At 67.4% G+C, this 114,648-nt stretch carries 100 protein-coding genes and 1 tRNA gene (2 of these 101 running past the window's edge); 44 read left to right on the plus strand and 57 right to left on the minus strand.

Going from position 1 to position 114,648, the window contains the following annotated elements; all coding sequences use genetic code 11:
* Positions 1-571: the 5' portion of an archaetidylserine decarboxylase gene (asd, locus tag FHS02_RS00890; protein ID WP_137312369.1), read on the minus strand. Its footprint begins 278 nt before the window's first position; only the first 571 of its 849 coding nucleotides appear in the window; it begins with the start codon at positions 569-571; its stop codon lies off the left edge, out of view.
* A gap of 186 nt (positions 572-757) precedes the next feature.
* Between asd and FHS02_RS00895 the strand changes: the two genes are divergently transcribed.
* Positions 758-3,007, plus strand: a complete 2,250-nt coding sequence (locus FHS02_RS00895; RefSeq protein ID WP_229422495.1) for a TonB-dependent receptor plug domain-containing protein — start codon at positions 758-760, stop codon at positions 3,005-3,007.
* Positions 3,008-3,112: 105 nt separating this feature from the next.
* Here the strand turns inward: FHS02_RS00895 and FHS02_RS00900 are convergent, their stop codons facing one another.
* A complete protein-coding gene (locus FHS02_RS00900) occupies positions 3,113-3,760 on the minus strand; it encodes a cupin domain-containing protein (protein WP_307722189.1) in 648 nt (215 codons plus the stop codon).
* Between the two features lie 161 nt (positions 3,761-3,921).
* Here FHS02_RS00900 and FHS02_RS00905 point away from each other — a divergent pair, with 161 nt between their 5' ends.
* Positions 3,922-4,215 (plus strand): H-NS histone family protein, encoded by a 294-nt coding sequence (locus FHS02_RS00905; RefSeq protein ID WP_137312370.1) that lies wholly within the window; start codon positions 3,922-3,924, stop codon positions 4,213-4,215.
* Positions 4,216-4,429: 214 nt separating this feature from the next.
* Here the strand turns inward: FHS02_RS00905 and FHS02_RS00910 are convergent, their stop codons facing one another.
* Positions 4,430-4,816, minus strand: coding sequence for a VOC family protein (locus tag FHS02_RS00910; RefSeq protein WP_137312371.1), 387 nt, complete (start codon positions 4,814-4,816; stop codon positions 4,430-4,432).
* A 152-nt stretch (positions 4,817-4,968) separates the two neighbouring features.
* Between FHS02_RS00910 and FHS02_RS00915 the strand changes: the two genes are divergently transcribed.
* Positions 4,969-5,577 (plus strand): LON peptidase substrate-binding domain-containing protein, encoded by a 609-nt coding sequence (locus FHS02_RS00915; RefSeq protein ID WP_137312372.1) that lies wholly within the window; start codon positions 4,969-4,971, stop codon positions 5,575-5,577.
* Positions 5,578-5,703: 126 nt separating this feature from the next.
* Positions 5,704-6,330, plus strand: a complete 627-nt coding sequence (locus tag FHS02_RS00920) for an FMN-binding negative transcriptional regulator (RefSeq protein WP_137312373.1) — start codon at positions 5,704-5,706, stop codon at positions 6,328-6,330.
* Here FHS02_RS00920 and FHS02_RS00925 read toward each other — a convergent pair.
* The gene (locus tag FHS02_RS00925) at positions 6,317-7,270 is read right to left on the minus strand and encodes a DMT family transporter (protein ID WP_137312374.1); all 954 of its coding nucleotides are present in this window, start codon (positions 7,268-7,270) and stop codon (positions 6,317-6,319) included. The two genes, FHS02_RS00920 and FHS02_RS00925, sit on opposite strands and share 14 nt — an antisense overlap.
* A gap of 83 nt (positions 7,271-7,353) precedes the next feature.
* Between FHS02_RS00925 and FHS02_RS00930 the strand changes: the two genes are divergently transcribed.
* Positions 7,354-8,706: an erythromycin esterase family protein gene (locus FHS02_RS00930; protein ID WP_137312375.1), complete on the plus strand. Its 1,353-nt coding sequence runs from the start codon at positions 7,354-7,356 to the stop codon at positions 8,704-8,706.
* A 71-nt stretch (positions 8,707-8,777) separates the two neighbouring features.
* On the opposite strand, the gene FHS02_RS00935 is transcribed toward FHS02_RS00930, so the two are convergent.
* From FHS02_RS00935 to FHS02_RS00945, 3 genes are all read right to left on the minus strand, one after another.
* Entirely contained in the window at positions 8,778-9,023 is a 246-nt protein-coding gene (locus FHS02_RS00935) for a DUF1294 domain-containing protein (RefSeq protein ID WP_229422496.1), read from the minus strand.
* Positions 9,024-9,072: 49 nt separating this feature from the next.
* Entirely contained in the window at positions 9,073-10,110 is a 1,038-nt protein-coding gene (gene trpS, locus FHS02_RS00940; RefSeq protein WP_137312377.1) for a tryptophan--tRNA ligase, read from the minus strand.
* A 214-nt stretch (positions 10,111-10,324) separates the two neighbouring features.
* Positions 10,325-10,783 (minus strand): YXWGXW repeat-containing protein, encoded by a 459-nt coding sequence (locus FHS02_RS00945; RefSeq protein ID WP_137312378.1) that lies wholly within the window; start codon positions 10,781-10,783, stop codon positions 10,325-10,327.
* A 151-nt stretch (positions 10,784-10,934) separates the two neighbouring features.
* On the opposite strand from FHS02_RS00945, the gene FHS02_RS00950 reads away from it, so the two are divergent.
* A complete protein-coding gene (locus FHS02_RS00950; RefSeq protein WP_137312379.1) occupies positions 10,935-12,923 on the plus strand; it encodes a CocE/NonD family hydrolase in 1,989 nt (662 codons plus the stop codon).
* Positions 12,924-12,962: 39 nt separating this feature from the next.
* On the opposite strand, the gene FHS02_RS00955 is transcribed toward FHS02_RS00950, so the two are convergent.
* Positions 12,963-13,907, minus strand: coding sequence for an AraC family transcriptional regulator (locus FHS02_RS00955; protein WP_137312380.1), 945 nt, complete (start codon positions 13,905-13,907; stop codon positions 12,963-12,965).
* A gap of 207 nt (positions 13,908-14,114) precedes the next feature.
* On the opposite strand from FHS02_RS00955, the gene FHS02_RS00960 reads away from it, so the two are divergent.
* The gene (locus FHS02_RS00960) at positions 14,115-14,738 is read left to right on the plus strand and encodes an SDR family oxidoreductase (RefSeq protein WP_175424690.1); all 624 of its coding nucleotides are present in this window, start codon (positions 14,115-14,117) and stop codon (positions 14,736-14,738) included.
* Between the two features lie 96 nt (positions 14,739-14,834).
* On the opposite strand, the gene FHS02_RS00965 is transcribed toward FHS02_RS00960, so the two are convergent.
* From FHS02_RS00965 to FHS02_RS00975, 3 genes are all read right to left on the minus strand, one after another.
* Positions 14,835-16,097: a TCR/Tet family MFS transporter gene (locus tag FHS02_RS00965; protein ID WP_137312382.1), complete on the minus strand. Its 1,263-nt coding sequence runs from the start codon at positions 16,095-16,097 to the stop codon at positions 14,835-14,837.
* Positions 16,094-17,968, minus strand: coding sequence for a DUF3857 domain-containing transglutaminase family protein (locus tag FHS02_RS00970; RefSeq protein ID WP_175424691.1), 1,875 nt, complete (start codon positions 17,966-17,968; stop codon positions 16,094-16,096). The genes FHS02_RS00965 and FHS02_RS00970 overlap by 4 nt, the downstream gene beginning before the upstream one ends.
* An 88-nt stretch (positions 17,969-18,056) precedes the next feature.
* Positions 18,057-18,716 (minus strand): HD domain-containing protein, encoded by a 660-nt coding sequence (locus FHS02_RS00975; protein ID WP_137312384.1) that lies wholly within the window; start codon positions 18,714-18,716, stop codon positions 18,057-18,059.
* 170 nt (positions 18,717-18,886) lie between these two features.
* Between FHS02_RS00975 and FHS02_RS00980 the strand changes: the two genes are divergently transcribed.
* The gene (locus FHS02_RS00980) at positions 18,887-19,363 is read left to right on the plus strand and encodes a chemotaxis protein CheW (RefSeq protein WP_137312385.1); all 477 of its coding nucleotides are present in this window, start codon (positions 18,887-18,889) and stop codon (positions 19,361-19,363) included.
* Between the two features lie 11 nt (positions 19,364-19,374).
* Positions 19,375-21,066: a methyl-accepting chemotaxis protein gene (locus FHS02_RS00985; RefSeq protein WP_137312386.1), complete on the plus strand. Its 1,692-nt coding sequence runs from the start codon at positions 19,375-19,377 to the stop codon at positions 21,064-21,066.
* Between the two features lie 48 nt (positions 21,067-21,114).
* On the opposite strand, the gene FHS02_RS00990 is transcribed toward FHS02_RS00985, so the two are convergent.
* Together FHS02_RS00990 and FHS02_RS00995 are read right to left on the minus strand one after the other, a co-directional pair.
* Positions 21,115-21,597 (minus strand): ribonuclease HI family protein, encoded by a 483-nt coding sequence (locus FHS02_RS00990; protein WP_137312387.1) that lies wholly within the window; start codon positions 21,595-21,597, stop codon positions 21,115-21,117.
* A 93-nt stretch (positions 21,598-21,690) separates the two neighbouring features.
* A complete protein-coding gene (locus FHS02_RS00995; protein WP_137312388.1) occupies positions 21,691-22,314 on the minus strand; it encodes a YXWGXW repeat-containing protein in 624 nt (207 codons plus the stop codon).
* A 223-nt stretch (positions 22,315-22,537) separates the two neighbouring features.
* On the opposite strand from FHS02_RS00995, the gene FHS02_RS01000 reads away from it, so the two are divergent.
* The 10 genes from FHS02_RS01000 to FHS02_RS01045 all read left to right on the plus strand — a co-directional run bounded on the left by FHS02_RS01000 (position 22,538) and on the right by FHS02_RS01045 (position 36,289).
* A complete protein-coding gene (locus FHS02_RS01000; protein ID WP_137312389.1) occupies positions 22,538-25,654 on the plus strand; it encodes a penicillin-binding transpeptidase domain-containing protein in 3,117 nt (1,038 codons plus the stop codon).
* A 71-nt stretch (positions 25,655-25,725) separates the two neighbouring features.
* Positions 25,726-26,955 (plus strand): hypothetical protein, encoded by a 1,230-nt coding sequence (locus FHS02_RS01005; RefSeq protein WP_137312390.1) that lies wholly within the window; start codon positions 25,726-25,728, stop codon positions 26,953-26,955.
* Complete coding sequence (locus tag FHS02_RS01010; RefSeq protein WP_137312391.1) at positions 26,945-27,481, plus strand: hypothetical protein; 537 nt, start codon at positions 26,945-26,947, stop codon at positions 27,479-27,481. Before FHS02_RS01005 ends, FHS02_RS01010 begins: the two co-directional genes overlap by 11 nt.
* Positions 27,478-28,599, plus strand: a complete 1,122-nt coding sequence (locus FHS02_RS01015; RefSeq protein ID WP_137312392.1) for a hypothetical protein — start codon at positions 27,478-27,480, stop codon at positions 28,597-28,599. The genes FHS02_RS01010 and FHS02_RS01015 overlap by 4 nt, the downstream gene beginning before the upstream one ends.
* On the plus strand, positions 28,589-29,707 hold the full coding sequence (locus FHS02_RS01020) for a hypothetical protein (protein WP_229422497.1): 1,119 nt from the start codon (positions 28,589-28,591) through the stop codon (positions 29,705-29,707). The genes FHS02_RS01015 and FHS02_RS01020 overlap by 11 nt, the downstream gene beginning before the upstream one ends.
* Before the next feature lie 92 nt (positions 29,708-29,799).
* The gene (locus tag FHS02_RS01025; protein WP_137312393.1) at positions 29,800-32,079 is read left to right on the plus strand and encodes an SPFH domain-containing protein; all 2,280 of its coding nucleotides are present in this window, start codon (positions 29,800-29,802) and stop codon (positions 32,077-32,079) included.
* Between the two features lie 18 nt (positions 32,080-32,097).
* A complete protein-coding gene (locus tag FHS02_RS01030; protein ID WP_137312394.1) occupies positions 32,098-34,479 on the plus strand; it encodes an SUMF1/EgtB/PvdO family nonheme iron enzyme in 2,382 nt (793 codons plus the stop codon).
* Positions 34,480-34,622: 143 nt separating this feature from the next.
* Entirely contained in the window at positions 34,623-35,033 is a 411-nt protein-coding gene (locus tag FHS02_RS01035) for an OsmC family protein (RefSeq protein ID WP_137312395.1), read from the plus strand.
* Between the two features lie 4 nt (positions 35,034-35,037).
* Complete coding sequence (locus FHS02_RS01040) at positions 35,038-35,934, plus strand: pirin family protein (protein ID WP_137312396.1); 897 nt, start codon at positions 35,038-35,040, stop codon at positions 35,932-35,934.
* A gap of 37 nt (positions 35,935-35,971) precedes the next feature.
* Positions 35,972-36,289, plus strand: a complete 318-nt coding sequence (locus FHS02_RS01045; RefSeq protein ID WP_137312397.1) for a YdhR family protein — start codon at positions 35,972-35,974, stop codon at positions 36,287-36,289.
* Positions 36,290-36,496: 207 nt separating this feature from the next.
* Here FHS02_RS01045 and FHS02_RS01050 read toward each other — a convergent pair whose 3' ends face one another.
* The 4 genes from FHS02_RS01050 to FHS02_RS01065 all read right to left on the minus strand — a co-directional run bounded on the left by FHS02_RS01050 (position 36,497) and on the right by FHS02_RS01065 (position 37,967).
* Positions 36,497-36,667, minus strand: coding sequence for an isochorismatase family protein (locus FHS02_RS01050; RefSeq protein WP_307722190.1), 171 nt, complete (start codon positions 36,665-36,667; stop codon positions 36,497-36,499).
* Positions 36,668-36,794: 127 nt separating this feature from the next.
* Entirely contained in the window at positions 36,795-37,118 is a 324-nt protein-coding gene (locus FHS02_RS01055) for a hypothetical protein (protein WP_137312399.1), read from the minus strand.
* Between the two features lies 1 nt (position 37,119).
* Positions 37,120-37,284 (minus strand): rubredoxin, encoded by a 165-nt coding sequence (locus FHS02_RS01060; protein WP_137312400.1) that lies wholly within the window; start codon positions 37,282-37,284, stop codon positions 37,120-37,122.
* Entirely contained in the window at positions 37,281-37,967 is a 687-nt protein-coding gene (locus tag FHS02_RS01065; RefSeq protein ID WP_137312401.1) for a M24 family metallopeptidase, read from the minus strand. The genes FHS02_RS01060 and FHS02_RS01065 overlap by 4 nt, the downstream gene beginning before the upstream one ends.
* A 198-nt stretch (positions 37,968-38,165) precedes the next feature.
* On the opposite strand from FHS02_RS01065, the gene FHS02_RS01070 reads away from it, so the two are divergent.
* Positions 38,166-39,149, plus strand: a complete 984-nt coding sequence (locus FHS02_RS01070; RefSeq protein ID WP_137312402.1) for a GlxA family transcriptional regulator — start codon at positions 38,166-38,168, stop codon at positions 39,147-39,149.
* A gap of 30 nt (positions 39,150-39,179) precedes the next feature.
* On the opposite strand, the gene FHS02_RS01075 is transcribed toward FHS02_RS01070, so the two are convergent.
* A complete protein-coding gene (locus FHS02_RS01075; protein WP_137312403.1) occupies positions 39,180-40,649 on the minus strand; it encodes an MFS transporter in 1,470 nt (489 codons plus the stop codon).
* Positions 40,650-40,671: 22 nt separating this feature from the next.
* Positions 40,672-41,418: a glucose 1-dehydrogenase gene (locus tag FHS02_RS01080; protein WP_137312404.1), complete on the minus strand. Its 747-nt coding sequence runs from the start codon at positions 41,416-41,418 to the stop codon at positions 40,672-40,674.
* A 130-nt stretch (positions 41,419-41,548) separates the two neighbouring features.
* Here FHS02_RS01080 and FHS02_RS01085 point away from each other — a divergent pair, with 130 nt between their 5' ends.
* Positions 41,549-42,418, plus strand: a complete 870-nt coding sequence (locus FHS02_RS01085) for a LysR family transcriptional regulator (protein ID WP_137312405.1) — start codon at positions 41,549-41,551, stop codon at positions 42,416-42,418.
* A 58-nt stretch (positions 42,419-42,476) separates the two neighbouring features.
* Here FHS02_RS01085 and FHS02_RS01090 read toward each other — a convergent pair whose 3' ends face one another.
* On the minus strand, positions 42,477-43,109 hold the full coding sequence (locus FHS02_RS01090; protein WP_137312406.1) for a hypothetical protein: 633 nt from the start codon (positions 43,107-43,109) through the stop codon (positions 42,477-42,479).
* Positions 43,110-43,225: 116 nt separating this feature from the next.
* Here FHS02_RS01090 and FHS02_RS01095 point away from each other — a divergent pair, with 116 nt between their 5' ends.
* Positions 43,226-44,314: an ankyrin repeat domain-containing protein gene (locus tag FHS02_RS01095; protein ID WP_137312407.1), complete on the plus strand. Its 1,089-nt coding sequence runs from the start codon at positions 43,226-43,228 to the stop codon at positions 44,312-44,314.
* A gap of 64 nt (positions 44,315-44,378) precedes the next feature.
* Here FHS02_RS01095 and FHS02_RS01100 read toward each other — a convergent pair whose 3' ends face one another.
* Positions 44,379-45,392 carry an MBL fold metallo-hydrolase gene (locus FHS02_RS01100; RefSeq protein ID WP_137312408.1) on the minus strand — a complete coding sequence of 338 codons (1,014 nt, stop codon included), beginning with the start codon at positions 45,390-45,392 and terminating at the stop codon, positions 44,379-44,381.
* Between the two features lie 111 nt (positions 45,393-45,503).
* On the opposite strand from FHS02_RS01100, the gene FHS02_RS01105 reads away from it, so the two are divergent.
* Positions 45,504-46,409 carry a LysR family transcriptional regulator gene (locus FHS02_RS01105; RefSeq protein ID WP_137312409.1) on the plus strand — a complete coding sequence of 302 codons (906 nt, stop codon included), beginning with the start codon at positions 45,504-45,506 and terminating at the stop codon, positions 46,407-46,409.
* 178 nt (positions 46,410-46,587) lie between these two features.
* A complete protein-coding gene (locus FHS02_RS01110; protein WP_137312410.1) occupies positions 46,588-47,346 on the plus strand; it encodes a hypothetical protein in 759 nt (252 codons plus the stop codon).
* Positions 47,347-47,426: 80 nt separating this feature from the next.
* Here the strand turns inward: FHS02_RS01110 and FHS02_RS01115 are convergent, their stop codons facing one another.
* From FHS02_RS01115 to FHS02_RS01140, 6 genes are all read right to left on the minus strand, one after another.
* Positions 47,427-49,028, minus strand: coding sequence for an FHA domain-containing protein (locus FHS02_RS01115; protein WP_137312411.1), 1,602 nt, complete (start codon positions 49,026-49,028; stop codon positions 47,427-47,429).
* Positions 49,029-49,211: 183 nt separating this feature from the next.
* Positions 49,212-49,712, minus strand: coding sequence for an SH3 domain-containing protein (locus tag FHS02_RS01120; protein ID WP_137312412.1), 501 nt, complete (start codon positions 49,710-49,712; stop codon positions 49,212-49,214).
* An 11-nt stretch (positions 49,713-49,723) separates the two neighbouring features.
* Positions 49,724-51,286: a hypothetical protein gene (locus tag FHS02_RS01125; RefSeq protein ID WP_137312413.1), complete on the minus strand. Its 1,563-nt coding sequence runs from the start codon at positions 51,284-51,286 to the stop codon at positions 49,724-49,726.
* A gap of 3 nt (positions 51,287-51,289) precedes the next feature.
* Entirely contained in the window at positions 51,290-53,614 is a 2,325-nt protein-coding gene (locus FHS02_RS01130) for an FtsW/RodA/SpoVE family cell cycle protein (RefSeq protein ID WP_229422498.1), read from the minus strand.
* Between the two features lie 47 nt (positions 53,615-53,661).
* Positions 53,662-54,660: a protein kinase domain-containing protein gene (locus FHS02_RS01135; RefSeq protein WP_137312415.1), complete on the minus strand. Its 999-nt coding sequence runs from the start codon at positions 54,658-54,660 to the stop codon at positions 53,662-53,664.
* A 79-nt stretch (positions 54,661-54,739) separates the two neighbouring features.
* A complete protein-coding gene (locus FHS02_RS01140) occupies positions 54,740-55,060 on the minus strand; it encodes a hypothetical protein (RefSeq protein ID WP_137312416.1) in 321 nt (106 codons plus the stop codon).
* A 228-nt stretch (positions 55,061-55,288) separates the two neighbouring features.
* On the opposite strand from FHS02_RS01140, the gene FHS02_RS01145 reads away from it, so the two are divergent.
* Positions 55,289-55,534, plus strand: a complete 246-nt coding sequence (locus FHS02_RS01145; protein ID WP_137312417.1) for a hypothetical protein — start codon at positions 55,289-55,291, stop codon at positions 55,532-55,534.
* Positions 55,535-55,591: 57 nt separating this feature from the next.
* Here FHS02_RS01145 and FHS02_RS01150 read toward each other — a convergent pair whose 3' ends face one another.
* Positions 55,592-56,338 (minus strand): SDR family oxidoreductase, encoded by a 747-nt coding sequence (locus FHS02_RS01150; RefSeq protein ID WP_137312418.1) that lies wholly within the window; start codon positions 56,336-56,338, stop codon positions 55,592-55,594.
* Between the two features lie 94 nt (positions 56,339-56,432).
* On the opposite strand from FHS02_RS01150, the gene FHS02_RS01155 reads away from it, so the two are divergent.
* A complete protein-coding gene (locus tag FHS02_RS01155) occupies positions 56,433-57,347 on the plus strand; it encodes an AraC family transcriptional regulator (RefSeq protein ID WP_137312419.1) in 915 nt (304 codons plus the stop codon).
* Between the two features lie 231 nt (positions 57,348-57,578).
* Here FHS02_RS01155 and FHS02_RS01160 read toward each other — a convergent pair whose 3' ends face one another.
* Positions 57,579-58,664 (minus strand): chemotaxis protein CheB, encoded by a 1,086-nt coding sequence (locus FHS02_RS01160; RefSeq protein ID WP_229422499.1) that lies wholly within the window; start codon positions 58,662-58,664, stop codon positions 57,579-57,581.
* Between the two features lie 889 nt (positions 58,665-59,553).
* Between FHS02_RS01160 and FHS02_RS01165 the strand changes: the two genes are divergently transcribed.
* Positions 59,554-61,065, plus strand: a complete 1,512-nt coding sequence (locus tag FHS02_RS01165) for a DUF6602 domain-containing protein (protein ID WP_137312420.1) — start codon at positions 59,554-59,556, stop codon at positions 61,063-61,065.
* A 135-nt stretch (positions 61,066-61,200) separates the two neighbouring features.
* Here the strand turns inward: FHS02_RS01165 and FHS02_RS32025 are convergent, their stop codons facing one another.
* The 5 genes from FHS02_RS32025 to FHS02_RS01185 all read right to left on the minus strand — a co-directional run bounded on the left by FHS02_RS32025 (position 61,201) and on the right by FHS02_RS01185 (position 64,426).
* A complete protein-coding gene (locus FHS02_RS32025; RefSeq protein WP_371861448.1) occupies positions 61,201-61,779 on the minus strand; it encodes a DUF6985 domain-containing protein in 579 nt (192 codons plus the stop codon).
* A 210-nt stretch (positions 61,780-61,989) separates the two neighbouring features.
* Positions 61,990-62,388: an NUDIX hydrolase gene (locus FHS02_RS01170; RefSeq protein ID WP_229422500.1), complete on the minus strand. Its 399-nt coding sequence runs from the start codon at positions 62,386-62,388 to the stop codon at positions 61,990-61,992.
* A 174-nt stretch (positions 62,389-62,562) separates the two neighbouring features.
* Positions 62,563-62,970 carry a hypothetical protein gene (locus tag FHS02_RS01175; RefSeq protein ID WP_137312422.1) on the minus strand — a complete coding sequence of 136 codons (408 nt, stop codon included), beginning with the start codon at positions 62,968-62,970 and terminating at the stop codon, positions 62,563-62,565.
* Positions 62,971-63,271: 301 nt separating this feature from the next.
* Positions 63,272-63,682, minus strand: a complete 411-nt coding sequence (locus FHS02_RS01180) for a glycine zipper domain-containing protein (RefSeq protein WP_137312423.1) — start codon at positions 63,680-63,682, stop codon at positions 63,272-63,274.
* 204 nt (positions 63,683-63,886) lie between these two features.
* Positions 63,887-64,426 (minus strand): GNAT family N-acetyltransferase, encoded by a 540-nt coding sequence (locus tag FHS02_RS01185; RefSeq protein WP_137312424.1) that lies wholly within the window; start codon positions 64,424-64,426, stop codon positions 63,887-63,889.
* Positions 64,427-64,568: 142 nt separating this feature from the next.
* Between FHS02_RS01185 and FHS02_RS01190 the strand changes: the two genes are divergently transcribed.
* Both FHS02_RS01190 and trbK read left to right on the plus strand, forming a co-directional pair.
* On the plus strand, positions 64,569-66,029 hold the full coding sequence (locus FHS02_RS01190; RefSeq protein WP_137312425.1) for a M20/M25/M40 family metallo-hydrolase: 1,461 nt from the start codon (positions 64,569-64,571) through the stop codon (positions 66,027-66,029).
* 65 nt (positions 66,030-66,094) lie between these two features.
* Complete coding sequence (gene trbK, locus FHS02_RS01195; protein ID WP_137312426.1) at positions 66,095-66,316, plus strand: entry exclusion lipoprotein TrbK; 222 nt, start codon at positions 66,095-66,097, stop codon at positions 66,314-66,316.
* 22 nt (positions 66,317-66,338) lie between these two features.
* On the opposite strand, the gene FHS02_RS01200 is transcribed toward trbK, so the two are convergent.
* Entirely contained in the window at positions 66,339-67,211 is an 873-nt protein-coding gene (locus FHS02_RS01200; RefSeq protein WP_137312427.1) for an EamA family transporter, read from the minus strand.
* 107 nt (positions 67,212-67,318) lie between these two features.
* Here FHS02_RS01200 and FHS02_RS01205 point away from each other — a divergent pair, with 107 nt between their 5' ends.
* The 4 genes from FHS02_RS01205 to FHS02_RS01220 all read left to right on the plus strand — a co-directional run bounded on the left by FHS02_RS01205 (position 67,319) and on the right by FHS02_RS01220 (position 72,316).
* Positions 67,319-67,777 carry a hypothetical protein gene (locus tag FHS02_RS01205; RefSeq protein ID WP_137312428.1) on the plus strand — a complete coding sequence of 153 codons (459 nt, stop codon included), beginning with the start codon at positions 67,319-67,321 and terminating at the stop codon, positions 67,775-67,777.
* A 66-nt stretch (positions 67,778-67,843) separates the two neighbouring features.
* Positions 67,844-69,340, plus strand: a complete 1,497-nt coding sequence (locus FHS02_RS01210) for a TolC family protein (protein ID WP_137312429.1) — start codon at positions 67,844-67,846, stop codon at positions 69,338-69,340.
* A complete protein-coding gene (locus FHS02_RS01215; RefSeq protein WP_137312430.1) occupies positions 69,337-70,725 on the plus strand; it encodes a multicopper oxidase family protein in 1,389 nt (462 codons plus the stop codon). The genes FHS02_RS01210 and FHS02_RS01215 overlap by 4 nt, the downstream gene beginning before the upstream one ends.
* A 334-nt stretch (positions 70,726-71,059) precedes the next feature.
* Positions 71,060-72,316, plus strand: a complete 1,257-nt coding sequence (locus FHS02_RS01220; RefSeq protein WP_137312431.1) for a voltage-gated chloride channel family protein — start codon at positions 71,060-71,062, stop codon at positions 72,314-72,316.
* Here the strand turns inward: FHS02_RS01220 and FHS02_RS01225 are convergent.
* Both FHS02_RS01225 and FHS02_RS01230 read right to left on the minus strand, forming a co-directional pair.
* A complete protein-coding gene (locus FHS02_RS01225) occupies positions 72,276-73,214 on the minus strand; it encodes a DUF72 domain-containing protein (RefSeq protein ID WP_137312432.1) in 939 nt (312 codons plus the stop codon). The genes FHS02_RS01220 and FHS02_RS01225 overlap by 41 nt on opposite strands.
* Before the next feature lie 43 nt (positions 73,215-73,257).
* The gene (locus FHS02_RS01230; protein WP_137312433.1) at positions 73,258-75,075 is read right to left on the minus strand and encodes a GGDEF domain-containing protein; all 1,818 of its coding nucleotides are present in this window, start codon (positions 75,073-75,075) and stop codon (positions 73,258-73,260) included.
* Between the two features lie 224 nt (positions 75,076-75,299).
* Here FHS02_RS01230 and FHS02_RS01235 point away from each other — a divergent pair, with 224 nt between their 5' ends.
* Positions 75,300-75,878, plus strand: coding sequence for a TMEM175 family protein (locus tag FHS02_RS01235; RefSeq protein WP_137317239.1), 579 nt, complete (start codon positions 75,300-75,302; stop codon positions 75,876-75,878).
* Between the two features lie 58 nt (positions 75,879-75,936).
* Here FHS02_RS01235 and FHS02_RS01240 read toward each other — a convergent pair whose 3' ends face one another.
* Positions 75,937-76,629, minus strand: a complete 693-nt coding sequence (locus FHS02_RS01240) for a YoaK family protein (RefSeq protein WP_137312434.1) — start codon at positions 76,627-76,629, stop codon at positions 75,937-75,939.
* On the minus strand, positions 76,629-77,468 hold the full coding sequence (locus FHS02_RS01245) for an alpha/beta fold hydrolase (RefSeq protein WP_217496888.1): 840 nt from the start codon (positions 77,466-77,468) through the stop codon (positions 76,629-76,631). The genes FHS02_RS01240 and FHS02_RS01245 overlap by 1 nt, the downstream gene beginning before the upstream one ends.
* A 159-nt stretch (positions 77,469-77,627) precedes the next feature.
* Here FHS02_RS01245 and FHS02_RS01250 point away from each other — a divergent pair, with 159 nt between their 5' ends.
* Positions 77,628-78,662, plus strand: coding sequence for an MBL fold metallo-hydrolase (locus FHS02_RS01250; protein WP_137312435.1), 1,035 nt, complete (start codon positions 77,628-77,630; stop codon positions 78,660-78,662).
* A gap of 158 nt (positions 78,663-78,820) precedes the next feature.
* Entirely contained in the window at positions 78,821-79,252 is a 432-nt protein-coding gene (locus FHS02_RS01255) for a hypothetical protein (RefSeq protein ID WP_137312436.1), read from the plus strand.
* Positions 79,253-79,339: 87 nt separating this feature from the next.
* On the opposite strand, the gene FHS02_RS01260 is transcribed toward FHS02_RS01255, so the two are convergent.
* The 8 genes from FHS02_RS01260 to fdnG form a co-directional block, all read right to left on the minus strand.
* A complete protein-coding gene (locus FHS02_RS01260; RefSeq protein WP_229422501.1) occupies positions 79,340-80,788 on the minus strand; it encodes a vWA domain-containing protein in 1,449 nt (482 codons plus the stop codon).
* A 398-nt stretch (positions 80,789-81,186) separates the two neighbouring features.
* A tRNA-Sec gene (locus tag FHS02_RS01265) sits at positions 81,187-81,282 on the minus strand.
* A gap of 31 nt (positions 81,283-81,313) precedes the next feature.
* A complete protein-coding gene (gene selB, locus FHS02_RS01270) occupies positions 81,314-83,203 on the minus strand; it encodes a selenocysteine-specific translation elongation factor (protein WP_137312438.1) in 1,890 nt (629 codons plus the stop codon).
* On the minus strand, positions 83,200-84,756 hold the full coding sequence (gene selA / locus FHS02_RS01275; RefSeq protein WP_137312439.1) for an L-seryl-tRNA(Sec) selenium transferase: 1,557 nt from the start codon (positions 84,754-84,756) through the stop codon (positions 83,200-83,202). Before selA ends, selB begins: the two co-directional genes overlap by 4 nt.
* A complete protein-coding gene (gene fdhE / locus FHS02_RS01280; RefSeq protein ID WP_137312440.1) occupies positions 84,753-85,781 on the minus strand; it encodes a formate dehydrogenase accessory protein FdhE in 1,029 nt (342 codons plus the stop codon). Before fdhE ends, selA begins: the two co-directional genes overlap by 4 nt.
* A gap of 256 nt (positions 85,782-86,037) precedes the next feature.
* Positions 86,038-86,715 carry a formate dehydrogenase subunit gamma gene (locus FHS02_RS01285; RefSeq protein ID WP_175424693.1) on the minus strand — a complete coding sequence of 226 codons (678 nt, stop codon included), beginning with the start codon at positions 86,713-86,715 and terminating at the stop codon, positions 86,038-86,040.
* Positions 86,702-87,625: a formate dehydrogenase subunit beta gene (fdxH, locus tag FHS02_RS01290; protein ID WP_137312441.1), complete on the minus strand. Its 924-nt coding sequence runs from the start codon at positions 87,623-87,625 to the stop codon at positions 86,702-86,704. The genes FHS02_RS01285 and fdxH overlap by 14 nt, the downstream gene beginning before the upstream one ends.
* 19 nt (positions 87,626-87,644) lie before the next feature.
* On the minus strand, positions 87,645-90,716 hold the full coding sequence (gene fdnG / locus FHS02_RS01295; RefSeq protein ID WP_137312442.1) for a formate dehydrogenase-N subunit alpha: 3,072 nt from the start codon (positions 90,714-90,716) through the stop codon (positions 87,645-87,647).
* Here fdnG and FHS02_RS01300 point away from each other — a divergent pair.
* The 4 genes from FHS02_RS01300 (at position 90,619) to FHS02_RS01315 (ending at position 95,034) form a co-directional block, all read left to right on the plus strand.
* Entirely contained in the window at positions 90,619-90,894 is a 276-nt protein-coding gene (locus FHS02_RS01300) for a hypothetical protein (protein WP_175424634.1), read from the plus strand. The two genes, fdnG and FHS02_RS01300, sit on opposite strands and share 98 nt — an antisense overlap.
* Before the next feature lie 219 nt (positions 90,895-91,113).
* Positions 91,114-91,962: a formate dehydrogenase accessory sulfurtransferase FdhD gene (gene fdhD / locus FHS02_RS01305; RefSeq protein WP_137312443.1), complete on the plus strand. Its 849-nt coding sequence runs from the start codon at positions 91,114-91,116 to the stop codon at positions 91,960-91,962.
* A gap of 134 nt (positions 91,963-92,096) precedes the next feature.
* Positions 92,097-92,372: a hypothetical protein gene (locus FHS02_RS01310; RefSeq protein ID WP_137312444.1), complete on the plus strand. Its 276-nt coding sequence runs from the start codon at positions 92,097-92,099 to the stop codon at positions 92,370-92,372.
* Between the two features lie 238 nt (positions 92,373-92,610).
* Positions 92,611-95,034: an ABC transporter permease gene (locus tag FHS02_RS01315; protein ID WP_137312445.1), complete on the plus strand. Its 2,424-nt coding sequence runs from the start codon at positions 92,611-92,613 to the stop codon at positions 95,032-95,034.
* 87 nt (positions 95,035-95,121) lie between these two features.
* Here the strand turns inward: FHS02_RS01315 and FHS02_RS01320 are convergent, their stop codons facing one another.
* The 3 genes from FHS02_RS01320 to FHS02_RS01330 all read right to left on the minus strand — a co-directional run bounded on the left by FHS02_RS01320 (position 95,122) and on the right by FHS02_RS01330 (position 100,129).
* A complete protein-coding gene (locus FHS02_RS01320) occupies positions 95,122-97,077 on the minus strand; it encodes an MHYT domain-containing protein (protein ID WP_137312446.1) in 1,956 nt (651 codons plus the stop codon).
* Positions 97,078-97,190: 113 nt separating this feature from the next.
* The gene (locus tag FHS02_RS01325; protein WP_137312447.1) at positions 97,191-98,858 is read right to left on the minus strand and encodes a glycoside hydrolase family 43 protein; all 1,668 of its coding nucleotides are present in this window, start codon (positions 98,856-98,858) and stop codon (positions 97,191-97,193) included.
* A complete protein-coding gene (locus FHS02_RS01330; RefSeq protein WP_137312448.1) occupies positions 98,855-100,129 on the minus strand; it encodes an MFS transporter in 1,275 nt (424 codons plus the stop codon). The genes FHS02_RS01325 and FHS02_RS01330 overlap by 4 nt, the downstream gene beginning before the upstream one ends.
* A gap of 154 nt (positions 100,130-100,283) precedes the next feature.
* Here FHS02_RS01330 and FHS02_RS01335 point away from each other — a divergent pair, with 154 nt between their 5' ends.
* On the plus strand, positions 100,284-100,967 hold the full coding sequence (locus tag FHS02_RS01335) for an SOS response-associated peptidase (RefSeq protein WP_137312449.1): 684 nt from the start codon (positions 100,284-100,286) through the stop codon (positions 100,965-100,967).
* A gap of 41 nt (positions 100,968-101,008) precedes the next feature.
* Here FHS02_RS01335 and FHS02_RS01340 read toward each other — a convergent pair whose 3' ends face one another.
* From FHS02_RS01340 to FHS02_RS01350, 3 genes are all read right to left on the minus strand, one after another.
* Positions 101,009-101,983, minus strand: coding sequence for an IS1595 family transposase (locus FHS02_RS01340; RefSeq protein WP_137317242.1), 975 nt, complete (start codon positions 101,981-101,983; stop codon positions 101,009-101,011).
* Between the two features lie 513 nt (positions 101,984-102,496).
* Entirely contained in the window at positions 102,497-105,265 is a 2,769-nt protein-coding gene (locus tag FHS02_RS01345) for an EAL domain-containing protein (RefSeq protein WP_137312450.1), read from the minus strand.
* 2 nt (positions 105,266-105,267) lie between these two features.
* Positions 105,268-106,143 (minus strand): phosphate/phosphite/phosphonate ABC transporter substrate-binding protein, encoded by an 876-nt coding sequence (locus FHS02_RS01350; protein ID WP_137312451.1) that lies wholly within the window; start codon positions 106,141-106,143, stop codon positions 105,268-105,270.
* 346 nt (positions 106,144-106,489) lie between these two features.
* Between FHS02_RS01350 and FHS02_RS01355 the strand changes: the two genes are divergently transcribed.
* Complete coding sequence (locus tag FHS02_RS01355) at positions 106,490-106,828, plus strand: hypothetical protein (protein WP_137312452.1); 339 nt, start codon at positions 106,490-106,492, stop codon at positions 106,826-106,828.
* A 99-nt stretch (positions 106,829-106,927) separates the two neighbouring features.
* Positions 106,928-107,866 (plus strand): LysR family transcriptional regulator, encoded by a 939-nt coding sequence (locus FHS02_RS01360; protein ID WP_137312453.1) that lies wholly within the window; start codon positions 106,928-106,930, stop codon positions 107,864-107,866.
* 12 nt (positions 107,867-107,878) lie between these two features.
* Here the strand turns inward: FHS02_RS01360 and FHS02_RS01365 are convergent, their stop codons facing one another.
* The 3 genes from FHS02_RS01365 to FHS02_RS01375 all read right to left on the minus strand — a co-directional run bounded on the left by FHS02_RS01365 (position 107,879) and on the right by FHS02_RS01375 (position 113,706).
* On the minus strand, positions 107,879-109,009 hold the full coding sequence (locus FHS02_RS01365) for a YbfB/YjiJ family MFS transporter (protein ID WP_229422502.1): 1,131 nt from the start codon (positions 109,007-109,009) through the stop codon (positions 107,879-107,881).
* Positions 109,010-109,234: 225 nt separating this feature from the next.
* A complete protein-coding gene (locus FHS02_RS01370; RefSeq protein WP_137312455.1) occupies positions 109,235-112,210 on the minus strand; it encodes a glycoside hydrolase family 2 protein in 2,976 nt (991 codons plus the stop codon).
* Positions 112,207-113,706 carry a sialate O-acetylesterase gene (locus tag FHS02_RS01375; RefSeq protein WP_229422503.1) on the minus strand — a complete coding sequence of 500 codons (1,500 nt, stop codon included), beginning with the start codon at positions 113,704-113,706 and terminating at the stop codon, positions 112,207-112,209. Before FHS02_RS01375 ends, FHS02_RS01370 begins: the two co-directional genes overlap by 4 nt.
* Positions 113,707-113,878: 172 nt before the next feature.
* Here FHS02_RS01375 and FHS02_RS01380 point away from each other — a divergent pair, with 172 nt between their 5' ends.
* Positions 113,879-114,583 carry a GntR family transcriptional regulator gene (locus tag FHS02_RS01380; RefSeq protein WP_137312456.1) on the plus strand — a complete coding sequence of 235 codons (705 nt, stop codon included), beginning with the start codon at positions 113,879-113,881 and terminating at the stop codon, positions 114,581-114,583.
* Positions 114,584-114,586: 3 nt separating this feature from the next.
* Here FHS02_RS01380 and FHS02_RS01385 read toward each other — a convergent pair whose 3' ends face one another.
* On the minus strand, positions 114,587-114,648 hold the 3' portion of the coding sequence (locus FHS02_RS01385) for a CHASE domain-containing protein (protein ID WP_137312457.1). 3,826 nt of this gene lie beyond the right edge of the window; 62 of the gene's 3,888 nt are visible here — the last part of the coding sequence; its start codon lies off the right edge, out of view — the gene reads right to left on this strand; its stop codon occupies positions 114,587-114,589.

Below are 114,648 nucleotides of genomic sequence, written 5' to 3' on the forward strand. Positions count from 1 at the left end.
GTGCCGTGTCGAACACGCACACCACGCGCTCGTTGCGCGCAAACAGGCCGGGAATGCCGCGCGCGGTCGTCGGATTCACGGAAAACAGGCTGCCGGGGATGTAGATCATCCGCGTCAGCTTGCCGTCGCACGGCATGTGGATGCGGTGGTAATCGCGCGGCGACAGGTACAGGTTGGCAAAGCTGCCATGCCGGAACAGGTCGGCCAGCGCGCGGTCGCCTCCCACCAGCGCCGTCGTCGTGAAACTGTGGCCCTTGGCCTGGAAGATCTGGTCGTCCTCGATCGCGCCGAACTGGCTGATGCGACCATCGACGGGGCAGACGAACGGCACGTCGGCAATCGGGCGTACGCCGGGTTTCAGCGCGCGGGTAAAGAACTCATTGAAGCTGTGATAACTGGCGATATCGGAATTTTCCGCTTCCGCCATATTCACATCGTATTTACCGACGAACCAGCGTATCAGCCGCGTCGTCATCGCCCCGCCTTTCGCTCCGGCCACGCGGCCGGCGAAATTGGTCAATGCCCCCTTTGGGAGCAGGTACTGCGGGAGGACGGCGAGACGGTCGGACACGATATGGATTTCCTGGCATGCGCATGGGTTGGATCAGCGCGCATTATAGCCGCGCATGCCAGGCCAATGGCGCGGGAATCATTTGGAAATATTTCTGGCCGGGTAACACACACAAGTGAATTTTAGGCAAAATAGCGCTACCACGCCCATTTTATCTCCCATTCCTTTCTAATAAAACGTTTTCCCATGCGTTCGCCAAAAACCGCTCCTCCATTCAAGCTGGCTGTGCTGGCCGCCGCCGTCTTTGCCGCATTGCCCGCCTTTGCCGATATTGTCCAAACCGTGCCGGAGATCAGCGAACAGCGCACGCAACAGGAGCCGCAGCAACAGGAGCCGCAGCAACAGGAGCCGCGAAAGCCGGCCGAACCGATGCAGACGGTGCAGATCAAGGGCTCCGCCGCAGCCTACGATCCGCGCCGCGACGATACCGCCAGCAAGGTGGTCGTGTCGACAGAAGAAATCCAGCGCTATGGCGATACCGCGATCACCGATGTCTTCAAGCGTATTCCTGGCGTCACCGTCGGCGGTGCGGGCCGGGGCGGCGGCGATGTCCGCATGCGCGGCCTGGGCAATGGCTATACGCAGATCCTGCTGAACGGCGAACGCGCGCCGGCCGGTTTCTCGATCGACACGCTGTCGCCGGACGTCATCGAACGCATCGAGATCGTGCGCGCCGCCAGTGCCGAATTTTCCACCCAGTCGATTGCCGGCACGATCAATATCGTACTGAAGCGGGCCGTCAAGACGGCGCAGCGCGAGATCAAGCTCAGCGCGGCCAAGAGCGCGGACCAGAACAGTCCGAGCGGCAGCCTGCAACTGTCGGACAGGGACGGCGCGCTGTCGTATTCGCTGAGCGGGAATTTCTGGCGCGGCACCTACGATCGCGTGTCGCCGGTGGAGGAGACGCTGGTCGATCCGGCCGGCGAGCTGCGCATGGTGCGCCACACGCGCCAGCAGGACGGCGGCCGCTGGGAAGGCATGAACCTGGCGCCGCGCCTGAACTGGAACCTGGGCGACGGCGACACGCTGACGTCGCAGACCTTCGTCAACTTCAACCGCAACCGCTATCACGGCTACCAGGAGATAGATACCGAACTGGGTACGCCGCCGCGCTTCGACGTGCGCGACATGTACAACAGCAACCGCAGCCTGTTCGCCCGCACCGACCTGAACTGGGTGAAAAGGCTGGGCGAGTCCGGCAAGCTGGACGCCAAGGCGGGCATCAGCGGCATGCGCTCGGACGGCACGTGGCACGAGCTCGACTACCGCGCCGCCGCGCTGGGGCGCGATGCGACGGTGCTCAGCGAAACGACCGAGACGGGCTTCTCGACCCAGGGCAAGTACTCGGCGCCATGGCTGGAAGACCATGCGCTGTCGATGGGCTGGGATGCCGGCATCACGCTGCGCGACGATGCGCGCAAGGAGGACGAGGCCGACCTGCCGGGCTATGTCGCGCTCGATTCCGACGAGGGCTACGAGGCCAAAGTGACACGGGTGGCGCTGTATGCGCAGGATGAATGGAACCTGACGCCGCGCTGGTCGGTCTATGCCGGCCTGCGCTGGGAAGGCATCGAAACCACCAGCGAGGGCGACAGCTTCGCGACGGTGAGCCAGACCAACAGCGTGTGGAGCCCGCTGGCGCAAACGCTGTACAAGCTGCCCGACAGCCGCGACCAGCTGCGCCTGGCGCTGACCCGCACCTACAAGGCGCCCAGTCCGAACAACCTGGTGCCGCGCCGGTTCACGTCCACCAACAACAGCCAGACCGAACCCGACCGCCGCGGCAATCCGGACCTGCAGCCCGAGCTGGCGTCCGGCATCGACGCCTCGTACGAGCATTACTGGGGCGACAACGCATTGCTGTCGGCGGCAGCGTCGATGCGCCGCATCAGCGGCTACACGCGGCAAGGCCTGTTCCTCGAGAATGGCCGCTGGCTGGCCACGCCCGTCAACGACGGCAATGCCGTGACCCGCAGTATCGAACTGGAAGCCAAGTTTCCGCTGGCGGCCGTGCTGGACGACGCGCCCGGTGTGGACCTGCGCGCCAGCGTGGCGCGCAACTGGTCGCGCGTGGACGTGGTGCCGGGGCCGGACAATCGCCTCGACCAGCAGACCCCGCTGTCGGCCACGTTCGGCGCCGATTACCGCTCGCGCGACGGCAAGCTGAGCACTGGCGCCAGCTTCGCCTTCCGCGAGGGAGGACCGGTCCGCATCGACGTCAACCAGACCGCTTACCAGAGCGTGCGGCGCGACCTCGACGTGTACGCGCTGTGGAAGTTCAACCCGCAATACCAGCTGCGTGTCGCGGTTTCCAACCTGCTTGGCCAGGATTCGCTGGGCGATTCGGCTTATCTCGACGTTAATGGCACACTGCGCCGCACCAGCATTTATCCCGGCTATGCGCAGGGCCGCGCAACGCTGGAAATGCGCTTCTGACGCTTGCCGCGGTGCCCTGAGCGGGCGCCGCGGTATTCACGTTCGCCGTATCGGCAATATTGGTTCGGCCAGGATCTGTGCGGAAAAAGCCAATGCGGCGAAAGATCAATACGGCGAACCATCCTTGTGCGTGAACCGCCAGGTGCCTTCATCGAACACGGCAGCCAGGTCGTCGCGCGGATAGATCGCCGTGTCGCCCGCTGAACGGTCGCCGATCTCCAGGAATACCGCTTCGGCCGCCGACCGGTTTTCCAGCCGGTGCGCGCGGCCACCTGCCTTGAAGCCCGCGCACATGCCCGGCGTCAGTATCATTTCCCCTTCGTCGGTAACGAGTACCGCTTCGCCAGCCAGCAGATAAATGAATTCATCCTGCGTGGTATGGCGATGCAGCAATGCGGAGATACTCCCCGGTGCCAGTGTGCAGCGGTTCACGCCGAAATTTTTCAGTTCGAATATATCGCCGAGTGGTTGCTTGACCCGGCCTGCAGTCATTTCCGCGAAGGGGGATGGCAACAGCGATGCCCTGGTGCGCGGTGCCGCGTCCGGTGCATTGATAGCGAGTGGGATGGTATTCATGGCGGTGAGATTAACTGTGGGGTTTTTATTCTCTTGTAAGCTTACACGACATTCATTGCGAATATATGTGGAATGTCGCCGCGGTCTTATGGTAAATTGGCGGGACATTGAAATCTCACAGATTGTCACACATGTTCCAGGCGGAGTCTTCGGGTGGAATTCCACGCGGAATTTCATGCGCAATCTCTGCACGGACTCTCATGCTGGCACTCTGATGCGCACTGTCGGCGCATTCTTTGCGCACTTGTTCGGCATTCGCCGCGTACTCCGCCTACGCACTGCTTGCTGACATTTTCACGCAGTTTTTTACGTACTTTTTCACTTACCAAGGATTTGAGATGACGACTTACCAGGAATACCAGGCCAAGATCGCTGAATTGCAGAAGCAGGCTGAATTGGCCCGTCGGAATGAAATTTCCGAAGCGAAGGAGCGCATCGCAACGATCATGCGTGAACACAACCTGACCCTGGCGGACCTGGGCCCGGCCGTCAAATCGACAAAGCCCGTCAAGCCGCGCGCGCCGGTACCGATGAAATACCGTGACGAAGCCACCGGCCAGACCTGGACTGGCCGTGGCCGCGCGCCGAAATGGCTGGAAGGCCGCGCAAAGGAAGAGTTCCTGATCAAGTAATAATGCCGCGAATGCCATGCCGGTAATGGGCTGGCGGGGCAGCCAGGGAATCGGGCGAGCCCTGCGAAATATCCGTCGCGCCCGGCATGGCATTGCCGTTGAATGTCGCCTGACAGACACAAATCACGGAGCGTTATCGCAGCGCTCGCGGTTTCTGGCTGAGAACGTGTTCCGAACCTGTTCCGAACTTGCTCAGAACTTGCTCCGAACCTGTTCAATTCCCAGCGATGCTCAGAATATTCCCATCCGTGTCTTTGAACCAGGCGACTTTCATCTGTTCGCCGACATGGATGTCGCCTTCCAGCCGGAGCCCCGGCATCTCGTAATGTTCGAAGGCCACGCCTTTCGCTTTCAGCGCGGTGACGATTTCATCGATTTCATCCGCTACTGTCCAGGTCGCTGAAGTCGCCTTATTGGTACCGGCATATTCCGACCGGTACACCATAATCTGCGAGCTCCCGCTCAGATAACACAGTACTTCGCCTTCCGCGTCGCCGCCGACCGGATTTTCCTGCAATCCCAGTACCTCACCGTAAAACGCACGTGCCGCCGCGATATCGCGCACGGCGATGGTCGCCATCACTTCGGTATTGGCAAGCATGATGTCCTCCATTGGTTGGCCAGTGGGGCAGGGTAGCCTGCCTGGGTCCGCAACAGCGCGCCATTGACCGTTGCCCCCGGAGTGGACGTTGCAGTTGTCGGGTGGCTAGCGAGGTGGGCGCCGCACCGGCCCGATGTATGCAAAGATGCCCCATGATTCCTCTCTTTCCGCTCAACACGGTGCTGTTTCCCGACGGCCGGCTTGCATTGCAGGTGTTCGAGGTACGCTATCTGGACATGATCAAGCGGTGTATCGCCGCGTCGGAGGAATTCGGTGTCGTGGCGCTTGCCGAGGGCGACGAGGTACGCAAGCCGGGCCAGCACGAAACCCTTGCGCCGGTCGGCACGCTGGCGCGCATCGTCGACTGGACGGTGCCGCTGCCCGGGCTGATGCACATCACCTGCCTGGGCACGCAGCGCTTCCGGGTGCTGGCGGCCGAGCAGCTGAAGCATGGGCTGTGGATGGCGGATATCGAACGCCTGCCGGACGACATGCCGGTGCCGGTGCCGGCCGAGCAGCAGGACGTGGCCAATGCACTGGGTTCGCTGATCCGTTCGCTGCAGGAGCGCGGCGTGACCACTGCGCAAATGCCGATGGGATCGCCTTACCGGCTCGATGAAAGCGGCTGGGTCGCAAATCGCTGGTGCGAATTGCTGGACCTCACTCTGCCGCAGAAGCAGTTGCTGCTGGCCCAGGAGAACCCGGTGCTCCGCCTGGAACTGGTGCAGGACACACTGGCCGACAGCGGCTACATGGACTGAGGCCCGATCGCGCTGCCCGATCCTCATCGGGTTCCGTGGCTCCACCGTGGCGCCACGGCGTGGCCCTGTGGCCGCGTGCCGCGCGCCGCTACACTGGGAGCAATGGCTGTTTCCCAGGAGTCCACCATGTACAACCCCGCCTCGTTTGCCGAAGACCGCCTCGCCGTCCAGCATGCGCTGATCCGCGCCCATCCGCTCGCCACGCTGGTCGTGGCCGGCAGCACGGCGCTGACGGCTGATCTCGTGCCGTTCCTGCTGTATCCGGACGAAGGCCCGCACGGCACGCTGCGCGCCCACGTGGCACGCGCCAATCCGCTGTGGCGCGAACTGGAAGGGGGCGCCGCGTGCCTGCTGCTGTTCCAGGGGCCGCAGGCGTACGTCAGTCCTGGCTGGTATCCCAGCAAGGCCGAGACGCACAAGGTGGTGCCGACCTGGAACTACGCGATGGTGCAGGTGCGCGGCACGGCGCGCGTGACCGATGACGGGCCGTGGCTGCAGCGCCAGCTGCGCGACCTGACGGCGGAGCAGGAGGGCGCGCTGCCGCGGCCGTGGAGCCTCGACGACGCCCCGGCCGACTTCGTGGCGGCACTGACGCGCGCCGTGGTCGGCATCGAAATCCCGATCGCGCACATCGCGGCGAAGTGGAAGGTCAGCCAGAACCGCAGCGCCGCCGACCGGGCCGGCGTGGCCGAGGGGCTGGCGGAGCGCGCGCCGGACATGGCGGCCCTGGTGCGCCAGGCTACTGGGGCGTGATCGCTTCCTCGGCTGCGTGCACGCGCACCGACCACAGCACGCCGGCGGCCAGCAGCGCGATGGCGGCGGCCTCCAGCGGCCGCGGCCACGCCTGCCGGTAGATAAAACCGTACAGCAGCGCGAACAGCGTCTCGAACAGGATCAGCTGGCCGGACAGCGTGACCGGCACGCGGCGGCTGGCGATGTTCCACAACTGGTTGCCGATCACCGACGCGCCCAGCGCCAGCAGCGCATTGCAGGTCCAGAACATTCCCCAGTCGCGTCCGGTGGCGGCACCGGCCGCGCCGGTCACATCGCCATGGTGCAGCGCCAGCGCCACCGCGGCGATGACGAGAGCGATGATGCCGGTGGCCAGGCCGTACAGCGCCGACCACTCGGCACTGCTGAAATGGGCATTGGCCTTCAGGTAGCGGGCATTGTCGACGGCGTACCAGGTCCAGCACAGCAGCGCGCCGGCCGCGCAGGCCAGGCCGGTGGCGATCTGCCATGCCGGCCGCCCGGCTTGCCCGGCATGGGCGAACACGTCGGCATTGATGCAGGCGATGCCGGCCGCCACCACCGCCAGCGGTAGCGCCAGCCGGGCCAGCGGGACGGCGCCGTGATCGTGCCGCCCCAGCAGCGTGACGGTGATCGGCAGCACGCCGATGATCAGCGATGTCGGCGCCACGCCGGCCAGTTTGACGCCGGTGGCCAGCAGCATGTAATACACGATGTTCCCGGCCAGCGCATGCCGCAGCAGCGCGGCGCAATCGCCGCGGTCGAGCCGGTGCGCCAGCCGTGACAGCTTCGCCAGCAGCAGCGCGAAGGCCATCGCGCCATACGCCGTGTAGCGGCCGAGGGCCAGTTCCAGCGGCGAGAAGGCCGCCAGCAGCGCCGGCACGATGAACACCATGCCCCACATCGCACCGGCCAGCAGCGCGCACAGTACACCAGTCCACATCCATTGTTTCCAGTTTTTAAGCTGCGACAGTGTCGCACAGAGTGCGATATCGTGGCCAGGTCAGCTATCTGCAGGAGACCACCATGACCGACAGGAAAATCATCGACGCCCTGAAGGGCGAAGCGCGGCCTTTATCGGCCGGCGAGGACTTCGACTACCTGCTCGAATCGATCGGCGACGCATCGATCGTGCTGCTCGGCGAAGCCACCCATGGCACGCGCGAGTTCTACCGGCTGCGTGCCGAGATCAGCAAAAGGCTGATCGTCGAGAAGGGCTTCGACGCGATCGCCGTCGAAGCGGACTGGCCGGATGCGTTGCGCGTATCCCGCTACGTGCAGCACGGCGGCGACGACATGACGGCCGAGGGGGCCCTGTCCGGCTACAAGCGCTTCCCCCAGTGGATGTGGCGCAACCATGAGATCGTCGACCTGGTGAACTGGCTGCGCCTGCATAACGCGCACGTCGCCAGCAGCGTGCGGCGCGTCGGCTTCTACGGGCTCGACCTGTACAGCCTGCGCCAGTCGATGGATGCCGTGATCGCCTACCTGGACAAGGAGGATCCGGAAGCTGCCGACCGCGCGCGCCAGCGCTACGGCTGCATCGACCACATGGCCGAGGACCCGCAGGAGTACGGCTACGCGACGACGTTCGGCATGAAGCCGCATTGCGAGCAGGAAGTAATGCGCCAGCTGACGGAGCTGACGCGCCAGGCCACCTTGCACATGAAGGACACAGGCGGGCAGGTGCCGGACGAACTGTTTTATGCGCAGCAGAATGCACGCGTGGCCCGCAACGCCGAAACCTATTATCGGTCGATGTTCCAGAGCAGGGACGAATCGTGGAACGTGCGCGATTCGCACATGGCGGAAACGCTGGAAGCGCTGCGCGAGCATATCAGCCAGCGCACCGGGCGACCCGGCAAGATCGTCGTGTGGGCGCATAACTCGCACCTGGGCGATGCGCGTGCCACGGAAATGGGCGAACATGGCCAGCTGAATCTGGGCCAGCTGGTGCGCGAGCGCTACCGCCCGGACGACATCTTCCTGCTCGGCTTCACGACCCATACCGGCACGGTGACCGCGGCCACCGAGTGGGACGGCCCGGCGGAACTGAAGCCGGTGGTGGCCTCGCGGCCGGACAGCGTGGAGCGGCTGATGCATGAAACGTCGATCGCCACCGGCATGGGCCAGTTCCTGCTGCCGCTACGCGGCCACGACAGCATGCTGGCCCGGCTGCCGTCGCGCTACCTGGAGCGGGCGATCGGCGTCATCTACCGTCCCGACACGGAGCGCTACAGCCACTACTTCCACGCCGACGCGGCAAGGCAGTTCGACGCGCTGGTGCACGTCGACCGCAGCACCGCGCTGCCGCCGCTGGAGCGCTCGGCATTATGGCAGCAGGACGAGATGCCGGAGACCTATCCCAGCGGCCTGTGACAAAAACGCGAAAAGCAAAACCGGTGACAGACACCGGATTTCCGGAAACATTTCAGATTAACTGGTGTCTGTCACCGGTTTTGAAGTATCAACAGGGCGAGCAAGGCGAGGTGCAGTGCGACGGTGCACCAGTACTTCGCCTGGAACGACGCCTTCGACGATTTGTGCCGCACCACCCGCTGCGCCAGCAGCGCGCCGGGCCAGCCGCCGGCCAGCCCGAGCAGCAGCAGCGTGCGCTCGGGCGTGCGGCGCCGGCCGAAACGGGCGGCACGCTTGTCGATGGCGTAGGCGAGGAAGGTGGCCACGCTGGCCAGCACATGCCAGCCGGCCAGCGCGATGGCGAGTGCCGGGTTCAGGAGCGCGGCATCAGAAATAGTTCAGGCCCAGCGCGGCCTTCACTTCGTCCGCGGTCCGTGCCGCCACTTCGCGGGCGCGCGCGGTGCCTTCCTTCAGCATCTGCATGACCTGGCCCTTGTCCTTCGCGAACTCCTCGCGCCGCGCGCGGATCGGCGCCAGCATTTCCTGCAGCACCGCTTCGAGGCGCTTCTTGACGATCGAATCGCCCAGGCCGCCGCGCACATAGTGCGCCTTCATTTCTTCCAGCGCCGCCTTGTCGGTATCGAACGCGTCCAGGTAGATGAAGGCCACGTTGCCTTCCAGGTGGCCCGGGTCCTGCACGCGCAGGTGCAGCGGGTCCGTGTACACCTTCTTCACGGCGGCGGTGATCTCGTCGGCCGAAGCGCCCAGGTTGATCGTGTTGCCCAGCGACTTGCTCATCTTGGCCTTGCCGTCGATGCCCGGCAGGCGGCCGATCTCCGGCACCAGCGCCTTGCACTCGACGAGGATGTCGCGGTTCGCGATCCTGTTGAAACGGCGCACGATCTCGTTGGTTTGCTCGATCATCGGAATCTGGTCTTCGCCGACCGGCACGATCGACGCCTTGAAGGCCGAAATGTCGGCCGCCTGCGAGGCCGGGTAGGTGAGGAAGCCGGCCGGGATATCGCGCTCGAAGCCGCGCAGCACGATTTCCGCCTTCACGGTCGGATTGCGCTCCAGGCGCGCCACGGTGACCATGTTCAGGTAATAGAACGTCAGCTCGGCCAGTTCGGGAATCTGCGACTGGATCAGGATGGTCGACTTGGCCGGGTCGATGCCCACCGCCAGGTAATCCAGCGCCACTTCGACGACGTTGCGCCGCACCTTGTCGATGTCGTCCATGTTGTCGGTCAGCGCCTGCGAGTCGGCCAGCATGATGAACTGTTCATACTCGTGCTGGTAACCGACACGGCTGCGCAGGCTGCCCACGTAGTGGCCCAGGTGCAGCGGACCGGTCGGGCGGTCGCCGGTGAGGATGACGGCAGGGGAGGCGGCGGGGGCCGGGGCGGACATTTCAGGCTGGCTCATTGCATTCCTTCGGGGTTGGCCCCTGCCCGGATGCGCCATGAAAAACGCCACCCTGGCAGAGGCGGCGTTGATAGTTACATCACATCATTTCAGTGTGGCCGCACGACGAGGGAGCGGCGCCACCAGCAAAGACCGGACAGATGCGATTGGGAAAAAGTCATCCCGCTATGGTTGCAGGTTCATGCCTGCCTGTCAAGGCAGGCACCAAGCCCGATCAATGGCGGCGCGGATTGTCCGGCCGGTCGTCATGCCGGTTCGCCACGCCGTCGTTGTCCCGGTCGCGGTCATGCTGGTTCCGGATGCCATCATTGTCCCGGTCGCGGTCGTAGCGGTTCGGTACGCCATCGCGGTCCTTGTCGCCCCGGCGGTCGCCGCGCTGCCATTCGCCGCGGGCGAACTGCCAGCGGCCATCGCGTTCCTGCCACCTCGGCGCGTTCCAGTGATAGCCGGCGCGTGCCTTCACGTACTTGCCCTTCACCCATGCATGGCGGTGGCCGGTCCAGTTCCAGTAGCCTGGCGTCCATACGTAGCCGTGGCGGGCCGCGGGTGCCGCTTCATGGCGCAGCGGCGGCGGCGCCTTGCGCACGACGACGATCTCCGTGGCGGCCATGGCCGGTGCGGCGATCGAACCCAGCGACGTGGCGAACATGGCGGCAATCAGCAGTTTCTTCATGATGTACTCCTTGTGGTGAACGTATGGCTTCATTCTGGCGGCAAGGTGTAACGGCAGTGTGCCCGCTCCCAACTTCTCTGTAAGCAATTGTTTCGTTGCCTTCATGGAAACGGCACGTTACCATCGGACTCTTTCCCGCCTGGAGAACCCGATGCCGTTGCGCCCAGCCCTCGTCCTGTCTTCGCTGCTGACTTCACTGCTGACTTCACTGCTGTCCCCGCTGTTGTCCCTGCTGCTGTCCGGCGCGCAGGCGCAGACACCGCCGATGGCGCCCGACATCGGCACGAAGTTCTCGGCGGCGGTGCCGGACGCGGACTACGTAAAACGCACGGCGATGATCCCGATGCGCGACGGCGTCAAGCTGTTCACCGTGATCGTCGTGCCGAACAGCGCGCAGGCAGGACGAAAGGCGCCGATGCTGCTGACCCGCACGCCGTACAACGCCTTTGCCCGCGCCCAGCGCAACAAGAGCCCCAGCATGCTGGCCACGCTGCCGGAGGGAGATGAAACCTTCGTCCGCGCCGGCTATATCCGCGTCTACCAGGACGTGCGCGGCAAGCACGGCTCGGAAGGCGATTATGTGATGACGCGCCCCCTGCGCGGCCCGCTGAACGGCACAAGGACCGATCACGCCACCGACGCCTGGGACACCATCGAATGGCTGGTGAAGAACGTGCCCGAGGCGAACGGCCGGGTCGGCATGCTGGGCTCGTCGTACGAAGGCTTCACGGTGCTGATGGCGCTGGCCGATCCGCACCCGGCACTGAAGGCGGCGGTGCCGATGAGTCCGATGGTGGACGGCTGGCGCGGGGACGACTGGTTCCACAACGGCGCGTTCCGCATGCCGTCGCTGGCGTTCGTGAACGCGCAGACCACCGTGCGCGGGCGCGGTGAACCGCTGGCCACCGGCGTCTACGACGATTACGACAGCATGCTGCGCGCCGGCTCGGCCGCCGGCTATGCGCGCCAGTTCGGCCTGGACAGGCTGACCTATACAAAGAAGCTGTTCGAGCACCCGGCCTACGACAGCTACTGGCAGCACCAGGCGCTGGACCGCCTGCTCGGTGCGCGCCCGCTGGCGGTGCCGACGATGATGGTGACCGGCCAGTGGGACCAGGAAGACAGCTACGGCGCCTTTGCGGTGTACGCGGCGCTCGAGCCGAAGGACACCGCCAACGACCTGAATTACCTGGTGGTGGGACCGTGGCGGCACAGCGGCGTCAATTACGAGGGCTCGTCGCTGGGCGCACTGAAATTCACCGGCGACACGGCGCTCGAATTCCGGCGCGACGTACTGCAGCCGTTCTTCGACCAGCACCTGAAGGAGGGCGCGCCGCGTGCCGATATGCCGCCGGTGCTGTCGTACCAGACCGGCAGCAACCGCTGGCAGCGGCTGCAGCACTGGCCGCTCGCCTGCGCCGGCGGCTGCCCGGCGCCCACGCAAGCCGTCTATCTGCGCGACGGTTTCAGGCTGTCCTTCTCGGCACCCGCCGGGGATGCGCAAGGTGACGCGCAGGTTGGCGGCGACTACGACGAATACGTGGCCGATCCGGCGAAACCGGTGCCGTTCGTGCCGCGCCCCGTGCGGATGGGCGATCCGGCGGTATGGCGGCCATGGCTGGTCAGCGACCAGCGCTTCGTTGCCGACCGTCCGGACGTGCTGAGCTACGTGTCCGAACCGCTGGCGGCGCCGCTGCAACTGGCCGGCGCGCCGGTGGTGAACCTGTTCGCGTCGACCTCCGGTACCGATGCCGACTGGGTCGTCAAGGTGATCGACGTCTATCCGGACGAGGTGCCGTCGCAGCCGGAACTGGGCGGCTACCAGCTGCCGCTGGCGATGGAGATCTTCCGCGGCCGCTACCGCGACAGCCTGGAAGCGCCGGCCGCCATCGTGCCCGGCAAGCCGGAGCGCTACCGCTTCGCGCTGCCGAACGTGAACCACGTGATCCAGCCCGGCCACCGGCTGATGGTGCAGATCCAGTCCAGCTGGTTCCCGCTGTACGACCGCAATCCGCAGCGCTACGTGCCCAACATTTTCTACGCGCAGCCGGCGGACTACGTCAAGGCCACCCAGCGCATCCACCGCACGCCGGCACTGCCGAGCGCCATCGAGCTGCCGGTCGTGCCGGCCGCGCGCTGAGCACCAAAGCCACGCGCCCGGTGCCCATGGGCGGGAGGCCTAAGGCGCGCTGACGTAGGGGGATGGCCGCCCGCCCGGCGCCTGGGCCAGCAGGCTGCGCATCTCGCGCGCTTCCTCGACCGGCGTGCGCCCGAAGAAGCGCTTGAACTCGCGCGAGAACTGCGACGTGCTTTCGTAGCCGACCCGCCCGCAGGCGGTGGCCGCGGTCAGGCCGTCCTGCACCATCAGCAGCCGCGCCTTGTGCAGCCGCGTCGTCTTCAGGTACTGGATCGGCGATGTCAGCGTGACCGCCTTGAAGCCGGCGTGGAAGGCGGCCTGGCTCATGCCGGCTTCGCGGGCCAGCGTGGCCACGTCGATCTGCCGGTGGTAATCGGCGTGGATGCGCCGCAGTGCCTTGCCGATCTTGGCGAACTGCGTCTGGTGGGCCAGGCCGGCGCGCAGTGCGCCGCCCTGTTCGCCGGTCAGCACGCGGAACAGGATCTCGCGCAGGATGCCAGGGCCCAGCAGCCGCGTTTCCACCGGCGAGGTCAGCGCCTGCAGCAGGCGCAGCACGGCATCGCCCAGCGCGTCGTCCAGTTTCGAGGCCATCATGCTGCGCGGCGCGGCAGGTGGCGCGATGCCCGCCTGTGCGTCGTCGACGGCGAGCGCCAGTTCGGCCGCCAGTTGCAGGTCGATCGGGATCGAGATCGCCAGCATCGGCTCGGCCTCGGTGGCGCGCACGGTCTCGCCTTCGAAGGGCAAGGGCACCGCCAGCACCAGGAACTGCTGGGCATGGTAATCGAAGGCCTCGCCGCCCAGGTAGCCGCGCTTGTGCCCCTGGCAGACGATGACGATGCACGGCTCGTACAGCGCCTTGCCGCGCGGGCGCACCGAGTTGGCGCGCATGAACTTCACACCGGGCAGGCCGCACAGCGTGTAGCCTTCGTCCGGCGCGAGCACGCCCATCAGTTCCACCATCCGTGCCTGCCGTTGCACCGTCGTCATTCCCGCCTCCTGTCGTTTCAGGCAGTAATTATGCCGTCCAAACGCCGTGAACTGGCCGCCGCTGTAGGATCAGGCAATGATTCGAAACCTTCACGCAACCCGGCCCGCGCAACCGACCGTAGACTTGGCAACATCGCAAGCAAATCGTTGGCAGCATCGTTGGCAACGTCGTACGCAACATCGCTATCGACCATTGAAGGAGGGCACATGGCCGAACCACAAATCATCCTCGTCACCGGGGCCACCGGCCGTATCGGCGCGGCCACGGCGCGCACCCTGGCCGCGCAGGGCCACCACGTGGTGCTGGGCGCGCGGCGCATCGAGCGGCTGGTACTGCTGGCCGCCGAGATCCGCGCCGCCGGCGGCAGCGTCGAATGCCACGTGCTCGACGTCACCGATCCCGACGATGCGCAGACCTTCGTGCTGGGTGCATTCCACCGGCATGGCCGCATCGACGCGCTGGTCAATGCCGCCGGCGTGGCGGCGCCGTCGCGGCTCGACGCGCTGAAACTGCTGGAGTGGGACCGCATGCTCGACGTCAACGTGCGCGGCGCGCTGTACGCGATCGCGGCCGTGCTGCCGCTGATGCAGCGGGCCGGCGCCGGCCACGTCGTCGCCCTGGCATCGGGCGCCGGCATCGGCCCGGCGCATGCGGTGCAGGGCGCGTCGGCGCGGGCGCTGCAGGCGATCGCGGAAGCCTTGCGGCAGGAAGAGCCGGACATCGCTGTCTCCGTCATCGCGCCGGACCTGCCGGGCGGCGCCCAGGCCGTGGCCGAGGCCATCGGCGCGGCGCTGGCGCATGACGTCCATGACGCGCACGCCTGCGCGTGACGCATACGACACGCACGCCTGCGCACGATGCATACGACACGCATGCCTGTGCGGGATGCATACGACGCACACGCCTGCGCGTGACGGAGGGCTTCGCTACAGCGTGTGGTGATGGTCCCGGAACCAGCGCCGCGCCACCAGGATCGCCGCCGCCTGCATCGCCGCGCTGACGAAGAAGGTGACGCCGATGCGCCAGTCCGACGGCGGCAAATGGCTCACCTTGGCCAGCAGGAAGCCGCCGATCAGCGGCATGATGACGATGCCGACGCTGTTGATCGCGTGCAGCGATCCCATCAGCTCGCCCTGTTCGGTGGCCGGCGTGGCCTTCGAGATGATGCCCTGCAGTGCCGGTCCGGCAGCGAAGGCCAGCAGGTTGCACAGTATCAGCACGTACATCATCCAGCCCTGCGTGGCCAGGCCATACAGCAGGTAGGTCAGGGCGCCCGAGCAGAGCCCCAGCAGCGACAGCCGCACTTCGCCCAGGCGCTTCATGAACACGCCGAGCAGGCCGGCCTGCACGATCACCGAAGCGACACCCACGCAGAACAGGGCGATGCCGTTCTGCGTGGTCGACCAGCCGAAGCGGAAGGTGGTGTACAGCACCCACGTCGTGTGCAGCATGGTCTGCGCCAGCGCCACCAGCGCGAACACGACCACCAGGCCGCGCGTGGCGCGGCGTTGCCACAGCTTGATCAGGCCGCCCAGCGGATTGAGCTTGTGCAGCGGGAAGGCCCCGCGCCGTTCCGGCGGCAGCGATTCGGGCAGGAAGAACCAGCCATAGATGAAATTGGCCGCCGACATGCCGGCCGCCACGTAGAACGGCAGGTGCAGGTCGATGCCGCCCAGCACGCCGCCCAGCATCGGCCCGGCGATGAAACCCATGCCGAACGCGGCGCCGATCTTGCCGAAGCTCTTCGCACGATTGTCCGGCGTCGATATGTCCGATGCATATGCCGACGCCACCGACATGCTGGCCGCCGACATGCCGCCGATCACGCGCCCGACCAGCAGCCACGCCAGGCTGGGGGCGAACGCGGTAACGAGGAAGTTCAGCGACATGCCCACCATCGAATACAGCAGCACGGGGCGGCGCCCGACCTTGTCGCTGAATGCGCCCAGCATCGGCATGAAGACGAACTGCATCAGCCCGAACGTGGCGCCCAGCACGCCGTACCACAGCGACTGTTCCTCGCGCGCGCCGACGAATTCGCCCACCAGCACCGGCAGCACGGGAATGATCAGGCCCACGCCCAGCATGTCGATGAACACGCACAGCAGGGCAAAATTCAGGTTGACGGGCGCCGCCGGATTGGCCGGCGTGGCCGGCGTGGCAGCGCCGGTCGCGGCCTCGTCCTTCATGGCTGCGCCGCGGCGGCCGCCACGTCGGTATCGTTCAGCACGAACACCAGCCGGCCATGCATCGCGCGGCTGATGCGGTTCATCGCCGGGCGCAGCGCCTGGTATTCCTGCGGCGTGCACCAGCCGCGCGGGTTGCCGGCCACCACGCGCCGGGCCAGGTGGTAGCGCATGCCGTCGCGCGAATAGGTGGCCTGGTAATCCAGGCCGTCCTGGCTGATCGACAGGTTCTTCGGCACGTACAGCACCTGCATCGCGGCGGGCAGTTCGATCGTCATGCTGTCCTCCACCGCGAACGGTTCGCAGCGGGCATCGTAGCGGCGTTCGCGGTCGGCGAAACGGCCGGCGAAACCGGCCAGCGGTACCGGCCCGTTCATCCCCGGCAGGAACGACAGCACGCCGGCCTCCGGCTGGCTGACATAGTTGCGGATCCGTTCGGTGTAGCGCACGCCCAGCATGTCCGGCTCCGATCCCGACTTCGGCTGCGGCAGCGGTTCCACGCTGCCGTCGCCTTCGTAGCCGTTCGATGCCATCGTGCGCCGCACCCAGTCGGCCGTGCCGGCGGCGCCCACGCTGTCGATGAACTGGCGCACCGCCACCGCATTGCGGCCATGGCCGATGATGTCGGTCGTGCGTTCAGCCGAACCGTCCAGCGCAACCTTCAGCGTGACCTTGCGCTCGACACGGTAGCTGGCGGGATCGGGCAGCGGCGTGCTGCGCAGCGCCGGGGCCAGCCGCGTGGCCAGCGCGGGCTTGCCCGCATCGTTGTCCGGCAGCAGCCCGAACGGCATCGCATCGTCGGTGGAATCGAGGAAGACATCCAGCGCGGGCAGGTAGCTGATCGCGTGGTCGAACCACATCACGGGAATCTCGGGCAGCGTGAAGTTCTCCGCGTCGGCGCGCAGCAGCACGGGCGATGCGGCGATGCCGCGCGCGGCCAGCAGTGCTTCGAGCAGCGCCACGTGATCCTTGCAATCGCCGTAGCGGCGCTGCAGCACGGTGCCGGCATCGTTGGGTACCCAGCCGCCGTCGCCGACATAGCTGGCCACGTAGCGCACGTTGGCACGCACCCAGTCGTACAGCAGGCGCGCCTGCTCGCGCTGGTCCTTGGCGCGGCCCGCCACGTCGTCGGCCAGCGCGCGGATGGCCGGCGTGACGGCCGCCTTCGGCGCGGCACCCCGCTCGTAGGCGTCGGCGATCGACTGCCAGTCCTTGAAGGTGGACAGCATCAGGTGCGGCGTGCGGCGCCAGCCGTTGGCGGCGTTCGGCTCGGGCGTGCCGGTGTCCGTGCTGCGGTAGCGCCAGCGCAGCACGCCGTCCGCGCCATCGATGGCTTCGGGCTGCTGCGCCAGGCCGTACTGGGCGATCTTCAATGGCAGCGCCCGTGCATAGCGCACGGTGACTTCGCTGTCGTCGCGGATCACGTCGTTTTGCAGGAACATCACATGCGACATGCCGCCCGGCAGTTCGGGCACCTTCTGCACGAGGCGGTAGCGCAGGCGGATCGCGTCGCCCGCGGCCAGTTGCGGGAACGTCACCTGCAGCAGCTTTTTCTCCGGGAACGACACGCCGCCCAGGATGCCGTCCTGCACCTGGATCGCCGCCGCGTCGACCGGAATCGGCGCGCCGCTGGCGGGTATCGTTTCCGCGGCCAGCAGTTCGAGCGTCTGCCGCCGCGAGTCCCAGTTCACGTATTGCTGGCCGAGCGAGCCGGCGCCCGTGGCATCCACGGCTCGCCACGTGTAGTCGACGGTCTGCTCCATCGTGTGGTCGGCGCGGATGACGATGTCGGTGCGTTCGCGCAGCGCGCGCACGTGGCCTTCGCCATCGGCCCAGGCGGCCTGGGTGGCCACGCAAAGCAGGGTGGCCGACAATGCCCGGGAGACTGTAGCGCGGCGAGCAGCGGCAGGGCGAACGGCGGCCTGGCCGGTTGCGGGGCGGACCGGAGCGGGCTTCATCGCGTCAGGCCGGGGCGGACCATTCGGCCACGAACTGGTCGCGGAACGCCGTCAGCGCGCGCATCCGCTCATCGCCGAGGCGCCGGCCGGCGGCCGTCTGCATCGTGCCCGGCAGCGTGGCCAGCTTGACGGCGATATGGTCGAGCGAATACGCCTTGTCGTCGAGCGCGCGGTGCAGGCCTGCCGGGTCGGTGCCGTGCGCCAGTCCGGAACCCATGCGGCCCGCCGTATAGAACATGCGGGCCAGCCCGACGGCGCCCAGCGCGTCCAGCCGGTCGGCATCCTGGACGATCTTCGCTTCGATCGTGGCCGGCGCCAGGCCGGCGGAAAAACTGTGCGTCTCGATCGCGTGCGCCACGCCGGGCAGCAGGTCCGCGGGGAATTCCGTCGCTGCCAGCAGGCGCACCGCCTCCCGCGCGGCCTGGCGGGAAGCCAGGTGCCGCTCCGGATGGTTCTTCGGCAGGTTGACGATATCGTGCAGATAGCATGCGGCGAGCACCACGAGCGCATCGGCCTCGGGGTGATCGGGCAACAGCAGGGTGGCATTGCGCCAGACGCGGTGCAGGTGATTGGTGTCGTGGGCGCCATCGTCTCCGGGAATGGCGGCCGCGATCGCGGCCAGCTTCGGATGCCAGCTGGCCAGCGGCGAAATCGTTGTTGTCATGTTCAGGTCAATGCGGCGGTCGTTGCATTGTGCCACGAATGAAACGCTTTTGCTGTAATTTGGGCAATTTTGTGCCCTGCTGAGCGTTGCCACATGGAATTTTTAATGCGTTAGAACTTGGCGTGCGGTAACATTCCGCATCTTTTGCATCGCACTCCACAGGACCGACAATGACCGATACCGCCAGCAGCACCACCCCGGCCGAATACCTCGCCTTTACCCTGGGCAAGGAAGAATATGGCATCGACATCCAGAAAGTCAGCGAGATCCGCAATTACGAAGCGCCGACACGGATCGCCAGCGCACCGGAATTCGTCAAGGGCGTGATCAACCTGCGCGGCATCATCGTGCCGATCGTCGACATGCGCATCCGCTTTTCGCTCGGCACGCCGGAATACGGACCGTTCACCGTCGTCATCATCCTGAACATCGGCAACCGCGTGGTAGGCATGGTGGTCGATGCCGTCTCCGACGTGACCACGCTGTCGCCGGAACAGATCAAGCCGGCGCCGGACCTGGGCTCTTCGCTGAATACCGAACACATCGTCGGCCTCGGCACGGTCGACGAACGCATGCTGATCCTCGTCGACATCGACCGCATGATGTCGAGCGAAGACATGGGTCTCATCGAACGCATCGCCGCCTGACCGGCCCGGCCATGAACATCCTGCGCAACCTTCCCATCGGCAAACGGCTCGGCCTGGGCTTTGCCGTCACGATCGCGCTGGCGATCGTGATTGCCGCCATCGCGCTGTGGCGGCTCAACGACGTGGCCCAGGCCACGCACGCGATGATGGCTTCGCCGCTGGCGAAGGAGCGCATGATCAGCGACTGGTACAGCCAGATCGACAGCGCCGTCCGCCGCACGACGGCGATCGCGAAGTCGTCGGACACGTCGCTGGCAGCCTATTTCGCCGACGAGAGCAAGCGTTCGTCGGCATCGTCGGCGGCGCTGCAGAAGGACATCGAGGCGCTGCTGGCGGCGGACGAGGAGAAGACGCTGTTCGCCAGGATCATGGAGCAGCGCAAGGTCTACCTGGGCTCGCGCGACGAGGTGGCGAAGCTGAAGGCGGCCGGCCAGCTGGACGAGGCGGCACGCATCTTCGAGACCGTGTTCGTGCCGGGCGCCGCGAAATACCAGGACATGGTGAAGGAGCTGCTGAAGCTGGAACGGGTCCGCATCGACGAGACGGCCGCCGAGATCGGCAGCATCAATGAACGCAGCCGCACGATCGTCATCGCGCTGGCGCTGGCCGCGCTGATCTTCGGCTCGGCCAGTGCCTGGTGGCTGACGGTCGGCATCACGCGCCCGCTGCGCCAGGCCGTGGATGCGGCGACCCGGGTGGCTTCGGGCGACCTGACGGGCCGCATCGAAGCGTCCGGCACCGATGAAACGGGCACGCTGCTGCGCGCGCTGGGCGACATGAACCAGGCGCTGCTGAACATCGTCACCGAGGTGCGCAGCGGCACCGAGAACATCAAGGTGGCCTCCACCGAGATCGCGGCGGGCAACCACGACCTGTCGGCCCGCACCGAGCAGCAGGCCGGCGCGCTGGAGGAAACCGCGTCGTCGATGGAAGAACTGACGTCGACCGTACGCACCAATGCCGACAACGCGCGCCAGGCCAACCAGATGGCGGCCGCGGCGGCCGGTGCCGCGGCGAAGGGCGGCGACGTGGTGCAGCAGGTGGTCGGGCGGATGAATTCGATCGATGCGTCGTCGAAGAAGATCGTCGACATCATCGGCACGATCGACGGCATCGCCTTCCAGACCAATATCCTGGCGCTGAACGCGGCCGTCGAGGCGGCGCGCGCGGGCGAACAGGGGCGCGGCTTTGCCGTGGTGGCCGGCGAGGTGCGCAACCTGGCGCAGCGCAGCGCCGCCGCGGCGCGCGAGATCAAGGAACTGATCGGCGCATCGGTGGCCGAAGTGGCGGAGGGCAGCCGCCTCGTCACGCAGGCCGGCAGCACGATGGACGAGATCACGGCCAGCGTACGGCGCGTGTCCGACGTGATCGGCGAAATCACCGCCGCCAGCGTTGAACAGAGTGCCGGCATCGAGGAAGTGAACGGCGCGATCGTGCAGATGGACGCGGTGACGCAGCAGAACGCCGCGCTGGTCGAGCAATCCGCCGCCGCCGCCGAATCGATGCAGCACCAGGCCAGTGCGCTGGCCGATGTGGTCAGCGTGTTCCGCACCGGCGCCGCGCCGGCGCCGCTCATGGCCGTGAAAGCGGTCGCCGTGCCGTCGAAAGCGCCGGCACGCGCGCCTGTGGCGGCAAAGCCGGCGCTGGCGATCCGTAAGCCGGTTGCAGCCAAGCCGGCCGAGTCGGACTGGGAAGAGTTTTAAATAAGGCTGCGTAGTAAAGCTGCTCGGAAGCCTTGGCAGTAAAGCTGCTCAGCCGCCGATGGCGCGCTGCGACAGCGCGTCGGCGGCGCCGTTGCGGTGCCGCGGCAGCCAGCGCAGCGCCACCCGGTCCAGCCGAGCCATCAGCGCCACGGCGCGGACGCGGTGTTCTTCCAGTCCCTTCGCACCCGGCACGCCGGTCATCAGCACATCCTGCACCACCACCTGGCTGTCGCCATAGGCGGCCAGTTCCCTTGCTCCGGCCTCCAGTGCCGCTTCCAGCAGCGCGACCAGCGCCAGGTACTCGGCATCGCCGCTGGTGCCTTCGCCGGCACGGCGGCTGATCTCGATCCGTTCGCCGGCGGGCCCCAGCAGCAGCGCGCCGATGCCGAGCCGCCCTGGATTCGGCGTGGCCGAACCGTCGAACCAGCCGCGCCAGGCCGATGGGGATGGCGGCACCGGCTGGCGCGCCAGCTTTTCGGCGGCGGCGCGGGCCTGGGCGAGGGCACGGGGAGGGATCGTCAGGACGGTCATCGGAGCGAGGAAAAAGCGCCGATTCTACAACGGCGAACGGCGCTTTCAAGAAAAATGCCATCCGGACGGATGGCATTTTCTATTTCGACTTCATCAACGGCGATACGGATTTTCCGGCCGGTGGTCATACCGGTTCGGCACGCCGTCGCCATCGCGGTCGCGGTCATGGCGGTTCGGGATACCGTCGCGGTCCTGGTCGCGGCGCGGGCCGTTGCCGTAGTAGGCGTGGCCGCGATCGTGGCCACGGTCGTAATAACCCCGGTCATGGCCGCGGTCATAGCCTCGATCGTTGCCACGGCCGTAGCGGTTCGGATCGCGGTCGGCCCAGTTCGGCCTGCCGTCGCCATCGCGGTCGCGGTCATAGCGGTTCTGCACGCCGTCGCGATCCAGGTCGCCGCGCGGACCATGGCGGTTCCAGCGCGCCTGTTCATAACGCCAGCCGCCGCCGTATTCGACCCAGCGGGGCGGCGCGTAGGCGTAACCGGGGCGCTCGGCCAGCCACTGGCCGCCCGTCCACACGTGGCGGTGCCCATTCCAGTTCCAGTAACCAGGCGCCCACACGTAGCCGTGGCGCGGCTGCGGCTGCGCTTCCCAGCGCAGCGGGGGCGGCGCCGAGCCGATGACGATATTGACGTCAACCTGGGCCATCGCCTGCGGGGCGAACGCGGCGGCACCGAGGGCGATGGCGGCTGCTGCGATGAATGAAGTCCTGATCATGGTATTTCTCCGAATGGTTTCGACCGGTTGCATCTGTTATCTGCCGGCGGCGTCACGCGCCCCGTTGAAACCACTATAGCGCGCCCGGTTTCCAGCGCGAAAAGCCATTTCAGATTCTTACAAATGGCCGAAGGTTTGCTACCGCATGTTTCGGGCATGTATCAAGGGTGTTTCCATCCGGGTGTTTCAGCGATGTTTCCACCTCCCTCCGCTAGCGTGCGGCATGGCCCAACCGTTGACAGACATCGCCGACATCGTCGCGCAACGCCGCCGTGCCTGGCGGCGCGGCAGGAACCTGGCCGCGCCGCGCAGCGTGCCGTGGGCGCTGTACGCGGTGGCGGCAGGCGTGCTGCTGGGCGGAGCGGTGCTGGGCGTAAACGCGCTGCGGTTGGGAAGCGCAGCCGCCGCGACCGCCGTGGGCACCGATGCGCTGCGCGCGGCGTCGCTGCTGCAGCCGGTCGTGCCGGGGGGCCGGTTCGCCGTCCCGGACGTGCCGGGAGTGACGATGCTGCCGCAGCCCGGCGGCGCCATCGTCGTGGCCAGCCGCATGCGGCCGGAATCGCCGGTGCGGGTCGACCTGTGCCGCCAGCCAACCGATGGGATTGGCCGGATGATCCCGCTGCGGCTCGGGATGCGCTTTGGCGAGGCCGGCGTGCGGGTAGCGCGCGGCGCGCTGCTGGTGGCGCAAGGGTCGCCGCTGACGGCCGCGATGCCGCAACTGCGCCTGACCGGCCAGGCCGGCCTGCCGCTGCAACTGGCGTGGAGCGGCGCCCCGGCACGCTGGCTCGGTAATGGCGGCGAAGGCATTGTCCAGGGTGCCGCCGGCCGGGCGATGCTGCGCGACGAAGGGTGGCTGGCGTGGCAAGGAGGGGCGTTACACCTGCTGCGCCGCCCGGCCGCCGCCTGCCCGCGGGCGGGCGAACTGGTCGCACGCCTGTATCGACCGGATGCCGCACAGCACGGCAGGGCCCGCGTGACGGCGTTCGCCGCCCATGGCGCCAGCGCGACGGTGTGGCTGGCGCCCGGCAGCCATGCGGTCGCGGCGGCGCCGGCGCCGGCACTGGAGGACGAAACGCTGTTCGCCGCCTTGCAGGCGCACGGCCTGGTACGGCTGGCGGACGATGGCGCCATCGTGCTGGCGCCGCAGGACTTGCCGGCCTGGCGTGCCGCGCCCGCATGGCAGCGCGCGGCCGACCTCGATGCCTGGCACCACGTGCGGATCGACGATGCCACCGCCGCGCTGCTGCGCCGCCTGTACCGCCAGGCCGACGGCAGCTATGTGCGCCGGCAGGTCGCGCTGTACAACAGCGAGCGCGCGCTGCTGGCGTGGCGCGTGCGGGCCGGCGACGCGTCCCGCTGGCATGCCGACGGCCCGGCGACGGAATCCATGGCGCCACAGGCGGCGCGCCTGTTCGCCACGCTGCCGCAGGGCTGGCAGCCGTGGTCGCGCCTCGCGGCGATGCCGCACGGCGCCGCGGCCGCACGCCTGTCGCTCGACCTGCCGCATCCCGCCACGGGCGGCGAACCCCTGGTGCTGCTGGTAGCCGGGCGCGTGATGGGGGTCGACGGCGCGACGATGGCATCGCGCGCCGTCTGCGACGGCCGGGGATGCGGGGCGGCCGATGACGTCCGGGAGTTGCACCTGCGGGCGCTGCCCGGTGCGCGCCGCATCGTGCTGGCGGTGGCGCCGCTCGACGCGCGCACGCTGGAACGGCCGGGCGAACGCCAGTACCGGCACCTGCGCGTGGTGGCGAACCGGATCGTCTGGCAGCCGCTTGCCGGACCGGCCTACGGTACCGCGCCGGACCGTGGCCCAGCCCAGGGACCGGGCGCAAGACAGCCCGCCAGCCCCGCGCTGCTGGCGGACCGCAACGGTACGCCGCTGTGGGCCGGCGATGCGGCCACCGCGGCTGCTGCCGGTGCGGGGCTGGCGCCGCTGCTGGGCCTTGGTCCCGAGCACGACACCGGCATCGCCGGCATGCTGGCACGCGCCGGCGCCGGCGGCGGCGGTGCGCGGGCCCGCCTGTCGCTCGACCTGCCGCTGCAGGCACTGGCGCAGCGCATACTCGACTGCGTGGCGCTGCAACGGGGGCGCTGGTCCGGCGAGCGGTGCGAAGGCGCCCAAGCGGCACCGCCGCGGCGCAAGGCCGGCTTCGTCGTGCTCGATGCGGAAAACGGCGACATCCTGGCGGCAGCCGGCGCCGGCCAGCCGTCCGTCGACGCGGGCAACTGGCTGGAGGCGCGCGCGCTGGACCGCGCCAACCCGGCCGGCAGCCCGCTGCGCCTGCCCGCGCTGCAGCACGATGGCGGCGCCCATCACAGCCCTGGTTCGACCTTCAAGGTGGTCAGCGCGCTGGGCCTCGAACTGGCCGCCCGCGACGACCGGCAGCTCGACGCGCTGATGGCCGGGCCGCCGCTGCCGGCGATCAATGCCCTGGCGCGCGAACGCGGCTTCGATTTCACGACCGGTGCCGCCACGTATCCGGCAGGCGCGCGCGGCGCCTACGTGACGAATTACCGCGAGCAGGGCATCGACCGCCGCGCGCAGGACGGCCGGCTCGGCCTGGCGCAGGCGTTGGCCTACAGCCTGAACACGTGGTTCGCGTGGACCGGCGAACTGTCCGACCGCACGCTGGGCGGCCGCGCGGAAGGCGGCATGCCCGATGTGCAGCCGCTCGAAGCGGGCGCGCTGGATGGCGCCCGCCCGATCCTGGCCGCGGCGCGCCGGCTCGGCTTCACCCGCCCGCTGCGGCTGGACGGCGGCCTGCTGCCGGCCGGCTTCCGCTGGCATGACTACGATGCGCTGCAAGCGACGCCGGCCCGCATCGACCCGGTCCACACGCGCCACGAACTGCGCCAGATGAGCATTGGCCTGCGCATGCAGGCGACGCCGCTGCAGATGGCGCTGGCCGCGGCCGCGATCGGGCAGGGCGCCACCGTCGCGCCGCGCCTGCTGCTGGAGCTGGACGGCCGCTCCGCCGCTGGCCCCGCGCCGGAACGGCTGGATGCGCGCCTCGACCGCATCCGTGCCGGCATGAAAGGCGTGATCGACGCCGGCACGGCGGCCAGCGCGTTCCGCGGCCTGCCGCGCGCGGTCCGCGCCGGGCTGTACGGCAAGACCGGCACCGCGCCCACTGGCGAGGGTAGCGGCACCGTGTGGTTCACTGGCTGGCTGGAACCGGGCAGCCTGCCGGGCCAGCGGCACCGGCTCGCTTTCGCCGTCTACGCCAGCCACTCGGACGGCAGCGGTGGCGACCACGCGGCCCCTGCCGTGGCGGCGCTGCTGGCCGCGCTGGCCGGCCAGGGCGGCAGTCCAAACGGACAATTGAAGGGTAAATGACGGCATCCACGCGGCAACGGGCGACGCTCAGCCATGGCATGATGGGCGGTGTTCTCCCATTTTCAGATGCTATGAGGCTGCCAGGAACGCGCTACCAGGAACCCGGCTGGGAAGCGGTGCGGAAATTGCTAGGGCAAGCGTCGCTGGTCGCCTTCCGGCAGTGCGACCTGGCGCACCTGCTCGACCCGGCACGGCACGCGGCAATGCTCGACTGGTACACCGATGCGGTGGCCGGGAGCCTGCGGGGGGCGGGCCGGGCGCTGCGCGGGGCAGCGCCCGGCAACAGCTATGGCGACAGCGCCGGCGACCTGGCCCTCGCGCTGCTGTTCGAACTGCAGGCGCAACCGGCCTTCTTCGCGGCATTCGCCTCCGCCATCGCCGCCGCGCACGCGAAGGAAGGCGCGTTCTGGCAGCACGCCGCCGGCGACACGCTGCTGCGCAAGAAGGTCAACGACATGTTCGCCACGCTGCGCGACAGGGTCGATGCCGACAATTACCAGGCCGCCACGGGCCAGCCCTGCACGCCGAACCGCATCTATACGTACCGCATGCTGGACATGGCCTATGCGGCGATCGCCCAGGTGTTCGCGGGCTGGCCGGGTACCGCGCAGCAGGTCGCCGCGATCCTCGGCCGCGAGGCGGACGGCATGCCGATCGAACTACGGCGCATGAAGTCGATCGCGCAGTGCCAGGCCGCGTGGGTGATCAACTGGAGCGCCACGCTGGAACGCTTCACGGGCGCGCCCGGCCCGCTGCACACGAAATCGAAACGCTTCGCCAGCCTGCGCAACGGCATGGAAAAGATCGCCGCGATGCTGGCCGAGATCGGCGACTACCAGGAGCTGTCCGCCAATCGCGACGGCGACGACTGGCGCCGCGATGGCGAAGACGCCGCCGCCTGGCTGGACGATCTCGACCGTGTCGCCGCCGCGGCCTGCCCGCATGGCGTGGCCGACCGCATCCTGCCGCCGCCGGACGATGATGGGGAGGCCGATGCCGGCGGTGACGCCGTTTCCGCCGCCCCCGGCTATGATGGGATGCCGGCCCGCGCGGCGGCGCTGGCCGCCCTGAACGACGAAGCGCTGCCGGTGCGGCTGGCGGTCTGCCTGAAACTGCTGGGCCCGGCGGACGACAGCTACCCCGACGACTGGCTGGACGGGGAGACGGGGGAATTGCCGACCTTGCAGCGGCTGGCGCAGGTCGGCGGCATGTCCGTGCCCACGCTGCGCAAGCGGCGCAACGCGGCGATCGGGCGCCTCGCCGGCCTGGCCGGCATGACTGGAGAACAGAATGAATCTTGATGCCAAGCTGCGCGAGCGGCTGCTGCTGGCGCGCGCGGTAGCCGGCGACCGGCTCATGCTGGCCGACGCCACGCTGCTGGCGGCGCTGGACGGTACGCGCCCGTTGAGTCCCGGCGAACTGGCGGCGCTGAACGGTTCGCCGGCCACGCTGCGCCGCTTCCGCCACCTGGCGCTGGCGCGCCGCCGTGGCGGCTGGCAATCGTCGACCGGCATGCTGCGCGCGGCCTCCAGCGGCGACGTGCCGGCGCTGACGACCGACGACGGCCTGTGGACGCTGCACTTCGTTGCCCAGGACGGCGGCTGGCGGGTGGTGCTGGCGCTCGACGCGGCGGCCCCCGTTGCCGCCGGCCTGCTGCGCGAGCGCACCCTGCTGCGGGTCACGGACGGCGCCGGCACCACCCTGCTGCAAGGCCGCCTCGATGCGGATGGCGAGTGCGAGCATGCGTGGCCATTCGCGGCGGCGCCGGCCGATCACCTGCAGCGGCATGGCGCCACGTTCGCCGTCACCGCGCTGGCGGCGCCATGAGCGAACGCCGGGAGCCGTCGCTCGGTGGCGCGGATGACGCCGCGGATACCGGCACGGTCACTGATACGCGCGCCGGCGGGGGGTTGCCGGTGGCGGCGCTGTGCGGCACGATTCCCGCGCCGCCCGGCGCCACCTTCATCGTGTTCGGCGCGGACGGCCAGGCGCGCCGGATTGCCGGGGGCGGCAGCGGCAAGGCGGCCCTCCCGGGCAAGGGCGAAACGGCATGGTGGTTCGTGCCCGGCCCCCATGCGGTCGCGCTGGTGCCATTCGCCGGCGCGCCCGAAGTGGGCCTGCGGCTGGCCTTCGTCGTCGATACCGCCGACCCGCGGCTGGCGCGCCAGCGCTTCGACCTGTTCCTGTTCAGCGAGGTCGCGGGGCAGGCCGGCAGCCTGCCGCTGGCGGACCTGGCCGGGCGCGTCGAAGGGGCGCTGCGTGGCGCCTTGGCAGGTGGCACGCTGGATCTGCCGCCGTGCACGTCGCTGGACGAGTGGAATGCGTTCCGCGCCGGCCTTGACGAGTTGCTGTACATGCGCTTCGGCCTCACGGTGGACGATTGCGTGCCCATCGCGCTGGACGATGTCGACTATGCCGGCATGTTGCGCCGCCGCGCTGCCGCGCTGCCCCCGCCCTCGACGCAGGAGGCCCGACAGGAACATGGCCTGGCACCGGTGCCTGCGGCGACATCGGAACCGCCGGCCGGCGCGCCAGTCCAGGCCGACGATGCCGCCGCGCTGCGCCGCCTGTTCCTTGAATTGCCGGAGGCATCGCGCACGTTGCGGCTGCTGCCGGCAACGGCGTTCGCGGTGCGGCAGGCACATCTCCAGCGGCTCGCACTGGCCGCTCTGGACGTCAACACGATGCCGGCCCTGGCATGGTCGGCGCCGGGCCGCCGCCGTGCCATGGACGAGCAGCGCCGGCTGGCGGCCGCCAGCAGGGATGCCGTGCGCGCGCTGGACGAGCTGTGGGCCGTGCTGGCGCGCATGAAGCTGGCCGGCGGCAGCGACGATGAACTGGATCGCGTCCTGGCGAATGGCGAATGCCACCTGGCCGCGCGCCGCGGGCAGGCAGCCGGTGAACGCCGGGAGCCTCATGGCGGGAGCCCTATATATGAGCCATGACGTCCTGCGTGGTCCTGCAAGCGTCGCCGCCGATGGCCGGGCCGCCGGGCCCACCGTGTGCCGCACCGTGCTGCGCGACGGCCGCACGCTGCTCTTGACCGCCACCGTGCGTCCGCGCGCCAACCGGGCCGACGTCAAGTGCGTGGTGCCGGGCGCACCCGCGCTCGGCGAGCGGATGGCGGAAGTGGTGCGGCTGGCGCGCCTGACCGAAGCGCGGCTGGACAGCCGGGTGCAGCTGGTACTCGGCATCGACGGCGCGCCGCAGGAGGGGGAGCGCAACTGGGAACTGGCTGCCGTGCTGGCCGACCGCATGGCGCGCGGCGCCTGGCGCCCGCCGCGCGGCACCGGCGAGGTGATCGCGCTGGGATGGTCCGATGCGTGGCAGCTGGGCCGCGTGGACGGCTACGATGCGCCGCCCGCTCTGCCGGACACCGGGCCGGACATGGGGCCGGACATCGGGCAGAGCACAAGCGCTCGCCGCGAACTGGTGCTCGGCGGTGCCGGCCTGCCGCACCTGGGCGCGCTGACCGGCCATGCCGACCCGGGCGGATCGGTGTCGTCGGTGCGTACCTGGTTCCCGTTGCACAGCGGTGGCATCAACGACACGCTGGCGTGGGTCGAGGTCAGCGTCGCGCCGCTGGCCGCCGATGCGCCCTTGCCCGGTGCCGACGAAGAGGACACGATCGCCGTGCCGGGCGTCGACGCGGCCGCGCAACTGGCCGTGCGGCAGGCGCTGGCCGGCGCCCGGCATGGGGATGGGCGCGGGCTCGGTCGCTGGCGCACCGCGGTGCGGTTCAGCGAAGCACGTTTCACCGGGGCATCGTACCAGCTGGCACTGGTCATGGCGGACCGGCTGGCACGGGGGCGCGACTTCGTGCCGCGCGGCCGGCTGATCGCCACCGGCAGCTCGACGGCGTGGCATGCCGGGCAGGTCGATGCCGTCGACGGACGCGAGGCCAAGCTGGCGCTGATCCTGGCCGAGGCGGCGGCCGGCGACCGCGTGCTGTTGCCGGGCGCCTGGCACGACGCGTTGCCGCCGGGCTGGGCCGGCGCATTGCGGGCCAAGGGGGCGTCGTTCGCATGCGTCGACCGCGTCGGGCTGATCTGATTACGGGCGAAAACACGTCGAGGCCGGCGGCAAGAGTGGGCCGCCTGTTAAAATCGGCGCGGGCCGATGATGAAAACTGGGAGGGAACTGACATGTTCAAGATGTTCGGTATCGGTGGTGTCAAATGCCCGCGTTGCGGGCAACGCAACGGTGCCGCCGGCTATTGCGCGCAATGCGGCCTGTCGCAGGGCACGCCGCGCAGCGAACCGGTACTGGTGGATAACCGCTGGGTGCCGGCCGACGACGAGCTGGCGGTGTATTTCGGCGTGCGCGAACTGTCCGGCATCTTCACCAAGACGCTGCGGGTGCCGCCCACCACCCGCGCCTACATCCTGCAAGGCAGTAGCGCCACCGAAGTCCCGCAGGGCGAGTACGAGCTGGAAGGCTTTTTCCAGCGCCTCAACAACCTGCTGCGCGACCAGCACGCCGAAATCCTCATCACCCGCATGCAGCCGCTGCCCGTTCGGTTCGACCTGGCGGACCTGCATACCGCCGAGCACCTGAAGATCTGCGCCAGCTTCACCGTCGGCATCAAGGTCGAGCACGTGGCCGCGTTCGCCCAGCATTTCATGACGGCACCCGGCACCGTCACCACGCGGCACCTGCGCGAACTGCTGCAGCAGTCGGTATGGCAGATCGCCGCCGAATTCGTCGGTGCCCGGTCGATCCGCGAAATGAACGCCAATCCCGAGCTGCGGCCGCAGCTCGACGAGCGGCTGCAGTCGGCGCTGAAGCTGCGCCTTGCCGAGTTCGGGCTGGCCGCCGTGCAGGTGGAAACGCTCCAGCTGCGCCACGATAAATACGATGCCAACCGTGCCCGCGTGGGCAGCCTGTGGCTGGTGGCCGACGAACGCCACGTGCAGATCGAGCATGCGCGGCACCTCGACGAGCTGTATGGCGAAGAGGAATGGCTGGCGCTGGCGCGCGAGGAACAGCAGGCCCGCAACGACTACCGGCGCGCCGAGCTGCGGCAGGATGCGGCCGTCGACAAGGCCGAGCTGTCGCTGCGCGAGAGCGAGCGGATGCAGGCGATCCGGGCGCGCGAGATCGACCTGTACGCGCGCATCGTCGAATCGCGCACGCGCAAGGCGGCCATCGAACGGGGTGCCGGCGCCGCCGCCGCCGAGCTGGAACACGAATTGGCCCAGCGGTCCGCGGGGCAGGCCGGCGCGGCCGCGGACTGGGAGCACGTGCGCCAGCTTGCCCAGATCCGCATGCGTACCGAACTCGAGGTGGCGCAGCAGGAAGCGGTCGAGCAGCGCGCGCTGGCGAAGCAGCGCTTCACGCACCAGCTGCACGTGCAGCAGATCCGCAACCAGATGGAACAGGCGCTGGCGATCGAGGACGAAGCGGCGCGGCGCGCCGAAACGCTGCGGCTGCAACAGGCGCACCTGGCGGCCCAGCGCCGCGAAGCCGAGATCGAGGCACAGCACCATGCGGGCCGCCTGCAGGCCGTCGAGCTGGCCAACCTGGCACGCCGGCGCGAAGCCGAACGCCTGCGCGACTGGGAAGAAGAACTGCACATGGCGAAGCGCCGCGAGCTGTCGCGCGGCGAGGACGTCAAGGAAGCATCGTCCCGGGTCGAAGTGGCCGGCATTACCGCGCGACTGGACGAACTGCGGCGCAGCGGCGCCAGCGCCGAGGCGCTGGCCCAGCACGAAAAGCTGCTGCGCACCATCGAGGCCGACGGCATCGCCCAGCGCCAGGCCAATACCATCGCCCACGAGGCGGAAGAGAACCGGCTGTCGCTGAAGCTGCGCGAACACGAAGCGCACTGGCAGCAGCAGCTACGCGGGCTGGAGCTGGAGCGCGAGGAACGTTACGCGCGCGCCCGCTCCGCCTACGAAACGCTGGTGGCGCAGCAGAACCATGCCGCCGAGCTGGCGCGCATCGAGATCGAGCGCATCGGCACGATCGGCAACCTGTCCGATACCGGCAAGGTGGCGCTGGCACCCACCGCCAACGCCCAGGCACTGGCCCAGTTGCTGAAGGTGCGCACGCAGGCGGAAATGAGCGCCGACCAGCTGCAGGCGCTGGCGCTGGTGGTCGGCGCCGAAAACAGCGTGACCCCGCTGGAGGCGATGCGGCTGGCCCAGCAGGCGCTGGCCGACGAACGGCTCCAGGCCGATGCCCGGCAGGACAAGGACCGCCAGCACCAGCTCGAGCTGCTGAAGCTGCAGAACGCCACCCATGCCAATGCGCTGGCGGCGCAGATGCAGCTGGGCGTGGGCGTCGCGCAGGCCGGCGCGCCGGTCCATCATCACCACGCGCCAGCGCAGCAGGGGGCATCGGCGTGCGTGAATGGCCACCTGCAACCGGGCAACCGGGATGCCAAATTCTGTGCGGAATGCGGCGTGCCGCTGCGGCGCTGAAGGAACGGCTGCGTATCGATGCAAACGGCAAGGGACAAGATCCGCGAATTGCGCGCCCTGCATGACGACGGGCTGCTGACCGGGGAGGAATTCGAGCGGCGCAAGAACGCGATACTCGACGCCGAATACACGCCCGGCGGCACCGCGCCGCCGCCGGCCCGGCAGGGTACCGAACTGGGCCTGATGGCCGGCCAGGAAATCGGTCCGCAGCACCGCCGCTACCGGCTGGAGCGGCTGCTCGGCATGGGCGGCATGGGCCAGGTGTGGCAGGCCACCGACCTGGCCACCCACGCGGAGCTGGGACACAGCGAACAGGTGGCCGTCAAGATCCTGCCGCCGCAGCTGACGCAAAGCCCGGTCCATGCCCGCCTGCTGGTCGAGGAAGCCACGCAGGCGCGCCGGCTGGCGCACGACAGCATCGTGCGCGTCTATGAATGGGCGCAGGACCCGGCCACGGCCAGCTACTTCATCATCATGGAATGCCTCGACGGCCAGGACCTGGACGCCTGGCTGGCGAGCCACGGCCCGGTGCCGTTCGGCGAGGTCGAGCGCATCCTGCGGCCCGTCGCCAGCGCGCTGCAATATGCGTGGGACCGGCATCGCCTGGTGCACCGCGACCTCAAGCCGGGCAACGTGTTCCTGACCGCGCAGGGCGACATCAAGCTGCTCGATTTCGGCATTGCCGCCCGCTCGCGCGATGCGACCGCCGGCTTGCCGGAATTGCCGAACGCCGGCACGGCCGTCTATCGCGCGCCGGAAACCGGCACCCAGCAGGCCTTGCCGCTGCCGCGGCTGGACGTGTACGCCGTCGCCGTCATGGTATACCAGATGCTCGCGGGCACGATGCCGTTCGACGACACGCGCTCGGCCCAGTCGCAGGTCGCACCGCCGCCGGGCCTGAACGACGCGCAATGGCGGGTACTGCAGCAGGGCTTCGCGTTCGATCCCGAGCAACGCTTCGACAGCGTGACGGCGCTGCTCGATGCGTTGCGCCGTGCCGCCGGTCCATCGCCGGAAGAACTGGCGGCGCAGGCGGCCGCGGCGCAGCTTGCGGCGGAACGGCGCGAGCACGAACGGCAGCGCGCGCAGCTGAAGGAAGCCGAAGAGCGCCTGCATGCCGAGCAGCGCGCGATGGAACAGGCGCGCGCGGCCGGCGCGGAAGAGCAGCGCAGGATGGAGCTCCAGCGCAAGGCGGAGCTGCAGCGGAACGCGGAACTGGTGGCCCGGCGCCGCGCCGAGGCGCAGGCCGAGGCCGTGAAAAAGCTGAGGGAAGAGCAGGCCCGCCGTGCGGAAGAGCTGCAACGGGAGAAACAGCGCCGGCTCGAAGCGGATGCGGCCGCACAGGCGCGCAAGGAACAGCTGCGCCAGCAACTGCTGGCGCGGCGCGAAGCCGATGCGGCCAAGGCGCGCGCCATCGAGGAGGAAAAGCAGCGCAAGGCCGCGCTGTTGAGGGCGCAGGCGGCGTACAAGGCGGAGCAGGAACGCGCCCGGCGCGACCAGGCGGCCCGCAATGCGGCCGAGCTGGCGGCGCTGATGCCGACCGCGGCCAGCCCGGTGGCCGATGCCAGCGGCGTGCTGCGCGACCGGTTCCTCGATGGCAGCGCCGTCGGCCCGGACCTGGTGCTGATTCCGACCGGCCGCTTCCAGATGGGCGGCACCGAGCACGAACACGTGGTGGCGCGCAAGGCCGGCTCGCAACCGTCGTGGCTGGCACGCGAACTGCCAACCCGCTGGGTGGCCATCGAGCGCTCGTTCGCGCTGGGCCGCTACCCGGTCACGGTGGGCGAGTGGCGCCGCTTCGTGCGCGCCACGGCGTGGGAGTCGAAGCTCGGCATCGACTGGACGCGGCCCGGCTTCGAGCAGGACGACTGGCACCCGGTCGTCAACGTCAGCTGGCACGATGCCCAGCAGTACGTGCGCTGGCTGTCGATGATGACCGGCGCGCTGTACCGCCTGCCGAGCGAAGCCGAGTGGGAATATGCCTGCCGCGCCGGCTCGCGCACGGCGTTTGCGTGCGGCGACGAGATCGGTACCGAATACGCCAATTACGACGGTCACTTCACTTATGGTAACGGGGTGCGCGGCGAATTCCGCGGCGGCACCAGCAAGGTCGGCAGCTTCCAGCCGAACGGCTGGGGCCTGTACGACATGCATGGCAACGTGTGGGAATGGACGCAGGACGCGGCGCACGACGATTACAACGGCGCGCCCTGCGACGGCAGCGCCTGGGAAGACACGGGCGAGGGCGGGGGAAGCGGCGGCGACCCGGACCGGCGCATGGTGCGCGGCGGCGCGTGGCTGTATCCGCCCCGCTATGTGCGGTCGGCGGCGCGGAACGGCTTCTCCGCGCTGTTGTCGAACGACGTGGTGGGGTTCAGGGTGGCACGCAGGCTGGGGTAATGCGGGACGGCGATATTCATGGGACATGAATCGCGACATGCTGTTCCCCATTCCGGGAGTAGGCATGGCACGCGGATCGGCTTATAGTGCACTACCAGTCCACTATCATTCGAATAAGTTTGACTACCGTTCAAGGAACCCCGATGCCCATCACCGTACGCCGCGACTCCACCCAACCGATGCGCCACATCGTCCATGTGCGCAACCACCTGGTCCCGGCGGACGTCTCGCCGGAAGAAGGCGGCGCGGATGCCGGCCCGTCGCCGCACGACCTGTACGACGCGGCCCTGTCGTCCTGCAAGGCGCTGACGGTGCTGTGGTACGCGAAGCGCAAGAACATCCCCGTCGACGATATCCAGGTCACCACCACGCGCGACGACAGCGACGAACGCGATAAAGGCGGCAAGGGCGTGTACCGCCTGGTCGTCACGCTGCACCTGGCCGGCGACCTGACCGAGACGCAGCGCGCCGAGCTGCTGTCCGTGGCCGAGAAGTGCCCGGTGCACAAGCTGATGACGGCCGTGACCACCGAAGTAACCACCACGCTGGGGTAATCGCATGAACATCGCGCATCTGATCAAGGGCCACGACAAGGACCTGGGCGGCGGCTTCATCGTGCGCCGCTACCTGCCTTCGGTCATCAAGCAGGCCGTCGGCCCGTTCATCTTCTTCGATCACTTCGGCCCGATCGACGTGCCGCTCGACGCCAACCACGACGTGCGCCCGCACCCGCACATCGGGCTGGCCACCGTCACGTACCTGTTCGAAGGCGCGATGGACCACCGCGACAGCATCGGCACGTACCAGCGCATCGAGCCCGGCGCGATCAACTGGATGACGGCCGGCCGCGGCATCGTCCATTCCGAGCGGGCGCCGCTCGACCTGAAAGGCCACCCGCACCGGATGCACGGCCTGCAGCTGTGGGCGGCGCTGCCGAAGGCGAACGAGGAAGACGAGCCGAATTTCTCGCACACACCGGCCTCCAGCATCCCCGAACTCACCGTCGATAACGCCACCGTGCGCGTGCTGATCGGCTCGGCGTTCGGCTGCACGTCGCCGGTGCCGACCTACATGGAAACGCTGTACCTGGACGTGGTGCTGGAGCAGGGCGCCGAACTGGTGCTGCATGCCTTGCCTGCCGAAGCGGCCATCTATCCGGTAACCGGCGCCGTGGAAGTCGACGGCATCGCCGTCGCCGCGAGCGCGATGGCGCTGCTCGACACGTCCACCGCGCCGCGCGTGACGGCTACCGCCGCGGGTACGCGCTTCGTCGTCATCGGCGGTGCGCCGCTGGACGGGCAGCGCTTCATGTTCTGGAATTTCGTGTCGTCGTCGAAGGAGCGGCTGGCGCAGGCGGCCGAGGACTGGGAAGCGGAGCGCTTCCCGCAGGTGCCCGGCGAGACCGAGCGCATTCCGTTGCCGAACCGGCCGAAGCCGCAGGGCACGTATCTTTGAAGGGCAACTGACGTTCCAACCCGCCACAGGAGGCCGCATGATCATCACCATCACCGCTTTCAAGTTGCCGCAACCGATCGCCGCCGAGGAAGCCCGCCGTATCTATCTCAGTACCGCGCCCACGTACCAGGGCGTGCCGGGCCTGCTCAGGAAGCACTACGTGCTGTCGGAAGACGGCGTCACGGCCGGTGGCGTGTACCTGTGGAATTCGCGGGCGGAAGCCGAGGCGCTGTACACCGAGGCATGGCACGCCTTCGTCGCCGACAAATACGGCGTCGAGCCCACCGTGATCTTTTTCGACAGCCCGGTGACCGTCGACAACATGGCGCAGCAGATCGTGGCGGACGAGTTGTAATCCAGCGCCATGGACGGGCAATAAAGCCGGAGGCAAAGCAACCGGATCGCCTGTCGCTTACAGGATGTGACACGGGCGACAGGCGGGTGCCGGAGCGTCCGGGATCGGCCAACAGCAGACAACGGCGAGCGCAGCATGCCTGCCGCGTCCAGGCTCGCCTTCGATTTCGTTGTCAAACCCATCGACACACCGGTGTAGTACCGTTCTCTACCGCTTCAGCATGTCCAGGATTTGCGCAGTCGTGCGCACCCGTCCAATGACGGGAAAGATGGCTTCGGTGGCAAACCGGTGCATCTCCGCACTCACGCTGGACATGGCATCTTCGGCGAAGACCACTTTATAGCCGTGGTCGAAGGCGATGCGTGCCGTGGACTCCACACCGGAATTCGTGACGCGCGGCCAGGGCAGGCTCGGTCATGCCGCATCCACGGACGAAGCCATCTTCGTCGAGGAAGCGCGCGACGACACGCCCGTCCTCACCCGGCCATCCCAGCTGCCTGCGGTATCACGCGGGGACGGGTACAACGCCATCTTGCAGGCTGCCGTCCGCCAGCTCGAGCATGAAGCCATCCGCCTCGCGCATACACCTGACCCGGGTGTGGGTGAGCAAGCGCGCGCCCAGCGTCGATGCCATCTGCCCGGCTGTCGCGCTCACCAGCTGTGCCGCCTCTTTCCCGAGCGCCAGGGCGTTGGACAGCATCGGCTTGGCGTAGGCATCTCCGCTGTCTCCTGTCACGAACAGCAGCGGAGTGGATTTGTCGAGCTTGCGGAGCTCGCGGCCCAGGGCATAGGCCGCCATGCCCGCGCCGACGATGACGATCGGCGCCATCCTATTTCTCGACCATCTCGAAATCGTCTTTGGCCATGCCGCACCCGGGACAGGCCCAGTTGTCCGGCACCGCATCCCATGGGGTGCCGGGTGCGATGCCTTCGCGCGGAAGCCCGGCCGCTTCGTCGCAGACGAAGCCGCAGACGGCGCATTGCCAGGTCTTCATGCGCCATCTCTCGCATAGAAGGTGTCGTCGAGCAGCATGTCCTCGAAGAATGCGCCGAAGCGGCCTTGTGGATCGGTGAGGTGGATCTCGAGGATCCAGCGCATGCTCGAGGGATGGGACGCATAATCGGCCAGGGCACCGGTATGCATGGCGGCATGCGGGAAATCCGATACGCGATGACCGGGCAGGTCGAGATTGAGTTCCCAGCCCATCTCCGTCGCGCGTCGCGTGGCGTAGTCATACAGTTCCTGGCCGGTGCACTTGCGATCGCGCCACATCGCGCGCGCGTCATGGAACAGACGCTCGGCATCCGCCGCGCAGCGGGCGTATTCGGGCGCATGGCCGACAACGAAGGCGGCGCCGCCGTCGCCTTCCCAGTCCTCGACCCGGGGCGCGATGTCGATGAAGAAGATGTCGTTCTCCCCGAGGATGACGCCCGGTTCGGACGCCTGCTTCATCGGCTTCATCGTGTTCTTCCCAAACCGCACGCGGGTCGGGTGCCAGCTCAGGGCGTGCCCCCGGGAGGCAATCACGTCCTTGGCCATCGCGACCGCATCTTCCTCGACCATGCCGGGCCGGACGCGGGCGGCGATCGCTGCAATCGCCTTGCGTGTCTCCGCTCGCGCCAGCAGCATGCCATCCACTGAAAATGCCGGTCCAACGCTCTCTGCCGTGTTGCTCATGAGTATTCCTTTCTGTTCACAGCGGGAAAATTCCCGTAACGCCATTGTGCGTAGCTACGGCGTCGAACTGGGGGCGAGCAGACGTCAAAGTCGGCCAAGCTGGGTGGATATCCTGCCATTCACCCATGCGTGGCCTGCAGCGATGCCTGGAGAAGCGGACGTCCAGTTATAGTGCTGGCTTCCTGTCAGGAGTCCAGCGTGCCCACCGTCGCCATCCTTGCCTTTCCCGCTATGCAGAGCCTGGACATTACCGGCCCCATGGACGTTTTCGCCGAAGCCAACCGCTTCCTCGAACCGGTCCGGCATTACCGGCTTTCCGTCCTCGGCACCGGTCCCGGCCCGGTGCGGTGTTCCAACGGCCTGACGGTGCAGCCCGATCTTCCCTATGAGGGATGCGAGGAGGCGTTCGACCTGCTGGTCGTTCCGGGTGGCCCGGCCGTGCCATCGCTGCCGCGCGACAATGGCTTGAGCCGCTGGCTCCAGGCAGCGGGCCGGCGGTGCAGGCGGGTCGCCTCGGTATGTAACGGTGCATTTCTCCTGGCGCATGCCGGTCTGCTGGATGGACTTCGCGTCACCACGCATTGGAACGATGCGTCGAAGCTGGCGGCACGTTTCCCGAAAGTCGATGTCAACGCGGATCGAATTTTCCTGCGCCAGGGGAATATTTATACGTCGGCGGGCGTCACGGCAGGTATTGACCTGGCTTTGCACCTGGTATTCGAGGACCACGGACCGGAAGTGTCGCTGAACGTGGCGAAAAGGCTGGTCGTCTTCAGCCAGCGCAACGGTGGGCAGTCGCAGTTCAGCCCGTATCTGACACCCTATTCGGCGAACGCGTCGGTTGTGGACACCGTGCGAGATCATGTGCGGCGGCATATCGACCATGACTTGACGGTGGACTGCCTGGCGAAACATGCGGCAATGAGCACCCGGAACTTCGCACGCGTGTTCGCGAAGGAGGCCGGTATCACGCCCGCCGAGTTCGTGGAGCGTTGCCGGATCGACGCGGCAAAAGTCCTGCTGGAGACCGAAACGCTACCCTTGAAGACAATCGCGCACCGCTGCGGCTTCAGTACCGCCATGCGCATGCGCATGGCGTTCACGAGGCATCTCGGCGTCACGGCCCAGCAATACCGGCAGAACTTCGGTGCTTTCGCCAAGGGTTCCGGAGCGGTCGCTTGATGTCGGGCGTGCCGTTGAAAGAAAGGTGAACTAAGCGCCGGACACCCGGCCCTGGGTGGAAACCGCGGTGGCGCGGCGCGCCAGCGTCATGCCCAGCAGCACCCCGGCGCCGAGACAGAAGGCGATGCACAAGGCGGAAACCACGAAAGCATGCGAGATCGCCGCCGGGTCATCCCGGCCACCGAGGACGGTGTGGAAGATCCCGCCGATCAGGGCCACGCTGAGCGCGGTGCTCGCCTGCAAGGTCGAGCTGGCGATGCCCGCGATCATGCCGGAATAGGCGGGCGCCATGCGGCCCGTGATCATTTTCATCAGCGTCGGCAAGCCGAGCCCTTGTCCGAAGCCGATGAAGAACAGCAGGACGGCGAGCGGGGTGGATGCCGGCGCCATGCTGTCCGGCGTCGCGGAGATCAGCCATGCCAGGCCGAGGAAGCCGGCGGTTTCCAGTCCCATCCCGATCGGATTGACCCACTCGCCGAGGTGCCGGCGGAAATATGGCGTGGACAGGGGCCCCAGCAGGAAGCCGGCGCCGAAAGGCAGGAAGACCAGGCCGGCATCCAGGGCGCTGAAGTGCAGGGCGTTCTGCAGATAGACAGAGAACAGCAGGAAGAAGGAAGCGACCGAATAGAAAGACAGGGCGATCAGGAGAGCGCGGCCAAGGCCCGGCGCACGCAGGGCCGCGGGATCGACGAGGGGTGTCCCGCCGGCCTGCGCGAGCCGGCTTTCGTAGCGCCAGAAGAACCGGGCCAGCAGGGGCGCCGCGGCCAGCGACAGCCAGGACCACCACGGCCATCCGGCCTCGCGGCCTTCGATCAGCGGCACGATCAGCAGCGCCAGCGTCAGCATCGACAAGAGCATGCCGCCCGGGTCCAGCTTGTTCCACCCTTGCCTGCCCGACCCCTGCTCACCCGTCCGCTTCAGCAGAGGGATGCCAAACAGGACTACCAGGATGGCCACCGGCAGGTTGACCAGGAAGACCGCGCGCCATCCCATGCCGAACAGGTCCAGCGCGATCAGGACGCCGCCCAGCGCCTGCCCGATGACCGAGGCCAGGCCGAACACCGCGCCGTACAGGCCGAGTGCCAGGGGCTTTTCGGCTTCCGGGAAGATCGCCTGGACGGAGGCGAGCGCCTGCGGCGCCATGACCGCGGCGGTGATGCCCTGCAGGGCGCGCCCGGCGATCAGGGCCCAGGGCGACCAGGCGACACCGCACAGCAGCGAGGCGGCGGTGAAGCCGATCAGTCCGAGGAAGAATACCCGGCTGCGGCCGAACAGGTCGCCCAGGCGTCCGCCGGTAATCAGGGTCACCGCATACAGCGCGGCGTACGAGGAAATGACCATCTGCTCGGCCGACGATGAGGTGCCGAGGTCGCCCTGGATCGACGGCAGCGCCACGTTGACGATGAAGAAGTCGAGCGGCGGCAGGAAGGAGCCGACCAGCAGGACGGCGAACATCCCCCAGCGGCGCGGCTCGGGTGGAGCGGGATTATTCTGCGACATGTGTTCCTCACAAAAGGACATCTCAGCGCATGCCGCCCGAACCCAGGATGATCTCGCCAGTCACCCAGCCGGCATCTTCGGACGCGAGATAGGAAACGATCGGCGCGATGTCCTGCACCTGGCCAATGCGTCCGAGCGGCGTCAGGCTCTCGTACCAGCCCTGGAAATCGGAGCCTATCGCGCCGGCGGCGTGGGTGCCTTCGGTTTCAACCATGCCGGGGTTCACGGCATTGACTCGGATGCCTCGCGGGCCGAGTTCGCGCGCGAGCACACCGGTGATGGCATCGATCGCGCCCTTGGTACCGGTGTAGATCGCACTCCCTGCCGGAAGAACGCGTGTCACATTGGAACCGATGTTGATGATGCTGCTGCCCTTGCCCAGGTGCGGCGCGGCTGCGCGGATGACCAGCAGCGGACCCAGGACGTTGATGTCGAACTGCCTGCGATAGAGCTCTTCGGTAGTGTCTTCGACCTTGGCCAGCTGGTAGATGCCGGCGTTGTTCACCACGATGTCCAGGCGCCCGAAGTGATCGATTGCCGCCCTGACCAGCGATTCGGCCTCTGCCTGCCTGGTGACGTCGGCGCCCACCGCCACCGCGGTCCCGCCAGCGGCTTCGATGTCGGCGACCACCTTGTCGGCACCGCTCTTGCTCGAGGCGTAATTGACGACGACCTTCGCGCCGTCGGCCGCGAGCTGGCGCGCAATGCCCGCGCCGATACCTTTGGAAGCACCGGTCACGACGGCGACTTTGTCTTTCAGCTTGTTCATGTCTTGATCCCAGTTGAGGCTGGCCCGGAGCGGGCCAGCGCGACGAAAGACGCCATGGTGAGCCGTACATGCTTGTCTGTGAACTGCCATTGACGTATATTGCGCGTACATTTTTGTACGGGCCGATCAAATGGAATGGGGCGACGTCCGGATTTTCCTGGCGGTAGTGCGTGGCGGATCGTTCGGCGAAGCAGCGCGGACCCTGGGCGTGAGCCATCCGACGGTGGGTCGCCGGATCAAAGCGCTCGAAGATGAAGCGGAGCAGGCGCTCTTCCGCAGGACCAGGGATGGACTGGTTCTCACGGACGCCGGAGACGCCGTACTGACCCTGGCTGAATCGATGGAAGATTCCGCACTGGCCATGGAGAGGCGCCTGGCGGGCAACCACGAGCGCCTCGAAGGCATCTTGCGGATATCTTCGGCAGAATGGTTTGCTGGCTATGTCCTCGCACCCGTCCTGGCCGAACTGACGCGCCGCCATCCGGCCGTGGTGCCTGAGGTGATCGCCGGCTACCGCTTGTTGAATCTGCCGCGCCGTGAAGCCGACGTGGCTTTTCGCATTGTTCCGTTCAGCGAACCCGACATCGTCCAGCGCCGCCTGATGCGGATTTCCTACGGCCTGTATGGCTCAGCCGGCACTGCGGCTGCGATGCAGGACGATCCGGCTTCAGTGGGATTGATCCTGATGAACACGGCACAGTCCCACTTTCCCGATGTCGCCTGGCTGCTGGACAGATTCCCGCAGTCGCGGCGGGCCTTCACGAGCACGAGCCGGGCCATCCAGGCACAGATGTGCCTGCGAGGTTTGGGCATCGCCGTGCTGCCAGCCCCGCTGGGCGATGCAACAGCCGGATTGCAGCGTATCGACACACCGGACCAGCCTCCAGGCAGGGACATCTGGGTGGGCTACCACAATGACCTACGGCATATGGACCGCCTGCGAGCGATGCTGGATATCGCCGATGCGATGCTGTCGGATACCGCTTTCGCGGCAAATTGAGCGCCACGTTCTCGTAAGCCTCTGCATGGTCGGCGTACCACCAGCCTGACGGGCCACGTCAAGCGAGATGCAGGTAACGGATGGCGCCGTTCTTTGGATTGACCAGCATGCGGCGCAGGTGCTTGTGCTTGATCTCGAACGGGAGCGCCGCCGTGAGCCGGTCGAGGAATGGCTGGAAAGCTGCGCTCTCGTAAGGCACCGGGAAGATAAGGGACGGTCCGACCGATAATGCTCGACGGTGAAAATTCAAACCCAGGGTGCAGGTGCCGCGCTCCCAGCTGGCCAACGGCTCGGGGAACTCATTTGAAAAATCGCGCCAGTCGAAGTGATACGAGACATGCAAACTGAGCGGGCCCACCGTCTGCCTGGGCCACCGTTCATCCGACAGGGCGAATTCAACCGCATCCTCGAAGCACTCGATGCCAAGTTGCCAGCTCTTGCCCGATTCCCCAGGATTGCGCTCCAGGCCGAATCGCCGTCGGGCCTCGTCGAGGCAGGCGGCGGCCACGGCCGCATCCGTCCATTCGCTGGGCGGGTCGACGTTCAGCGCTATGGAATGGCCGAGCTGAACGCTTACTGCCATACTGGCAAGCATTTCCCGGATTCTTCCAAAGGCCTCGCGGGGTCTGCCTTTGACGGCCTGGTGGAAACTGACGGATTTGGGGAGCTGGTAAAAGACGGCTTCGAACATGACGGCAAGGTTGGCGGAAGTTGAGTTTATTATAATTCGGCAGAAGTCCAGTCCGCCTGCTGAGCCGACAGGTCAATGCGTCAAGGAATTCGATCATTGCAACCATGATAAGTAAAATGCGCCACACGCGCGGATGGGGACTATGGCTGCTGGCTGCCGCGGGATGTCTGGCCACCACGGCACAGGCCATGGACGTGCCTGCCGGCTGGGATCTTACGTATGCCGCGCAGCGGGCGGACGCTCCGCCGATCCGGCATGGCTATAACGATATCTACAACCTGTACGAGACGATCGACAAACGCGGCTGGCAGATACGCTACTTCCTGCAACAGGTGCCGCTCGCCCGGGTCGACGAAGCCGTGTTCGTACAACACGAGGTGGGCAACCGCTACGGCCTGTTCATCGAAGGCGGGCACGCCTGGCTGCTGCGCGACCGCGATTACTCGTCCGTTGAAATGCGCGCCGTGGAGGTCGAAGCGGCGCGCAAGATCATTCGCCGCTATGCGCGCCGTGATGGTCCGACGCGCCGCGCCTCGTACCAGTTCACCGAAAGCGCCTCCTGTTCCGCAGCGGTGGCGCGCGCCGTGGTCAGTGTCCACAGCAAGGGCAAGGCGGCACAATACTGGCTGTCGGGTGCCGACTTCTGCGAAATCGATACGGAACTGCTGTCGCCAGTCAAACTGATACTGTGCGGTGGACATTGCCGCACGGCCAAGCCGGTGCCGCTGTGGGCCGCCAAGCTGGAGGAGGAGCTACAGGTGCTGGCCCCCAAGGAAAAGGTGGCAACGCCTGCACGGGACCGGAAAGCGGTTCTGCAGCAGGCCAACGAACTGCTGGCGAACGGGGGCAGCGCTGAAGCGATGTGCCAGGCGGTCAACGAGCTGCTGGACCTGCCTTCGCCCAACGATAAAGCACGCACCCGCAGGTTCAACCATCCGGACGAGGACGTCGACGCAGCCATGGTGGCGTTGATGGGCCGGGTCGATTTGCGCTGCAATCACAAGATCGGCGCGCCGTTGCTGGAATTCCTGGTGCGGCGCAGCTCTATCGTCGTGATCGAGGCCGCGCTGAAGGCCGGGTTCCCCGTCAACGAGAAGCACCACCACACGCCGCTTGACGTGGCGGTATTCGAAAAACGCTACGACGTCCACCAATTGCTCATCGCTGCCGGCGGCGTGCGCGATATCACGCTGGGCAAAGAATGAAAACGCTGCCGGCGGCTTCACTGGACGTGGCGGTGACCGGGGCCGCACTGCTTTGTGTTCAGCATCAGGGCTGCTCGTGGACGGGCCCGTACTCGGTGGGAACCCAGCGGTAGGCCCCGTCCTTGCCAGCCTGGATACGTCCCACGCCGGGGAAGGGCACGTGGGCGCCGGCGATCCACCATGCGCGCGATGCGGCCTGGGAAAGCAGTGCGCGCCGGGTTGCCACCGCGCGCGGCTGGTCCCAGTCGAACTCGATTGCCACTTGGGGATGGGGGAACTGCACTGCGGCGTTATGGACGATGTCGCCCCATACCAGCAGGTTCTGCTTGTCCGAGGAAAACAGATAAGCGGTGTGACCCGGCGTATGCCCTGGCGCCCGGACGGCGCTCACACCCTCGCGCAGCACCTGTCCGGGTGCGAAGACGGTGAGCTTGCCGGCCGCGCGATACGGCGCGATCGCGTCGCGGGACATGCCGAACAGCGCCTGCTTGTCCTTCGGCGCGGCGGCCGCCTGTTTCGGGCTCAGCCAATAATCCGCATCGGCCTTCGGCACGAACACCTGGGCGTTCGGAAAGGCCATGTTGCCGGTGGCGGTCAACAGGCCGCCGGCATGGTCCGGATGCAGATGGGTCAGCAGGATCGTGTCGACCTGCTCCGGCGCATAACCCGCCGCCCGGAGGTTCGCCAGCAGGTAGCCGAGATGGTCGCCGAACAGCTTCGCGGTGCCGGTATCCACCAGGATCAGATTCGCGCCCGTACGCACGAGATAGGCATTGACCGCCGTCTGCACCGGCGCCGCGCGTGCCAGGAAGGCGGCGGCCAGCGCAGCGTCGATCGTCGGCCTGCCGGCCCCGCCCAGCAGCGCGGCATCGATGCCGACATGGCCGTCGTACAGCGCCGTGACATCGAATGTCCCTAGCTGCATCCGGAAGTAGCCGGGCACTTGCGATACCGGCTGTGTGGGAAGGCCGGCACCGATGGATGGCACCATGGCCGCCAGCGCGAGCGTGGATAAGACGGCCCAGCGCCGCAGGCGCCGGCGCAGGCCCGCGGCAGCGAAGTGGTTGAAGTCGTACATGATGAAGTCTCTCCTGGCGTTGTGACGGCATAGGATAGGAGAGAAGTAATGTCGCCAGTGGAGAATATATGATCCACAATGTAGACATTTATTCGGCATTGCGAGGAGTTGATGGGAGACCAGTTGAGCGGCATCGCCGCGTTCGTGCGGGCCGCGGAAGCGTCCAGCTTCGCGGTGGCGGCGGAAGCGATGGGTTTGTCGCGTTCCGCTGTGGGCAAAGCCATCGCGCGGCTCGAGGAGCGCCTCGGCGTGCAGCTGTTCCATCGCACCACGCGCACGCTGCGCCTGACCGACGAAGGCGCGGCCTTCTACGAGCGCTGTGCCGTTGCGCTGGCGGACATCCGGGATGCCGAAGCGGGTTTTGATGCGGCAAAGCGGCAGCCTGCAGGCAGGGTCCGTGTCAGCGTGCCGGTCCTGCTGGGACGCCATTGCATCGCGCCGGTGCTGGTCGATCTCGCGGCGGCGAACGCGCAGCTGGAACTGGAGGTCGCGTTCACGGACCGGCCGGTCGATCTGCTGGCGGATGGCTTCGACCTGGTGGTGCGGACGGGCGCACTGGGTGACGAGGGTGACCTGAAGGCGCGCCGCCTGGGCACCCAGGCAATGCTGCTGTGTGCGGCGCCAGCCTACCTGCGCGTTCACGGCACGCCGGCACGGCTGGAGGAGATCGGCACGCATGCGCTGCTGGCCTACGGCAAGGGCCAGCGTGTCGTGTCATGGCACTTCAACGACCATGGACAGCGTCACGAGATCAAGCCGGCCGGACGGCTCCGCTTCGACGACCTGGAAGCGATCGCCGATGCCGCGGCCAGCGGGAGCGGGCTTGCCTGGCTGCCGTCGTGGCTGGTGGCCGCGCGGCTGCGGCGTGGGCAACTGGTCGAAGTACTGCCGGCGCTGCGCGGACCGGGTTTCGACGTGCACGCCGTCTGGCCAGTCGGACGCTACCTGCCGATGCGGGTGCGCGCCGTGATCGATGCGCTGGTGCGGGAGGTGCCTGCCAGGCTCGATCCTGGGTGACGGCGCGCGGCCCTATGCAGGGGGAAGTTTAGCCATCTGACTTGCAGACCGGTACCATCAACTATTTCAAGTCCGTGATTACCATGGCAGCGCACCACGATATACCATCGTTGGTAACCAGCTTATAAGGGCGCTTGAAGAGCGAGGTTTTTCAACATTATTCACATGCAGAATCGATATGCATTCACTTAAACTGATCGGCCTCTTGCTTGTCTCCGTGTTTAATTTTCCCGGAGAAGTTTCTGCAAAAAACCAGGAAGACAATATACAAGCGGATCAAGGTGCAGATTCGGTGGTTAATGTGACTGCGATCAGGGACCCGGACTGGAAGCCATATAGTTCCATGCTCAAAGGGGTAAGCCGCTTCGCGGAAAAGCGTGACCTTGCCCCTACTGCTGAACTGCAATTTATCCTGGTGCCTCGCCTTCCGGGCGTCGATATGAACGCACTTCAGCTAAAGCTTCAAAGCGACGAAGCCAGCCTGGACATTCCTTTGGGGCAGGGCAATATCTTTATCTTGCCCGTCAAGCCGGAACTGGCGCGGGATAAGGCCGAGCTGATGCTCAACCGGAAGGCTGGATCGGTGACATGGCTTCCCTACGTCAGAAGTCCCACGACAAGCGATACTGTCCGCCGCTTGGGCGACCTGCGACTCGCGTGCGAAGTCCATTGGGCAATCGACAAGGAAACCTTGCCTTTCGCAGCGCGCACTTCGATCAGCGCATTGGGTGGACCGTGTAATTTCGTTTCGAAAAAAGGTACGTACAGCTTCTCGGAACCTCGGCGCATTAGCCGTGCAACGATCAGCTTCAATGGAAAGACCGAGTCCGTGCCGGTGAACGGATACTCTTTTACGCCGCCGTTACGGGAACAGCGCTGGGCTAACGATAGTGTGATCGAGCTGCAGTTTGCGGAAGACCCTTCTCCCGGATCCTGATACAAACCGCGGGCTTGCTGCGTTCGCAAGGCGCGTCCGTGGTGAACGAATCTGTTCGTCCACCGGGCCCGGCACGGCCATCAGGCGGTGTGCATTTCCCCGGCCACCATCTCGCGCACCACGCCGCCGGTGCGGATGATGTAGCTGTCGGGATACGGGCCGGCGGCGAAGCGGGTGTGCGCGGGCATCCGGCTCAGCTTGTCGAGCTGCGCATGGGGGCCCAGCGCGGTTTCCTTGCCGGTCACGGCATCCAGGTGCCAGAAGCCGCCGTCGTGGTGGAACAGCAGCGGCAGCGCGGCGGCGACCGGCGCGGCCTGCATGCGGCGCAGCGGGTAGCCGGGGTGCGTGTCCGGTGCCAGCACGACGAAGCATTCGGCGCGTGCGCCGCTGTCGATGCGGTGCAGGATCACGCCGTGCGGCATCAGCGCAGTCACTTCCAGGACGACGATGCCCTTGATGCTGGCGGACAGCTCGATGCGCATGCCCAGCCGCAGCGGCACCGGCTTGTGCTTGCCGGGCCACACGCCGTCCAGCAGCAGGCCATAGCGCGACACGTCCTCGATTTCAAAGCCCAGCGTGCCGCGGCGGATCACCGCGTGGCGGCCGGACAGCCGGCGCGTCAGCCCGGCAGGATCGATGCCGTCGGGGCCGAAGTGGTTCAGCAGCACGTCCGCTTCCGGATCGACGATTTCCATGCGCCCGAACACGCATTCGCCCAGCGCGAACAGGCGGATGTGGCGCTGCGCGCCCGCTTCCGGCGCCGCGTTGACGAACGTGGCGGCAACGCTCGGGTGCGGGTGGGCCGGGCCGGTATGCGGCATGTCGATCTCGATCAGGTCCTCGTCCCACGCGATGGTCGAGAAGCCCAGGTCGATCTTGCCCTGCGGCGCGCCGAGGTCGAGGTGGGCGATGCCGGCATTGCGCGCGGTGACGTCGATGTCCATGCTGTGGCCACCCTGGCCGGACACGCGGGCGATCGACGCGTCGTCCGCCATCACGCGCACGTTCTTGTGCGTGGACAGGAAGATGCGGTGGATCTCGGTCAGCGTGGCATCGGGGCGCGGCACCAGCACGACGAACGTGCATTCCCATTTGCGCACCGGCTGCCCCGGGTGCCGGCTCAGCACCTCGGCGTGGATCTGGTACTGGCCGTGTTCGCGGTCGCGCGACGAGAATTCGGCGAATACGGGGCGCCAGTCGCCATCGATGGCGCGGACAAACTGCCGCTCCGACGCGCCTTGCTGCATCAGGTCCGACGTCAGGCGGAGCGCCAGTTGCGGCGCGCACCCGTCCGGCATGCCGCGCAGTTCCATCTTGAGGGTCTGGCGGCCCCCCGCCGCGCGCGGATCGAAGCCGCTGATGTGCAGCTGCGGCCGCACGTGGATCGGCGTGGCATAGTTGCCAAGCCTGGTATTGCCGGCCATCGCAGGCCCGGCGCCATGGTGCGCCGGATCGGTGCTCCGGGCCTGCGGCACGCGGCCGTTGCGCATTGCGGACAGCAGTTCGTAGCTCGATGCGGAGTCTGAACGCGCGGCCGCCGGTATGCCTGCCGGTGCCATCACAGCCGATGCCATGCCCTCCGACGCGGCCGCCGGCTGGCCGTGCCCACCCTCGCAGGCGTGCTGGCCCGGCGCGACCCAGAAGGTGCAATGCGGGTGATCGGGATTACGGCAAGTGTTCATGAGGGGCCAAGGACGAGACAAGCAAGACTTTACGCGCTTTTGCATCCCGTTGGCAACTCGCCGTAGCCCCGAACAGGGGTGCTTTTCAGCCCGTATTCATCCGCTGTGCCCGCAAGGCGTGCGTAATCCGTAGCGATCGCTCAACCATGTCCGGTCGGCCATCCGTACACGGCAGCTCCAGGCTCACTGCTCGGCCGCGCGGCGCAGCCACAGGCTGCTGGCCCATCCCTCCACGCCGGCGGGGCCGCCGTCATAGCGGATCTGCCACCAGTCGCCGTCATGCCGCCCGGTCGGCGTGACGATCGACCCGGCCGGCGCCACGGCCAGCCGCGCCGATCCCACGCCGGCCGCGTCGCGTACGTTCAGGTCGCGGTGTACCCGGTAGCGTTGCCCCGGCACCGGCAGCACGGCGGATGCCTGTTGCGTGGGCGCGTCAGCCTGCGGGGAGGCGGCTGCGGTGTGCGGCGGCGCCGCGGTGACGCCATGCAGCAGCAGCGCGCCGAATACCCAGGCACCGCCGCCCAGGATGGCGAGGCCGCGCACGGTCGGCCGGCGCCACCAGTGGGCCGGCGTCAGGAACGATGCCAGCACCAGCGTGAGGGCCAGGCCGGCGGCGTAGGCGAGGGCGCCGTGGCTGGCAGCAAGATAAGGTCCGGCACCGCTGGCGAGTTGGTCGAATGACATGGCCGGCCCGCTCAGGCGTCGAAGCGCAGCACGTAATGGCCGGCCACCACGTGGTGCCCCGGGGGCAGCACGAACGGGGCCGCGCCGGCGTCGGCAGCGTCGATCGCGCCGACGAAGCGCAGTTCGGCATCGAGGTGGTACAGCGCCTGCGTGGCGGACTGCCGCGTGATCGACAGCCCATGCGGACTGGCGTCGAACGCGAATGCCGTGCGCGACAGGCCGATCCGGTCCGGGCTGGCCGCTGCCGCGCCATCGTCGCGCGCCAGCAGCCGGGGTTCGTCGAGCACGCGCAGCGCGGCCAGCGCCGGGCTGCCCCGGCCGAAGCTGCCCTGCGTGACCGGTGCGGCCACCGGTACCGGCAAGGCGACCAGCGCGCAGTAGCGTTCCGCCATCTGCGCTGGCGCTGGCAACAGGCGGATGCTGCGCTCGCCCGCCGGTGCGAAGCTGGCCGGCACGGTCACCGGCTCGCGGCCGGCCGGGGTGACGGCATGCAGCCTATCGTCGGCGTCGACGACGAACGTCAGCGCGCCGGTGCCGGCGCCGTTCACCGCCAGTGCGCGGTCGAAAGGCACCGACAGCGATGCCGCTCCGGTGGTGCGGTAGCGGCTGAGGCGCGGCAGGGCCAGTGCGGCCAGCGTCAGGCGCTGGCGCGTGCCGGGGGCAAACGTCGCATCGGTTGCGCCGGCGCGCGCTTCGGCGGCGCGTGCCGGCGCCTGCGGCAGCGCGGTGCCGTCGTCGGGTACCGCGCGAGCGGAGGGCGCGCGCGGTTGCCAGACCGCGGGCTGGATGATTGGCTGGACAGCCGGCACAACCACTGGCTGCGCTCCAGCATTCACGTCGGGCTGCATCGGCCGCCGTGCCGCCGGCAGGCCCCCGGCGCGCGCCACCTTCAGCAGCAGGCGCCGTCCCTGCGCTTCGCCCTTGCGGACGATGACGTAGCAGCCCAGGCGCTCGTCCAGCCGGCAGTCCAGCGCATCCTTCGGGCGCACCTGCAGGACCGGTTGGGCATCCGGGCCGTCGTTGATCAGCAATAGCGTGCCAACCGCGCCGAACGGCCAGCCGGGCGCGTTGTTCTCGTCGATGACGGCCAGCCGCTGGTCCGGGTAGACCGGGCAGACCGGCTTCCACACCGCCGAGTCGGTCGATACGCTGATGTGGAACAGCACCTTCTCGTCCGGCCCCGGCAGGTAGACCGCGTGGCCGAAGCGCACTTCGATCTCGCCCGGCTGCAGGTCGTCGCCGCCGGTGACGTGGTAGCGCACCTGGTCGGTGCCGAGCAGGTCGCCGAAATCCTTCTGGTGCAGCGCGGCCAGCGTGTGCGCCAGGTCGCGTGCGCGATTGCCGCGCGTCAGGTGGTAGTCGTCGTCGACGTCTTCCTGGGGCAGCCGCAAGGTCACGTGCGTGAAGCATCGCGTGGCGGCATTGCCGCGCTGCTCGCGGGGACAGCGTTCCAGCAGGTCGCGCAGCAGCGGGCGGCGCGCGAACAGCGCCAGCCCCGGCGCCTGCCAGATCGCCTCGGCGTTGAACACGTCGGGCACGCGGCCCAGGACTTCGTGTTGGACATAGATCGGCATGGTTTACTCCTGTGATGAACCGGCATGGACCCCTAGCAGGGGGAGCAGGAAAAACAGCAGGTGGCTGCCGCCGGCGGACAGGAAACTCATCGGCTGGCCCATCACCGGCAGGATCGCCAGGTTGGTGCCCCACGACAGCAGCAGGTGGCCGGCCACGAACGCGGCGCCGCCGCACAGCGCAAATGCCTGCAGGCGCAGCAGCCATGCCTGCCGGAACCCCGGCGCCCCGGCTCCCGCCCGGCCGTGGCTAACCGCGGCACGCACCAGGCCCGCCACCAGCAGCGCCTGCGCGCACCACAGCAACAGCGCCGCCAGCAGCCCGTGGCGGTGCAGCAGGAACGCCGGCGCGAAATCGTCCTGCACGGCCGGCAGCGCCATGACATCGCCGCCGGCATGGCCGAGCGAAGCCAGTCCCAGCATGCCGTCCGCCCCCAGCCAGCCGCCGGATGCAATCGCTGCGGCCCCTTGCAGCACCTGCTGGCCCGTATGCGGGTGGCGCGCCGGTTCCAGCCACACCTGGAAACGGTCGCCGTAAAACGAGGCAGGCAACTGCGCCGGGTCGCCGGAGCGCAGCGCCGTCACCCCGGCGATACCGGCCAGCGCCACGCATCCCAGCAGGCCGGCCGCCAGCCAGCGCCTTGCCGCCAGCGCCCAGGCCAGCGCCATCGCGCCCGCCCACAGCAGCAACAGGATCAACGGCGAATAATCGTCCACCTGCACCAGCGCGCAGCCCAGCAGCGCCAGGAACAGCAGCGCGGGCGCGACCAGCCGCAGCCAGCGCGCGCCATGGCCGGGCCGTTCGCGGTGGTCCGCATGCCAGCCCATGCGCAGCGCCAGGCAGTGCGCCGTCAGCAGCGTCAGCACGAGCTTGGCCGCTTCCACCGGCTGCATGTCGAACACGCCGGTTTCGTCGCCCCACAGCACCTGGGCGGCCAGCAGCAGCAAGGCACCGCCGGCGGCGCCAGCCAGCAGCCATTCGATGCGCCGCTGCGAGACGGCCGGCGGAAACGCCCGCCACAGCGCGATCGCGCCGCTGCCGATCGCCAGCAGTGCGGCGGTCTTGCCGTGATAGCGCAGCCAGCCGGTATCCGGCCCGGCCAGGCCCAGGTTCAGCTGGCACAGCAGGCCGGCGGCGATCAGCAGCAGCGCGGCCCCGGCGCCGGCCGCCAGGCGCGCCGGGTGCACGAGCCAGATGCCCAGCGCGCTGGCCGCCAGCAACAGCGAGCAGGCGGCGGCCGGGGGCTCGCCGCCGCGCTGGAGCAGCAGGGCGGTGCAGCCGGCGGCCAGCACCAGCGCCGCGGCGGCACCCCGCAACGGGCGGCCGGTCCATGACGATGCGGCGCGCCGGCGGCGCGCATCGGCCAGCGGACCGAGGATATTGCCGCGCCGCGGCGCCATCGCGCGACCCAGCCGCGCTGCCGCGAACACGGCCAGTGCCGCGGCGCCGGCAAGCAGCCACGCTGCCGCGTCTCCCAGCCACAGGCTGCGCTGGCGCCATTGCCACGCCACCCCTGGCGGCAACACCGTTTCGGGGAACGCGTTCAGCGCCACGCGCCCAGCTGGGGCCAGCGTCAGCACGCCGCGCACCAGTGCAAGGTCGTAGCGGGTGCGGCCCAGTGTCAGTGCCTGCACCCCGTCGAGGCGGCGCGCGTCGTCCTGCAAGCTGGCGGGAGCCGGAATCTCCATAGAGGAATGCGAGGAAAAACGCGCCGACAAGTGCGTGCCGGACGCCGCCGCGCCGGCCGACAGCAGCAGTTGCCCGCCATGCCGAGCGACCTGGGCGGCGCCGCCATCGACGCCGTCGATGCCGATGCGGTTCCCGCAGTGCAGGTTGCCGCCGAAGACCAGCGGCCGCGCGATCGCCACCACGGCCGGCGTGGCACGGTTCCACAACGCCACCGCCTGCGCCGGCCACGAAGCGCCGGGGCAGGGCGGTTGCGGGGTGCCGTCGCGGAAAACCGTGGCGCCATCGAAGCGCCAGCGCGACGCGCCATCGGCAAACGCCAGCATGCCGGTGGTGTCCGGGCGCACGTCGAACGTCCGGCCGCCGATGGTGAACGTACGCAGCGTCGACGCATCGACCGTGCCGAGGCGCTCGTCGATGCCGTCGCGCCGCAGCAGCGGCCGGGCCGGGCCGCTGGTGCGCAGCCACCAGCCCCCGTCCGCGCTTCGGCTGAACACGAGGCGTGTGCCGGTGGCCCCCACGGCGCCAAGCTGCCCCGCCGACAGCGTGACGGCGCCGGGCCGGTCGATGCCGATCGTGATGGCGGCCGGCAGCCACGCCGCGGGCGCCCGCAGCAGCGCGAAGACCTGTAGTGCGAAGAGCATGGCCAAGATCGCCAGCAGCGGGCGGTTGCCGATAACGGAGCCGGTCCTCATGGAGAAACGCCGCTTTCCAGCGAGGCCGCGCTGCTGCGCACGAGTGCCGCGCGGCCACCAAGGCCGGCACGGACCGCGTCCAGCATCCGGCTGATGTGCAGCGCGTTGCGGGGCCGGTCTTCCGGCGCGTGGGCCAGCAGCATCGACAGCAGGCGCAGGGCCGGCACGCGCGCGATGTCCGGCACCGCGGCGGCGAACAGCGCCGCTTCGTCGTCTGCCAGCACGGGCGGCAACGGGCCGGCGTCCAGCATGGCGCGGGCGCCGTCGGACTGGTGTTCCCGGTAGGCGTCGCCGCACGCCGCGCACCAGCGCAGCGGGGCACCCGTCACAAGGAAGAAATATAGGGCGCCAAGCGCGAAGTAGTCGCTGTGCCGGCCTGTCGCATAGCCGCCGCCGGGTGCTGGGAAGAACTGCTCGGGCGCCTGCCAGTTGGCGGTGCCGCAATAGCTGTGCGCCTGCGCCGCTTCCAGCAGCCGGTTGGTGCCGAAATCGGCCAGCTTCACCGTGCCGGTCGTGGCATCGACCAGCACGTTGGCCGGCTTCAGATCCAGGTAGCGCCAGCCATGCTGGTGCACCTTGGCCAGCGCGCCGTTCAGTTGGCCGATCCAGTCCAGCACCTCGGGCAGCGCCGGAGGATCGCCCTGCGCGCGGCGGCGCGCGACGTGGCGTCCCAGGTCGCCGCTCATCAGCTCCAGGGCCAGCACCGGCAGGCCGTCATGCCAGCCGGTGTCCACCAGGCGCACGATGTGGCGACCGTCCCACGGCTGCAGCGCTTCGAGAAAGGCGATTTCGTTGCTGGCGCTGGCGATCCACCGTTCGCGCTGGCCGGGCTGCGCGCCCGCCATCCGCTCCGCGTTGACGAACTTGATCGCCACGTCCGGCATGCCGGACAGCGCCGTGGCGCGCCAGATGGTGCCATAGACGGAAGCGCCGACCTGCTCGCGCAGGCGGTAGTGGCCCTTTCCAAGGGCGATGGTGGTGTCGCGAGCTGGCATGGTTGTCGGTATCGGAGGTTCCGATGCCGGCTAGCGGGGGGAGCAGGAAAGAATCCGGTAACGCGGACGTGTCGAATAACTACTGGGAAATCAAATAAACGATGGGGATGATGACCAGTCCGATCGAATAAACCAGAGCGAACCAATGCCATGGCTTGGGAAAGACCCTGTACCTGAGCGCTCCGTAGCCAAAGTAGATGATTCCCGCGGCACAACTGGCCACTGCGATTCCATATGCCCACAGTGACATGATCATCAGGCCGATTGCGTTACCGCCTGAAGACGTTCCGGCCGCATGCGCCGTTAGAAGCTGAACGAACGTCGCGATGGCCAGCAGGCACGGTGCTCCGCCGATCAGCATCAGGATTCCAACACCATTCGCCACCCGGTTGCTTCTCATCCTTGGGATCCATGGCTGGAGTTCATATGGTGTCCTTATTATTGCCTGTGAAGAGGAAATGCAAAGCAAAACATGCCTGCGTTGCGCCGGTTGCTACCGTAGAGTGTACGACGGTTTCCGCAAGCGGAATGTGGATCGGGTCCTACACCCGCAGCCGCTCCAGGACTATTCGTGCGCGGTTGACTCCGGGCTACTGTTGAACCACATTTCATGACAACGGAGGACAGCATGTCGATGCAAACCGAAAGCAAGGACACCGAGGCACGTAATCAACAGAGCACGCGTGACGGGACGACGGGCAGTGCCGGCGGCGTTGGCACCGGCAGTACCGGCGATAGCGGCGCCAGTGGGGGATCGGCCGCCAGCCAGGGCAGCCAGCAGTCCGGTCAGCAATCCAGCCAGCAGAACGCCATGCCTCCCAGCGAGACAGATGACGACCAGTACGACCAGGGCACCGTGCAGAAAGCGCCCTGAGCGGACCTGCCAAATGGCTTCCCCTGGCGCGTGTCCGCTGACATGAGGGAAACCCGATCAGCTCGCAGCGCGCGACATCGCGTGAGCATCTGCACCAGCCGGGAGACGTAGCGGGACCGTCGGGTCGGTTGCTGCCTGCCAGATCGCTTCCGCGACATCAACGGGATGCGTTACCAGGGTGGACTCGCCCATCCGGCCAAAAATCCCCTGTACGAATTCGCTGTAGGCTTCTGGAAAAGCGCCTTCCATACGGGACTGCGCGTTCTTGCTGAATGGGGTTTCCGGCGCACGGCCTGGAATGACCAGATTGATCCGGACATTGAACTGCGCAAGCTCCAATGCCAGCGATTCCGAAAACGCATTGACAGCAGCTTTGCTGGCCGTATAGACAGCCAGCAATGGATGAGGTTGGTATGTCGTGGCCGAGGTCACGTTGACAATCACCCCCGAACGCTGTTGACGGAAATGCGGCAGCATGGCATGAGTCACTGCAATAGTGCCCAAGGTGTTTGTTTCGAATATCTCCCGGATTGTCTCCATCGACGTCTCTTCGACAATACCGAGCAGGCCCACGCCGGCATTATTCACCAGGACATCGACCGGTCCGATCGATTCGACTGCTCGTTCAATGCTTTCCGGATCAGTGACGTCGAGTTTCACGACGCGCAGATTGGGAGACCCGGCAAAATTGTCGGGCTTGGGCGAGCGCATCGTTGCGACGACCTGCCAGCCTTTGGCTAAAAAGTATTCTGCCGTTTCCAAGCCAAAACCCGAAGAAGCGCCAGTAATCAAGACGGTTTTCATCAATCTATCCTTTCAAGTGTGTGAAAGCAGAATAGACGAGGCTGCCCGGACGATCTACACTTGGAGGTCCGCAATTTGTGTGCAGGAGTCCAGAATGATAGATCCGTTGTCCGAAGTCGTTTCTCTCCTCAAGCCAAGCGCCCCTTACTCGAAAATCGTCAGCGGGTCTGGCGAGTGGACTGTGCACAGGACCGAATCGGGAGGGCCATTTTTCTGTGCAGTCATGGAAGGGGAGTGTGTGATCGCTGTCGAGAAGCGGGAGGCCATCCGTTTGCAGCAAGGTGACTTCGTCCTCATCCCTGCAGCATACAGTTTTGACATGTCGAGCATCCGGCGGTGTGAGAACAAGAAATACCATCCCGAGGATGTTTCCGTTCTTGAGAGCGAGACCCGGCACGGTGACCCGTTGGGGCCTGCGGACGTCCGGCTGCTGGTCGGATATTGCGTTTTCGAGTCGCCGGACGCGATGTTGCTGGTGTCCTTGCTTCCGGACATCCTGCACGTGCGCGGAGAAACTCGTCTGCAGTCAGTAATGGAGCTCGTCGTCAGCGAGTCTCGTGCGAATCGCCCGGCCCGCGACGTGGTTCTCAGGCATTTGCTTGAAGTGCTGGTGATTGAAGCATTAAGGTCCACGGAAGGCGTGTCTTCCTCGCCCGGGCTGGTACGCGGACTTTCCGACGAGCGGCTGGCAAAAGCGATACGTTGCATGCATGAGGCACCACAGCATCCCTGGACCGTGGCACAGCTCGCGAAGGAAGCCGCCTTGTCACGCTCGACTTTCTTCGAACGCTTCAGTCGGGCAATCGGCTCCGCACCAATGGAGTATCTGCTTGCGTGGCGCATGGCTTTGGCAAAGAGCCTGCTGGGACAACCGGACCATAGCGTGGCAGACGTCGCTGAACGGGTGGGCTACAGCTCGGCAAACGCCTTTAGCGTCGCATTCGCCAGGCAAGTGGGACACCCACCGGCCAGGTATGCCCGGTTGTATCACGGTGCGTCTCGGGGATAGCAGGGGCATCGGGCGGGTGGGGAATGCCGGCTGTAATGGTCTGATTCGCCCGGACACCTCGATAGGTGGACAATCCACCATCCGGGGCGATTTGCATGACAAGAAAGCGCGGTTGCTTCGATCTCCGCTTCAAGCTGGTGGTTGTCATGAGCCGAGCTGAAAATTTCGAACCGCCACCACAGGCGGCTCTCGCCCCAAAGCAGACATTCACCGGTGGACATAACGATCCGCTTATTCGCTGGGGGAATGGCCGAAGAATGCCGGGTCCAGCACCAGATCGCGCAGTAGCTGCAGACGTGCCTCGGTATCGTCTGCCTGCCGCTCGAATTTCAACGCCATGTCAGGGCGGTCGGCTTCCGATTGCAGCGTTGCGATTTGTCGCATCAACAGAATACGCTCTTCGACGCTACGGATCGCTTCCCATAAACCGTTGTCAATCTCGGCGTTTATCTCCGCCATCAGGGAAGCCGGAGAGAACGCATGCCCGGTATGACAGCGGAACCGTACCAGCGGGCCTTCCTTGATTTCCACCAGAACGCCGTGGCAGTCGGGGCAGGTGTACTTCGACACCGAACCCAGAGCCATGATCCCTGCGGCCAGGCCATTTCCTTCCAACGCTATCGCCACCTCGGCATGCGCTCGCTCCGCTTGTTGCTGATCAGGCTGCGAAGCAGGGGCGAAGCTCCCTACCGAAGCGATAATCCGGTCTGCAATCTCACGCATAGTGCCAACGCAGTCGACCTGTACATGCTCGATTGCACTCTCTGGCATCGAGGAAAAGCTGGCTTCCTGCGGATCTTGGGCAAAGGCCAGTCCGCCGCGATCCTTGATTGCCCATAAACCTGCCGTGCCGTCATCGAGCGCCCCGGAGAGCACTACGCCACTCACGCGCGAACCATAGGCAACCGCGGCTGACCTGAACAGCACATCGATTGACGGACGAGAGCGGCTTTCCTTGGGGCCACGCGTTATTCGGATACCCTGCTCGGTAATCATCAGGTGCCGATCGGCGCTTGCGGTATAGATGGTTCGCGGCAAAAGTTCGTCACCGTCTCGCGCGATCTTGACATGCATTGGTGTCCGTCTTGCCAGTATCCTGTCCAGCTGACTTGGGGCAGATGGCGAGAGATGCAGGACAACCAGAATTGCAGCGTTCAGATCGGCTGGCAGGTAAGCCAACAACCCCGACAGCGCTTCGACGCCGCCGGCGGATGTGCCCACTACCACGATGTTTCGTACACCATCCGCAAGCCGCATTCTGTTCTTTCTGTAGTGATAAGTAGTTGTATCGCCGCACTTCCAGCCGATCGCGGCCAATCCGGACCGTCCGATTTCGTCCCAGAGCGGACATTCGCCGGCCAGCTATTTCAACCGTTCAATAGCCGCCGCCTTACCTCGCCGACTCCCGCTCAGGTGGCCATGGTCGGATCGTACGCGTTAGCTGCTCCTCGAGCGACCAGTTCAGAGGGCGAGCTTTGGAACGAAACCAAGGACACCCTTTTGCTACCCACCGCTCGTAGTGGGCCACGTTATCGTCGTAACCGTACTCGCAGCCACAGCAATCGCAGATCTCGAATGAGCATCGCAACTCTTCCGTTGAAGCGTATCCAAGAGCAGGGCCGTAGCCGCAAACCGGACAATAATCAATGACCACGACGACTCCATCTTGTAACTGCGGATTATCCGGCTTGCTACCCAAAACGACACGTGCCCACCTACTGAAACACACATCGTCAACGACCGCTGCTGGCCGAAAGCCGCCGGTCGAGCCAGCTTAGCATGTTACCGGACAGACAATCTTTCCGATCGTCACGACCGGCCGCTCCCGACCCTAATCAGTCGTAGAGAGTGCAACATTGATCGGCACGCCGTTGGGTTCACGACGGCGGTGTCGCACTTTGACGTTTGACCGCCAACGCAGGAGCCAAAGTCCACTCGGCATACTGCTTGCCCTAGATGCCGGAAAACTATTTTCCTCCAAGCGACGAGTGTGGCGCAGCGCGCCGACAATCTGGGGGCCGGCAACGGCAACGGCAACGGCAACGGCAAAGGCAACCACGACACCGGTCTTTTTTGCCTGGCGCCGGGCCACACGTCACTTGCCGTTAGAGCAACTGTCTCGTACACTGGCTTTCCGTTCCCAACCCGGGATTAGCGCCGATGCTCAAGTAGCGACGTCGAACCTGGGCGTAAAAAAAAGGCATACATGAACGAGCATTCGGTCAATCCGCTGATCATCGCAATTGGCGCGCGTATGGAAGGCATCCTTGCCGAGTCAGATGTCGTAAACGACGTGTTCAAGCACAACGTGATGCGGGGCTCCGCCAGAGAAATGTTTGTCGAAGAGTTTTTGCGACCATTTCTGCCGCCCAGCATCGGGATCGGAACCGGGGAGATCATCAATCACGGAGGGGACAGGTCAAAACAACTCGACGTCGTTTTGTACAACAAAGGAATGATACCGCCGTTCATCTCGCGCAACAGCACGGTTGGCCTGTTCCCTTGGGAGTCGGTCATCGCAGTGATCGAGGTAAAGTCGACTATCACCGCAAGCATCTGCGACGATGCATTGCTAAACGCTCTCAGCGTCCAGACCGTTGTGCGCAACACTGAACGCAAGGATGTGCTCTTGGGCGGAGTGGAAGACCCGGAAGATGCTGAATCGAGGTCGGCCGTTCCTTACTACATATTCGCTTTTTCTTCCGACCAAACCATTCCTTTCAAGGAGTGGTCCCGTCTTGACGGACGGGCGGCGCAGTGGTCGGGCAAATATAAATTGGCTGCAGCAGAGCAGGAAAAGATTAAACAGGCACTTGCCGTGTCTGGGCTCTCGGCCGAAGTAACGCGAGACCATTACCGCGACCTTGCAAAGGCGAGCAAGGATTTGGAAGAAGCGACACCGTATCTTGAAATCTCCAGCACTTCCGTCCACGGTATCTATGTGCCGCACATGGATTCGCGATATAAAAACATGACTGTGAACCTTTTTCCTGCCACTAAGCAGAGGAATGCCTACCACCATTGCACGTTCGAGAATCAGGCGTCTTTGAAGCCGGCGGCTCGCATATACGAAGCAGCTTATTTTTTACAGATGATTCTCGGGTCATACGAGGCCATGAGCCTTGTGCGGAAAGGCTATTCCATACGGCGGTATTTTGAGAGACGGCCCGAGCAATGGGTCGACCCTGAGTCGTTGACGAATCTGGCGGAGGAATTGGAACGTGTTTTCGAGCGCCCGACAGAAAGCGGCGTGAAACAAAGTCCGGCTTATCCCGTGTTTTATGGCGGCGTCAGGGCAATGCTCGACGCGGTCCTGGCTTTCCCAGATTACAAAACCCTGTTGGCGATAAATGATGAACTGCTCGTCTACTTGCGGCGCATGGACCCTGCGCAGTCCAACCTGATACGCATTTCGAACGAGACCGGCTCCGGCGCGATCACCATTACCCGGCTGGTCGCGAAAAGCAAGGGCGCGCCCAAGTCAACTGGCGAGACAGCTTTCGAGACCATGATCATGTCCCCACCGGTCAACCTGCGCAAAGAACTCGCAAAGCACAACGTCACAATTGGCATGGCCGAAGTAACGGATGGCGATCCAGAGATCTCCGCATTTGGGCAGAATTTCGGGTATGTGGAAGTTGTTCACGCGCTCATTGCCGACAGCCTGCGCGCAGCGCAAGCGAAACAGCTGCCGCCCGTGCCTCCGGAAGCGGTATAGCTTCGCGTGTTTTGCGGTTGGTCCATAACGCGAGATTGCATGCCTGCACAATGCTTCCAATGCCGGCCTGTGCCGTCACCTGACCGGAGTGACCATCCCAGCCAAGCAGCGATCAGATGGACACACAACCGTATATCAAGGTTCACTCGCGCATGCTCTTAAGATTACGTTTTTCAATGCCCGGTCTGCATATGCATCAGAGTTTGTCAGATGCACGTCGTACAGCCCCACCTTTGTGAATGCCAGCCCATCTCGCAAGACCAAATCCAGACCATGCTCTGGCTCCCAGTCGCAGCCACATCCCAGCGAAAAATAAATTCCGTCTTCGTCATCCCCGCATGCCCGACGTGAGACGTGCAGCTCTGAACGAAACCGCACGTAGTGCCAGATGTCGGATGGCTGTTCGAGGTGGACGTTTGGACGACTCCCGCCGTCATACAGATCAAGCATTTCGTTGCAGTACTGCGTTAGGTAAGGCTCGACAGCCGTTAGAGCGGATTTATCCAAGTCCAATAGGTTTTGAAGTGCTCCGTGATATTCAGCCTTGTGAGCGTCATCGTAGCCATCGAAGACGAACTGGACTGCGTGTCCTGGCAGGCACTGTAGTACTTTTGGTTGAGATATCAGCCATTCGCTGACATCAGGATGTGGTTCGACAGCTCCAACTGGCGGGATCAACAATGTACTCTCCGTTGCCTTTGGGTCAATGCTCAACCTTAGATCGTGTGGGTGGCGGTGAACTCGTGGTGCGCAGGCTTACACAGAATGCCCGCTCCAGCACCGGTCGGAGCTATTGATAAGAGGTTCGGTGATCATGGTAACTTTGAACCCGCTTCTGGCCGAACTCGGCCGTTCGCCGCTGCATAGCAGGCAAAGCTGCTCTCCCGTGGACTAGGGCGCGGCAAAAAAGGTGTGTTGAAAAGTCTACCGATATTTTGGGGACGAGATACTCAGCTTTTGACGAAGGAATGCAAGCGCACCGACGAACATTGCATGCCATTCACTGGATGGATTGCGGGAGAGACCATGCCAGAAAAATTCGAAATCATGACCACCGTCGTCGGACGCATGGTGACCCCAACGATCCGGAAGCCGCTCAGAAACCTGGCACAGATGAAATGACCAGACGTGGTCCGCATATCCTGACGACCAAATACCAAGATCGGCGGCAATGGTCGCATTCTCTATGCCCGCCTCCTCGCGTAATTCGCGCAAGGCAGCGCTGCCGGGTTCCTCGCCTGGTTCGATAGTACCTTTCACAAGTTGAAGTCCAGCCAGTGGGTGACGGAAGGCGAGCACTTCCAGTTCGCCCGAATCTCGCACGAGGACAGGACACGCTTTGGTCGGGATCGAATGTGGCAGAAATCTCCTCCACTTCAGATTTGCATGTTTTTATTATCTAAACGTCGCTAGCTCGACCGTCTCCGCTCCGGGCCGAAAACAGCCCATCGGGTACAAGTACTGGACATGGCCCTGACGCGACAGAACCGCGCCTCATCAGCGCCTGCTTTTGATTGCATACACAACGAGCTTTCCGGACGGCTCCCGAAGAGTGAGCTTGTCGGCGGTTACGTTAATGAGCGCACTGCCTTCATCTGGTTTATAGCCCGTCTTGAGGCGGTTATTTTCAATTTTCCAGGCGGTCACCGGACCGACACATGTGTCTTTGCTGCAGCTGGTGATAGTCAGGATACCGCTCTTGCCAAAAAATAGATCTGAGGAACTGTCCTTGTCCTTCGGGCTGACCAATTGCAGGTGGGCCCCTTCCAGCTTAACCGAAGACCAGGACAGTTCCTTCGTTGAATCGGCAGCGAGTGCATTCAGGCCCGGCAGGAGTACAGCGAGAACGATGGAACGGCAGATATTTCGCATGTTGGCACGAGGATTATGGAGATCGAAAAACACGGAGATGTCGGGATTTGGCCGGTTTCTGCCGGCCGGGCCAGCATACCATGTTGCCAAGTCGAAAAATCTCACCGAGTGTCACGAACTAACACTGTCGACCGGATACGCTAACGACCGTAGATTCAATCGATCAGGTCGAAGATATAACTGCCTCGGGTTGTTTTCCATTCCGCGATACTGCGTCAGGGTCCGATCCCGTCGATCCAGCGAAGAATCCACCAAGGGTAATCACAGCCGCTATCGGCACGCACCATGAAAAAAGCCCGGCAATGCCGGGCTTTTCGATGACGACGACCGTAAATCAGTCGTGGTGGTGATGACGATGCTTGCGGTGGCCCTTGCCATGGCCGCGGCCGCGGTGGTCGTCACGGTATTCGTGCACTACGCGGCGCTCCACGTATACCGGCTCGCGCACATAGCGTGGACGCGGTGCATCGTAATAAACCGGCTGCGGATGCGCATACACGCGGCCCTGCGGGCGGTAATCGTGACGGTCGCGGTCGCGGGAGCTGATCGCGTTGCCGACCAGGCCGCCGACCACGCCACCCACCACGGTACCGGTGGTGCCGTTGCCGGTCTGGCTGCCGATGGCGGCGCCGACCACGGCGCCGGCGGCGGTGTTGAACGCACGGTCACCGGCGGCGAGGGCTGCGGAAGACGTCGTCACGGCAGCACCCAGCAGGACGATTCCGAAGAATTTTTTGACCATCATGATATTTCCCCCTTATTTTGCTCGGCGCCACCGGGATGATGTCTGCCGTTTGATTGAGGTCTACTTTATCGGGACGGCAGAAAATTGCCAGCCAATACACAGATTCTTACAATCGAGCTCGGCCAGGTAACAGATCTGTTACAGATGAGGAGCGTGGAGAGCACACATAACAGGAGATGCGGTTATCGCCAGCAGAAGCCAGGGTCAGCGTGGCAGGCCGCCCAACCGCTCCCATTCATGCCGCAGCAACCCCAGGACCTGTACATCCTGGTACTGGCCATTGATGAAGAAGGCTTCGCGCAGCGTGCCTTCCCCGGTGAACCCGCATTTCTGCGCGACGCGCAGGGAGGGGAGATTGCGCGGCGCCACCAGCACCTCGAGCCGGTGCCATGTATGGACGCGGAACAGATGGTCGACCAGCATGCGCAGTGCCTCGGTGGTATAGCCCTGGCCGGCGAGGGCGGTGTCGAACAGCCGGTAGCCGATCTCGCGGGTGGTCGGCGTGCGGCTCTTGAAGTGGGTGATGACGCCGACGACGCGACGGTAGCCGTCCTCCACGACGAACAGTTCGCTGTCTTCGGTCACGAAGCCGTGCTGCACGAATTCCTTGCGCATCGCCTCGGGCGACTTGAAGTGGGTGGAAAAGTAATCCCCGCGCGACGGCAGGTCGTTGACCAGCGCGATGAACGTGTTCAGGTCCGTGTTCAGCAGGTGCCGCACGGTGCAGAGTGGTCCCTTCAGCATGGCCACATGCTATGCGATGGCCATGGCAAGGTCAAACGCCATCCTTATCGATCATTGTTTCGATAGCGTGTTTATAAGTTGCCTTATAACATTGCCAAATGATATCGTCCTGCTTCCCCGAACTCACTTCCAGGTCCACCGCATGACTATTCGCAAGCCGATCCTGTCCGCCATCGCCGCCGCCCTGAAAGCGGCCGTCCTGTCCACCGCTGTCCTGTCCACCGTCGGCCTCGCCCATGCCGCCGGCGCGAACGACGCCGCGACGCTGGCGCAGATCCGCGATGCCGCGATGGCCAGCGACTGGGCATACCAGCGCCTGGAAGACATGACGGACCTGGTCGGCCCGCGCCTGTCCGGTTCTCCCGGCGCGGCGGCGGCGGTGCAGCAGGTGGCCGATGCGATGCGCAAGCTGGGTGCGAAGGTCACGCTGCAGCCGGTGAAGGTGCCGCACTGGGTGCGCGGCGAAGAAAAGGCCCAGCTGGTCGAATATACCGGCAGGCCGCAGGGCGTGGTGCAGAACATCGTGCTGACGGCGCTGGGCGGCTCCGGCGCCACGCCGGCGCAGGGCTTGACCGCACCGGTCATCATCGTGCGCGACTTCGACGAGCTGCAACGCCGCGCCGCCGAAGTGAAGGGCAAGATCGTGCTGTTCGAGGTGGCCTTCGACCAGGGCATGGCCGATGCGGGCCTGGGCGGCCCGGCGTACCGGCATGGCTCGGCGTTCCGCACGCGCGGCCCGGCATTGGCCGCGGAGCTGGGCGCGGCTGCAGCGCTGGTGCGCGCAGTCGGCGGCGCCGACTATCGTCTCACGCATACGGGCACCACGCGGCTCGTCGAAGGGAAAAGCATTCCCGCGGCATCGGTGACGGCGGAAGATGCGCTGCTGATCGCGCGCCTGAGCAAGCGGGGGCCGGTGACGATGAAGCTCGTGCTCACGCCGCAGACGCTGCCCGACGCGGACAGCTACAACGTGATCGCCGATTTGCCGGGCACCGACAAGGCAGACGAAGTGGTCATCGTGTCCGGCCACCTCGATTCGTGGGACCTGGCCACCGGCGCACATGACGACGCCACCGGCGTGACCGCGTCGATGGGCGTGCTGGAAACCCTGAAGAAGCTGAACCTGAAACCGCGCCGCACGATCCGCATGATCGCCTGGATGAACGAGGAGAACGGCGGCCGCGGCGGCGCCACCTATCACGCCCAGCACAAGGCGGCGCTCGACAAGCAGTTCGCCGCGATCGAAAGCGACGGCGGCGTGGCGGGCCGCACGTTCGGCGTGCAGGCCGGCATCCGCCCGCAGTACGAAAAACTGTTCGCGCCGCTGCAGGCCGCCCTGGTGCCGATCGGCGCCGGCGTACTGCAGCGCCGCGACGTGATCGGCGCCGGCGACCTGCATGCGATGGAAGCCGACGGCGTGCCGTCGTTTACGCCACTGGTCGATTCCAGCCTGTACTTCAACTACCACCACACGCCGGCCGACACGTTCGACAAGGTCGATCCCGACTACCTGAAGCGCCACGTGGCGGTCATGTCGGCACTGACGTGGTACCTTGCGAACATGGAACAGCCGATCGGCCGCGCGCCGCAGCAGTTCAACTGAGGTCAGCCCCTCCGTTCAGCCGGCATCAGGCGCCGGCTGCCAACTTACTCTCGAATGGAACCGCGATGAAACACGTGAAGACGATCGGTGGCCTGTGCGCCCTGGCCCTGGTGCTGGCCGGCTGCGGCAAGGTCGACCCGCAACTGACGGCGCAGCAGATGACGATGACGGATGCCGCCTGCACGCCGGCCGAAATCGGCAGGATCGCCGATACGGACGTGCGCAAGGCCTTCCAGGAACGCTGCGACCGCCGCGAACAGTTCAAGCCGGCCGCACCGGCGAACTGATCCGAAACGGCCGCCGCGCCGCTTACTTCGACGAACCGAAACGGCTGCTCATCGCCGCGCCCACCGAGGCGGCAATGATCGCGCCGATCGCCGCCCACTGGTTCAGCGCCAGCCGTTCGCCCAGCAGCATCAGTCCCATCACGGCGCCGATGGCCGGTTCCGCGCTGAGCAGGATGCTGAACGTGTTGGCCGGCAGGCGGCGCAGAGCGATCATCTCCAGCGAATACGGAATCGCGCTGGAGACGATCGCCACGCCCAGTCCGAGCGCCAGCACCTCCGGCTGGAGGATCGCTGCGCCGGCCTGCCAGAAGCCGAACGGCGCCGCCACCACCACGCCGATCCACATGCCGTAAGCCGACGTGGCCGGCCCATGGCGCATGCCGGCCCGCTTGCCGGCCACGATGTAGACGGCCCAGCAGGCGCCGGCGCACAGCGCCAGCGCGATGCCGCGCCAGTCGAGTGCGGCCGCCGAGCGGTCCCGCGGCAGCAGCATGGCCAGCCCGGCGATGGCCAGCAGGATCCACAGGAAATCGATGCGCCGGCGCGACGTGAACACGGCCACGGCCAGCGGGCCGGTGAATTCGACCGCGATCGCCACGCCCAGCGGAACATAGGCCAGCGACGAATAGAACGTCAGGTTCATCACGCCCAGCGACACGCCGTACAGCGCGAGCGCGTGCCAGTCGTCGCCGATGCGGATACGCCAGGGCTTGAACACGGCCGACAGGATCACGGCGGCGAACGTGAGCCGCAGCGCCGTCGCGCCGGCCGGGCCGACCAGCGGGAACAGCTGCTTGGCAATCGAGGCGCCGGCCGTCAGCGAGACGAGGGCGAGCAGCAAGGCGGCAAAGGGAACGGCGTTGGAAACGGGGGCGGAAGTGGAAGCGGGCTGCATGCAACGTGGGGTTGGTGCGCGGCCTGCGATCGCCGCGCTGTTCGGGTAGTCCGACAGTATAGCCGCCGGCCGCCGCGCTGCGGCTGCCCGTGCTACCATGGCGCCCCATGAAAGCGCTGCTCCGTACATTGTTGCTGTGGTTCCTGCTGGCCGGCGTGCCGTTGCAGGGCTTCGCCTCGGCCACGATGCTGCTGTGCGGCCCGCAGCCCGTATCGGCTAGGACCACGGCAACGTCCTCGGCAACCTCCGAGGCGCAGGCCGTGACCATGCAGGCGGCCATGCACGCGGACGGCCATCACGACCATGCGGCGATGCTCGCCGCGCAGCAAGGCGCTGCCGCCGCCCACCATGACGGTGCGCACCATGGTGCCGATGCGTCCCATGCGGACCATGAAAAATGCGCCAGCACAGGTGCCTGCTGCACCGGCGCACCGCTGACGCCCGCGCTGCCCGCCGCGCCGTCGCTGCAGGATGGCCGCCATGCCACCGTTCCCTTCGTACCCGAGGCGCCCGCCGCCGTCGACCTGGCCGGCCCCGAACGGCCGCCCAAACGCACCGCTGCCTGAACCAGCTCCGGCCCCCGCGGCCGGCCCGGCCCGCACACGCGCGGGCAGTTCATGCATGAGGTAACAATGACATCATCACCGATGGCGACGGCGCTGGCCGTCCCGATCCTGGCGCTGGCCCTGTCCGGCTGCGCCACGTTTTCCCCCGATGGCGGCATGGCCGCCGTCGACCAGGCCACGCAGATAAAGGCTGGCGCGCCGACGAAACTGCTGCGCAACGAGAACGACCGGCGCGCACTGGCCGAACAGATCAAACCGATGCTGGCGCAGCCCATCGCCGTGGACGCCGCCGTGCGCATCGCGCTGCTCAACAATCGCGGCCTGCAGGCCACGTACTGGGAGCTGGGCATTGCCGAGGCCGACCTGGTGCAGGCCGGCCGGCTGCAGAATCCCGCCTTCGGCTACCAGCACAAGCGCGGCGGCGGCACCACGACGATCGAGCGCTCGCTGGCATTCAACCTGGCGGGCCTGATCACGGCGCCGCTGGCGCAACGCATCGAAGGCCGCCTGTTCGAGCAGGCCAGGCTGCGCGTGACCGCCGAAGCGCTGAAGGTGGCGGCCGACACGCGGCGCGCCTATTACGAGGCGGTTGGCGGCGCCCAGGCCGTCGACTACGCAAAGCAGGTGGCCGGCGCCGCCGATGCCAGCGCCGAGCTGGCGCAGCGCATGCGCAAGGCCGGCAACTGGAGCGCCTACGACCAGGCACGCGAGGCCGCCTTCCATGCCGAGGCGATGGCCGACGTGGCGCGCGCGATGAAAGCCGCGACGGCGGCGCGCGAACGGCTGACGCGCCTGATGGGGCTGTCCGGCGCCGAGGCGCAATACCGGCTGCCGGACCGCTTGCCGGAACTGCCGGCGGCACCGCGCGAGCTGGCCGACGTGGAAGGTGTCGCGCTGCGCGAGCGCCTCGACGTGCAGGCGGCAACGAAGGACACCGAGCACACCGCCGCCTCGCTGGGCCTGGTGCGTGCGACCCGTTTCATCAACGTGCTCGAACTGGGCGTGGTGCGCGAGCGCGAAGGCGGCGAGCCGGTCGAGCGCGGCTACGAGCTGACGCTGGAAATCCCGCTGTTCGACTGGGGCACAGCGCGCACGCGGCGCGCCGAGGCGGTGTACATGCAGTCGGTGAACCGGCTGGCGGAAACGGCCGTCCATGCCCGCAGCGAGGCGCGTGAAGCGTACGCCGCATGGCGCACCGCCTACGACCTGGCCAGGCACTACCGCGACGTGGTCATCCCGCTGAAGAAGCAGGTATCGGACGAGACGCTGCTGCGCTACAACGGCATGCTGCTCAGTACTTTCGAACTGCTGGCCGATGCGCGCGAGCAGCGCGTCGCCGTGGCAGCCGCGATCGACGCCCTGAAGGAGTACTGGGTCGCCGACGCCGACCTGGAAACCGCGCTGGGCGGCCGCCTGTCCGCCGCGCCGGCCGCGGAGCAAAAACCGGAGCAAAAAATCGAGCAAAAAATCGAGCAAAAACCGGAGCAAAAACCGGAGCACAAGCCGGAGCAAAAGCCGGAGCAAAAGCCGGAGCAACATGACCACCACGGAGCACACCAATGACCGCATCAAACAATTCGCGCCGCAACTTCCTGGCCGGCGCCACCACGCTGCTGGGCGCCGGCATGGTCAGCCGAGCCGGCGCCGCATCGCTTCCGGAAGCTCCGGTCGGCCCATCCGCCGGCACTGCCGCGCCACTGGTGCCGCCGAACGGGCGGCCCTACAACCCCGTTGTCACGCTGAACGGCTGGAGCCTGCCGTGGCGGATGAAGGATGGCGTCAAGGAATTCCACCTGGTCGCCGAACCGGTGGTGCGCGAGGTGGCGCCCGGCATGACGGCCAACCTGTGGGGCTACAACGGCCAGAGCCCGGGCCCCACGATCGAGGTGGTCGAGGGCGACCGGGTGCGCATCTTCGTCACCAATAAACTGCCGGAGCACACCAGCGTCCACTGGCATGGCCAGATCCTGCCGAACGGCATGGATGGCGTCAGCGGCGTCACGCAGCCGTCGATCCAGCCGGGCAAGACGTTCGTGTACGAATTCGTCGCGAAACACGCCGGCACGTTCATGTACCACCCGCACGCCGATGAAATGGTGCAGATGGCGATGGGCATGATGGGCTTCTGGGTCACGCACCCGAAGGATATCCGCCGGCACGCGGTCGACCGCGACTTCGTGTTCCTGCTGGGCGCCTACGACATCGAGCCGGGCAGCTATACGCCGAAGGTCAACACGATGCTGGACTTTAACCTGTGGACGATGAACAGCCGCGTGTTCCCGGCGATCGACCCGATGGTGGTGCGCCAGGGCGACCGCGTGCGCATCCGCGCCGGCAACCTGACGATGACGAACCACCCGATCCACCTGCACGGCCACACTTTCGAGGTGACCGGCACCGACGGCGGCTGGGTGAAACCGTCGGCCCGCTGGCCCGAGGTGACGACCGACATCGGCGTCGGCCAGATGCGTGCGATCGAGTTCGTGGCCGACAATCCGGGCGACTGGGCCTTCCACTGCCACAAGTCGCACCACACGATGAACGCGATGGGGCACGACGTGCCCACGCTGATCGGCGTCGACCACCGCGGCGTGGCCGAGAAGATCAACGACCTCGTGCCGGGCTACATGGTGATGGGCGACAAGGGCGGTTCGATGGGCAGCATGCGCATGGCGCTGCCGGAAAACACGCTGCCGATGATGACCGGCACCGGCCAGTACGGCGAAATCGAGATGGGCGGCATGTTTACGCTCGTGAAGGTGCGTGAAGGCCAGGCGCGCGGCGACTACCGCGACCCCGGGCATTACCGGCATCCGACGGGCAGCGTCGCCTACGAGTGGACCGGCGACCTGCCGCCCGCACCGCAGGCGCCCGGCATGCCGGCACTGGCACCGGCGCAGGGCAAGCCGGTGGACGTGAAGCGTGGGGGAGGGCATGAGCATCATTGATCGGTGATGGGATAGTGGATGTCGCAATTGACCGACGAGCAGCAGGGGTCTGTCCCCGGTAAGTGGCGGCACTCATCCCAGTAGTCTGTGTATCGAGGGGACTGACCCCGGTGTTTGCTGGCGTAACGAGGGTGCCGGCAAACACCGGGGGTGTAGCAGGGGTTTCGTGAGCATTGCTCCCGCCTGCGAAACGGAGATGGCTTGCATGCCATCTCTCCCTCCAGTCCCCTTGACGCGCCCGCAGCGAGGCCGTAATTACCACTTACCGGGGACAGACCCCTGCTGATCGGCCGCTATCCGCAACCCCCCGGTTCGCATGCTATATTGCCCTCCGATGAAAGCCCACCTCGACTCCTTCGTCCTCGCGCTCCGCTACCTCCTCAAGTGGTCCCTGATCTCCCTGCTGGTCGCCCTCATGGCCGGCACCGCCTCCGCCCTGTTCCTGTTCTCGCTCGACGCCGCGACCGGCTACCGTGAACGCCACCCTGCGATCGTCTGGCTGCTGCCGCTGGCCGGCTTCGCGGTCGGCTGGGTCTACCTGCGCTGGGGCGGCCGTGCCGAGGCCGGCAACAATCTGCTGATCGACGAGATCCACGATCCGAAGAACGTGGTGCCGCTGCGCATGGCGCCATTGGTACTGGGCGGCACGGTGATCTCGCACCTGTTCGGCGCCTCGGTGGGCCGCGAAGGCACGGCGGTGCAGATGGGCGGCACGCTGGCCGACCAGCTGACGAAGGTGGCACGCCTGGATTCGGCCGACCGCCGCATCCTGCTGATGGCCGGGATCAGTGCCGGCTTCGCGTCCGTCTTCGGTACGCCGCTGGCCGGCGCCATCTTCGGCCTCGAAGTGCTGGTGGTCGGCCGCATGCGCTACGACGCGATCTTTCCGTGCATGGCGGCGGCGATCCTGGCCGACCAGGTGGGGCAGGCCTGGGGCGTGCATCACGCGCACTACGCGGTGGCCGCCGTGCCGGCGCTTGCGCCATGGCCGATCGCCGCGATCCTGGCTGCCGGCGTCGCCTTCGGCTTGGCGGGCATGCTGTTCGCCCGCTGCACGCACGCGCTGTCGGCATTCATGAAACGCCACGTGCCCTATGCGCCGCTGCGGCCGCTGATCGGCGGCACCATCGTCGCCATCGCGGTGTGGGCCGTGGGGACGCAGCGCTACGTGGGCCTCGGCATCCCCGTCATCGTCGAAGCCTTCGCGCACCCGCTGCCGATATGGGACGCGCTGGGCAAGCTGGCCTTCACGGTGGCGTCGCTGGGGACCGGCTTCAAGGGCGGCGAGGTGACGCCGCTGTTCTACATCGGCGCCACGCTGGGCAATACGCTGGCGCCGCTGCTGGACCTGCCGTTCCCGCTGCTGGCCGGGGTGGGCTTCGTCGCCGTGTTCGCCGGCGCCGCCAACACGCCGCTGGCATCGACGGTGATGGCGCTGGAACTGTTCGGGCCCGCGATCGGACCCTATGCGGCGCTGGGCTGCGTGGTGGCGTACCTGTGCTCGGGCCACGCCGGCATCTACCGAGCGCAGCGCGGCGTGAAGGCGCCGCTCAGCGCGAATCCTGACGCGGATCCGGGCGCGGATCGATGAGCGGCGCCAGCCCGTCTTCGGCGTCCAGCCGCGCCAGCAGGCGGCGCGCGTCGAACGGCGCATGCACCTTGATGTCGTTGTCGAAGTAGCAGTAGACGTCGCGGCTGGCGCGCCGTGGCGGTGCCGCCCCGGAGATCAGCCGCGCGCCATCCGGCTGCCCGCCGGTGCTCCAGGCGCGGATGCGGCGCGCCCAGTCGTCCAGGGCCTCGTCGGTATAGCCGCCCGCATACAGTTCCTTTTCGCCGTGCAGGCGCAGGTACACGAAGTCCGCCGTCACGTCCTCGAAGTCGGGCCACTTGCCGGCCGTATCAGCCACCACCAATGCCACCTTGTACTTGCGCAGCAGTTTCACGAACGCGGCATCGTTGAAGCTTTCATGCCGGATTTCCAGCGCGTGGCGCAGCGGGCGCTTGCGGTCGATCTCCAGGTAGGCGCGCCCCTCCATGCGTGGTTCGTGGCGCCGCGCCATCTCCAGCGCCGCCTCGGTATCGTGGGGCAGGGCGGCCAGGAAGCCTTCGATCGTTTCGGCATCGAACTGGAAGTTCGGCGGCAACTGCCACAGGAAAGGCCCGAGCTTCTCGCGCAGTGCCAGCACGCCGGAGGCGAACACGTTGGCCAGCGAGGGCGCCGGCTCGCGCAGCCGCCGCATGTGCGTGATGAACCGGTTGCCCTTGTGGGAAAACACGAAGTCTTCCGGCGTGGCGTCGTACCACTCCTGGTAGCTCTTCGGCCGCTGCAGCGAGTAGAACGAGCCGTTGATCTCGATGGTCGGCACGGCGCGGGACGCGAAATCGAGTTCGCGCGCCTGCGCCAGGCCGGGCGGATAGAAGACGTTGCGCCAGGGCTCGTAGCGCCAGCCGGAAATGCCGACGCGCAGCCGTGCCCCCGCCCCCCTCATCTGCCCCTCATTTGCGTACTCATTTGCCCGTGCACTGGCCTACTCATGCGCCGGCGAACAGTTCGCGCACGTCGCCGCCCGCGGCCGCGTGCCGGGCGCGCTGGCCCCACGCGCGCAGCAGGTGTTCCACGCCCTGCGGCGGCAGCGCGGAACAGAAGTACCAGCCCTGCACGCAATAGGCGTGCTGGTGGCGCAGCCAGTCCAGGTCCACCTGCCGTTCCAGGCCTTCGCACAGCAGTTCGGCGTGGGACACCTCGGCCACGCCCTGGATCAGCCGGAACAGGCTGGCCGTCACCGCGCTGTCGGCCACACCGTGCACGAAGCGCCGGTCCACCTTCAGCCGGTCGAACGGCAGCGTGCCGATCGCATCGAGGTTCGAATAGCCGATGCCGAAATCGTCGATGGCGATGCGCAGGCCGAGCCGGCGCAGCGCGGCCACCCGCTCGCCCAGCGTTTCCGGCGCTTCCAGCAGCTGGCTCTCGGTCACTTCCACCTCCAGCAGCGCGCCGGGCAGCCGGTACTCGTCCAGCATGGCGCTGACGGCCTCCGGCAGCCCGGGATGCAGCAGCGTCGACCGGGAGAAGTTGAGCGATACCGGCACCTGTGGCAGGCCGGCGTCCATCCAGCCGCGCATGTCGCGGCAGACCTGGCCCATCACCAGCATGTCCAGCGCATGGCTGTTGCCGGAGCTTTCGGCCAGCGGCACGAAGGCCGACGGCGGTACCGCGCCCCGCTGCGGATGGTCCCAGCGCACCAGCGCCTCCAGCCCGATCAGCATCTGCTTGGCGAAATTGACCTGTGGCTGGTAGTGCATCGACAGCCTGCCGGCGGCGGGCTGTCCTTCGAGCACGCCGAGCAGGTCGTGCAGGAAGGTCGAACGCTCGCGCATTTCGCTGCCGTATTCGCGCACCACGGAAAAGCCGGCCACGTCGCCGATGGCGGCGGCCGCCGTTTCCGCCATGTCCAGCAGCGCGGCCGCCGCCACCCGCGTGGGCAGGCTTTCGCGCACGATGCCGATACGGGCATGCAGCACCTGCGTGCGGTCGGACGGCAGCGTGACCGGCACGTCGATCGCCTGGCACAGCGCCTGCAGGCGAGCGGCATCCGAGCGGTCCAGCAGCGCGAAGGCGAAGCGGTCGCCGCCCAGGTGGCCGACCAGGCTGTCCGCGCCGGCCCAGCCGGTCACGCGCGCGGCGATTTCCGACAGCGTGGCATCGCCGGCGTCGCGCCCGTACACTTCGTTAATCTGGTGAAAGCCGGTCAGGTCGATGTAGCCGACGGCCAGTTCGCGGCACCCGGCCTCGCCCTTGGCGTTCTGCAGGTGCTGCACGAACGCGCCGCGGTTGTACATGCCGGTCACGGCGTCGCAGTAGCGCAGTTCCAGCGTGTCGGCGACCAGCCGTGCCAGGCCCCTCAGCATGGTGCGCTGCGCGGCTTCGAGCCGGCCCGGCGCCTGCCACATCACCCACAGCGTGCCAAGCTGGTAGCCGCGGTTGCCGTACAGCGCCACGCCGGCATAGTGGCGGTAGTGCGGCGGCAGGCGGACGATCGGCTTGGCCGCGGACCAGTCGTGGGCCAGCGCATCCTCCACCTCGAAGAAATCGCTTTCCGAGGCCACCAGCTCGCTGCAGAACGAGTCGCCCCGTTCGACTTCCCGCAGGGCGATCCCCACCGTGACGGGCAGCGAGATGTGCGACCGGTAGACCAGGCTGATACCGCCGATATCGGCGCCCATCGTCTGCACCGCCAGTTCGACGATGAAGCGCAATTGCGGATCGGGCTTGTCCCGCGCGAGTGCATAGCGCGACAGCTCGCGCACCCGCCGCTGCTCGGACTCCTCCCGTTCGATCCGCGTATCCATTGCCCCATGCCTCCCGTCGATCCGATGAGCCCCAAGCTTACGGACGTTTGTCCGGCGGTGCAACCACCGTCCGGTATCGGCAGGGCGCTATGCCTTACGGGCGATGTGGCGCGCCGGCGCGGCGCACTAAGATGGTGCCTGGATCATCAGGAGGAAGAATGCAGGAAGGAAGTAAACAAAACCATGCGGAAACCGATGCGGCGAGCCCGCCACCGGGCAGGGAAATGGGCAAGGGCAGGCTGGAAGCATTCAGCGACGGCGTCATCGCCATCATCATCACGATCATGGTGCTCGAACTGAAGGTCCCGCACGAACCCACGCTCGAGGCGCTGCTGCCGCTGTGGCCCCTGTTTTTCAGCTATGTGCTCAGTTTCGTCTACGTGGGCATCTACTGGAACAACCACCATCACCTGCTGCAGCTGGCGCGCAGGGTCGATGGCCGGGCGCTGTGGGCCAACCTGCACCTGCTGTTCTGGCTGTCGCTGGTGCCGTTCATGACCAACTGGCTGGGCGAGCAGCGCATGGCCGCATGGCCGATGGCGCTGTATGGCGTGGTGCTGCTGATGAGCGCCATCGCCTACGACCTGCTGGTGCGCAGCCTGGTGCGGCTGCATGGCCCGCGCTCGGAGCTGGCCCGTGCGATCGGCCGCGATACCAAGGGCTGGATATCGATCGCGCTGTACGCGGTGGGCGTGCCGCTGTCGCTGTGGCAGCCGCTGGTGGGCGCGGCATTCTATGTGGGGCTGGCCCTGGTGTGGATCCGGCCGGATCCGCGTGTGGAGCGCAGCCCGGCGCAGGTATAAAACAAAGCCGCGGCATCGCCGCGGCTTTGAGACTACTGGACCGGCCTGGACAGCCGGATCAGACGTGTGCCGGCTTCGGCTCCGGCCATGGCAGGAACAGCAGGAACGCGACGGCGGCGATCGGCGCCAGCAGGCACCAGAAGCCGACCTGCACGTAGCCCGCGCCGCCGGCGATGCAGCCGACGGCAAACGCCAGCACGGGCCACACGAAGCGCACGAACTTTTCCTTCGCGGCCGGCGTCGCATGGCCGGTGAACAGGTCGGTCATGTCGATCAGCAGTTCGGTGACGTTGCCGGTCATGACCGTGGTCGGCGCGATGCGGGAAAACTGCAGCTTGCCGGCGGCATTGTGCACGCCCATCGCGGCGGCGCCCAGCATGCCGGTGACGAGCACCAGCGGCGCATCCGGGCTGGTGATCGGCGCGGCCAGCAGCGCCGTCGCCATGAAGGCGACCAGCAATACCAGCTGCATTGACAGCATGGGACGGATCGGCACCACGCCGCGCCGTTCGCACCGGTTGCCCAGCAGCCGGGTCGCCACCACGCCCGCCCCGAAGGCGGGGAAGGCGAGGCACTTCAGCAGCAGCGTCGTGTGCTCGGGATGCGTCAGCGTGGCGCCGATCAGCACGAAGTTCCCCGTCACGTGCGCCGTGAACAGGCCGTACAGGGCCACGAAGCCGGCCGTGTCGACATAACCGGCCAGGCCACCGAGGCAGATGCCGAGGAACAGGTCGCTGGGTGTCGCCCGCATCAGCCGCGCAGGAAGGCCAGCAGGTCCACGTTCAGGCGATCCTTGTGGGTGGTCGGCAGGCCATGCGGCGCGCCTTCGTAGACCACCAGTCGGCCCTGCGGCAGGATCTCGGCGGCGCGGCGCGCGGTGGCGGCGATCGGCACGATCTGGTCGTCGTCGCCGTGGATCACCAGCGTCGGGATCGTCATTTTCTTCAGGTCTTCGGTGAAGTCCGTTTCCGAGAACTGCTTGATGCAGGCGTAGGCGGCGCGGATGCTGCACTGCATGCCCTGCAGCCAGAACGTGTCGCGCACGCCCTGCGAATCCTTGGCGCCGTCGCGGTTGTAGCCGTAGAACGGCGTGGTCAGGTCCTTGAAGAACTGCGCGCGGTCGGCTTTCACGCCGGCGCGGATGCCGTCGAACACCTCCAGCGGCACGCCCTGCGGATTGTCCGCGCCCACCAGCATGCGCGGCGTGACGGCGCCCACCAGCACGGCGCCCTTGACGCGGCCGGTGCCATGGCGGCCGATGTAGCGGGCGACTTCGCCGCCGCCGGTCGAGTGGCCGACCAGCGTGGCGCCCTGCAGGTCGAGTGCTTCGATCACGGCCGCCAGGTCGTCGGCATAGTGGTCCATGTCGTTGCCGTGCCACGGCTTGCTCGACAGGCCATGGCCGCGGCGGTCGTGGGCGATCACGCGGTAGCCATGCTCGGCCAGGAACAGCATCTGGTCTTCCCAGGCATCGCCCTGCAGCGGCCAGCCGTGGCTGAACACGACGGCCGGGCCGTCGCCCCAGTCGGTGTAGCGGATGATCGTGCCGTCGCGGGTGGTGACGGTGTTGATGGTGTGTTGGGTGGTCATGGTGTTCCTTTCTGAATATTGTTGCGGTGAAGGCATTGTCGGCGCTTGGCGCGCCCGGGGCCACTGCACTAAGGGAGAGGAGAGGGCGCCACGGCAGGGGGTTATCGGGCGGCGCGGCGCCGCGCACACTGCGCATCCCACCATCGCCAAGGAATCGCCATGTCCATCCTTTCCCGAACCTTTGCCCTGTGTGCCCTGGGCGGCCTGCTGGGCGCCGCCACCGTCGTCCAGGTGCATGCCGCCGCCCCGTTCGCGGCGGCCCAGGCGCCCGGCTGGTACCGCATCGCGCTGGGCCGGTACGAGGTGACTGCGCTGCTCGACGGCACCCATCCGTTCCCGGCCCACGAGGTGCTCACGCGCGGCACCGCAAGCCTGGACAGGACCGATCCGGGCCTGGCGGACCGGCTGCTGGCCGCGGCTTACCTGAAGGCGCCCGTGGAAGGTTCGATCAACGCCTTCCTGGTCAATACTGGAACGAAGCTGGTCCTGATCGACAGCGGCGCCGGTGCGCTGTACGGTGCCGATGGCGGCCACCTGCTGGGCAACCTGCGCGCCGCAGGCTACGCGCCGGAGCAGGTGGACGAGGTGCTGCTGACCCACCTGCACGCCGACCACGTGGGCGGCGTGGCGCTGGGCAGCGCCGCCGCGTTCCCGAATGCCGTGGTGCGCGTCAACGGGCGCGATGCGGCCTACTGGCTCAGCACCGCCGAGCAGGACCGGGCGCCGGCATTCCTGCACAGCATGTTCGACGGGGCGATGGCGTCGCTGAAGCCGTATATCGCGGCCGGGCGCTTCAAGCCGTTCGACGGCGCCGGCCCGCTGGAAGAAGGCATCACGGCAATGGCGTCCCCAGGTCATACGCCGGGCCACACGGCTTACCTGGTGGAGAGCGGCGGCGAGCGGCTGCTGGTGTGGGGCGATACCGTGCACGTGGCACCCGTGCAGTTTCCCGATCCGCGCGTGACCGTGAAGTACGACAGCGATACGGCGCAGGCCGTGGCGCATCGCCGGGAATGGTTCGCCGCCGCGGCGCGGCGCGGCGATTGCGTGGCGGCGGCCCACATCTCGTTCCCGGGCCTCGGCCACGTGGTCGATGGCGGAGACGGCTACCGCTGGCTGCCGTTGAACCACGTGGCCCGGACACCGGTGGCCGGCGGCGCGCCACTCCCGCGTCCGTGCGCGCGTCCCGGCTGATACGGTCCCTGGCTGGGACGTGTCGCCGCGTGCGGCGCGGGCCGACCGGAACACGCGGCCTTCTCCTACAGGTTATTGCTGAGCAGGGTGGCACAATAAAAATGTCATTCCGGCATCTTGCCGGAGCATTGCAGGGCTATCGGCCCTAGGAGACCATCATGCACATCCACCTGATCGCGGCAGTCGCCGCCCTGGCATTCACCGGTGCCGCCTCGGCGCAGAGCCATTCCGTCAGCAACATGGCCAATCCGCCGCAGACCCAGTCGGACAACAAGGCCGCCACCGAAGCCACGCCGGGCAAGACGGCGACCGCCACTCGCAACTCGAACAAGCAGGCCGACAAGAACGCCGGCCAGGCGCGCAATGCGCCCACGGCGCGGCAGGCCGGCAAGAAAGTCGAGACGAGTGGCAGCTCGATGACCGGCGAGCGGGTCGGCGCCGGCTCCAGCGCCACGGCCACCACCGGCATCGGTGCCGGCAATGGCGACAAGGGCGCGGAAGGCGCGATGGAGATCAAGCCTTCTGAAGCCTACGTGAACCCGGTCGAGCGCAACGCGCTCGACGAGGCGCCGAAGAGCGGCCAGAAGTAAGCGCCTGCAGCACCGGCGCGGTGGCCGGGCGACCTGCCGTCGATGCCGGAAGCTTACGGCATCGATGCGGCGTGCCGTGACTGGATATCACGGCCGCGCCGCGATCCCCACCTTGTCCAAGGCCTCGGCCATCCGCACGAGCTTCACGAACTCGGCGCGGTAGCCTTCCGGATCGGCGCCCCGCGCCCCGTTGGCCAGCGTGGCAATGTCCGGATACGCCATTGCGGCCAGCTGCGGCTCGCCGCGCAGCTTCTGCCCGAACGCGGCGACGGCGATGGCGAAGCGCTGGTCGTCCGGCGCAGCCGCGATGCTGGCGCTGCCCGTGGCACGCACGGCGTGCTCCAGCTGCCGGCTGCTTGCCTCGCCGGGCAGCTTGTAGCGCAGCTTGACGAAGCACAGCTCATCGCCGCCGGCCTTCCTGTCCGGCGCGGCGCTCTTGCGAGCCGCGTTGCCTGCGTAACGGGGCGGGTCGACCAGTGACGCCACCGCGCCAGCCGGCGTGATCTCGTAGATCGCCGTTACCGTGTGGCCCGCGCCGATATCGCCGGCATCTACCTTGTCGTCCTTGAAGTCCTGGCGGTCCAGCATCCGCGTTTCATAGCCGACCAGGCGATACGCCGCGACGTGCGCCGGGTTGAACTCGACCTGCAGCTTGACGTCGTTGGCGATCGGGAACATGGTCGAGCCCAGTTCCTCGCCCAGCGCCTTGCGCGCTTCCAGCAGCGAATCGATGTAGGCGGCATTGCCGTTGCCCGCCTGGGCCAGCCGCTGCATCAGCGCGTCGTTCAGGTTGCCTTCGCCGACACCGAGGATCGACAGGTACACGCCGCTTTTGCGCTGGTTCGCGATGAAACGCTCCAGGTCCCGCGGGTCGGTCATGCCGAGGTTGAAGTCGCCGTCGGTAGCCAGGATCACGCGGTTCACCGCCTTCCGGTCGAAGTTGCGCGCGGCCAGTTCGTAGGCGCGCCGCAGGCCGGCGCCGCCGGCGGTCCCGCCGCCGCCCTGCAGCGCCCCGATGGCGTCGGCGATCTTGCCCTTTTCCTTGCCGGCGGTGGGTTCCAGCGCGACGTTGGTGCCGTTGGCGTAGGTGACGATGGCCACGCTGTCGCTGTCGCGCAGCTGCCGGGTGAACAGGCCGAACGCCTGCTTGAGCAGCGGCAGCCGGTCCGCCGGCATCATCGAGCCCGATACGTCGACCAGCAGCACCACGTTGGCGCGCGGGCGTGCGGCCGCGGCGAGGTCGTAGCCGCGCACGGCAATGTGCAGCAGCTGGTTGCCGGGCTGCCATGGGCTCGGCACGACGCCGGTGCCGATCGCGAACGGCCGGGCCGGATCGCGGGGCGCGCTGTAGTGGTAGGGGAAATAATTGACCATTTCCTCCACCCGTACCGCGTCTGCAGGGGGCAGGGTTCCGGCTGCCAGCAGGCGCCTCACGAACGCATACGAGGCCGTGTCGACGTCGGCGCTGAACGTCGATACTGGCTGCTCGCTGACCAGCACGGCCTTGTTGGCGTCCTTGCCGGGGAATTTGTTCACTCCCTCGACTGCGGCGATCGGCGGCAGATAGGGTGCGTGAAAATGGTGCGCCTGTCTCGGCATGACCGCCCGCTGAGCGGTGGCATGCGCGACGACGGACGGGGCTGGAGCGGCGGGTGGCGCCGGTGGCGGCGGGGAGGGCGCAGGCGCCGGACCCGGCGGCGAGGTCTGCGCAGCTTGCTCCGGTGTGGATACGTGGTGGACGTTGCCAAAACTGCAGGCCGCCAGCAACAGGACGATGCCGAGCGGTGCAGCGCGGAACAGCGGCGATTTCATGGGAGGCCTCGCGGGATGTCGGGGGTCCGGACAACATGCCGAAACGGCATCGGCCAGTCAATCGCCGTTACAACTGGCAACCGATGCCTTTCATGCGCGGCAGGCATTAATGGCGGGGAAATTGGCGGAAGGCAGAAAGAGTCGAACTTACAGAGGAACGGCTGACGCCCCTCACCGGGTTTGAAGCCCGGCCCCATCACCGGATGAGAATGCCTTCCTTGGACTACGGTGCCGCGAGCGCCATGCGCATTATGCCGATTCCGGCCAGCTCGCGTTGGGCCGCAGCAGGTGGCTGTTGCGGACGCGGCGAGTATAGCCGACGCGGTCGAAATACTCCAACACCTGGATCGCGCGCTTGCGGCCCAGGTCCGTCGCGTCGCGGAACGTGGCCGCCTGCGCATCGGGCAGCGCGGCGACGATGCGCGCCAGGTCGGCCAGCGCGCGCGGGTGGTAAAACAGGTCCGGCACTACCTGCGACAACTGCCCGGCGCGGGCCAGCTTGCGCAGCAGGCGCCGCACCTCGTCCTCGGGCACGCGGTATTCCCGCGCCAGGTCGCGCACCCACGGCGGATCGAAGCGGCCCCGTTCCAGCGCGGCGAGCAGCGGCGCGGCCAGGGTTTCCTCTTCCGGCGTCAGTGCCACGCTGTGCGCCGGCAGGTGCAGGCTGTGGCCGCGCTGCGCAATCGTGCCGGTGGCCAGCATGCGCGCCACCAGCACTGGCCACAGCGCATCCTCGGCATCCGGCTGGGCCATCCGCTTCAGGCGCCACAGTTCGGGGCCGGCCTCGTCCGGTTGTCTGGCGTGGAAGGCGGCCAATGCAGCGAGCACCGACTCCTCCAGCCGCGCCAGCGCGTCCTGGGCGATCCACAGTTCTTCGCCGCCCGGCAGTGGCAGGCGCACGCATCCGGCAGGCAGCGCGATCGCATCGGCCGGCATCAGCGTCAGCCGGGTCAGCGCGGCGGCCCGCACGCCCATCGGGCTTTGCGCCAGCAGCGCGGCCACGTCGCCGCTGTCGAGCCAGGCCTGCAGCGCGTCGAGCCAGGCCAGCCGCGCGGGGCTGCGGCGCTTGCGCGCGGCGCCAAACGGGTCGAGCACGGTGCCGCCGCCGATGGTCTGCGTGGCCTGCGCGTTGCGCACCACGAAGCGGTCGCCCGGCACCGCATGCACCGGCACGTCGAACACCAGCTGCACGCGTGCCGGCCGCCCCGGTTCGACGATGTCGCCATCGAGCGGCACCACGTTGGCCGTATGGTGCGCGGCGCCCAGGTGCACGTGCACCGGCGACCACGCCTTGAGGATGCCCGCGGCCAGCGTCAGCCGCACGTCGATCCGTTCGGCACAGGCTTGCAATGCCGGGGCGACGATCCACGTGCCCCGTTCGATCTCGTCCTTCGCCACGCCGGCCAGGTTCAGCGCGAGGCGCTGTCCGGCATGACCCTGCACGGCGCTGCGGCTTTGCGCATGGATGCCGCGCACCCGCGCGCTCTGTCCGCCGGGAGCCAGCACCACCGTATCGCCGACGGCCACGTGGCCGGAGAGAGCGGTACCGGTGACCACCGTGCCCTGGCCGGACAGCGTGAACACCCGGTCGACGCCCAGCCGGAACAGCCGCCGGTCGTCGCGCGCCGGCAGCGTGCGCGCCGCCTCGGCCAGGTGGGCCAGCAGAGCCGCCACGCCGGGGTCGCCCGGGACCGTCGCGGCGGTGCGGAACACGGGCGCGCCGTCGAATGGCGTCCCGGCCAGCAGCGCGGCGATATCGGCCTCCACGGCGGCGATGCGCGCTTCGTCGGCGCGGTCCGTCTTCGTCAGCGCCACGGCGCCGCGGCGCACGCCCAGCAGCCGCAGGATGTCCAAGTGCTCGACGGTCTGCGGCATGATGCCGTCGTCGGCGGCAACCACCAGCAGCGCGTGGTCGATGCCGGTTACGCCGGAAGCCATCGTGCGGATGAATTTCTCGTGGCCCGGCACGTCGATGACGCCGAGGATCTCGCCGCCGGCCAGCGGCAGGTAGGCGTAACCCAGTTCGATCGAGATGCCGCGCGCCTTTTCCTCCTTCAGGCGGTCGGTGTCGACGCCTGTCAGCGCGCGTGTCAGCGTGGTCTTGCCATGGTCGATATGGCCTGCGGTACCGACGATCATGCGGGTTCCAGCGCCTTCAGCTGCCGCGCGAATTCGTCGGCATGGGCTTCTTCCAGGCAGCGCAGGTCGAGCCACAGCGTATCGTCGGCGATGCGGCCGATGACGGGCACCGGCAGCGCGCGCAGGCGGCGTTCCAGCACGCCCAGCGGATTGCCGCGCAGGGTCCGTCCCGTAGCGGCGCTGCCCGGCGCGGCCGCCGGGCGGACCGCGAGGCCGAAGCTGGGCAGCACGTCGACGGGCAGCGCGCCGCTGCCGATCTGGCTCGTCATGGCTTCGGCACTGACGGCGTACGACCCGCCCAGCGCCTGCTGCAGCGGTGCCTGCAGCCGTTCGGCCAGCGCGCGCATCGCGCCCGCGGGGCGGGTCAGCAGGCGCAGCGTGGTCAGGCGCTCGGCCAGCAGGTCCGGCGCGTGATACAGCGCCAGCACCGGTTCCAGCGCGGCCAGCGTCAGCTTGCCGACGCGCAGCGCGCGCTTCAGCGGGTTTTTCTTGATCGCGTCCACCAGGTCGCGGCGGCCGGCGATGATGCCGCACTGCGGCCCGCCCAGCAGCTTGTCGCCGCTGAAGGTGACCAGGTCGGCGCCTCCCTCGACGGTTTCGCGCACCGTCGTTTCATGCGGCAGCCCATACTTCTCCAGGTCGACCAGCGTGCCGCTGCCAAGATCCACGGCCACCGGCAGCTTGCGTTCGCGGGCCAGCGGCGCCAGTTCCGGCAGCGTGACCTCTTTCGTGAACCCGGTGATCGCATAGTTGCTGGCGTGGACCTTCATCAGCATCGCCGTGTTCGCGTTGATGCCGTCCTCGTAGTCCTTCAGGTGGGTGCGGTTGGTGGCGCCGACTTCGCGCAGCGTGGCGCCGGCGCGCGTCATCACGTCCGGGATGCGGAACGCACCGCCGATCTCCACCAGTTCGCCGCGCGACACGATCACCTCGCGACCGCTGGCGAGCGTGTTCAGCATCAGCAGCACGGCAGCGGCGTTATTGTTGACGATGGTGACGGCCTCGGCACCCGTCAGCTTCAGCAGGTGTTCCTCGACCAGCGAATCGCGGTCGCCGCGCTTGCCCGTTCCAATGTCCCATTCCAGGTTCATCGGCCAGCGCAGCGCATCGGCCACCGCCTGCACGGCGGCGTCGGGCAGCAGCGCGCGGCCCAGGTTGGTGTGCAGCACGGTGCCGGTCAGGTTGAACAGCCGGCGCAGGGTGGAGCGGTTCGCCGCGGCAAGCTTGTCGGCCAGCGCGGCCAGCACGGCGGCTTCCGATGTGTCGGCCGCGCCACCCGCGAGCAACGTCCCGCGTAGCCCAGCCAGCACGCCGCGCAGCGCTTCGACAGTCTGTTCGCGGCCGTATTCGGCCAGCAGGGGCTGGCAGGCTGGCGCCGCCAGCAGCAGGTGGACGGCCGGCAGCCTGACGTGGCCCGCCGACGCTGGCTGCGTCGGCTTCACTTCCTGCGCTGGCTGCGCCGGCTTTACATCCTGCGCTGGCTGCGTCGGCTTTACATCCTGCGCTGGCGTTCCGTCCTGCGCCGGCTCCTGCTGTTGCGCCGCTATCGTCATTCCGCCGAACCCAGCCGCAGCAGCGGGTTGCCGCTGGCGCGTGCATAGCCCAGCTCCGAGACCAGCATGTCCAGCACCAGGCTGGCGAGGTCGTCGGCCAGCGGGTCCACGTTGTAGTCGTGTTCCTGGTTGAAGATCTTGCGGTATGAATGGCACTCGTCGCACGTTTCGGCGCGCGCCACGCGGGTCGGGTCGTTGGCCTTGTTCAGCATCTTGCCTTCCTTTGCCGCGGCCACGTTCTCGGCCACCGGATCGGCGTCCGCGTCGGTCAGTCCCTGGTACGCCACCTTGGAATTGGCTTCGCAGCACGAGCATTTCACGCGCACCATGTGCCATTCGCTGGCGCACACCGCGCAGTGCAGGTAGCGGTAGCCCTGCGACTGGCCGCCGATGCGGATCACGCTGGCCACCGGGTGCGAGCCGCACACGGGGCACAATGTGCCGGTCACGAGGGGCTGGGCCCAGCGCTCGTCGAGCTGCGCGGCCATCACGCTCCACGTCAGCTGCAGCGCGGCCGCCACGAACGGCGCCTGCGCGGGATCGATGCCTTCGGCGAATTCGCCCAGCACGGCGTCGGCCGCGCCTTCCAGCTGCGCTTCGTCCAGCGCGCGCAGCGCGGCCAGCGCGGCGGCCAGCTGCGGCTGCCCGGCAGCCTTCGTCTCCAGCCTGTCGAGGATGGCGCCGAATACCGCGCGCCATTGGTCTGGCCGCTTGCCCGTGACCGGCAGCGGCGGCATGTTGTGTTCATGCGCGACGCGCATGTCGTCCTGCGGCGGCAGCGGTACGCCGGCCGGCAGCAGGGTCTTCGCGACATCGGCCTGCGCCTGCACGAGCTCGGCCATCACGTTGACATAGCTCCCCAGCGCGTCATCGACGGGGATGCCCTTGATGTTGTTCTGCGCCAGCTGGCGCAGGCGCTCCGCGCGCGCCGCGTACAGTTCGCCCGGCCGCGGCAGCAGCAGGCGGGGGATGGCGGTATGGTCGAGCGATTCGATCTCGCCCGGTTCTAGCAGTCGCTGTACCAAGATAACTCCAAATTCCATTGCGGTATCGCTGCACGCGGAGGCACTGGTGTCGGACACCCGGTTTGTGGGTGTCGGACACCGGTCTTCGGTGCCGGAGCCGGGAAAACCGGTGTCTGACACCTTTTCCAGGAAAGTCGACTGGAAAAGGTGTCAGACACCAGATGCTTCCGATTTCCGTAGCGGATACCAATAAAAAAGCCGGGCCACGCGGGCCCGGCCAATTTTAGACGAATACGAACAAGCGTGCAGTTCGGTGTCAGTGCTTGCGCTTGCGCATCTCGTCCTCGAACCAGCGCGGGTGGTGCCTGCGCGCCCAGCCGTAGGTGACGGTGCCGCGGATCATGGCGCCCATCGAGCCCTTGATCCAGATGCCCGCGTACACGTGCACGATGATCGAGACGATGATCACGAACGCGAAGAACGCATGCAGCAGCGAGGCGACGCGGATGACGTCGATGGCGAACAGGTGCGAGAACCAGGCGCGCCACATGACGATGCCGGTCAGCAGCAGGCCCACCATCGACACGATCAGCACCCAGAACAGCAGCTTCTGGCCGGCGTTGTACTTGCCGATGCGGGGCAGTTTCTCCTCGCGGTTGGCCAGCACGTCGTCCATCTGCTTCAGCCACTGGCGGTCCGTGGCGTCCAGGAAGTTGTGGTGCCAGAAGCGCAGCACCAGCACCAGGAACGACACGAACATCACGATGCCGATGAACGGATGCAGGATCCGCGTCCACTGGCCGCCGCCGAGGAATACCGCCATCCACGACATCGCCGGGTGGAACAGGGCGAGGCCGGAGACCGCCAGCAGCACGAACGAAATCGCCGTGATCCAGTGGTTGGTCCGTTCGTTCGGCTTGTACCGCTCGATCAGCGGGTAGCCTTCCTTGTCCTTCAGGATCTCATCGTGCTTCAGGCTCTTATCGTGACTCATGACGTTCCTCCGCAATGCGTTTCGCGTCGTGCAGCGCTTCCTCTTCTTCCTTGCGGCTGACCTCGTTCGGTCCGACGCGGGTGTAGTGGAAGAAGCCTGCCAGTGCCGCCGCCGCCATGCCGGCCAGGGCCAGCGGCTTCGTCAGGCCCTTCCATGCGCCCACGACGGGGCTGATGGAAGGATTGTTGCGCAGGCCGCTGTACAGCGCCGGACGGTCGGCGTGATGCAGCACGTACATCACGTGCGTGCCGCCCACGCCGGCCGGGTCGTACAGGCCGGCGTTCTGGTAGCCGCGCGACTTCAGGTCCTCGATCCGCTCGGCCGCATGCGTCTTCATGTCTTCCTTCGTGCCGAAGACGATCGCACCGGTCGGGCAGGTTTTCACGCAGGCCGGTTCCTGGCCCACGCCCACGCGGTCGGAGCACAGCGTGCACTTGTACGCGCGGTTGTCCTTCTTCGAGATGCGCGGCACGTCGAACGGGCAACCGGTCACGCAGTAGCCGCAGCCGATGCAGTTTTCCTGGTGGAAGTCCACGATGCCGTTGGTGTACTGCACGATCGCGCCCGGCGCAGGGCAGGCCTTCAGGCAGCCTGGTTCCTCGCAGTGCATGCAGCCGTCCTTGCGGATCAGCCACTCCAGGTTGCCGTCGTTGTTCTCGTGTTCCGCGAATTTCATCACGGTCCACGATTGCGGCGTCAGGTCGATCGGGTTGTCGTACACGCCGATGTTTTCACCGACGTCGTCGCGCAGGTCGTTCCATTCCGAGCACGCGGTCTGGCAGGCCTTGCAGCCGATGCATTTCGATACGTCGATCAGCTTGGCGACCGTGCCGGTGACCGGTTCGCGGGCCACCGGCGGCTGCACCGTGGTGGCCGAGATCCGTTTGATGTCTAGAGATTGTAATGCCATGATCTGTCCTTGTCCGCGCTTAAGCTTTCTCGACCTTCACCAGGAACGACTTGAATTCCGGCGTCTGCGAATTCCCGTCGCCCACCACAGGCGTCAGCGTGTTGGTGAGATAGCCCGGCTTGGTCAGGCCCTTGAAGCCGAAGTGCAGCGGGATGCCGACCGTGTGCGTGACCTTGCCGTCGATCGTCAGTGCCTTGATCCGCTTGGTGACGACGGCTTTCGCCGTGATCGCGCCGCGCTTGCTCGACACCTTCACCTTCTGCCCGGCCACCACGCCGATTTCCTTCGCCAGCGCCTCGCCGATTTCCACGAACTGCTCCGGCTGCGCGATCGCGTTGAGGCGGGCGTGCTTGGTCCAGAAGTGGAAGTGTTCGGTCAGGCGATAGGTCGTCGCCACGTGCGGGAACTCCTTGTGGGTGCCCATCTGCGCACGGTCGCCCGGGAACACGCGCGCGCCAGGGTTGCTGGTCGCCTTCGGGTTCTTCGGGTGCATCGGGTTGTAGCCCAGCGGGTTCTCGAACGGCTCGTAGTGCTCGGGGAACGGGCCTTCGTTCATCTGGCCGCGGGCGAAGAAACGCGCCACGCCTTCGGCATTCATGATGAACGGGTTCATGCCGTTCGCCGGGTCTTCGTCCAGCTTGAAGTCCGGCACGTCCGCGCCGCTCCACGTGGTGCCGTTCCAGCCGACCAGTTTCCGGGTCGGGTCGAACGGCTTGCCCTGCGTGTCGCACGATGCACGGTTGTACAGCACGCGGCGGTTGGCCGGCCATGCCCAGGCCCAGCCCAGCGTGTTGCCGATGCCGGTCGGGTCGGAGTTGTCGCGGCGGCCCATCTGGTTGCCCGCGGCCGTCCAGCTGCCGGCGAAGATCCAGCAGCCGGAAGCCGTGGAGCCGTCGTCCTTCAGCTGCGAGAAGCTGGCGATCTGTTCGCCTTTCTTCAGCAGTACCTTGGTCGGGTCCTTCGGATCGGTGATTTCCTTCAGCGCCTTGCCGTTGAATTCCATCGCCAGTTCTTCCGGCGTCGGATGGGCGGGCTGCGCGTAAGGCCACGTCAGGTTCAGGATCGGGTCGGGGAACTTGCCGCCCTCGGTCTGGTACAGCTTGCGCAGGCGCAGGAACAGGCCGGACATGATCTCGATGTCGCCCTTGGCCTGGCCCGGCGGTTCGGCGCCTTGCCAGTGCCACTGCAGCACACGCGACGAACTGACCAGCGAACCGCGTTCCTCGGCGAAGATCGCCGTCGGCAGGCGGAACACTTCCGTCTGGATCTTGGTCGGATCGACGTCATGGAATTCGCCATGCGATTTCCAGAACTCGCCCGTCTCGATGGCCAGCGGATCCATGATGACGAGGTACTTCAGCTTGGCCAGCGCCTCGGTGACCTTCTGCTTGTTCGGCGCGGACGCCAGCACGTTGAAGCCCTGGCAGAAGTAACCGGTCATCTTGCCCTGGTGCATCAGTTCGATCGTCTGCAGCAGGTCGTACGGCTTGTCCAGCTTCGGCAGGTAGTCGAAGGCCCAGTTGTTTTCCTCGGTGGCGGCATCGCCCCACCAGGTCTTCATGAAGCTGACGTGGAACTTCTTGTAGTTGCTCCAGTAGCTCAGCTGGTTCGGCCGCAACGGCTTCGGTGCACGCGCATCGATGTAGGCGTTGAAATCCTGTTCCTTGTCGAACGGCAGCGTCATGTAGCCGGGCAGCAGGTTCGACATCAGGCCCAGGTCGGTCAGGCCCTGGATGTTCGAGTGGCCACGCAGCGCGTTCATGCCGCCGCCGGCGATACCGATGTTACCCAGCAGCAGCTGGACCATCGCGCCCATGCGGATCGTCTGCGCGCCGGTGGAGTGGTGCGTCCAGCCCAGTGCGTACAGGATCGTGCCGGCGCGGCCGGGCACCGCCGTCGACGCCAGCGTCTCGGCAACCTTGTGGAACTGTTCGGGCGACACGCCGCACACCTTCTGCACCATCTCTGGCGTATAGCGGGCGTAGTGCTTCTTCATCAGCTGGTACACGCAGCGCGGGTGCTGCATGGTCGGATCGACCTTGGCGTAGCCGTCCTCGCCGATCTCGTAGTTCCAGCTCGACTTGTCGCTGTACTTGCCGGCAGTGGCGTCGTAACCGGAATAGATGCCGTCGTCGAACGCGAAATCCTCGCGGACGATGAAGGACATGTCCGTGTAATTGCGGACGTATTCGTGCTGGATCTTGTCGTTCGTGATCAGGTAATTGGCGATCGCGCCCAGGAACACGATGTCCGTGCCGGTACGCGTGGCAACATAGTAGTCCGCCACGGACGCAGTACGGGTAAACCGCGGGTCCACCACCACCAGCTTGGCCTTGTTATGTGCCTTGGCTTCGGTAACCCATTTAAAACCACAGGGGTGCGCTTCGGCGGCATTACCGCCCATAACCAGAATCACGTCGGCATTTTTAATGTCGACCCAGTGATTCGTCATCGCACCACGGCCAAACGTCGGGGCAAGACCTGCCACCGTCGGACCGTGTCAAACACGCGCCTGGTTATCGAATGCGAGCATCCCGAGACTGCGCACAGTCTTGTGGGTGATATAGCCGACTTCGTTGCTGGCGGCCGACGCGGCCAGGAAGCCCGTGGTCAGCCAGCGGTTGACGGTCACGCCGTCCGCGTTCTTCTCGATGAAGTTGGCGTCGCGGTCGGCCTTCATCAGCCGGGCGATGCGGTCGAGCGCGTCGTTCCACGAGATCTTCTGCCATTCGGTGCCGCCCGGTGCGCGGTATTCCGGCTCCTTCAGACGGTTCGGCGAATGGATGAAGTCGATCAGGCTGGCGCCCTTCGGGCACAGCGTGCCGCGGTTGACCGGGTGGTCGGCGTCGCCTTCGATGTGGATGATGCTGGCGGCGGCGTTCTTCGAGCCATCGCCGAGGCCGTACATCAGCAGGCCGCAGCCGACGGAGCAGTACGGACAGGTATTGCGGGTTTCGGTCGTGCGCGCCAGCTTGTACTGCCGGACTTCGGCCATGGCCGTAGCCGGCATGAAGCCGAGCGCCGCGATGCTCGAACCCGCGATGGTTGCGCCAGTTACCTTAAGGAACTGGCGCCTTGACATCTGGTTCATGGAATCCTCTGTAAGGAGTTTATTTGTGTCGCAAAGTAATGTTATCACCGCGAAAAAGTATTTTCGCAGCGAAACTCAACAGAATCAGCTCATAGTTGCGTCACTACGTATTATTACTTATCAAAAGCAACGGATTTATTTGATGAGAAAGCATGTTATTAGTCAAAACGCCATTTAATAAAATGAGAAGCATTCTCAATTGATGCCTGTGTTGTAAAAATCTTGGGACTGGAGGGAGTCATGGCTTGCATGCCATGACCGCTTGGCAGGCGCGGAGCATGCTCCGCGAAACCCCTGCCGCGCCCTCGGCGTTGTTTTGTAACCAGCACAGCCGTTCAGGCATCTGGCGTCGGCATGTGGCATCATTGCCGCCTCGCTTTATCTGATAGACACCGCCATGGTCGACGATCCCACTTCCGCCTGTCCCACCACCTTCGGGCAGGAGCCGCCTCCCGCGATGGAGCGGCGCGCCGTGCTGCGCGTGCAGCAGGGCAAGGCGGCGCCGGCCGAGGATGCGCTGGCGGACGAAGTGCCGGTGGCGCTGGTCTACAACGGCATCTCGCACGCGGTGATGATGGCCACCCCGGCCGACCTCGAAGACTTCGCGCTGGGTTTCTCGCTGACGGAAGCGCTGATCGACCATCCCGGCGAGTGCTATGGCATCGAGGTGGAGGCGGGGCCGGCCGGCGTGGCGGTGCAGCTGGAGATCGCCAGCCGCGCCTTTGTCGCGCTGAAGGAACGCCGCCGCTCGCTGGCCGGCCGCACCGGCTGCGGCCTGTGCGGCGTGGACAGCCTGGACCAGGTGTACCGCACGCTGCCGCCGCGCACGGGCAAGGCGATCCTGACCGGCGCCGCGGTGCGTGCCGCGCTGGCCGCGCTGCCCGAGCGCCAGGCGCTGAACCAACTGACCGGCGCCACGCACGCGGCAGCCTGGTGCGACCTCGCGGGCCGGATCGCGGCGGTCCGCGAAGACGTCGGCCGCCACAACGCGCTCGACAAGGTGGCCGGCGCCTTGGCGCGCGACCCCGGGTTGCGTATGGATGACGGCTTCGTGCTTGTCACCAGCCGCGTCAGCGTGGAGATGGTCCAGAAGGCCGCGATGGCGGGAGCTGCCGGCATCGTCGGCGTGTCGGCCCCCACCGCGGCGGCGGTGCGGATGGCGGCCGGGGCAGGGCTGGTGCTGCTGGCCTTTGCCCGCGGCGACAGGTTCACCTGTTATGCCGGCCAGGAGCAGGTGACGCCTTGAACGTCCGGCGGCGGCCGCCAGGCCCCGCGGCCCTTGGCGCCTGGACACTAGCGACGCAGGCTGACACGCATGTGGCATGTACGCTGACGCAGCGGTGCCGCCACTCTTGGTTAAATGGTGGCGAGGAATCCACCATGGACAAACACCACGCAAGCGGCACTGCGCCGCACTACACACTGGGTCTCGAGACTGTCGAGATCGATGCCGTGCTCGATGCCTGCGGGCTGGTCGGCGCGGTGCTGAAGGCCGTGGCGCCGGAACTGAACACGCGTTCCGCCGCGCGCCTGCTGGCCGAGGCGACCCGCCACGAATACCACAACGAACCACTGACGCGCTCCATTCTCGTCGAGGTGGCACGCGCGCTGCAGCGCCGCGAACTGCAGGAGACGACCGTGCCGGGATCGCACTGATCCCGCGTGTCCGGATCCGGACAGCGGGGTGACCGGATCCGGCCGCCGCGGCCGGGCTTGTCTGCCGTTTGCCGCGGTGGCATGTACCGCTGGCCTTGGCATGCAAGTTGCACAGTTCCCATCATTTCATTCATTGATACAGTGAAGGGATGGAGACGATGACGACCAACAATGCGTGGTGCGGCCGATGAGTTCGCGCCCTGAAGGATATTCCCTTGGCCACCTCATCGGCCAAACCATGCGTTCCTGCTGGCGCAACCTGGCGGCCAGCCCCTGGCAGACCCTGGCCGCCGTTGCCGGACTGGCGCTCGGCCTTGCCGTCTTCACGCTGCTGAGCGGCTTCGTGCGGCATGCGTGGAGCGTCAACGCCCATCTGCCCGACAAGCTGTTCATCGTCAAGCAGCGCGACAATACCGCGCCCCAGGCGCCATGGTTCGACCAGGCGCCGATGGCACTGGCGCGTACGGCGGCGGCGACGTCCGGTGTCGCCGGGGCCACCGTGGTCGTCGCGTTGCGGCCGGAAGTGACGGGCTTGACCGTGCGGGCCGGCAACCGGCTGGTGCCGCTGCACGGCCTGGCTGTCTTGCCGGGTTTCGCCGGCATGCTGGGCTTGCGCGCCATCGATGGCGACGTGGAAGCCGCCCTGGCGCGCCCGGATGGCATCGTGCTCACCCAGGCCACCGCGCTGCGCCTGTTCGACACGGTCGATGCCGTCGGCCGCACGCTGCGCGCGGATGGGCAGGTGCTGCGCGTGGCGGCCGTGCTGGCGCCGCAACCGGGGCCGACCACGCTGCCGTTCGACGCGCTGGCCGGCGTCGCCAGCGCCATCGTCGATCCGGCGATCCGCGACGAGATGCTGACCGGCCGGCAGGGCTGGCCCGGCAAGGTGCTGGTGCGGCTGCGGCCGGACGGGCAGCCCGAAGCCGTCGCCGCCGCGCTGCAGGCGGCCGTCGACCACCTGCCCGGCATGCAGCGGCACAGTCCGGACGTACTGGCACGGCTGGCCGGACGCAAGCCGCTGGAACTGGGGCTGGTATCGCTGCGCAGCGCCTACTTCGACCATGAACTGGGCAGCAATTTCCATTTTCGTGCCGGCGAACGCGCCAACCCGGCACTGGTGGCCGGCTTGGGCGCGGTGGCACTGCTGATCCTGGCGCTGGCCGGGGCCAACTACGTCAACCTGGCGGCCGTGCGCGTGCTGCGCCGGCAACGCGAACTGGCCGTGCGCAAGGTGCTCGGCGCCCGTGCCCGCGACATCGCCGGGCAATGCGTGGCCGAAGCCGTGACTGTGACCCTGGTCGCCGCGCTGCTCGGGCTGTTGCTGGCCTGGCTCGCCCAGCCGGCTTTCGCGGCGCTGGCCGGGCGCGACCTGCCCGGCATGCTGTCGGCCGGCCACCTGGCGGCCGTGCTGGCCGCCGCCATCGTGCTCGGCTGCGCGGCGGCCGTCTATCCGGCCTGGCTGGCGGTGCGTGTGCGGCCCGACCGCGTGTTGTCCGGCAAGCCGGACACCGAGTCGACCGGCGCGGCGCGGGCGCGGCGGGTACTCACCGTGCTGCAACTGGCGGTGGCAATGGGCGTGGCCGGCGTGGCGCTGGCGATCGCATGGCAGGCGCGCCATGCCGCATCGGCGGCGCCCGGCTTCGATCCGGTGCCGCTGACCTTGGTCGACGTGCCGGAGCAGGTGCGCTTTTCCGAGCGGTCGCGCGGCCTGATGGCGGCGCTGGCGGCGCAGCCGGGCATCGATGGCGTGGCCGTGTCGCTCGATGCGGTGGGCCGCAGCGAGGATCCGCTCGGCCGCACGTTCCAGCGGCCGGGCGGACAGTCCGCGGCGCTCGATGTGCGCTGGGTCGGCGCCAACTTCTTCACCCTGTACAACATCCCCGCCCGTGCCGGCCGGCTGTTCGACCAGCGGCAGGACCGCGACGACGACCCCGGACCGCTGGTGCTCAATGCCGAGGCGGCGCGCCTGCTGGGTTTCACGGACCCGGCCCTGGCGCTGGGCCAGACGGTGCTGTTCCGCGACTGGGACGGCAAGACAGCGCCGCGCCGCGTGATCGGTATCGCGCCGCCGCTGCGCTTCCAGTCGCTGCGCGAGCAGCCGCGGCCCGTTGCATTCGAGCTGTCCACCGCCGGCGCCACGTTGACCGTCCGTTCGGCGCTGCCGCCGGAACGGGTCGATGCGCTGGTGCGCCAGCAATGGCCGCGCTGGTTCCCGGACGCGCTGCCGCGCATCCACCGCGCCGGCGACATCCTCGACCGTAACTACGCCGACGATACGCGCCTGGCGCGCCTGCTGGCGATCGCGGCCGGCGTGGCGCTGCTGCTGGCCGCCGCCGGCTGCTACACGCTGTCGGCCCACACCGTGCAGCGCCGCGCGAAGGAAATCGTGCTGCGCAAGCTGCACGGTGCGTCCGGCGGGGCGGTCGGCCTGCTGGTGCTGCGCGAGACGGGCGCGCTGGCCCTGCTGGGCGCGTTCGCCGGGCTGCCGGTGGCGGCACTGGTCATCGAACGCTACCTGGCGGGCTATATCGAGCGCGCGCCGGCCGGGCAGTGGGCGTTGCCGTGCGCCCTGGCGGCAACGGCGGCCGTGGCGCTGGCCGCGGCGGCCCGGCACGCCTGGCTGGCCATGCGGGTTGCGCCGGCGCAGGCACTGCGGGGGTGATGCGGGAGTAATACTGAAGAAATAGGGGAAGAATGCGGGAAGAATGCGGGAAGAGTGCGGAAGTAATGCGGCGCCGCTCCGGGCGCTTCAGGCTTTCTCCCGCTGGGCCAGCAACTCCGCGGCGGCGGACACCAGCGTGGCCGGGCCGACCGGCTTCGGCAGGTGGTCCGTGTAGCCGGCCCGCAGTGCCCGTTCGCGTTCGCGCGCGCCGGCCAGCGCGGTCAGCGCCAGCGCCGGCAGCGTGCGGCAGTTCGGCAGCGCGCGCACCTTGCGCAGCAGTTCGAAGCCATCCATGCCGGGCATGCTGATGTCGCTGATCAGCAGGGCCGGGCGCACGCTGGCCACCAGATTCAGTGCGCCGATGCCGCTGCCGGCCGTGTAGACACGCGCGTTGGCGGCCACCAGTGCGCGCTTCAGCACATCCAGCGAATCGGGCTGGTCGTCGACGGCGACAATCACCGCGCCGGCCAGGTCGATCGCCTGCGTCGCCACCCTGTCGGGTGCCACAGTGCGCGGCGCGGCAAAGCTGGACAGCGGCAGCGCCACCGTGAAGGCGGCGCCGTGCCCGGCGCCGGCGCTGTCGGCGTGGATCGTGCCGCCCTGCAGTTCCACCAGCTGGCGCGCGATCGACAGGCCCAGCCCCAGGCCGCCGTGCTGGCGCGTGGTCGACGAGTCGGCCTGGCGGAAGCGGTCGAACACGTGCGGCAGGAAGCCGGGATCGATGCCGGCGCCGGTATCGGCCACCCGGATCATCGCGTGGCCGGGCTGGTCGGCGGCGCCGGCCAGCGTGACCGTGACGCGGCCGCCCGGCTCGGTGAACTTGACGGCATTCGACAGCAGGTTGCCCAGGACCTGCTGCATGCGCCCCGCGTCGGCCAGTACCGGGCCGGCCTGGCGGTCGATGTCGCTGGTCACCACGATGCGGCGCGCCAGCGCCATCGGCCGGATCGCGTCCACCGCGGCGGTGACGAAGTCGGCCGGCCATACCGGCGCCGTCTCGACCTGCACCTTGCCGGACACGATGCCGCTCATGTCGAGCAGGTCGTCGATCATCTGCACCTGGGCGCGGGCATTGCGCTCGATCGCCGCCAGGCCGCGCTGCAGCGTGGCGTCGTCCTTGCCGCCCTGCTGGAGCAGCTGGGCCCAGCCGAGCACCGCGTTCAGCGGCGTGCGCAGCTCGTGCGACAGGGTGGCCAGGAATTCGTCCTTCAGGTGCGACAGCCGCTCCAGCTGCAGCCGCGCTTCGTGTTCGTCCTGGAATTGCGAACGGCGTTCCTCGGCGGTGGCCAGCGAGGCCGCCAGCACGTGGGTGCGCGCCTCCAGGCGGGCGTCATAGACGGCGACGACCAGGGCGATGGTGAGGATGCTGGCGGTGCCGATCGCGACAAGGATGGCCAGGTTCATGCCATCCACGCCACCTTCGGCGGCCAGGCACACGCTGCCGGCCGGGAAGTTCGCGGCCGCCATGCCGGTGTAGTGCATGCCGGCGATCGCCAGGCCCATCACGGTCGCGGCGGCGGCCTGGATCAGGCTTGCCCGCGGCGTGCGCTGGCGCAGCCGGTAGGCGATCCACAGGGAGCCTGCGGCGGCGCCGACCGCCAGGACCACCGACGCGACGAAGGCGAACGGGTCCCAGACGATGCCGGGTGCCATCCGCATGCCCCCCATGCCCGTGTAATGCATGCCGGCAATACCCAGGCCCATCAGCAGGGAGGCCATGCCGAGCCGGCGCGCCGACACCACGCGGTGGCGCAACTGCCACAGCGCCAGCCCGGTGACGGCCACCGGCAGCAGCAGCGACAGTCCGGTAATGGCGAGGTCGTAGCCGATCGGAATCGGCAGCCGGAACGCCAGCATGCCGACGAAATGCGTCGACCAGATGCCCGTGCCGAGCGCCAGCGCGCCGCCGGCAGTCCAGCCGGCCGCGACGAGGCCGTGCGAGCTGCGCACGCGGTCGGCCAGGCTCAACCCGGTGTAGGCCGCGAAGATCGCGACCAGGATCGAGACGGCGACGAGGATGGGGTGATAGTAACCGCTGAGCATGATTCCGTTGTGCCGATGGGCTGTCGTCACTATACCGGAGTCGGACGCGTTACGAGGGTACGGCACGCGGCGGGTGGCGAGGACGCCACCCGCCGCGTCGGGTCAATTCCGGGTCACGGGACCGGCAAGCCCTTCGGATCCGCGCAGTACGCCCGGCCGCGGTAGCCGAACCAGTCGACATCGGCATGCAGGCCGCTGCCCGACATGTCCTGGCAGGCGATGCCGACGAAGGTGCCCGTGAAGTTGGGCTGGCCGGGCGCGTTGGCTTCGTCGGACAGGATGCTGGCGTCGAACTGTTGCGGCAGCCACTGCCATGGACGATCGCCGGCATCATCCTCATCGCCGGCCAACCGCCAGCCGAACAGCAGGCGTTCCTCGTCCACTTCCACGCGCAGCTCCACCGGCCCGCTGGCCGGCAGCGGCACCGGCGCCGTGAAGGTATCGGTCTGCACGTGATTGGGCAGGCTGCTCATCACGCGCAGGTGCCGGCCGATGGTTTCGTCGTGCGTGATGTACAGGTAATGGAACTTGGCGGCGTTGTAATAACACACCAGTCCGGCCTGCTGCTGGTAGTGTTCCGGCGCGAAGTCGACCACCGTGGCCGCGCTGAAGCAGTGCGACTGCTGGCGCCGCGCCACCAGCGCCTGGCGGAACGTGCTGCCCAGGCTTTCGCGCCCGAACAGGCGCAGGTGGCCGGGCCGCGCGGCCAGCGAGAACAGCTCGTCGGGCCACGGCGTGCGCAGCCACTGGAAGTCCACCGGCAATGCGCCGCCGTCGAAGTGTTCGCGCACCGGCGCCGGCGCGAAGCGGTGCTCGGGCAGCCCGGGGGAGGGCGGCCGCAGTGCCGGCATGCCGTCGCCGTCCACGGTGCGCAGCCAGCCATCGTCGCCCCAGGCCATCGGCTGGATCGCGGTCTCGCGGCCCAGCGTGCAGGTGCCGCGGTTGCGAAGCGGTCGCCCGCACAGGTAGACCATCCAGGTCCTGCCGTCGGGGGTCTCGACCAGGTCGGCGTGGCCGGCACGCTGCAGTGCAGCATCCGGACGCTGGCGCGCACTGAGGATGGTCACGTCGGGATGCAGTTCATACGGCCCGTGCAGATTGCGCGAGCGCGCCATCGTCACGCCGTGGTTCCAGCCGGTGCCGCCCTCGGCGGTCAGCAGGTAATAATAGCCGTCGCGCCGGTACAGGTGAGGCGCCTCGGTGAGGCCGTGCGCGGTGCCGGGAAAGATGTTTTCGCGGCGCCCGACCAGGCGGCGTTCGGCCACCGAATACTCCTGCGCCACGATGCCGTTGAAGCGGTTGCCGCCCGGGCGGTGGTCCCACAGCTGGTTCAGCAGGTACTTGCGGCCGTCGGTGTCGTGGAACAGCGAGGGATCGAAACCGCTGCTGTTCAGGTACACGGGATCGGACCACGGTCCGTCGATGGACGGGCTGGTGACCAGGTAATTGTGGAAGTCGCGCAGCGACGCGCTGCCGGTGGCGCCGCCGGTCGACGTGCGGCCGTAGCGCTTGACGTCCGTATAGATCAGCCAGAACAGCCCGTCGGCATGCGTCAGGCAGGGCGCCCACACGCCGCAGGAGTCGGGCGCGCCCAGCATGTTCAGCTGGCTGGCGCGGGTCAGCGGGCGGCCCAGCAGGCGCCAGTTGACCAGGTCGCGCGAATGGTGGATCTGCACGCCCGGATACCACTCGAAGGTGGATGTGGCGATGTAATAGTCGTCGCCCACCCGCACGATGGACGGATCGGGATTGAAGCCGGGAAGGATGGGATTCTGGATCATGCTTTGGGTTCGGTGGCGGGTTGCGGCGCGTTTTCGCGCACGAGGATCCACAGCAGCGCGGCGGCCAGCAGGTCGAGCACGGCCAGGCTGACGAAGAACGGCGTGTAGCCGACGCTGGCCATCAGGCCGCCGATCAGCAGCGAGAAGATCAGCAGGCCCAGGTTGCCGAACGTGCCGCACATGCCGGCCACGGTGGCTACCTCGTTGCGCTTGAACAGGTCTGACGACATCGTGATGACGGTGACCGACAGCGTCTGGTGCGCGAAACCGGCAAGGCTGAGCAGGGCGATCGCCGCATATGGGCTTTCCACGTAGCCGACGAAGGCCACGCCCATCATCATGCAGGCGCCCACGGTGAAGGCGCCGCGGCGCGCATTGATCAGGCGTACGCCGCGCTTTTGCAGCCACAGCACGACGAGCGGGCCGAACATGCAGCCCAGGTCCGCCGCCAGGAACGGCAGCCAGGCGAACATGGCGATCTGCGCCAGGTCGAAGCCGCGCACCGTGGTGAGGTACAGCGGCACCCAGAACGCCAGCGTGCCCCAGGCCGGGTCGGCCAGGAAGCGAGGCAGCGCGATGCCCCAGAAATTGCGCACCTTCAAAATGCTGAGAACCGACGGCCGCGTGCCGTCGCCCTTCAGGTGCTGCTCCTGGCCGGCGGCGATGTGCTCCGCCTCGGCGGCCGCCAGGCGGCGGTGGCGCGCCGGCGCGTCGTACAGCAGCAGCCATGCGGCCACCCAGACCAGCCCGAGCGCGCCGGTGATCACGAACGCCGACTGCCAGTTGTAGTGCAGGATCGCCCACACCACCAGCGGCGGCGCCAGCATCGAGCCGAACGAGGCGCCGATATTGAAGATGCCGCCGGCCAGCCCGCGCTCCTTCGCCGGGAACCACTCCGATACGGCCTTCATGCCGGCCGGATTGGCCGAGCCCTCGGCCAGCCCCAGCAAACCGCGCAGGAAGGCCAGCGTCTGCCAGTTGGTGGCCATGCCGTGGGCCATGCAGATCAGCGACCAGGCCGTGGCGAACATCGCGAAGCCGTACTTCAGGCCGATCACGTCGAGCACGTAGCCGCACAGCGGCTGCAGCATGATCGCGCCCTGGAAGGCCGCGGTGATGTATGAATATTCCTGGGTCGTGATGTTCAGGTCGGTGAGCAGCGTCGGCGCGGCCACGGCCAGCGTGCTCCGCGTCAGGTAATTGATGACGGCGCCCAGCATGACCAGTCCGATCATCCACCAGCGCAGTCCCCGTATTTTTTTAGCGATCATGTTTGCGCAATCATTCGAGATGGACCGCAACAATAGCATAGCGAAAGGCAAAAAGGTCACCCCAGCTGGTAGCGCAATCGATGATGCATGGCACCATTTTCGATGATGTTTGTTACCATTCAGCCCGCTAGCGAGAGTGGAGGAAAACGGCGCCATGTGCGTGAACTATGTAACGGTGAAAAGGGACAGCCTGGCGCGCTTTGCTGCCTTGGACCAGCGGGTGCCGTTCGCCCCGCGCGGCGAGTGGGAACATGAGGTGTGGCAGGATTACGCGGCGCCGATCGTCGTCGCCGCACCGCAGGGGCGCGATCGCCGCTGCCTCGTGGCGAGCTACGGCATGGTGCCGCAGCACCGGCTGGCGCCGGGCAGCCGCGCGTATTCGACGATGAACGCGCGCAGCGAGACCGTAGCGGAACTGGCCAGCTACCGCGATGCGTGGGCGCGTTTCCGGTTTTGCCTGGTGCCGATGGAACGCTGGTTCGAACCGAACTACGAGAGCGGCCGGCACCAGCGCTGGTCGATCGGCCGCGCCGACGGCGCGCCGCTGGCCGTGGCCGGCCTGTGGCGCGCCTGGGAAGAGCCGGACGGGCGGCGCGTCTGCTCGTTCACGCAGCTGACCGTGAACGCCGATGCGCACCCGCTGCTGTCGCGCTTCCACCGCCCCGGCGACGAAAAGCGCGCGCTGGTGCCGCTGGCGCCCGAGCACTGGGACGCGTGGCTGCATTGCCGCGACCCGGATGCAGCGCGCCGCATGCTGGTGCTGCCGGAAGAGGGCCTGCTGACGGCCGGGCCGGAGCCGCTGGCCGGCACGGCCGATCCGCAGCCGGGACTGTTCTAGAAGGCGCTGTTACCCGATCCTGTGGAAGTTTCGCCAGGTCATCAAGAAAGAGAGTCATTGCCGCGCAGTGCTGCGATCAGGCAATCCCCCGGAGCCAACCAGCGCTGCCCGTCGAGGCCATGGCGCCAGCCCAGGTAGTTCGGCAGGTATTTGCTCGCCACGCCATTGAAGCGCGACAGCCAGCCATGAAAACGGCTGTGATAGCCATTCACATGTTGCAGGTGGATGGCGCCGCGGGTGCGCACTCCCGCCCTGAGATTGACAGCTTCATGCAGGATGCCGGCACGGCGCGCGAATGTGGTGTAAGCGGCAGCGCTGTCCGACACCAGCAAGACATCAGCGGCCAGTATTGGGGTCAGGTGGTGCGCCAGCTGCCGCGCCGTGACCGGGCCTCGGCCGCAGACGAAATCCCGGGTTTTGCCATCACGGTCGCGTGCCACGAGAATGCAGTCGAGTTCCTTGGAGATGCCGCGCCGCCTGGCCTTGCCGCCACGCCGGCGCGCGGGCCGGTCCAGGTGCCGGTTGCCTTTTTGCGATTCGAGCAGATAGGTCTCGTCCGCCTCGACAATGCCTTGCAGCCGGGGTGGCCGGTCGTGCCGTGCTGCGCCCATGAAACGATGGCGCCAGCGAAAGCTGGTATTGCGATGAATGCCCGTGGTATCGGCAGCGCCCCGGACCGTGCGCGAATCCAGCACCGCCTGCAGGAACAGCAGCCATTTGCCGCGCAGGCGCAGGAAAGCGAAGGGTGTGCCGGTCAACGCATTAAAGGTACGGTGGCACGTCACGCAGCGGTAGCGTTGCAGGCCGCCAGTGCTGCCGTGCCTATGGATACGGGTCGCCGCGCAATGCGGACAACGATCGCAGGGCCGGCCGAACTTCTCGATCAGTTCCAGGCATGTCGCCAGTGACGAGGCCGACTCGAGCAGGGACCGCAATGTCGCCAGTTGAGCGCCGGAGAACCCGTCGAGTTGCCCGCGCAATCGTTCCAGCAAGCTGTTGAAAACGCCGTCGTGCATCGCCGCCTCCATCGTCAATACGATATGAGACAGCGATTGCGGCGAATTGTTCAGTTCACCCCACATGCTCGGGTGACTGCGCCTTCTAGAACGGCTGACAAAATCGCGTTTTGAACCTTCCAGCAACAGCACCATGCGTTTCAGGGTGTCTCCGCACATTCCGGGCGAGCCCGATGACTTAGCTGTGCCATACTGGAACGATGGAAAAACGTCGAGACAAGCTCACCGCACTCTACATTGACGCCGTTCTCAATGGCCAGCCAGGCTTTGAGCCGTCCCGCTGTCTGCAAGCGCTTCTCGACGTTGGAATCTCGCGGATCACCGCTGAACGCTTAGTTGCGCAAGAGAAAGTTCGGCGCCGGTCGCCGGCTTTGCCGCTGCCAACGGCAGAATAACGAGCCCTGGCATCGAGAACATTCGCAAACAGTGGCAAGCCGCGCGCCTGCCAGCGTATGCAAATCAACTGAACTGATCGAAAGCTGTTTCAGGCATATAGTTCAGCCGTCCAGCGCTTCACGCCACCGTCTTCTCCAGCACCTTCCCCGTAAAGATCGCCAGGCAATCCGCCGCCGGCAGCGGCTCGCCGTACAGGTAGCCCTGGATTTCATCGCAGCCGTTGGCGCGCAGCGATGCCAGCTGGGCCGCATCCTCGACGCCCTCGGCAATGACGCGCAGGCCCAGGCTGTGCGCCAGCGCGATGACGGCGCGGGTAATGGCCAGGTCCTCGCTGTCGGCCGGCAGGTCGCGCACGAACGCGCGGTCGATCTTCAGCGCGTCGAGCGGGAAGCGCTTCAGGTACGACAGGCTGGAATAGCCGGTACCGAAATCGTCGATCGACAGGCCGATGCCGGCCGCCTTCAGCCGTAGCAGGATGCCTTCGGCCGCGGCCGGGTCGCTCATCAGCATCGATTCGGTCAGCTCGAACTCGAGCGCGGAGGGCGAAATGCCGGCGTCGCGCGTGGCTGCCAGGATCACGTCCACCAGGTCGTCCTGCTGGAACTGGCGGGCCGACAGGTTCACCGCGACGGGCACCGGCGGCATGCCGGCATCGCGCCATGCGCGCACCTGTGCACAGACGGAATGGATCACCCACGTGCCGACCGGCAGGATCATCCCTGTATCTTCGAGCACCGGCACGAATTCGGTGGGCTGCACCGGGCCGGCCGGGCCATTCCAGCGCAGCAGCGCCTCGAAGCCCGTCAGCCGGCCCGACGCGACGTCCTGCTTGGGCTGGTAAGCCAGCGTGAATTCGCCGGCGTCGAGCGCGCCGCGCAGTCCGGATTCGAGCGCCACGCGGCGTGCCACGCGCGCATTCATCTCGCCCTGGAAGCGGCAGCCGCGCGCGCGGCCATGCTGCTTGGCGGCGTACATCGCGGTATCGGCATTGCGCACCAGGTCGTCGGCGGCGCTGCCATCGCGCGGCGCGCAGGCGATGCCGATACTGGCGCCGATGAACACCTGCTGGCCGTCCAGCACGAACGGGCGGTGCAGGCTGTCCACCAAGGCTTCGGCGCATGCGTCGGCCGCTTCGTCCGTAAAGCCGGGCGGGCAGATCACGGCGAATTCGTCGCCGCCCAGCCGCGCCACGAACGCGCGCCGCGGCAGCGCGGCCTGCAGCCGGTGCGTGGCCTCGACCAGCAGGGCGTCGCCGGCGGCGTGGCCCAGCGTGTCGTTGACGTTCTTGAAGTGGTCCAGGTCGATCACCAGCAGTTGCACCACGCCGCCATCGGCGATCGTCGTGGCCAGCCGGTCGCCGAAGGCGGCGCGGTTCGGCAGCGACGTCAGCGGATCGTGCGTGGCCAGGTAGCGCAGCTGCAGGCTGCTGTCGTGCCGCTCGACGGCGTTGGCGAACGTGCCCGCGAGGTTGTCGAGGAAATAGCGGTCGTGGTCGGTGAAGCCTTCCTCGGCGGGGCCCTGTACCGCCAGCACGCCGCGCGCCTCGCCCCAGCGCAGCGCCACCTCGGCGCGACCGGTGCCGCCGCCGGTGCCGGCATCCGCTTCCGCGCGTGCATCCGGGTGCAGCGGCGGCCACACCGCCACGCAGCGCTCGCCCGAATCGGCATGCTGCAACAGCGCCGCGCATTCGGCCTGCAGGCCGACGGCGGCGGAGCGCACCAGCAGGCGGCACAGCGTATCGTAATCGGATTCCACCAGCGCGCAGCGTGCGAACGCGGCGGCCTGCTCGTGCTTGCGGGCATGGGCCAGCGCCAGCTGTTCGCTGCGGCGGCGGTCGGTGATGTCGATCTCGATGCAGATGTATTTCTCGACATTGCGCGCGGCATCGAAGATCGGCACCACGGTGCGCCGGTGCCAGTGCGGGCGCCCGGCGCGGTCGGCCAGCCGTACCTCGCAGGTCAGCGTGGAGGCGCCATGCCGCCCGTGGCGGCGCGGTTCGAGCAGCTCGCCGATCTGGTCGATCGGCATCGTCAGCAGTTCCTCGCGGCTGTAGCCGGAAGCGGTCACGTAGCGGTCGTTGGCGGCGACGATGCGGCCGGACGGATCGAGCTCGCACACGCTGCAGGCTTCGTCGAGTGCGCTCTTGTGCTGGATCAGCGAGTCGATCAGCGTATCGATGCGCTGGTCGAAGCGGCTGCGGATGCTGTGCGTGATGCGGTCCACCGCGCGCATCGCCTGCTCGATTTCCAGTGGCGCGTCGCCGGAGCGGGCGGCGGCATCGGCGGCGCCGGAGGACAGGTCTTCCTCGTAGCGCTGCAACCGCGTGAGCTGGCCCAGCCAGCGGCGCAGCAGCCGGTGCATCGCGAACAGCGACAGCAGTACGCATGCGGCCGCGAGCAGGGCCGCGTCGCGGATCATCTCCCACAGCCGCTGGGCAATCGCGGCCTCGTCGAAGGTCAGCCGCATCACGCCATAGTCGCGCCCGCCCACGGTGATCGGCCGGTTGACGTCGTACAGCTGGGCCGCCACCATGCCGACGATGGCGGCGGGGGGCGTACCGCCGTCGCGGGGCGGCGCTGCGATGCGCAGTGTGTGGCCGCCCACGTCGATGAACGCGGCGGCGCGGAACGGCGAATAGTGCAGCGTCTTGGCCAGCGTGCGCTGCACGGTCTCGTAGTCGCCGACGACGACGCTGTCCTCGACGGCCAGCGATGCCACCTCGGCCAGCATGCCGGCGGTATCCTGCACGTCTTCGATCTCGCGCACGAACTGCAGGTGGTAATAGGTGCCCAGGCCCAGCACGAGGAAGCACAGCAGCGTGGCGCTGTACAGCGCGAGCATGCGGCCCCACAGCGTGCGCGGCGTCAGGTGGCGAAGGGGAGCCATCGTCAGCGCCGCTCGGCCGGAACGTGGCCGTAGAATTCGCGGTAGGACTCGTAGTCCGACTCGTCGGCCGGCACGAAGGAGAATGGCGCCGTCTTGACCAGCGCGGCGGCGTCGGCCAGCACCCGGCGTCCGCGCGGGTCATCGGCCATGGCGGTGAATGCGCGCGCCACGGCCTCCGCCGTGGCGGCCGGCACGCGCGGCGATACCATCAGTGCCAGGTCGTTGAACGGCGCCGATTGCCACAGCACGCGCAGCGGCGTGCGGTGGCGGTTGATGAACGAGGCGGTCAGCTGCGAATTGGCGCCGACGGCGCGCGCCTTGCCGCTGATGAGCTGGGCGAACGCGCCATCCATGTTGCCGCCGAAGACCACGTGGACGGGAATCCCGCGCCGCTGCAGTTCCGCATGGCTGACCTGGTAGGCAACCGTCGCCTCCGGGCCGGGAAATGCGACGTCGGCGTCGGCCAGGTCCTTCAGGTCGCGCACCGCGGAACCGGCCAGCGTGACGATCTGCGAGCGCACCGCCGCGCCGGTGCGGCGGGCCAGCACGCGCCAGCCCATCCGCGCGCGTTCCGGGGCGAACAGGTGATTCGTGAACGCGAAGTCCACTTCCTGGGCCAGCACGAAGCTGGTCGTATCGGCGGACGTGCGGCCCAGCTTCAGGCGCAGCGTGACGCCGCTGGCCTGCGACACGTAGTCGATGATGGGATTCCAGTAACTGGCGGTTATCTGCACGTTGTGCTGGTTAACTGGCGAAAACTGGTAGACGGCTTCGCTGTCGGTCGCGGACGCGGACGCGGCAGGCGCAAGGCAGGCGGCCAGCAGCAAGGCGGCAAACGAGCGGGCCGCAAACAGGCCGGCGGTTCGGATCGGGTACATCCAGGCTCCATCGAGGGCGCGTCAGGCAACGCGGTGCGTCCGCCAGATCGGCGACGGTCGGCATTTTAGCGCAAAAAAATATCGGTTGAGCAATAACTGAAAATTAATAAGTTTTAATAAAGACAATCTTGCACCCTCGCCACAATCCAGTCAAAACCGGTGACAGACACCAGTTTTTTGGAAACATTTCAAATTAACCGGTGTCTGTCACCGGTTTTTAGTTGATTTCTTGTCACCATTAAACGTTTTATATCGTTACTCAAAAACCCCTGATTTTTCGTCATCAGCCTGTTGATTTGCGTTGCATCGCCTGCATATCGAGCAGGTAGCGATTGACAAGGAGAACATGATGGAACCCCTGCTCAACAATGGTGGAGCCGATCAGGACGTCGGTGCATACAATCCGGGCCGCCTGCTGGACGCGCTGGCCGAGCGGCTCAGCGCGAAGAACGACGCTGCGCTGTCGCGTGCGCTGGAAGTGGCGCCGCCGGTGCTCAGCAAGATCCGCCACGGCCGGCTGCCGGTCGGCGCGACGATCCTGCTGCGCATGCATGAAGCCAGCGGTATTCCGATTCGCGAACTGCGCGACCTGATGGGCGACCGGCGCGGCCGCATGCGCATGAGCCCGCAGGAATTCCGGCCGAAGTCGGCGCAGCAGCCGGGCGAGCACCAGCTGGGCAGCTAAGCGCCCGATCGGGCCGGCGGGCAAAGGCCATCCCTCCGATGGGAGGGGGCGCGGCCGGGTGCATTGCCCGGCGCGCCGGTGCGCGGCTACAATCGGCCGATGAGAACCGGCGAGCTGCGGCAGTACCATTACTTCCTGATCCTGGCGCAGGAACTGCATTTCGGCCGTGCCGCGCAGCTGTGCTTCATCACCCAGCCCGCGCTGAGCCAGCAGATCGCGCGGCTCGAGGACGCGGTGGGCGTGCGACTGTTCGTGCGCGGCCAGCGCGCCGTGGCGCTGACGCCCGCCGGCGAGATCTTCCGCGACGGCGTGCAGCAACTGTTCCGGCTGATCGAGGACACCACCCGCAGCGCGCGCGCGGCCGGCGGCTTGCACGACACGCGCCTGTCGATCGGCCTGGTCGAGTACGCGAGCGTGCCGATGCTGCCCGCCGCGCTGAAGCGGCTGCGCGCGCTGTACCCGGACATCAGGGTGACGCGCCACGAAATGGATGCCGCGGCCCAGGTCGAGGGCTTGCAGCGCGGCCGCATCGACCTGGGTATCGCCGTCATCCTCGACGATCCCGCGCTGTGGCTGCCGGCCGATGGCACGGTGCTCACCGAGCCGCTGCTGGCGGCCGGCTGGAAACTGCTGGTGCGGGACGACCATGCACTGGCGAGTACCCCCGGCGGCCAGGTCAGCCTGGAGCAATTGGCCCGGGAGCGCGTGGTGATGTTCGCGCGCGCCGTCAACCCTTCCGTCTATGACCGCGTGCTGGCCACCTGCCGCGCGGCCGGCGCGGCGCCGGATATCGTGTACGAAACCAGCCAGGTACAGACCGGCGTGCAGCTGGCGCGCGAAGGACTCGGCTGCATGCTGGCCACGTCGTTCGCGCTGCCCGAGCCGCTGCCCGGCATGGTTGCGCTGGCGGTGCCGGGGCTGGCGCCGCTGGCCATGCATGCCTTCTGGCGCAGCGGCGAAGCGCAGCCGGTCGTACTGGATTTCCTTGCGATCACGGTGGAGGAGGCGCGCCGCTGCGAAGTGCAGCGGCAGCGGTAGGGCGGAACCCGCTCAACGCCGCCGCGCGCTGGCCCCTTCCAGCAGCAGCGCGGCGCCGAACGCCAGTGCCGAGGCGACGAACACCACGTGGTGCCGGCCGCCGCTGTGCGCGAACAGGAACGAAAAGGCATAGCCGGCCAGCGCCTGGAACAGCGCGAACATCGTTGTCGAATGACCCCAGGCGGCGTGCTGCGCGTGGCCGTCGCCCGGCAGCAGTTCGTGCAGGCGGCCGATCATCAGCGTCACCACGCCGGGCGTGAATGCGCCCAGCAGGGCGCTGGCCACCGCCAGCGCGGCGGGGTGTGCCGCGTAGGCCAGCGACAGGGCCGCCGCGCCGGACAGCACGAGACCGGCGCGCAGCGCCCGCCCGAAGCCGATCCGGTCCGCCAGCAGCCCGTACAGCAGCGGGCCGGACAACGCGCCCACGCCATACACGATCCAGTACACCGCACCCGCCGCGGTCCCGCGTCCCAGGCCGCGCGCCACGTAATCGACGAGGAACACGGCCGCGCCCAGCAGCCCGACGGCCACCGCGGCATAGGCGGCATACAGCAGCCGCACGGCGGCCGGCATCCGTTCCCCGCCGGCCGGCGGCGCGACAGCAACATGCGCGGGCCAGGCGCGCCACGTCAGCACAGCCAGCAGCGCCGATACCGCCGCCAGGCCAAGCCAGGTGGCGGCCAGCCCCAGGCCGAGCAGCAGCGGCACCAGCGTGCCGGAGGCCACGATGCCGGCACCGATGCCCATGAAGATGGCGCCGCTGGCCAGGCCACGGCGGGCCGGCGCCACCGTCGGCAGGATTGTCTGCGCGACCAGCACCATCACCACGGCGCCGGCAAAGCCGGACAGCAGCCGCCAGCCGAAATACCACGCCAGCGAGACGGGAAACGCGCACGCGGCAAAGGACAGCGCGGCCAGCGCCATCATCCACCGCAGCATCGTGCGATTGGAAAAACGCGCGCCGAGGCGCCGGCCCGACAGCGCGCCCGCGAAATAACCGGCGAAATTGGCGGCGCCCAGGTAGACGACGTCGCTGGCGCCGAACCAGCGGGCCTCGATCAGCGGCGGGATCAACGGGGTGTAGGCGAACCGCGCCAGGCCGATCGCCACGAGGCTGGCGGCCAGGCCGGCAAAGATCGCCACCGCAGCCGGCAGCGCTTTCTCGCTGGCGGGCGCGGCGGCCGATGAGGTGGATGCGGATGATGCAGATGCAGATGATGCAGATGATGCAGATGATGCAGATGCGGATGAGCGGATGGTCATGGCGACTCCTTTCGTTGTCACCATGGTAGGGATGCCGAGGCGGGATTACCAATCGGAACGGCACGGCCGACCGATAAGCCCGCACTTATCGGCCTCCGCACCCGATCACGGCGCCCGGTAGAACTCGATCTCCACGATCGACAGCACGCCTTTCGGGGTCTGGTTCGCGCCGGTATCGGCGATCGCCTGGTTGGCCACCTCGGTCAGCCTGATCGCGTTTGATTCGTCGGCCACGCCGTTCAGCTCGACGCGCACGGTGCCGCCATGGCGCGGTGCCAGCGGCAGGGTCACGTAGCCCAGGCTCTCCGGCGTCATGCCTTCGTAGACCGGCACATCGTCGACGAACACCCGCAACGGGTAGCTGCGCTCGCGCCAGCCGGACAGCTTCAGCGCGATCTCGCTCAGCGTGGCCGGCTGCGCCAGGCGATACGTGATGGCGCCCCGGCCCGGCGTGCTGGACCACCTGGTCGTTTCGTCGTCGTCGTAGGTCAGCGCGGCATCGGCTCCATTGCTGGCCGCGTCGGCCGCGGCGACCGGCACCGCCACCCGCGAGATCCGGAACGCAGGCGTGGCCGGCGTCGGGCCGCGCGCCAGGTGCAGCGGCAGGCCATCGGCGGGGAAGCGCATGGCCAGGCCACCTTCGACCCCGAACGGCTGCGTGTCCAGCGCCAGCGTGGCCGGTGCCAATCCGGCGGCGCTGGCACGCAGCACCACGCGTCCGGCCTGGGTCGTGCTGCGCACCAGCACACGGTTGACGCCGCCCTCGACGGGCAGCGCGCGCGCCAGCACATGGTTGCCCGGACCTTGCGCGATGCCGCCGCGCCATTCGGCGGGGCCCTGCAGGTCGAAGTCGACCGTATCCAGCGCGACCGGATTGCGGCGCCCCTGCGCATCCACCACCTCCACCTGCACCAGCGCCAGGTCGGCACCGTCGGCGCGCATGCCGCCGGGCGCCGTCAGCGCGGTCAGCTTCAGCGCGGCCGGTGCGCCGGCCGTCGCCAGCACCGTTTCGCAGATCCTGTTGCCGGCGGCGTCCAGCCCGACCGCCTTCAGCTCGCCCGGTTGCCAGGCCACGCCGTCGAACGTGAACAGGAAACGCTCGCTCTGCACAGGATCGGGCAGGCGCGTGCCGTTCAGGTAAAGCGCCACCTTGTCGGCGCTCGAGATCACCGTCACCGGCTTCACGGTGCCGGGCGCGTAGTTCCAGTGGCCGACGATGTGGGCGCGCGGCTTTTCGACGTCCACCCAGCCGTCCCACATCACCTGGTGCGCGTAGAAGCCATCCTTCGGGATCCGCATCGCGTCGACTTCGCCGCTGCGCCGGTAGTTCTCGGCGCCGCGATGGTGCGTGTTCGAATCGGAAAACACGATGTTGACGCCGCCCGACGATACGCGGGTGCCGGTGCCCGGCCGCTCGCGCCAGTAGTCATGCCAGCGCTTCACGTTCTCGATCGCGTGCGTGTCCATGTTGCGGTTGTAGGTGGGCGCGGGCTGGCCCTTGTGCGCCGGCCCGTCGCCATCCTTGTGGAACGGCGGCGTGAGTTCGTCCCAGAACTTGCGGGCGCCCTCGTCGCGCGAATATTCCATCGCCCACATGGGGATGCGCGCACTCTTGTTGATGTACAGCATTTCGCCGCCATATTCGGCGATGCCCTGCAGTTCGGCCGACAGCATTTCGCGGCTGCCCGATGCGCGGCCGCCGTACGGGTCATACCGGTCGCGCAGCGCCTTCATCTCGCGCATGTGTTCGGCGCTCACGCCGCGGTTGCCGCTCTCGTAGAAAACGATGCTGGGGCTGTTGCGGTTGTAGACGATCGCGTCCTTCATGACCTCGATGCGCTGCTCCCAGCGTCGGTCCGTCACGTCCTTCTCGGCATCGCCGGCCGGCATCGCCTGCATCAGGCCGAGCCGGTCGAGCGATTCCGTGTCCTGGCGCCACGGCGTGATGTGCATCCACCGGATCAGGTTCGCATTGCTGGCCAGCGCCAGGCCGTTGCTGTAGTCGCTGAGCCAGGCCGGCACCGACATGCCGACGGCCGGCCACTCGTTCGACGTGCGCTGCGCATAGCCCTTCATCTGGATCGCGCGATCGTTCAGCTTCACCACGCCGTCCCGGAACTCGGTCTTGCGGAAACCAGTGCGCGTGACCACGGTGTCGACCGGCTTGCCGTCCACCTTCAGCGTGGTTTCCACGTCGTACAGGTAGCCGTAGCCCCAGCTCCAGAAATGCAGGCCCTCGACGGGCGCATGCGCGCTGACGACCGCCGTGGCGCCCGGCGCGAGGGTTCGAGGTGATGTCGTGAGTTGCGCCACCTGCCTGCCGTCACGGTCGCGCAGCCGTACTTCGTACGTGAACGTGCGCGGCCTGCCATGGTCGTTCTTCACTTCCGACTCGGCCCACACGGTGGCGCGGCGCCCGGGAATGTCGAAATCGCGCGCGTACACGTACACACCGGTCGTGCCCAGCGACGAGTAGAGCGGCAGGGTCTGGTGCAGCCGGTCCGTCACGTGCAGCTTCACATTCTTCGGCAGGCCGCCGTAGTTGGCGTTGAAGTTGCGGTCGGCCCACTGGTAGCGCTGGCCGGTGGCCGCTTCCCGGTAGTCCCAGCTGTTGTCGGTGCGGACCGCCACCACGTTACGGCCCGGTACCAGCACACCGGTGATGTCGAAGCCGAACGCCGTGACGCCGTTCTCGTGCAGGCCGACGCGCCGGCCGTTGACGTACACCTCGGCCGCCTGCCGCGCGCCTTCGAATTCGAGGAAGACCTTGCGGCCCCGCGCCGCGGCCGGCAGCGTGAAGTGCTTGCGGTACCAGGCGATGCCGGTCGAGTGATCGACGATGTCCTTGCCGAACGCGTCGTCCTCGTTCCAGGCGCGCGGCAGGGTGACGCGCTTCCAGCCGGCGTCGTCGAATGCCGGCTGGGCCGCGCCGGCCGGATCGGCCACGGCCAGCTTCCAGCCGGGGTTGAAGTTGTAGACAACGCGCGCGGCAGGTTCGGCATAAGCGGGCAGGACCTGGCTGGCGGCTGCGCAGGCGAGCAGGGCGGCGCCGAGGTGCCGGTTCAGGAAAAGTATTGTCATTGCGCTGCGCCGGTATGGAACGGCACGGCCGGCAGCCCGGCGCCGTTCACCAGGTTCGGTTGTGCCGCTTCATCCCACGCGAAGCGCACGGTCACCGGGTGGGGTACCCGCACGCTGGCCACCGCCACGCGGCCCGCCTCGATGTCGGCCTTCGCGGGATGCCAGCGCCCGTCGGCGCCGGCCACCTGGAACCATGACAGCGGCTTGCGGTCGCTGGCGAACAGCCCTTCGCCATGGTCGAACGACAGCAGCGCCCGGCCATTTTCCACCCGCATTGCGCGGAACCGCGGGCCGCGGGCTTCGATATCCTTGCGGCCATAGGTGTCCGCCAGCGCCAGGTTGGCCAGGCGCAGGCCGACGGTGCGCTTGTCGCGGGGATGGATGTCGGCCAAGTCGTCGGCCAGGTCGGTCGTCACGACCATGCCGGTGCTGGGAATGGCCAGCGCCGCGGCCTGGGCCTGCCGCAGCCGTGCCGCCGCCTCCGAGTCGGCCACTTTCGACGGCCGCACCACGTGGTACAGGTGCGGCGCGATCTGCACATAGTAGAAAGGGAGGGGGCCGGATAATGTACGAGGTGAGGAGCCAGGTGAGGAGCGCGGCTGGCCGCCGCCGAACGCGCCGCGCCAGGCGTCGACCAGCCGCGCCATCTTGGCGGTGTAGGCAGCGCCGTCGCCATCGTCGATCAGGTTCGATTCGCCCTGGTACCACAGCATGCCTTTCAGGCCGAACGGCGCCAGCCCGGCGATCATGCCGTTGTACAGCACGGAATGATCCGGACCGGGATCCGTCCCCGCCGCCGCCGCGGCAGGCGTCCACAGTTCGATCCGCGTGCCGCCGTAGCTGGAATCGATCAGTCCCACCGGCACGCCGAGCTCGCGGTGCAGGCGGCGCCCGAAGAAATAGGCGGCCGCGGAAAACGCCGTGCGTTCCACCGATTCCGGGCTGCAGCGCACCCATTCCCCGGCCACGTCGTCCAGCGGCGCGGGCGCGCGCTTGCGGGCCACCTTGAACAGCCGCACGTCCGGCGCGTCCGCCGCGTCGATCTCGGCGCGGTAGTCGAACGTGGGCCGCTCCCCCTTGCGTTCGCCGAGCGGCTTCTGCATGTTCGACTGGCCGGACGCGAGCCACACGTCGCCGAGCAGCACGTCGCGCACGACGGTCTCGCTGTCCGCGCCGCGTATCCGCAGTTCGCCGGCGCGCCGTTCGGCGCCCAGGTCGAGGTCGACGCGCCAGCGGCCGTCGCCGTCCGCGCGCGTGGTGGCGGCCGTTGCGCCGAAGCGCACCGACACCGTTTCGCCGGCATCGGCCCAGCCCCACACCGGCGTGGCGGCCGACCGCTGCAGTACCATGCGGTCCGAGATGACGGCCGGCAGGCGCACCGCGGCGCCGGCGGAACCGCAGGCGATGGCCAGCAGCAGGGCGGCAACGGGGACTGGGGCGCGCTGGTTCAATATGCTCGGCAGGCGCGGCATGGATGGCTCGGGTGGCAGGGGCATGCGGGAACTTCCTTCACGTGATGCCGGGGATTATCCGCGGCCGGGGCGCACTGTCCAGCGCGCGGCGGCGCCCGCCGGCAATCGCTCACGAAGTTGATTCCGGGTCCGGAAGGCCGATGCGGCCGTGCCGCGCCCGGTACAATCGCGGCGGGGCACCATCATGACGACAACAATGAGCGAACACACTTTACCTGGCAGCTTCCGGCTCGACCGGTCGCGCAGCGCCGCCGCGCAGGTCTATGAGCACCTGCGCGAACTGATCGTCACGCTGGCGCTGCCGCCCGGCGCCGTCCTGTCGCGCAACGACCTGGCCGGGTATTTCGACGTGTCGGTGACGCCGGTGCGCGATGCGCTGGCGCGGCTGGACGAAGAAAAGCTCGTCGAAGTCTTCCCCCAGCACGCCACCCGCGTGCGCGCGGTCGACCTGTCGTCGGCGCGCGAAGCGCATTTCCTGCGCCTGTCGGTGGAGCTCGAACTGGTGCATGGCCTGGCCGTGCGGTGCGATGCGGCGCTGGCGGCCCGGCTGCTCGCACTCGTCGACCGGCAGCGCACCTGCCTGGAGCGGGACGATCTCGCCAGCTTCACCGCGCTGGACATGGAATTCCACCGCACGATGTACGACGCCGCACTGCTGACGGGCCTGTGGCACCGGCTGCGCGACGGCAGCGGCAACCTTGACCGCCTGCGCCGGCTGCACCTGCCGCTGAACGGCAAGGCCCAATCGATCCTCGAACAGCATGCCGAGATCGCCCGCGCGATCGGCGACGGCGACCCCGCGCGGGCGCAGTCGTGGGTGCGGGCGCACCTGTCCGGCACGCTGTCGGAACTCGATGCGCTGCGCGAGCGGTACCCCGATTTCGTGCTGCCGGTGCCTTGACGGTCAATTGCCCCGCACCCTGCGCAGCACGGCCACCAGCTCCTCCTCTTCGATCGGCTTGGCGA

The organism is Pseudoduganella umbonata, assembly GCF_014192225.1.
GTDB lineage: Bacteria > Pseudomonadota > Gammaproteobacteria > Burkholderiales > Burkholderiaceae_D > Rugamonas > Rugamonas umbonata.

Coding starts and splice junctions, on each gene's coding strand:
- FHS02_RS00990 (WP_137312387.1), bottom strand. CDS start 21,597: ATGACCGTCCTGACGATCCCTCCCCGTGCCCTCGCCCAGGCCCGCGCC.
- FHS02_RS01100 (WP_137312408.1), bottom strand. CDS start 45,392: ATGTACGACTTCAACCACTTCGCTGCCGCGGGCCTGCGCCGGCGCCTG.
- FHS02_RS01150 (WP_137312418.1), bottom strand. CDS start 56,338: ATGAAAACCGTCTTGATTACTGGCGCTTCTTCGGGTTTTGGCTTGGAA.
- FHS02_RS01120 (WP_137312412.1), bottom strand. CDS start 49,712: ATGTCATTCGACCAACTCGCCAGCGGTGCCGGACCTTATCTTGCTGCC.
- fdxH (WP_137312441.1), bottom strand. CDS start 87,625: ATGGCATTACAATCTCTAGACATCAAACGGATCTCGGCCACCACGGTG.
- FHS02_RS01235 (WP_137317239.1), top strand. CDS start 75,300: ATGGGCAAGGGCAGGCTGGAAGCATTCAGCGACGGCGTCATCGCCATC.
- fdhD (WP_137312443.1), top strand. CDS start 91,114: ATGGTCGACGATCCCACTTCCGCCTGTCCCACCACCTTCGGGCAGGAG.
- FHS02_RS00950 (WP_137312379.1), top strand. CDS start 10,935: ATGCCGTTGCGCCCAGCCCTCGTCCTGTCTTCGCTGCTGACTTCACTG.
- FHS02_RS01355 (WP_137312452.1), top strand. CDS start 106,490: ATGATGGAACCCCTGCTCAACAATGGTGGAGCCGATCAGGACGTCGGT.
- FHS02_RS01105 (WP_137312409.1), top strand. CDS start 45,504: ATGGGAGACCAGTTGAGCGGCATCGCCGCGTTCGTGCGGGCCGCGGAA.
- FHS02_RS01095 (WP_137312407.1), top strand. CDS start 43,226: ATGCGCCACACGCGCGGATGGGGACTATGGCTGCTGGCTGCCGCGGGA.
- FHS02_RS01180 (WP_137312423.1), bottom strand. CDS start 63,682: ATGATGGTCAAAAAATTCTTCGGAATCGTCCTGCTGGGTGCTGCCGTG.
- FHS02_RS01205 (WP_137312428.1), top strand. CDS start 67,319: ATGAAAGCGCTGCTCCGTACATTGTTGCTGTGGTTCCTGCTGGCCGGC.
- FHS02_RS01060 (WP_137312400.1), bottom strand. CDS start 37,284: ATGAAGACCTGGCAATGCGCCGTCTGCGGCTTCGTCTGCGACGAAGCG.
- FHS02_RS01310 (WP_137312444.1), top strand. CDS start 92,097: ATGGACAAACACCACGCAAGCGGCACTGCGCCGCACTACACACTGGGT.
- trbK (WP_137312426.1), top strand. CDS start 66,095: ATGAAACACGTGAAGACGATCGGTGGCCTGTGCGCCCTGGCCCTGGTG.
- FHS02_RS01285 (WP_175424693.1), bottom strand. CDS start 86,715: ATGAGTCACGATAAGAGCCTGAAGCACGATGAGATCCTGAAGGACAAG.
- selA (WP_137312439.1), bottom strand. CDS start 84,756: ATGACGATAGCGGCGCAACAGCAGGAGCCGGCGCAGGACGGAACGCCA.
- FHS02_RS01020 (WP_229422497.1), top strand. CDS start 28,589: ATGAGCCATGACGTCCTGCGTGGTCCTGCAAGCGTCGCCGCCGATGGC.
- selB (WP_137312438.1), bottom strand. CDS start 83,203: ATGATCGTCGGTACCGCAGGCCATATCGACCATGGCAAGACCACGCTG.
- FHS02_RS01255 (WP_137312436.1), top strand. CDS start 78,821: ATGCACATCCACCTGATCGCGGCAGTCGCCGCCCTGGCATTCACCGGT.
- FHS02_RS01080 (WP_137312404.1), bottom strand. CDS start 41,418: ATGAACAAGCTGAAAGACAAAGTCGCCGTCGTGACCGGTGCTTCCAAA.
- FHS02_RS01325 (WP_137312447.1), bottom strand. CDS start 98,858: ATGATCCAGAATCCCATCCTTCCCGGCTTCAATCCCGATCCGTCCATC.
- FHS02_RS01315 (WP_137312445.1), top strand. CDS start 92,611: ATGCGTTCCTGCTGGCGCAACCTGGCGGCCAGCCCCTGGCAGACCCTG.
- FHS02_RS01320 (WP_137312446.1), bottom strand. CDS start 97,077: ATGCTCAGCGGTTACTATCACCCCATCCTCGTCGCCGTCTCGATCCTG.
- FHS02_RS01140 (WP_137312416.1), bottom strand. CDS start 55,060: ATGAGAAGCAACCGGGTGGCGAATGGTGTTGGAATCCTGATGCTGATC.
- FHS02_RS01030 (WP_137312394.1), top strand. CDS start 32,098: ATGCAAACGGCAAGGGACAAGATCCGCGAATTGCGCGCCCTGCATGAC.
- FHS02_RS01005 (WP_137312390.1), top strand. CDS start 25,726: ATGAGGCTGCCAGGAACGCGCTACCAGGAACCCGGCTGGGAAGCGGTG.
- FHS02_RS01075 (WP_137312403.1), bottom strand. CDS start 40,649: ATGTCGCAGAATAATCCCGCTCCACCCGAGCCGCGCCGCTGGGGGATG.
- FHS02_RS00965 (WP_137312382.1), bottom strand. CDS start 16,097: ATGAAGGACGAGGCCGCGACCGGCGCTGCCACGCCGGCCACGCCGGCC.
- FHS02_RS01220 (WP_137312431.1), top strand. CDS start 71,060: ATGAAAGCCCACCTCGACTCCTTCGTCCTCGCGCTCCGCTACCTCCTC.
- FHS02_RS01335 (WP_137312449.1), top strand. CDS start 100,284: ATGTGCGTGAACTATGTAACGGTGAAAAGGGACAGCCTGGCGCGCTTT.
- FHS02_RS00995 (WP_137312388.1), bottom strand. CDS start 22,314: ATGATCAGGACTTCATTCATCGCAGCAGCCGCCATCGCCCTCGGTGCC.
- FHS02_RS01200 (WP_137312427.1), bottom strand. CDS start 67,211: ATGCAGCCCGCTTCCACTTCCGCCCCCGTTTCCAACGCCGTTCCCTTT.
- FHS02_RS01130 (WP_229422498.1), bottom strand. CDS start 53,614: ATGCTCTTCGCACTACAGGTCTTCGCGCTGCTGCGGGCGCCCGCGGCG.
- FHS02_RS01225 (WP_137312432.1), bottom strand. CDS start 73,214: ATGAGGGGGGCGGGGGCACGGCTGCGCGTCGGCATTTCCGGCTGGCGC.
- FHS02_RS01345 (WP_137312450.1), bottom strand. CDS start 105,265: ATGGCTCCCCTTCGCCACCTGACGCCGCGCACGCTGTGGGGCCGCATG.
- FHS02_RS00920 (WP_137312373.1), top strand. CDS start 5,704: ATGTACAACCCCGCCTCGTTTGCCGAAGACCGCCTCGCCGTCCAGCAT.
- FHS02_RS01115 (WP_137312411.1), bottom strand. CDS start 49,028: ATGAACACTTGCCGTAATCCCGATCACCCGCATTGCACCTTCTGGGTC.
- FHS02_RS00905 (WP_137312370.1), top strand. CDS start 3,922: ATGACGACTTACCAGGAATACCAGGCCAAGATCGCTGAATTGCAGAAG.
- FHS02_RS01145 (WP_137312417.1), top strand. CDS start 55,289: ATGTCGATGCAAACCGAAAGCAAGGACACCGAGGCACGTAATCAACAG.
- FHS02_RS01025 (WP_137312393.1), top strand. CDS start 29,800: ATGTTCAAGATGTTCGGTATCGGTGGTGTCAAATGCCCGCGTTGCGGG.
- FHS02_RS00985 (WP_137312386.1), top strand. CDS start 19,375: ATGAACATCCTGCGCAACCTTCCCATCGGCAAACGGCTCGGCCTGGGC.
- FHS02_RS01360 (WP_137312453.1), top strand. CDS start 106,928: ATGAGAACCGGCGAGCTGCGGCAGTACCATTACTTCCTGATCCTGGCG.
- FHS02_RS01230 (WP_137312433.1), bottom strand. CDS start 75,075: ATGGATACGCGGATCGAACGGGAGGAGTCCGAGCAGCGGCGGGTGCGC.
- FHS02_RS01250 (WP_137312435.1), top strand. CDS start 77,628: ATGTCCATCCTTTCCCGAACCTTTGCCCTGTGTGCCCTGGGCGGCCTG.
- FHS02_RS01110 (WP_137312410.1), top strand. CDS start 46,588: ATGCATTCACTTAAACTGATCGGCCTCTTGCTTGTCTCCGTGTTTAAT.
- FHS02_RS00960 (WP_175424690.1), top strand. CDS start 14,115: ATGGCCGAACCACAAATCATCCTCGTCACCGGGGCCACCGGCCGTATC.
- FHS02_RS00945 (WP_137312378.1), bottom strand. CDS start 10,783: ATGAAGAAACTGCTGATTGCCGCCATGTTCGCCACGTCGCTGGGTTCG.
- FHS02_RS00955 (WP_137312380.1), bottom strand. CDS start 13,907: ATGACGACGGTGCAACGGCAGGCACGGATGGTGGAACTGATGGGCGTG.
- FHS02_RS00915 (WP_137312372.1), top strand. CDS start 4,969: ATGATTCCTCTCTTTCCGCTCAACACGGTGCTGTTTCCCGACGGCCGG.
- FHS02_RS01240 (WP_137312434.1), bottom strand. CDS start 76,629: ATGCGGGCGACACCCAGCGACCTGTTCCTCGGCATCTGCCTCGGTGGC.
- FHS02_RS00895 (WP_229422495.1), top strand. CDS start 758: ATGCGTTCGCCAAAAACCGCTCCTCCATTCAAGCTGGCTGTGCTGGCC.
- FHS02_RS00925 (WP_137312374.1), bottom strand. CDS start 7,270: ATGTGGACTGGTGTACTGTGCGCGCTGCTGGCCGGTGCGATGTGGGGC.
- FHS02_RS01065 (WP_137312401.1), bottom strand. CDS start 37,967: ATGAGCAACACGGCAGAGAGCGTTGGACCGGCATTTTCAGTGGATGGC.
- FHS02_RS01165 (WP_137312420.1), top strand. CDS start 59,554: ATGAACGAGCATTCGGTCAATCCGCTGATCATCGCAATTGGCGCGCGT.
- FHS02_RS01215 (WP_137312430.1), top strand. CDS start 69,337: ATGACCGCATCAAACAATTCGCGCCGCAACTTCCTGGCCGGCGCCACC.
- FHS02_RS01040 (WP_137312396.1), top strand. CDS start 35,038: ATGAACATCGCGCATCTGATCAAGGGCCACGACAAGGACCTGGGCGGC.
- FHS02_RS01380 (WP_137312456.1), top strand. CDS start 113,879: ATGAGCGAACACACTTTACCTGGCAGCTTCCGGCTCGACCGGTCGCGC.
- FHS02_RS01000 (WP_137312389.1), top strand. CDS start 22,538: ATGGCCCAACCGTTGACAGACATCGCCGACATCGTCGCGCAACGCCGC.
- FHS02_RS01010 (WP_137312391.1), top strand. CDS start 26,945: ATGAATCTTGATGCCAAGCTGCGCGAGCGGCTGCTGCTGGCGCGCGCG.
- FHS02_RS01085 (WP_137312405.1), top strand. CDS start 41,549: ATGGAATGGGGCGACGTCCGGATTTTCCTGGCGGTAGTGCGTGGCGGA.
- FHS02_RS01015 (WP_137312392.1), top strand. CDS start 27,478: ATGAGCGAACGCCGGGAGCCGTCGCTCGGTGGCGCGGATGACGCCGCG.
- FHS02_RS01190 (WP_137312425.1), top strand. CDS start 64,569: ATGACTATTCGCAAGCCGATCCTGTCCGCCATCGCCGCCGCCCTGAAA.
- FHS02_RS01300 (WP_175424634.1), top strand. CDS start 90,619: ATGGCCGTAGCCGGCATGAAGCCGAGCGCCGCGATGCTCGAACCCGCG.
- FHS02_RS01370 (WP_137312455.1), bottom strand. CDS start 112,210: ATGACAATACTTTTCCTGAACCGGCACCTCGGCGCCGCCCTGCTCGCC.
- FHS02_RS01350 (WP_137312451.1), bottom strand. CDS start 106,143: ATGTACCCGATCCGAACCGCCGGCCTGTTTGCGGCCCGCTCGTTTGCC.
- FHS02_RS01375 (WP_229422503.1), bottom strand. CDS start 113,706: ATGCCCCTGCCACCCGAGCCATCCATGCCGCGCCTGCCGAGCATATTG.
- FHS02_RS01185 (WP_137312424.1), bottom strand. CDS start 64,426: ATGCTGAAGGGACCACTCTGCACCGTGCGGCACCTGCTGAACACGGAC.
- FHS02_RS01330 (WP_137312448.1), bottom strand. CDS start 100,129: ATGATCGCTAAAAAAATACGGGGACTGCGCTGGTGGATGATCGGACTG.
- FHS02_RS00975 (WP_137312384.1), bottom strand. CDS start 18,716: ATGACAACAACGATTTCGCCGCTGGCCAGCTGGCATCCGAAGCTGGCC.
- FHS02_RS01125 (WP_137312413.1), bottom strand. CDS start 51,286: ATGCCGATCTATGTCCAACACGAAGTCCTGGGCCGCGTGCCCGACGTG.
- FHS02_RS01090 (WP_137312406.1), bottom strand. CDS start 43,109: ATGTTCGAAGCCGTCTTTTACCAGCTCCCCAAATCCGTCAGTTTCCAC.
- FHS02_RS01035 (WP_137312395.1), top strand. CDS start 34,623: ATGCCCATCACCGTACGCCGCGACTCCACCCAACCGATGCGCCACATC.
- FHS02_RS00900 (WP_307722189.1), bottom strand. CDS start 3,760: ATGAAATTCCGCGTGGAATTCCACCCGAAGACTCCGCCTGGAACATGT.
- FHS02_RS01210 (WP_137312429.1), top strand. CDS start 67,844: ATGACATCATCACCGATGGCGACGGCGCTGGCCGTCCCGATCCTGGCG.
- FHS02_RS01245 (WP_217496888.1), bottom strand. CDS start 77,468: ATGACCACCCAACACACCATCAACACCGTCACCACCCGCGACGGCACG.
- FHS02_RS00980 (WP_137312385.1), top strand. CDS start 18,887: ATGACCGATACCGCCAGCAGCACCACCCCGGCCGAATACCTCGCCTTT.
- FHS02_RS01340 (WP_137317242.1), bottom strand. CDS start 101,983: ATGCACGACGGCGTTTTCAACAGCTTGCTGGAACGATTGCGCGGGCAA.
- FHS02_RS01045 (WP_137312397.1), top strand. CDS start 35,972: ATGATCATCACCATCACCGCTTTCAAGTTGCCGCAACCGATCGCCGCC.
- FHS02_RS00910 (WP_137312371.1), bottom strand. CDS start 4,816: ATGCTTGCCAATACCGAAGTGATGGCGACCATCGCCGTGCGCGATATC.
- trpS (WP_137312377.1), bottom strand. CDS start 10,110: ATGAGCCAGCCTGAAATGTCCGCCCCGGCCCCCGCCGCCTCCCCTGCC.
- FHS02_RS01135 (WP_137312415.1), bottom strand. CDS start 54,660: ATGCCAGCTCGCGACACCACCATCGCCCTTGGAAAGGGCCACTACCGC.
- FHS02_RS01055 (WP_137312399.1), bottom strand. CDS start 37,118: ATGGCGCCGATCGTCATCGTCGGCGCGGGCATGGCGGCCTATGCCCTG.
- FHS02_RS00930 (WP_137312375.1), top strand. CDS start 7,354: ATGACCGACAGGAAAATCATCGACGCCCTGAAGGGCGAAGCGCGGCCT.
- FHS02_RS01155 (WP_137312419.1), top strand. CDS start 56,433: ATGATAGATCCGTTGTCCGAAGTCGTTTCTCTCCTCAAGCCAAGCGCC.